Genomic DNA, 113,088 nt, shown 5'->3' on the forward strand with positions numbered 1-113,088 from the left:
TTCGCCAATGGCAACAACCTTTGAACCATCTAGCTTGAAGGTGCGGTCAGACAGCTGTCAGGGGGGATGAATTTGTTGGATGGGTGTCTTTTGCAGCTTCTCGCATGATCCAGTCAAAGAATGTTTTGGTTGACCAGCCGATAGTGCGGCCCTTTGGCAGCACAACCCAGTGAGCTGCACGATAGGATGTGATTACTTCCGGAAATGGTTGAACGAGGCGTCCAGTGCGAAGATGCTCACTTATCAGCAGATTTCGACCTATCGCAACACCGTGCCCCTCCAGCGCCGCCTGCAATGTAATATTGTAGTCCGTTAGTTGTATCGTATGTGCTTTTCTGAAATCCAATCCGACTGCCTCAGCCCAGACTTCCCAATCAATCGGCTGCTTTGCCATGAGCAGGGTGTGGTGCATCAAATCTTGCGGATGAGTAAATTTCGATCCATCCCCAAGCAGTAACGGACTGACAACTGGGCTAAGCTGCTCCGCCATTAAAAGATGAGCATCGCTTCCGTCCCACGGTCCCTCCCCGTAGCGGATAGCAATGTCGATATTACCCGATGCAAAGTCCGTGACGCGAAGCGTTGGTTCAAGGTCGAGATCAATATCCGGATGTTCCGCATGGAATCCGGCAAGCCGGGACACCAGCCAGTTGGCCGCGAACGATGGTAGCAGGCTGACGTGAACCTTATTGCGCCCTGAACTAACCCGTACATCGTGTGTTGCGTCGGCGATAAGCCGGAAAGCCTGCTTCGTTTTCTTATAATAAGCTTCCCCCTCGTCTGTCAGGGCAATACTCCTGGCACTGCGTATGAAAAGACTGACCCCCAATGTTTCTTCCAGCAAGCGAATGTGATGGCTGACCGCGCTCTGCGTGATTAACAGCTCCTCTCCTGCTTTTCGGAAGCTTAGCAGCCTGCTGACGGCCTCAAATGCTCGAAGCGACTGAAGCGGGGGAAGTGTGGAAGATGTTCGCATGGGCTGCGACTCTCATTGTGGATGTTCAAATATCCAATAGCGCGGGTTCGAGACATTAGCCAGTTAGATCACACCAGAGCGCATTTTGAATTGGATAAGCTACTTTCTGCCGTTCATCATCTATCTCCGTAAAAAGGAGATAACGATGTCCGAGACCATTGCAACAAAGCTCTCTTCACTGGGATATAAACTGCCAGCGGCATCCGCGCCCGCAGCAAATTACGTTTCTACCGTGCGGACAGGAAACCTCCTCAGCATATCGGGACAAATAAGCCGTAACGACGACGGCACTGCATTTTCAGGCACAGTGGGCGCCAGCGTTACAGCCGAGGAAGGGCGGAAAGCCGCCGAAATTGCTGCCATAAACGTTCTCTCGCAAATTGCCGGGGCGACGGATGGAAGCCTTGCTGCTGTAAGCCGGATTGTGCGTCTCGGTGTGTTCATTGCAGCAACGCCGGATTTCAATCGTCATTCTGAAGTGGCCAATGGAGCATCGGATTTGTTCGTTGCTGTTTTCGGCGATGCAGGTCGTCACAGCCGTGCCGCCATCGGCGTCAGCTCCCTACCGGTTGGTGCCGCCGTGGAAATTGACGCTCTTGTCGAACTTGCGGAAGGTGTCTGATGAACTCGCTGAACATTGAATATTTACGTTCCGAGGCACCAGGCTGTGCGGTTGGAATGCATTTCAATCATGCAGGCTCATCCCTGCCTTCGAGGGCAGTGATTGAAGCCATTACCGACCATCTGCATCGCGAAATGCTGTATGGCCCAATGGAAGCTGCAAACAATGTCAGCGCCTTGCTCGATGAGGTAAGAATCGACGCTGCCGCAATCATTAATGCTCTTCCTCAAGAGATCGCATTCTGCAGCAGCGGCTCTGCCGCATGGGGTGCGGCTTTTGCTGCACTACCGCCATTGCGGCATGGTGACCGAATATTGGTCGGACGTCACGAATGGGGCGGGAACCTTGCAGCGATTTATGCAGCGGCACAAAGTGCAGGTGCCAATGTCGAAACCATCCCTTGCAAAGAAGATGGCAGTGTTGACGCGTCCGCTCTAGCTGAAATGATCAATGATCGGGTTCGCTTGGTGGCCTTAACCTGGCTGCCTGCAAATGGGGGGCTTATCAATGATGCAGCAGCCATCGGGAGGGTAACGCGTGCCGCGGGCGTCCCTTATTTCATTGATGCAGCGCAGGCTCTCGGGCAGTTGCCTATCGATGTTTCCATAATAGGCTGTGACGTTTTGAAGGCCTCATGCAGGAAATTCCTTCGTGGCCCGCGTGGTACGGCTATTCTCTACATCCGCAAGGATTTCCTCGACAAGCTGAATCCAGTCAGTTTTGATGTCCTGTCCGCGCCTTTGCACGATGGCATGCCCAAGGTCAGATCCGATGCCCGCAAGTTTGAAACAAGCGAGCGCTCCATTGCCTTGGTGCTGGGCCTCGGTATTGCCCTAAAGCAGGCGCGGACATTGGACATAAGCGTACTTCGCCAACGTATCGCAAGCCTCTCGGAAGCACTGCGGCAAGAACTCAGCGCCATCAATGGCGTCTCAGTGCTTGACCTCGGTACTGAAAAATCCGGTCTCGTCTCCTTCAGTATCAGAGATGTCGGTCCTCAGATAATCCGCGATAGGCTGGCCGCCCAGCGCATTACCATAGGCTATAATGGCGTGCCCTATACACCGCTCGACATGAAGGCACGCGGCCTCAATGAAATTGCCCGTGCCTCCGTCAGTTATCTGAACACTGTTGAAGAAATCACAGCACTGAGCTCGGCCGTCGCCGTCATTGCAAGTAACCCGGCTTGATCTTCGCCAAGAATAAACCACAGGAAACAATATGAATCTCGGCATCAGCGGAAAGCGCGCGATAGTTTGCGCAAGTTCAAAAGGTCTGGGCAAAGGCGTGGCTGAGAAGCTCGCTGAAGCGGGTGTTCATCTTACGCTCAACGGGCGAACGGAAGAAACCCTTCATGCAACCGCAACTCAGATCGTCGAGAAGTATCATGTGCATGTTCAGATTGTAGCTGCAGATGTGACCACTGAGGAAGGGCGGCGGAAATTATTGGCCGCTGAACCGCAACCGGACATCCTGATTAACAATGCGGGTGGACCGCCCGCCGGGCTTTGGTCCGATTGGGACGAGAATGACTGGCATAAGGCAGTGAATGCCAACATGCTGACCCCTATTCTTTTGATGAAAGCGGTATTGCCGGGGATGATCTCTCGCAAGTGGGGTCGGGTCGTGAACATCACCTCGGGCTCGGTCAAATCACCCATACCACAGCTTGGGCTTTCCAATGCAGCACGCGGTGGTTTGACAGGTTTTGTTGCGGGAACAGCGCGGCAAGTCGCCAGACACGGTGTTATCATCAATAATCTGCTGCCGGGATCGCATGAGACAGACCGCATCCACCAATTGATGCAAAGCAATGCGGCTCGCGAAGGTATTTCCGTTGAACAGGCGAAAGCGGCAGCTCATGCCGAAAACCCCACGGGCCGTTTTGGAACAACAGGTGAATTCGGTGCCGCCGGAGCGTTTTTATGCAGTCAGTATTCAGGATATATTGTTGGGCAGAACCTGCTGCTGGATGGAGGAGCTTTCAACTCAACACTCGGCTAGGTGCTATTCTTCGTCGTCGCAGATACCGAGGTTTTCCAGCTCTTTTTGTCCAGCAGCCAGCGCCTCATCCTCGGTATCATGCGGTCCCATCAAGACACCGGTTTCACCATCGACAACGACGACATAGTACCATTTGCCATCGCTTTTCTTGTCGGTTTGCACACAGCATCTTTGATCATTGGACATGCGGCATTTTCATTCATATCGAGGTAAAATGCAAACTCCGCAGCGTGCTTTGACTGGAGAAAAACCTTAGTAAACCGAGCGGTCTCCATAGATGCCGCTGGGATCATACATTGCGAACATTTCCAGCTCTACGGCGCTGAAAAAAGCACCCACCTGCTCGTCCTGTTCATCCTCGGAAAGGCCTATCTTTGCAAGATGCTCGAACAGACCATCGGCTATACTGTTCCGGTAAGCTTCAGCATGGCGTTCGTTTTTTTCCCTTAGCTTGGACGCTACTTCGCGGACCGTAGCCAACCGCTTCGTCAGCGGAAAAGGGATAACCTGACAACTCACCGCAGATACAACTTTTTGCATGCTCGCTTATTCCCGAACGGCATTTGCCGCGTTTGCATTTGATTCGGGTGCAAGGATACGGGCAAGGTTCCTAACAATTTGTTCAGCATAATTTTTCGGCAAAAACATAAATGATTTCAATCGTTACGTAACAATAGAGGACCCTCTGGACCGTAACAGATTTGTGCGTAACACCCGCTGAATCTTGCCCGTTACGGCATGCGGGCTTATCACTTGGGGGTAAGTGATTCGTTTGTTAACGGCGTAGAGATTCACATATGGCACTCAGTAACGCAGAACGGCAGAGAAGGCACCGCGAACGCCAGAAGCAAAAACTGGCAGCCGCAGCCCCTGACATCGCTATGCAGTATGAGAACGTCGGGGCTGATCTGCGCGAAAAATTCTATGCCCTTATCGATGCGGAAAACGCAGCCAGACAACGCGCGGCGGCTGGAAAACCGGTCGAAATCACAGATTTCCGGCGCGTGATTCTTGATATTGCCCTCAACGAAAATCAATCGTTGATAGCAAATGCTGCACGCATGATTCTCCTGAAGGCCCTTTCAATGGGCGAAAGTTCAGAGAACGAGATTTTGGAAGCACAGCGTCAAAAATCTGCGAGAATTGGCGTCAAGCCTGAAACTTCTGCAATCTCTGAAAATCGCGTCCTGAAAGAACAGGTAACCCCGCTTCCGCATTATCTGCGTGTTCCCAATTTCGGCTGATCATCAGATATCGCCTGAGACCTGTTGAAGCAATCAAAGCATTGAGGACGTTGCCATGACCCATCCCGCTTTATCAAAATCCAGCGTTGCAGTGGTCACGGGTGGAGCATCCGGAATCGGTCTGGCAGCAGCAAAGCGTTTTGCTGGTTTGGGCATGAAAGTTGCCATCGCGGATATTGGTGGAGACCGACTGGAAGAGGCACACCGTCAGGTTGCTGACACAAACGGTGCCTTGGCCGAAAACATCATTTCTGTCGCCACAGACGTTACGCAGGATGATGATTTGCAAAATTTGAAGCAGGTCGTAGATCAGAGGTTTGGCGGGACTGACGTTTTGATGAACAATGCCGGCATACAACCCGGAAGCAGCGTGTTCGATTCCGGTAATTGGAACCGGATCATCGCGACAAACCTTATGGCCATTGTCCATGGCTGCCAGATATTTGGTCCATCGATGATCGCGCGCAGAACGCCGGGCCTGATCATCAATACCGGCTCGAAGCAAGGCATCACCACGCCGCCCGGAGACCCAGCCTATAATGTCTCGAAATCGGGCGTAAAGACCTTTACTGAAGCGCTGCAACACGAGTTACGTAACACGAAAGACTGCCATGTAACTGCGCATCTTTTCATTCCCGGCTTTGTCTACACAGCCCTGACGAAGGGGAGCCGGACTGAAAAGCCGGCTGGCGCATGGACATCTGAACAGACTGTCGATTTCCTTTTGGAAAGCATATCAGCCGGCGATTTTTATATACTTTGTCCGGACAATGATGTTGTAAGAAGTTTAGATGAGAAACGTATACTTTGGGCTGCCGACGATATCATCCAAAATCGGCCACCCCTTTCGCGTTGGCATCCGGACTTTGAAGCTGAATTCTCCGACTTTTTGAAACAACCACACTAATTGCGATTTACCACCTATTAGCATCCAAATTATTTGACAAAGGAATTTTCATGAAAGGTATAGATCCCTCTTTGCAGGGTGCGCGTGCTCCCGATGACCGGACCCGTTTAAAGTCTATCATAGGTGGCTCAGCCGGCAATCTGGTCGAATGGTACGATTGGTACGTCTATTCGGCATTTACCCTCTATTTTGCGCCCGTATTTTTCCCCTCGGGAAATCAGACAGCGGAACTTTTAAGTGCCGCAGCGGTCTTTGCCGTAGGATTTCTGATGCGTCCGATAGGCGCTTGGTTCATGGGCATTTATGCTGACCGTAAGGGTCGCAAAGCCGGACTGACGCTTTCTGTAACATTGATGTGTCTGGGATCACTATTGATTGCTGTCACACCGGGTTATGAGGCAATCGGCATTTTTGCTCCCGCGGCACTTGTATTTGCCCGATTGCTGCAAGGCATCAGTGTGGGTGGCGAATATGGTGCAAGCGCAACCTATCTCAGTGAGATGGCAGGCAAAAAGCGCCGCGGATTTTACTCGAGCTTTCAGTATGTAACCTTGATATCCGGCCAGTTGACTGCACTGGCGGTTCTGCTGATCTTGCAACGCATTCTTACACCGGAACAGCTTGGCTCATGGGGATGGCGCATACCATTTGCCATTGGCGGGGTATTGGCAATCGTGGTTTTCTACATTCGCCGAGGCCTTGTTGAGACACAATCATTCCACAACTCCAAGGATGGTGAGAAACCAAAATCCAGCGGCTTCGCCCTTTTCCGGTACTATCCGAAGCAAGCGTTTACAGTCATAGCAATGACAGCCGGCGGCACTTTGGCGTTTTATACCTACACGACTTATCTGCAGAAATTCCTAGTCAATACATCAGGTTTCAGCAAAGAATCGGCAAGTGAAATTACTGCACTGGCACTGTTGGTTTTCATGCTGTGCCAGCCGATTGCTGGAGCATTATCGGATCGTATCGGACGCAAACCTCTTATGATAAGCTTTGGTATCCTTGGGCTGTTGTTTACCTATCCGATCTTCTCGACACTGGCGACTACAACGAGTCCTTACACAGCTTTTGCTCTGTCCCTTGCTGGTCTGCTCATCGTGACAGGATATACGTCGATCAACGCCGTCGTTAAAGCGGAGTTGTTCCCTGCTCATATTCGAGCCCTCGGTGTTGCGCTACCCTACGCCCTCGCAAATACGATCTTCGGCGGCACGGCTGAATGGGTAGCGCTCAGGTTCAAGCTCGCTGGCTATGAAAGCTGGTTCTTCTGGTATGTGACGATTATGATTGGCCTGTCTTTGATCGTCTACATACGTATGCGCGACACCCGCGATCATAGCCTTATCAAAGAGGATTGATCGGTCCTGACCCAAAATGCGGACCATTGGCTTGAAGAGACCAATGGTCCGGTTCTATGCTGGCACGGAAACTCATGAACCGCATGGAAGCACTTATGAACACGCCTCAAAAAATTCCGACTGTCGATCCGGTCAAGCTTGACCGGCTAGGTGAAGTGGCCGTAAAAATCGGTTTGCAACTGCAGCCGGGGCAAGACCTGTTAATTACAGCGCCACTTGCAGCATTGCCGCTCGTTCGGCGAATTACCGAACACGCCTACAAGGCAGGCGCGGGGCTCGTTACGACATTCTACAGTGACGAAGAAGCGACCTTGATGCGTTATCGCAATGCGCCAAGTGATAGCTTTGACCGTTCCGCTGGCTGGCTCTATGAGGGCATGGCCAAAGCATTTTCTGCCAATACCGCCCGTCTCGCCGTCGCCGGTGATAACCCCATGCTGCTTGCGTCGGAAGATCCGGAAAAAGTCGCGCGTGCCAACAAGGCGCAATCCCAGGCGTACCGTCCTGCACTCGAAAAAATCACAGGTTTCGACGTCAACTGGAACATCGTTTCGTACCCGAATCCTTCCTGGGCAAAGCAGGTTTTTCCCGATCAGGATACCGAGACCGCCGTTTCAATGCTCGCCGACGCGATTTTTGCAGCTTCTCGTGTGGATATCGACGACCCCGTGAGTGCATGGCGTGATCACAACGCAGCATTGCTGAAGCGCAGGGAATGGCTGAATGGCTTGAACTTCGCCTCCTTGAACTTCAAGGGCCCCGGCACGGATTTAACTGTAGGGCTTGCCGATGAACATGAATGGCAGGGCGGCGCTTCAAAGGCCAAGAATGGCATTACATGCAATCCGAATATTCCGACGGAAGAAGTTTTCACAACGCCGCATGCGCTTCGCGTTGATGGACACGTATCCAGCACCAAGCCATTGTCCCATCAGGGCACATTGATCGAAAACATTCAGGTTCGCTTTGAAGGCGGCAAAATTATCGAAGCCAAGGCGACCCGCGGTGAAGAAGTCTTCAACAAGATTCTCGGCACGGATGAAGGCGCACGCCGTCTCGGCGAGGTTGCGCTCGTCCCGCATTCCTCACCTATTTCAGCGTCGGGGCTGCTGTTCTTCAACACGTTGTTCGATGAAAATGCAGCGAGCCATATTGCGCTGGGCCAATGCTATTCGAAATGCTTCATCAATGGCGGAGAATTAACCCCGGAAGAGATCGCTTCGAAGGGTGGCAATAAGAGCCTTATTCACATCGACTGGATGATCGGTTCAGGTGATGTAGATGTCGATGGCATCCACAAGGATGGCTCGATTGTTCCGGTTATGCGTAAAGGCGAGTGGGCCTGATCGAATTTAGGCAATAAAAAATCGCCACCGCATACGCGATGGCGATTAAATTGTTCACTTATATCTATCAGGCTACGAGACGACCTGCAGTTTCAGTCTGGGCATAAGCCTTGCCGAAACGGTTAGCCAGGAATGCATCAAGAGCGATGTCTTCCTGCTTGATGAAGCCCTCTTGTGGAAGATCACCATTGGCAAGCATGTCAAGCACAGCACAGATAGCCGAGGCTGTGGTGATCTGGATGCCGCTGTAAAGCTGCGAACCGATGTGATTGCTGTAAACCTTGTTTGCATAGGTTTCCTGCAACAGGCGACCCTTCTTGCGGCCACTGACTGTCACAAAGATCACGACCACGTCCTGAAGCGTCGATGGCAGCGCGTTTTCAAGAATATCCTTGAATACATCGCGGCGATCGCGCAACCCGAGATCATTCAGCAGGGCCTTCATGATGGCAGCATGGCCTGGATAGCGGATCGTGCGGTAATTGAGCGTGCGCACTTTACCAAGCAGGCTTTCGCACAATGTGCCAAGTCCGCCGGATGTGTTGAAAGCCTCATAGGTAACGCCATCAAGCGAGAACTCTTCACGTTCTTCAAGCGGCGGCACTTCAGTCAATTCACCATCGACGATAGCTTCGCATGGCTCGCAATATTCATTGATAACGCCGTCTGTCGACCAGGTGAGATTATAGTTCAGCGCATTGGAAGGGTATTGAGGTAACGCACCGACCCGCATACGAACGCTCTCCAACGTGTCGAAACGCTTGGCAAGATCATTGGCGACGATGGAAATAAAACCTGGAGCCAATCCACACTGCGGAATGAACGCGCTCTTTGCCGTTGTTGCAAGTTGCTTGACGATACGTGTGCTTGCGACATCTTCGGTCAGATCAAGATAATGCACGCCAGATTTGGCAGCAGCTTCTGCAATGCGAGTGGTCAGGTGAAAAGGTGCCGCACTCAATACAGCGAACTTGCCATCAAGCACTTTTTCAAGCGCACCAGCCTCTGCAATTTCAATACAGGCAGTGGCTACACGCTCAGAAACCTCAAGTGAATCAAGCTGCGCTTGTGCTCGGTCGACCACAGTTACGCGGTAGTCTCCTGTCTCGCTCAGCAGATTGGCAATCGTTCCTCCGATTTTGCCCGCGCCTACGACAACGATCTCTTTCATGTGCTTCCCCTGAAAATACTTGAACGTAGTGAATTTTCGCATATTGCTCGGCGAAATGTAGTAGGTATACTGACGATATAGCACATTAATTTAATCGATATGCCGAGTGGATTCATCATTATGCTGACAGACGCCGATCATGCGCTGCTTTCACTGCTTCGTGAAAACGCCAGAGCCTCCACTGCCGATTTGGCACGCAAGCTCGGGCTTTCACGTACAACGGTGCAAAGCCGCATTGAGCGTCTCGAAAATCGGGGAATGATACGTGGTTATAGCGTTCAGCTATCGCCGGAATACCAGCAAAATCTGGTCAAGGCGCATGTGCTTGTGACAGCCTTGCCTAAATTTGCCGTACGGGTTGAATCGCTATTACGAAAGATACCTTGGGTGAGAACCCTTCATTCGGTTAGCGGGCAATTCGATATGATCGTTATTGTCGAAGCACCATCAATTCAGGAATTGGACAAACTTCTCGATGAGATTGGCGCACTTGAGGGCGTTGAAAGAACGATGTCCTCAATCATCCTTTCCACGCGAATAGATCGGTAAAGCATTTTACGTTTTTATTGGTCCGATTTTGCCAGAGCGATCCTGTCGATTGCAGCAATCATGCAGACTTCCAAATCGCCGAGACCATCGTTGATCTCGGTTTCGCTGATTCCCGCTGCCTGCGCATCAGCGGAACACCGCTCAGCCAAACGCTGAGGTCGTTTGTCATGATGTTCCATATCCGCCGGCTTGGCAGTATCGACATTGGCGTCAATCCAGTTATTGACGAAATCAATGGCTCTTTGACTCATACTGGTCTCCCGGAATTATTGCGCATCCACAAATGAAACAGTTTGAGACCGATAAGGTTGCGATCTAACGCGCTTCGCTGGCCCAAACCTTGAATTTTGTCAAATAATTTGGCCCGAAAATATTGGTCAGCGGGACATCTGCAGCGTCTCGCCCATGAGCCACTTTTACGCGTCCTATACGGGGGGTGTTGTTACGCGGGTCGAATGAGTGCCACTCTCCACCGAGATAAACCTCCATCCACGCGCAGAAGTCCATTTCCGCGTGCGGTGGCGGCACACCAATATCGGTGATGTAACCCGTACAATAGCGTGTTGGAATGTTCAGGCATCGGCAGAACGCAACGGCCAGATGAGTGAAATCACGGCACACTCCCCGCCCCTCATAATAGCCTGAAGAGGCGGTTCTGGTCGGGTTGGAATACTCATATCCGAACGTGATATGATTATGGACGAAATCGCAAACGGCTTGAACCCGCTGCCAACCTTGGGGCGTATTGCCAAAGAGCCGCCACGCTTCGTCACTCAGCAGATCGGTTTCGCAATAGCGACTGCCCATAAGATAAACCAGCGTTTCATCCGGAAGATCCTGCACTCGGTGCTGCTCAGCGTTGAACACCACCGGATCGGGAAGTCCGCTATCGCGAATAATAGCATTCGTGGAACAAATAAATGTTCCGGGTGCAGCTACAATCCGATTACACCAGTTTCCAAACTGATCGTGATAGCCGGTAATAGTGGAATCAAAATTGGTATGAAATGTTTCAATGCCTTCCAGATCGTCGAACCGTGAATGATGCACATTCAATATCGCTACAAGGGGTGTTTCCTGCATGAACTCAAAAGTCAGCTCGCACCCAACATGTAATCTCATCCACGGTTCCCTTGATTTTTGATTAGCGTTGAAACAGCATCGGCAGACTCTTGCCCAAAAAGCAACCGGCCCGAAAGCGGACCGGTTAAACTATTTCCTGAACGAGACGATCAGGCCTTATCCACGACCTTCTTGGCCGCATCTTTTGCCTTACCCTTGGCAGTCTGTGCATCGCCTTTCAGCTCCTGCACTTTGCCTTCCGCTTCAAGCTTTTTAGAGCCTGTGGCTTTGCCGGCTGCCTGTTTAACATTTCCAGCTGCCTTGTTTGCAGCGCCAGCAATCTTGTCACTTGTACTACCCATGAGAAACTCCTCGAGAACTTTTATCTACAAAAGCTAAACGAATATTTCTTCAGTTTGTTCCAGATGGAATTATAATTAACTAGTTGAAATAAAAGCATAAATACAATCACAACAAAACGACCCGGCACCCACGGGGGAACAGGCACCGGGTCTTATGCTACCGATCAAAGGTTCGATCAGCTTGTGGGAAACGCCGTAGCCATATCTTGGTTCCGCCGAATTCCGGCACGAAAAAGAAATACAGAAAACGACCCCTCAAGCGCGAATTTCCTGAATTGCATTTTCGATCGACGATGCAAAAAGGCAGTTGCGTGTCGAGCCTACAATCTTCTCGCCATCAACATTCTCAGCACCATCGCCCCAGAAGCCAATAATGATTTTTACACGGGCATTGCGACGTCTGATTCGCCTTATCAAATATCGCGCATGCGCAATCGATGACGTGTTGAGATAACTTATGCAGATTGCACTTACACCTGTGAGTTCGAGCTTGGCTATGTTGGCAGCTTCAAGTTCATCATGCGTGATGTCGTGCACTTCAAATTCATTACGCTCAAGGATGTCGCCGACAATGACAGCGGCAGCGTCATCAAGGTTACCGCGTCCGCCAGCCGAAATGATGGTTTTCGGCTTGGCGGGTTCTGTCTTTTTGGTAGGTTTTTTGCCGTCTTGGGCAGGTTGCTCTTCCGTCTCGAGTTCGTCGTCGTCCAAAGGATCGTGGTAGTCAGACAGGTTCTCGACGAGAAACACCATGCTCTGGGCAACCCTGTTACGCCTTGGAGCATCAAGAACACCACGCCCGCGATCATGCTCAGCCAGCAGCAGTGCGGGGACAGCGACGGACGAATAATAATCAACCACCGAATTCGACTGAAGATACTCCTCCGCCTTTTCTGTTGCCTCATCAGGATCGCCCGACAACAGCCTTTGGTATAATTGTTGCGGCGGTAGCAGCACCGGCTCATTCCCCAGCAGCACGTCCAGAAATTCGAACTTCGGCACATGCCGACCGAGTACGACAAGGCACACAGTCAGTGGTGTAGATAGAATGAGGCCGATGGGACCCCATATCCATGTCCAAACAATTGCCGCCATGAGAATGGCGACAGGGGAAAGTCCGGTCTTTGATCCGTAAAGCAAAGGCTCCATAATATTGTTGCTGATCAGCTCAAGCACAATGAAAAGGGACGCTGTCCACACAAGCAGCATCCATCCCGGATCAACGGCAAGCGACAGCATCAGTGGGAAGAACGCCGCGATGATTGGACCAATATAGGGTACAAATCTCAGCACAATCGCCAGCATGCCCCATAACATTGGGTTGGGTATGCCGATCAGCCACAGACCGATGCCTATCGGTACGCCAAAGCTGATATTGATGATAAGCTGCATCAGCAAATATTGACCGACGCGTTTGCCAGCATCATGGAGTGCTGTTGTCGTTCGATGAATATCACTGGCCCCGACGAGTTTTATGAACCGGTCGCGAAGATCTTCTCTCCGCATCAGCATGAAAATCACGACGACGATAACAATACCGATCGTTGCCAATGGCTGGATGAGCGGCCCCGCAAATGTTTGCAAAAGGCTCAGCGGATCGGGCGGGGGATAGCGTATTTCAACGGGAACAGGTTTGTTGGGGTCTTGCGCCTTCAATGCTGTCTCAGCTGCCTGTGACTGTACTTCAACATTTTCCGGAGGCTTTCGCGCCTGGTCAGCATTTTCAGGCGCTTTGTCGACTGGAAAACGCTCTACTTCGTCGGAACGGCCAATCTCTTCACTGAACCTCTTGAACATACGCGCACCGCGATCAAAAATGCTGTTACCCGACTGTGCATCTTTGACAGTGCGTATCTTTGTCTCGATATTGTATTGATAGCTGGGCAGATTTTGAGCAAGAACGGTCAGCTGACTGACAACGATACTGAAGAATATCGCGATTACCATAAATGCCGTAACGACCACACTGATAACGGCAATGGCTTTCGGTACCCTGTTACGATGCAGGCGCGTAACCAACGGAGACAAGGCGAAGGTCAGAAGCAGGGCCAGAGCGAGCGGCACGAAAACATCGCTGGCAAAATAAAGTGCCGCGACAATTGCAATAGCGACAATGACTGGTGGAAACTGTGCCCGGGTATCGGCTTCAACTGCGGCTGGTGAATACACGGATTTACGCGTTACTCGCTCCACGGCACGTGGCGACCGCCCGCTGAAGTCTTCAGAAGGCATGGTAAACCCCTAACCCGAACTGCATGAAACCTCTCTCCATTGTCACCCGCCACTGCAACGCCGGCTGAGCAAATTGGTTGCATGGGCATTATGCGCTTTTACGCAGACATTATAAGCCGATCATTTGGAACGAATTTCGGTGTTGCGGTGTTTATTATCCGAACAATAATCAACCAGGGGGTTGGACCATGCCGCTAACAACCATTCTTGTAATCATCCTTATTCTTGCACTGATCGGCGTCTTTCCCAGTTGGCCACACGCTCGCAACTGGGGCTATGGACCTTCCGGCCTGCTTGGGATCGTGCTGGTAGTACTTGTAGTACTGCTGCTGATGGGCCGCATCTGATAAATTCGACAAGGAGTCTGCATCTATGCTGCGTGGCGTATTGCTTTGGCTTATTGGCCTGCCGCTTCCAATCATCATCATTCTTTGGCTGATGGGCTATCTCTCCTGACCTTTCTTAAAATCAGCTCACCTTACTCATCCGCCGGCTAATAAAGCCGGCGTTCTGCCCTATGGGCGCAAAGGAATCCTATATGTTGAAACGTCTTCTCTCTACTTCCGCCATTATAGTCACTCTGTGCACAGCAGCCGCAGCACAGGAAGGTTCTGACATATTCGGTCAGCCAATTATGGAAGCGCCTGTACAGGACCGTTATCTCGTTGCCGCCCCGGGACAAGTGCTCACGACTGGCCTGATTGGTCAGGCCGTATATAACAGCACCAAAGATGATGCAGCTTCCATTGGCGAGGTCAAAGATGTGGTGCTTAATCCCGAGGGCAGAGCCGAAGCGGCAATCATTGGTGTAGGCGGATTTCTGGGAGTCGGTGAAAAAGAAGTAGCCGTTGGTCTCGATCAATTGTCCTGGACGGAGAGGCCTGACAAGAAACGCTGGTTGGTAATCGCCACCACCAAGGAAGAGTTGGACAAGGCACCGGCTTATGATCGTTCCGCACTACTAACGGATGGCGCTTCCGACCCTGCGAAAGCTCCGGAACCAGCTGTCGTCAATCAAGATCAACCTGCTGGCAAGCCGGCTGCAGAACTTCGCAGCGCTCTCAAGGCTGTTCCATCCAGCGCAATGAGTGCTGACAAGCTTATTGGCTCGGTCGTTTACGGACCTGATGATGAAACGCTCGGCAGCGTCGGCGATGCTTTGATGACACCGGATGGTCAGGTTGAAGCCTTTGTGGTGGACGTCGGCGGATTTTTGGGTCTCGGCAAAAAGCCAATCGCAGTGTCCATTGAAAACTTGGATTTGCTTGCAGATGACAGCGGGAAAATATCTGTCTTCACGCCGTTCACAAAAAAAGAGTTGGAAGCCCAACCCGCCTACACGGCAGAAGCCTATAAGGCCGACAGTGAAAAAATACTCCTGCGCGGTACTGCCGAATAGTAAGCGCGTAGCTGAACGATAGCGGATCCGGCCATCGCAAGTTGCAGTGGCCGGTTTCGCATGGAACAAATAGTTTCGAACAACGTTTCCAAATCATATGCATCTATTTTCCAAGGAGTTATCGCATGGCCACAGTTTCCTCCAAAGTTCGAAAAGCAGTCGATGACGCTACGGAGACAAACCCTGATCTGCAGGCGCAGGTGGCTGCACTTAAAGACGATATCGCCAGCATTGCTGCCACTCTGGCGAAAATAGGCAAAAATTCGACCCAAGGCGCGCGAGCCAGTGCTGCCAACTCTTTTGAAAATGCCAAGGTGAAGGGCGAAGAAGTGTTAGAAGATCTCAAATCCCAAGCTCTGGATATCGAAGATCAATTGACTGAAACCATCCGCGACAAACCGCTGACTGCCATTGCCGTAGCGGCCGGCGTTGGCTTTCTTCTGGCACTGATCTCCCGTCGCTGATCATGCTGAAACTGCTTACCCCTTTATTGACCAGCCTTGCCGCAGGTGAGGTTGGCCTTGCCGTTAATCGCGTTAAGAGAAGCGCGATATTTCTGAGTATTATTGGCGTTCTTGGTGCTATCGGCGCCATTTTTTTGCTGATTGCGGGTTACATAGCGTTGTCTGAACGTTTTGGCGAATTGCGCGCAGCCCTTTATATCGGCGGTGGTGCATTCGCCTTGGCTATTATTCTCTACATCATTATGAAAATTTCTGACGCTATCATCCGGAAACGCCAGCGCGACCGTGCGAAAACTGACACATCTGCTCTTCTGGCGATTGCTGCAGTTGCGGCAACGCCAATGGTCCTGCGCTCCCGCACTTTGTTGATGCTTGCCTTACCGGTTATTGCTTTTGGCGGGCTATCAATGCTGGGAAAGAAGCCTAAATCGAGAAGGCGCCCGCGCCGGAAATCAGAGGAACTCGGGGATTGAGTTATCCTTGATCGGCATGGAGATTACAGCTTCCACGCCGCTTTCCGGATAACTTAATCTAACGCTGCTCGATATTACTTTATCCAGACTGCGCTCGATCAACCGCTCACCAAGACCGCGTGTCTCGCGTGCCATGACAGATGGCCCGCCTATTTCCACCCAATGAATAACAACACGAGATCCATCGAGGCCCGGCTCGATTTCCCATGACACCCGCACCTGGCCACCCGCTGCCGAGAACGCACCATGTTTGGCTGCGTTCGTTGCCAATTCATGCAGCGCAATTCCCAAGCCCAATGCGTGATCCGGCGGCAAAACAATATCTTCACCGACCAATACCATTTGTGCGGCATCGTAGATTGCGTAGGGTTCGACCTGTCTCGTGATCAGATCAACAAGACTGATACCGCTCCATTCACGATCGGATAAAAGTGTATGCGCCTCAGAAATAGCGCGTAGCCGGCCGGAAAAGGCTTCCATAAATTCGGCTGGATCAGAGGTGCGGTTCAAAGTTTGCCGCGCAAGCGACTGCAGCATGGCCAATGTGTTCTTGACGCGATGGTTGAGTTCCCTGAGCAGAAGCCGCGTTTTCTCAGCAGCGTTCTTTGTCGCCGTGATGTTGATGTTTACACCAACGGCGACTGCCGGGCGTCCCGATTCATCCCGTTCAAAGATTCGGCCTCTGCCCAGCAGCCATTGGCCTGAAGAGGCTGCGCGGAATTCTCCTGCATAATCCTGATCATGCGCCAAGGCGCGCGTGATCGATGATTTCATCATGGGGAAATCATCGGGGTGCATTGCCCGGAAAACGTCTTCGCCTGTGACAGGATTTTCATCACTTAGACCCAACATGGTGTAAGCCATCTTGTTGCCGGTGAATATGCCGCTTTTCAGATCCCAAACCCAGCTGCCGACATTTCCCACTTCGAGTGCCATGGCATTGCGATCTTCATCGCGGTGCAGTTGATTGACAATGTTTTCTTCAAGGCGGGAATTACGCTTCAACTCTATAAGCGAGCCCGCAAGTTTGGCGAACTGTACCAGTTTCTCTTCCAGCTCGAATGTAAACTCCGAGGTCGCCTTCAGCGACAGAACGCTCAGCGCACCAACAGGCTTGTCTCCCACGTGAATTGGCGCAATTGCCAGAAACCTTATACGTGGTTCCTGCGCAACGACGTTGATCTCGGCAAACCTCACATCTTCGGCCGCATCGAGTACAACGAGGCATCTTTTGTCTTGAGCAGAAATCGCATGTGCCTCAATCGTCCAGATATCAATGTCACCTACCGCGCCGGATGTCGCAAGTGGCTCACTTTGATCACTGTCAACAAGCACTACCCGCACGCCATCAGCGTTGAAAACCGACAATGCAAGATCAGTGAGATTTTTCAGATCGCTGTCATCTTTCCCTATCGGTCGGAGCGAGGAAAGCACCTCCCGGCGCGACGTATCCGTCAGGAACAATAAAGTATTTTCGGAAATATCGTTTAACTTCATATCCCACATGACAACCTGTGTTAAGGCGCCCTTACTCCACTAAGTTATATATCCCACCGACTTCAACGCAGCCACCTTGCCATTGTTCCTCTAACGGAACATTTAATGATTCCAACCGTTCACAAATAGCAGTGAATGGAGGAAAAAATGCTTGAAGCAAATGATATTCTATCCGATGGAAGCCTTAGCAACATCCAAAAGATCACACGGCTAGAGGAACTTCTTGCAGAAGCCCGCGGGCTGCAGCGCGCCGCCACTGAAGGCGGCATGGACCCTGACGACGGCGTTACGCGCAATCTGCGCGACATTGAACTTGCGCTGGATAAACTGAACGCCGAGAAGCCCGAAACAGGTGCTGCTACGCTGTAGGGTCAGATATAGGGCCGCGGCACGCTCGGCAGTCCCTGCCATCTGGAAATATCCAGCAGCATTTGATGGTCAAGAACCTCGCACCCACGGTCAAGCCAGCGCAATGCACCCTTTGCCGCAAGTTTCTTCAATGTCTTGTTGGTGTGGACAATCGATAGTCCAAGAGTATCAGCCACATGCTGTTGACGCAGTGGGACCATCAGTTTGTCATTCTTGACCATTCCAACCGATTTGGCGCGCTGAAACAGGAAAGCGAAAAGATACGCTGCACGTTCAAGAGCTGATCGACGCCCAACGCTGAGCAATATCTCATCCAGCATCTGCTCCTCACGGGAAGCCAACCAGGTAATGTCATATGCAATGCTTGGAAAGCTTCGGAAGAGGTTTGGCAATTTATCACGCTGAAACATGCACAATACCATCGGAGACAAGGCCTCGACAGAATGCTGCATCTCTTTCATTACTGAACCTTGCAGCCCGATAAGGTCACCGGGCAGTACGTAATTCAGAATTTGGCGACGGCCATCTTCCAGCGTTTTATAGCGGAATGCCCAACCTGATAGCACAGTGAAAAGATGCGCGCTGCTTGTGCCTTCGCCGAGCACAGTGGTGCCTATGTCGGCAACAAGCTCGCCCATCTTGAAGCCTGACAGAAACTCGACCTCATCTTTGTCATGCGGTTGGAAATGCGGAAAAGCCTGCAAGGGACATCTCTCGCAGGGATACTGTCTGACTGTCGACGCCGCATTGTTTTTCATTATTTTATCCGGTTGTAGCTGCGTGCAAATTAGCACGCCCTCCAAAATTCACATGAGCTTTCTTCGTAATCGATATGTCTTAGTTAAATGACAGCCAATCCGAGTAGCTCCATAACCACCGCCAAATTGGAGTGATGGAATATGGAACTGGCCGGCAAACACCTTTTGGTACTCGAGGACGAATACTTGATAGGATTGGAGCTGGAACGAATCGCGGAAGAATGTGGTGCGAAGTCCGTGCATGTTGTTTCTACAATTGACCAGTTGCTGGACTGGATAAAAAGCGGCCAGACATGCGACCTTGCAATATTGGAAGTGGAAGCAAGAGGCGTTTCGTCTCTCAAAACCGCATCCATGCTACGGTCACGTAATATACCTCTCCTGTTCACCAGTGCCTATGATGCTGACCTGAGCGGGATCACCGAGTTTGCTGGCACGCCCGTTGTTGGAAAACCTTATGGGAAAAGTCAAATCGTACAGGCTGTAGCTTCGCTCGGCAGCCTCACTTCTTCCAACCGGGGCTCGCGGATGGACGATTCATCAGGCGAACTTGTTTGATGTAACCTGAGTGGCGATAGCATCCGGGCCGTAATCGACTTCACCCTCAATTTCCAGAAGCTCCTGCAGCCGAGTTCTGGCGCGGCTGACCCGGCTCTTGATTGTTCCGACAGCGCATCCGCATATATCAGCAGCCTCCTCATAGGAGAACCCAGAGGCTCCTACGAGGATTATGGCTTCACGCTGGTCGTCTGGAAGCTTTTCCAGTGCCTTGCGGAAGTCCTGCAGATCCAGCGATCCGTATTGCGCAGGGTGAACTGAAAGCTGCTCAGTGAAAATTCCGTCGGAATCCTGCACTTCGCGACCGCGCTTACGCATCTGACTGTAGAATTCATTGCGCAGAATCGTGAAAAGCCATGCCTTGATATTTGTGCCCAGCTCGAACGAATCCTGCTTGGCCCAAGCCTTCATGATCGTATCCTGCACGAGATCATCTGCCCTATCCGGGTTGCCGATCAATGAAACCGCAAAGGCTCGAAGCTTCGGCAACGAGGCAATCAGATTTCTTTTGAAGTCCTTTGATTCATGTACCATTCAAGGGCCCGCTTACTTCGAGGATCGCGAATGCAGGCGTTCAGCCTCGTCGAGCTTTTCCAGAAGATCGAGAAACCTTGCCGGTATCTCTTCCTCTTGTACCGACGCGTAAAGCGCACGGAGCTTCAAACCAATTTCCGTTTCAGCAGTTTTTGCATCGCGTCGAAGAACACGCGCCTTGGCTGGCGCGGCGGAAGAATTTGTTTTTGCGTTCATTGCTTGATCTTTGCTGGTATGTCGACGCGATGTTCATAGGCACATTAATGCCGATAATGTCCGAATGTAGAAAAAGTTCCGTTTGCTGGAACTTTTTTTTTGCATAAGTGTTGTAGGACGGAACTCTCTATTTATTCTGAACAATATCGCCTGAACAGGGAACGCACTCGAATGTCATTATCCACCCGGATAGCCCCCCACCTGCCATATCTCCGCCGCTTCGCCCGCGCCATCACCGGCTCACAATCTTCAGGTGATGCTTATGTCGCCGCGACGCTCGAAATTCTGATAACCGATGTTTCTCTGTTTCCTGATACGGGATCGGACCGGGTGAGTCTTTACAAACTACTGGTGAAGCATTTCAATTCGGTCAATGTCCGGCCTTTGGAAATGCAATCGGAATATGGTTGGGAGAAACACGCTGCAGCAAATCTGACCTCAATCGCGCCAAGGGCGCGGCAGGCATTTCTGCTTATCAGCCTTGAAGGCTTCAGCCAGTCTGAAACTATGGAAATTCTCGAAATTTCGGACGACGAGCTTTATGCGCTTCTCGACGAAGCTTCCGTTGGCATTTCAAAGCAGATAGCTACGGATATCCTCATTATCGAAGATGAACCTCTGATCGCCATGGATATCGAACACATGGTTGAAAGCCTTGGGCACAGGGTTGTTGGTATCGCGCGTACCAAAGACGAAGCATTGAAGCTTTACTCAGAGACACAGCCGAGCATGATACTGGCAGATATTCAGTTGGCAGATGGCAGTTCGGGAATTGATGCCGTCAACAACATCCTCAGCCAGGATGCGGTTCCGGTTATTTTCATTACAGCATTCCCTGAGCGCCTACTTACCGGTGAACGCCCCGAACCGACCTTCCTCGTCACCAAACCGTTTAATCCAGACATGGTGAAGGCACTTATTACTCAAGCTTTGTTCTTTAAAGAGAGCAGCAAGGCAAAAGCATAAGATAGCATAGCTGTCCCTTTGATCTTGTCTGGAACAAAACGGACGCGGTTTCGTTTCTGTTTCAACAATAAAGGGAGATAACAATGCTTTATTATGCAGTAATATTTCTGATCATCGCACTTGTTGCAGGTGCCCTCGGTTTTGGTGGAATCGCCGGCGCTTCTGCCGGTATTGCGCAGATTATATTCTACGTATTCCTGGCACTGCTTTTGGTGTCATTGATAGCTGGTATCATTCGCCGTGCCTGAATAATGAAAGCCGTCAGCTTTGCTGGCGGCTTTATCGTTACATCGTTACACATATTTAAGGTTGTAGGTAACGTGTTGGGATTGCACCTGCCCGCCTATCGTAGTAGTCCACCTTGAAAGCAAGCGGTGGGGTTTTGGGTGACTTGGCGGAAATTTAACTTGGCCGCACTTGATGGGCCGGAAATAAATTGGGCGTGGTTTGCACGCCGCGCCCCTCGCATAATTGCAGTCTACATTATTCTTGTGCTTGCCCTGCGTTTGCTGTTGTCCCGTTTTATGGAAATCGATGAGGCCCAGTTCGTTGGAGCGGTCGACTTTTCCTGGATTTATAGCAACTCGCACCCACCCTTATACAACTGGCTGGTTCGGTTGGCTCTTGAGCTGACAGGTTGGAACTGGGTGCTCTCACTTGCACTCGTTCGTCTTTCTCTGTTGGGCTTGTATCACTGGCTTGTCTTTGACACGGCAAGGCGTTTGGCAGGCGACAGGGCAGGCGTATTGGCTCTGATGGCGTCAGCATTTCTGCCGCAAATCGTATGGATGTCGATACAGACAACCGCACATACGGTGCTTGTCATCGCCGCCTCTATCGGCATGATCCATGCGCTGGCGCTCATGAGGTCCGGCAAGGGAAACATTGCCTATGTCTGGTTTGGGGTTTGGGCTGCCATCGGCGCGCTTGCAAAGTACAACTTCTTTATATTCCTGATCAGTTTCCTCGTTGCCGCACTGTTTACCCCGTCAATACGCCGCCAGCTTTTCAGTCGGCCATTCTGGATATCCATCGCAATCTTCGTTGTTGCTTTTACTCCAGTTGTCATTGCCTCATTAAAAGCCCCGCTGGCCGCGACCGCAGGACGGATGGCCAAACTAAACCAGCCAGCGGAATATCTTGGTGGCATCGATCTTCCCTATATTGGCCTTGACGGGTTTTTCAGCCTCATTGTTTCTGCTGTGCTTTGGGCGGGGTTGGCCTTTATCGTTTACATTATAGGCAGAACGCGGGACCATCCTCGTCCTCCAGCCGATGGTGATGCAGATGTTCGCAAACTGCTTTTACGCACCATATTTATTGGTATGGCAGCTTTTGCCCTATTGGTTTTGGTAGCCGACTATCACTCAGTCGCGCAGCGATACATGGCGCCCATTCTGGCTCCGACGGCTATACTGCTGGCATTATATCTCCCGCAGATATTGGGAGCGCGCAATCTCCTGTTTCTGTCTGCCTGCATGTTCGTTGTTGCACCAGTCGCCTTTGCCAGTGTAGCGCTTTTCGGCACACCGCGATTCACATTTCCATATGATGCGGTGAGTAGCGCCATCCGCGCCCAAAACCCGGCTCCGGCAAGCATTCTTTCAAATCGTCAGGATGATGCGGCGAACATAGCCGTTCTTCTGCACTGGCCACCGGAACGAGGATCTGCAAGCGACATTGTGATTGTCTGGCAGGATAATGATGCCCCTGCGGAAGAGCTTCTCGCTCAATTGCCCGCAGATGCCTTGCCCACCAGCCCGGTCACGCGCGTGTCGGCTCCTGTCAGGAACTTCAGCGAAGAGTTGCGGACCTTCAGTTTTCAGCGCTTTTCATCTCGGTCACTTGTACCGGATCAGAGTAGCGGCGGATAAGCCAGAATACGCCGACAGTATCGAGAAATGCTACGGCCGCACGATCAAAGAAGCCGTATTTCGAAACACCAGCCAATCTTGGCCGATCTTCAATATCCACTTCAATGACGGGTAGCCCAGCCCGCCGCGACAACGCCGGAATGAACCGGTGCATATTGTCGAAATAGGGGAAGTGCAAAGCTGCGGCAGTCGGCAGGATTTTGAACCCGCAACCTGCGTCTCTGCAATCATCCTTCAAAAGGCGCTTGCGAACAAAATTGGCAAAGCGCGATGTCAGCAGTTTGATCAGACCATCGTTACGACGCTTCCGGACACCGGCAAAAAGCGCTGGGGGTGATGATTCTATACGGCTCCAAAGTTTTATGATGTCGGCTGGATCATTCTGACCATCGCCGTCCAATGTCGCAATCCACCGACCATTTGCCGCCTGAAACCCGCTCAGAAGTGCCCGCGATTTGCCCGTGCGTTTTTCGTGGCGCAAGACACGAACCTTGCGGTCTGCGCTTAAAGCTTCTTGAGACGAATTATCTGTCGAGCCATCATCAACAACGATGACTTCATATGCAGGACCATTAACAAAGGCAGCACTTATCTCTTTGACGAGCGGGCCAATATTGCCGGCTTCATTATGTACGGGAACAATGATCGTCAGTTCTATCATGTCAGGAAACCATTAAAGCAGTACCGGTAGAGTGCTGGCGGCGGCACCAGCTCCTATTCGATACGATAATTTGCTATGTATAGATATGCCGAAACAATTTCCATCCCGTGTCATTGGTCAAATATTGACTGTCCGCTACTTTGATAATGCAAGCTTGGAACGCATGCCGCAATTCCGCCATCCCGATTGCCCTAGAATAAAGAGCTTTCGATGCGAACCGATCATGGTTAATGCTTCATTAAGCGGAGCTTTCTAGAGTCGCATCAATAACGCATTGATTCCGGACAGATAATGAAACTTGAGCTAACCAGAGCATTTATCGGTTCGGGCAAGACCATTTCCGGAGCAGTTATACTTGCCTGTGCATTGGCATTCAGTACGGCAAGTCCCGCCCAATCGACTGCCACTCCATCCACTCTATCCTCCGTCGAGGCAAAGCGCGCCGAAACAGCCAAAGAGCTTCAGGACCTGACAAATCAGATTTCGCTATCGGCGGAAAAAGTTGCTTCCCTCGACAAGGAAATCTCTGGTTTGAAAAAGGACCAGACGACAATCACTGCGGCGCTTATCCAATCGGCCAAAACCGAAAAGAAGCTGAGTGAGGATATCAGCAGCTTCACGGATCGGTTGACCGGACTGCGCGAGCGCGAAGATGGTGTGCGCCTTGTATTGCGGCAGCGCCGCGGGGCCTTGGCCGAGGTTCTCGCTGCGTTGCAAAGAATGGGCTTGAACCCGCCTCCTGCCCTGCTGGTGCGCCCTGACGATGCCTTGGCTTCCGTCCGCAGCGCAGTGCTGCTGGGTGCTGTAGTACCCGAAATGCGCGAACAGACAGAGGTGCTGATTGCCGATCTAAAGGAACTGACCAGGATAAAGACCTCTATTACAGAGGAACAAGCCCGTCTGACTGCGGCCCTATCCAGTCAGGCGGAAGAAAAGAAGCGGCTTGATCTGCTGCTGACCGAAAAGCAGAAACTGCAAACCACGTCTGAGGAAACTCTTGCCGCTGAAAAACAGCGTGCTGAGGATCTGGCAAAGCGCGCTACCTCGCTACAGGGGCTTATAGCCTCTATGGAAAAAGATATGGCGGAGGTTCAAAAAGCCGCTAATGAAGCCAGCATTGAAGAGCAGCACAAACTTGAAGCCAGCCGGAAACGTGCCGATGAGTTTGCAACCAATCAGAACCGCCTCGTTGCACAGGTCAATTTCGCCTCGCTTCGCGGGCGACTTGCAACGCCTGCTGCCGGGAAACTCGTCAAGCATTTTGGAGATAATGACGGGCTGGGTGGTACGCTTCAGGGCGACACGCTGGAAACCAGTCCTGGAGCCACAATAACTGCACCGACAGACGCAGTTGTCCTTTATGCGGGCGCATTCCGTTCTTATGGTCAACTCTTGATACTTGATGCCGGCAATGGCTATCATGTCGTCTTGGCAGGAATGTCCAGAATCAACGTCTCGCAGAACCAGTTTGTTCTTGCGGGAGAACCGGTCGGTGTAATGAACGAACAACTTATCGCGAGCAGTGCACCTGTTCCGGTGGGAAATGGAGCTCCAATGCTTTACATTGAGTTCCGAAAAGATACAAAACCTGTTAATCCCGCCCCATGGTGGGCGGATCGGCTTGCTGGAAGGACCGCAAATGATACGTAGACTGTCGCTTCTCATGGCTGGAGCACTGATGGGCGCTACGGCAATGGTCGTTGTGCAGGGTGCCCTGCCCACTACCGCTGCAGAGGCTGCGGGCACTGACACCTATAAACAGCTATCAATTTTTGGTGATATTTTCGAGCGTGTCCGCGCTCAATATGTTACGCCGCCAGATGACAAGAAGCTTGTCGAGAACGCCATCAATGGCATGTTGACATCACTTGATCCGCATTCTTCCTACATGAATGCAGAGCAGGCTCAGGATATGCGAGTCCAGACCAAGGGCGAATTTGGCGGCCTTGGTATTGAAGTCACCATGGAAAACGAGCTGGTAAAGGTCATCGCACCGATTGATGACACGCCAGCAGCAAAAGCCGGTGTACTTGCCGGGGATTACATCTCGAAGATTGACGGTGTTGAGGTTCGCGGACTGACGCTGACCGACGCTGTCGACAAGATGCGCGGTGAGATCAAGACTCCCATTGAACTGACACTTATCCGTCAGGGCGCAGACAAGCCAATCGTGCTGACAATCGTCCGTGATGTCGTCAAGGTTCAGGCGGTAAAATCCCGCGTTGAAAACGACATTGGCTATGTCCGGGTGATCTCGTTCACCGAACAGACCTTTGATGATCTGCAGAAAGCAATCAAGGATATCCAGACCAAGATTCCAAAGGAGAAGCTCAAGGGCTTTGTTCTTGATCTTCGTCTCAATCCCGGTGGTCTCCTTGATCAGGCAGTCGCTGTTTCCGACGCATTCCTCGACAAGGGCGAAGTTGTTTCGACGCGTGGCCGTGATCCGCAGGATATTACCCGGTTCGACGCCCGTGCGGGCGATCTGACTGACGGCAAGCCACTGATCGTTCTTATCAATGGCGGTTCGGCAAGTGCGTCCGAGATCGTTGCCGGTGCCTTGCAGGACCATCGCCGTGGCACCATTCTCGGCACACGTTCATTCGGCAAAGGTTCCGTGCAGACAATCATTCCGCTTGGCGAAAACGGTGCATTGCGTTTGACTACGGCGCTTTATTATACGCCAGCGGGCAAGTCCATTCAGGGCAAGGGCATCATACCGGACATTACGGTTGAGCAGCCTCTGCCGGATGAACTGAAGGGCAAGGTCGAACCAATGAGCGAGTCCAGCCTCAAGGGCCACATCAAGGGTGCTCAGGAGGACGCTGAAGGTTCCGGTTCAATCCCTTACGTTCCACCGGAACCCAAAGATGATCTGCAGCTCATTCAGGCAATGAAGCTGCTGCGCGGCGAACAGGCCAATGCGGCGTTCCCTGCCGACCCCGAAAAGGGCGTTCCTAACTGATATGATAAAAATGGCCGGAGTTCCTTGAATAATCCGGCCATTTTCTTCTGTGCGCGCGGCACCCGCCGCCAGCTTCCCTCCCTTTTTCTGGCCGATAAGCGTGAATTCAGAACTGAACAGGCCGCTGGGGCAAAACAGCAAAAGGCCGAACGTTAAAGCTGGCGATAAAGCTGCAAGGCAATGGATTTTGCCTTCGATCGTGTTTGCTTCCATGCTGGTGGCGTCGTCAGTAATCTCCTACACAAGCCACCAAGGATTCCGGCGACCTGTTGCCCCGCCCGCTCCCGCAGCGGTAGCTCAAGCTCCGGTTGCAGTACCTGCCCCCTTGAACCCACCCAAACAGAGCCAGAACCAGCTTCCCGGCAATATTGCCAGTGACACAGCGAATGGGCCGAAAGTAATTATTGTTGGTGATCCGACGAGACGGGCGCAAGACCCGCGCACTGCGCATCTGCCGGAACCGGATCTGCTCGAGCAATCGCCACAGGGGCCACTGCCTGTCATTTCTCCTGATGGGCGCCGTCCGCTCGACGCCTATGCCAGGCCATGGTCCGGCGCTCGCGGTGCCCGCGTTGCCATTGTCATCGGCGGTCTTGGCCTGTCTCAAACCGGCTCTCAGAACGCCATACGGATATTGCCGCCAGAGGTAACGCTTGCCTTCTCGCCCGAAGGCAACAGCCTTGGTCGCTGGATGCAGGCAGGAAGACAGGAAGGCCACGAAATACTTCTGCAGATACCGCTGGAGCCTTTTGATTATCCGCGTGTAAATCCCGGACGCAATACACTCACTGTGGGTGCAAATGCCGCCGCTACGATTGAAACCCTGCACAAGACAATGGGGCGTATTACCAACTATACAGGCGTAATGAACTATATGGGTGCCCGCTTTACTTCGGAGTCAGCGGCAATGACTCCTGTTATGCAGGAGATCACCCGTCGGGGCCTGCTTTATCTGGATGACGGCACTTCAGCACGCAGTCTGGCTGACCCGATTGCTGCCCAGCAGGGCACTCCCTATGCTGCAGGTGACCTGTTAATTGATGCAACGCAAGAACGGGGCAGCATTCTCAAAAAGCTAGACGAGTTAGAACGAATAGCTCGTGCCAAGGGCACGGCGATTGCCACTGGCTCAGCATTCGATGTTACCGTTGAGGCGGTCGCAGCATGGGCCAATGAAGCCAAAACACGTGGCATAGAGATTGTTCCCGTATCGGCGCTTGTCCGCGACCCGGAAAAGGGCTAGCACCACCAAAACCGCTTACCGGAGCATCCCCATGAGCAAGAACAAGAAGCCCGTAGATCCGCAATCCCTGCCTTATCGGCCTTGCGTCGGCATCATGGTGCTCAACAGGGATGGGCTTGTGTGGGCCGGTCATCGCATCGTCATTCCCAATGATGAAATGGAAGGCCAAACCCAGCTATGGCAGATGCCACAGGGTGGCATTGATGCGGGAGAGAATCCTGAACCGGCTGCGCTGCGTGAACTTTACGAGGAAACCGGCATGAAGTCCGTATCGCTGCTTGCCGAAGCTCCCGAATGGATCAACTACGATCTGCCACCGCATCTCATGGGTGTTGCTCTCAAGGGCAAGTATCGCGGCCAGACACAAAAGTGGTTTGCTTATCGCTTTGAAGGTGATGAAAGCGAGATCGCCATCAATCCTCCTCCGGGCGGACATACGGCTGAGTTTGACGAATGGGCCTGGAAGCCCATGGCCCAATTGCCTGATCTGATCGTGCCTTTCAAGCGCGCCGTTTACGAAGAGGTTGTCGCTGCTTTCAGGCATTTGGCAGATTAAATCAAAACGGGCCTAAAGCTCAGAATTTGATTTGCTTGTCAGGTACCTTGCTTCGGAATTACTGACTGCCTGTCTGAATAATCTATCCCTTCCGAATTCCAGAATATCCGAACGACTTTACCGATAAGGTTTTCAAACGGCACTGTGCCCAATGAGAAACGGCTATCGTCGGAGTTGTCTCGATTATCACCCATCACGAAATATTGCCCATCCGGTACAACGTAGGGTCCCGTGTTATCGCCAACGGAGTTGTCTACGAGACTGAGAACATTGTAGTAGACGCCATTAGGTAAAGTTTCCCGATACTGGGCAACAGCACTGCTATTTCTGGCTTCGTACATGGAATAGGGCGTACCTAGTTCCATTTTTACTGGCGTTCCATCTATATGGAGAACGCCGTCAATCGTCTGAATTGTCTCGCCGGGCAATCCTACAATACGCTTGATGAAGGCCACGCCATCATCTGAATTGAACGTGACGACGTCGCCACGCTCGGGCTCTGTTGAAAATACCCGTCCCTGAATTGGCAGCAAGCCAAAAGGCACACTATGGCTGCTATAACCATAAGCTGACTTTGACACGACAAAATAGTCACCCATGACCAATGTTGGCGCCATACTCGTTGTGGCTGGAACATTGAATGGCTGAAAAACAAATGTACGTATGCAAAGGGCTAGAAGCATAAGGCTAACTATCACGCCAGATACGATGAATCCGTTAGAGTATCTTTTTGGAACATGGCTGGCGATCAATAGGCAAATGCCCACACCAATGATTCCCTTAATCACCAATTCGACAAATATCTTGTTTGGATAGGCATTAGTCGAGAATGCTGGCCAGCCGAAATATGATACCCCAATAATTGTGCCATACAATAGAATGGCAGTGGCCAATGCCAGTTTGCCCCGGCCAATCCAAAGCAGTCCTGCCACAGGCTCAACCATAGATATGAAAAAGGTGGAAATCGGGCTACGAGGTTTGGAGTGGGTCATGACAATCCATAAAAAAAGCGGGCTTAGCCCGCTTCATCATTGTCGTTGAGTTCAGAATATTCAAGCAGCCTTGATGGCATCCTGCAGCGTCGTCAACTGGCCAAGCAGATCTTCCGCGCGGGACTTCTCTTCGCGCGTTGTTGCATCTTCGAAGTCTTCTTTCGCGTCCTTGATGCGGTTCTGCAATTCATCAGCCTTTATATCGGTGACGTGTACCGCCGACTCAGCGAGCAGAATGCAGCCCTCTGGCGTCACATCAACAAAGCCGCCGAAAACAACATAGCTGTCCGGCTTGCCGTCAGGCGTCTTGACCGTAACAACGCCCGGCTTGATCGTTGCCATCAATGGAGCGTGATGCGCCAGCACAGTCATGTAACCTTCCGTGCCCGGAACAACGACTTCAATAACCTGTTCCGAGAGGAGCAGGCGTTCTGGCGAGACGAGTTCAAACTGGAAGGCTTCAGCCATGATATCCACTCAATTCCTGTGATCTTGACCTGATCAGTTCAAGCAATTGCAAACGCGGGAACAGGTTTCCCAATAGAAATTGCCAAGTTGGACAGAAAAGGGCGGGCCATAGCCCGCCATCATTTCCGGATTTAGGCTGCTTCTGCTGCCAGACGCTGTGCCTTTTCGATTGCCTCGTCGATCGAGCCAACCATGTAGAATGCTGCTTCCGGCAGGTGATCGTAGTCACCGTTGCAAAGACCCTTGAAGCCCTTGATGGTGTCTGCCAGATCGACCAGCTTGCCCGGCGAACCAGTGAAGATTTCAGCAACGAAGAACGGCTGCGAAAGGAAGCGTTCGATCTTGCGGGCACGTGCCACAGCGATCTTGTCTTCTTCCGAAAGCTCATCCATGCCGAGAATGGCGATGATATCCTGAAGCGACTTGTAGCGCTGCAGAATGGACTGCACCTGACGGGCAATCTGATAGTGCTCTTCGCCTACGATCAGCGGATCAAGCATGCGCGATGTCGAATCGAGCGGATCCACAGCCGGGTAAATACCCTTTTCGGAGATCGCGCGGTTCAAGTTTGTCGTCGCATCAAGATGCGCGAAGGATGTCGCTGGCGCAGGATCAGTCAAATCGTCGGCGGGCACGTAAATGGCCTGAACCGAAGTGATCGAACCCTTGTGGGTTGTGGTGATGCGTTCCTGCATCTGGCCCATGTCGGTTGCCAGCGTTGGCTGATAACCCACGGCAGAAGGAATACGGCCAAGCAAAGCCGACAATTCCGAACCAGCCTGCGTGAAGCGGAAAATGTTGTCCACGAAGAACAGAACGTCCTGTCCTTCATCGCGGAAATGTTCCGCAACTGTCAGACCTGACAGAGCAACACGGGCACGCGCGCCTGGCGGCTCATTCATCTGGCCGTAAACGAGTGCAGCCTTGGAGCCTTCTCCGCCGCCAGCCTTGTTCACGCCGGACTCGATCATTTCGTGATAGAGATCGTTACCTTCACGGGTACGTTCACCCACACCCGCAAATACCGAGTAACCACCATGCGCCTTGGCGACGTTGTTGATCAGTTCCATGATCAGAACGGTCTTGCCCACGCCGGCACCGCCGAACAGGCCGATCTTGCCGCCACGAGCATAAGGAGCGAGAAGATCGATAACCTTGATGCCGGTTACCAGAATCTGAGCCTCTGTCGACTGATCGACATATTCAGGAGCTGGCTGATGGATCGCGCGGGTCAGTGTCGTCTTGATTGGACCAGCTTCGTCAACCGGCTCACCAATAACATTCATGATACGGCCGAGAGTTTCCGGTCCAACCGGAACCTGAATTGCCGAACCTGTATCGTAAACAACCTGACCGCGAACCAGACCTTCAGTCGAGTCCATGGCGATTGTACGAACGGTGTTTTCACCCAGATGCTGCGCAACTTCCAGAACAAGGCGGTTGCCGAGATTGTCGGTTTCCAGCGCGTTCAGGATTTTTGGCAGTACGCCGCCATCGAAAGCCACGTCGACAACAGCGCCGATGACCTGGCTGACACGTCCAACAACGCCCGTCGCCTTGAGGGCAGTCTTCGGTGTTGAAGATGCCTTGGCCGACTTCGCTGCCGGAGCTTTGGTTGCAGCTGCCTTAGGTGCAGGTGCCTTGGCAACAGGTGCAGCTTTGGCTTCAGCTTTAGGCGCTGCTTTTACAGCCGCTGGCTTGGCTGCCGGAGCAGCCTTGGCAACTGCTGCCTTGGGTGCAGCTGCTTTTGCGGCTGCGGGTGTTTTCGGGGTCGCTGCTTTTGCCATCGATCCTTACCTTCGCGATTAGAGCGCTTCCGCGCCCGAAATGATTTCAATCAGTTCTTTGGTGATCTGGGCCTGACGCTGGCGGTTGTACGACATTGTCAGCTTGTTGATCATGTCACCGGCATTACGGGTTGCGTTGTCCATGGCGGACATACGCGCACCCTGTTCCGATGCCGCATTTTCAAGGAGAGCGCGGAAAACCTGGACGGAAATATTGCGCGGGATCAGGTCACCGAGAATGGCGGCCGGATCTGGCTCATATTCATAGACTGCATCGCCCGCTGTTTCCGGCTCGGCATCGCCAATGGCGCTCGCCGGGATTAGCTGCTGTGCAGTTGGAATCTGCGAAATTACCGACTTGAACTCGGAATAGAACAATGTGGCGACATCAAACGCACCTTCATTGTACAGACCGATGATCTTGTGACCGATCTCGTCAGCATTGCTGAAACCAACCTGCTTTACTTCACGCAGATTGACGTGATCGATGATCAGCTTGCCGAGATCGCGACGCAAAATATCCGCGCCCTTCTTGCCGACTGTGATAATCTTCACTGTCTTGCCGTCTGCAAGCAACCGGCGCGTATGTTCGCGGGCCAAACGCGCAATCTGCGAGTTGAAGCCGCCACAAAGGCCGCGTTCGGATGTGCAGACGATCAGAAGGTGCACATCGTCCTTGCCGGTTCCGCTCATCAGCACAGGTGCATCATCGCCATCCACATTAGAAGCAATGTTCGCCAGAACTGCAGCCATACGCTGTGAGTAAGGGCGAGCCGCTTCCGCAGCTTCCTGCGCACGACGCAGCTTCGCCGCGGCGACCATTTGCATCGCCTTGGTGATTTTCTGCGTCGCCTTGACCGAGGCGATCCGGTTTCTCAGATCCTTTAACGAAGGCATCCGTTCATCCCGTCAGTGTTTAAGCGAAAGTCTTGGCAAAGGCATCAACCGCTGCCTTGAGCTTGCCCTTGGTGTCGTCGCTGATCTGCTTTTCCTTGGCGATTGTGCTCAGAACATCTTTGTGTTCCGTGCGCAGCCAGGTCAGCAGACCCTGCTCGAACTTGCCAACCTGATTGACGGCCAGCTTGTCGAGATATCCGTTAACACCAGCGAAAATCACGGCAACCTGCTCTTCCGTCTTGAGCGGCGAGAACTGTGGCTGCTTCAAGAGTTCAGTCAAACGTGCACCGCGGTTAAGCAGACGCTGTGTTGAGGCATCGAGATCGGAACCGAACTGAGCGAAAGCAGCCATTTCGCGATACTGGGAAAGCTCACCCTTGATCGAACCCGCAACCTGCTTCATCGCTTTGATCTGCGCAGCAGAACCAACGCGGGAAACCGACAGACCGACGTTAACAGCCGGGCGGATACCCTGATAGAACAGGTTGGTTTCGAGGAATATCTGACCGTCGGTGATCGAGATCACGTTGGTCGGAATATAGGCAGATACGTCGTTTGCCTGCGTTTCAATAACTGGAAGGGCGGTCAGCGAACCGGCGCCATTTTCATCATTGAGCTTTGCAGAACGCTCCAGAAGACGAGAATGCAGATAGAAAACGTCGCCTGGATAAGCTTCGCGGCCCGGAGGACGGCGCAACAGCAGGGACATCTGACGATAAGCAACAGCCTGCTTGGAAAGATCGTCATAAGCGATCAGCGCATGCATGCCGTTATCACGGAAATATTCGCCCATGGCGCAACCGGCGAATGGTGCCAGATACTGCATAGGAGCCGGATCGGAAGCAGTTGCCGCAACGATGATCGAATATTCAAGCGCACCGCGCTCTTCAAGGATCTTCACGAACTGGGCAACAGTCGAACGCTTCTGGCCGATAGCGACATAAACGCAATACAGCTTCTGGTTCTCGTCACCGGCATCGTGTGCTGGCTTCTGGTTAAGGAATGTGTCGAGAATGATCGCTGTCTTGCCGGTCTGACGATCGCCGATAACCAACTCGCGCTGTCCACGGCCGACCGGGATCAGAGCATCGATAGCCTTGAGGCCAGTCGACATTGGCTCGTGCACAGACTTGCGGGGGATAATGCCCGGAGCCTTGACGTCAACGCGCGAGCGCTGGGTTGCCTTGATCGGGCCCTTGCCATCGATTGGGTTGCCAAGGGCATCCACAACGCGGCCAAGCAATTCCTTGCCGACTGGAACGTCAACGATCGCGCCTGTGCGCTTGACCGTATCACCTTCTTTAATGTCGCGGTCGGAACCGAAAATAACGACACCGACATTGTCGCTTTCAAGGTTCAGAGCCATGCCGCGAGTTCCATCTGGGAACTCCACCATTTCACCGGCCTGAACATTGTCCAGACCGTAAACGCGGGCAATACCGTCACCGACGGACAGAACCTGACCAACCTCGGAGACTTCTGCCTCCTGGCCGAAATTCTTGATTTGATCTTTAAGGATTGCGGAAATTTCCGCGGCGCGGATGTCCATCAGCCGACCTCTTTCAGTGCAAGCTTAAGCGAAGAAAGTTTTGTGCGAAGCGAAGTGTCGATCTGGCGGGACCCCAACTTGACGATGAGACCTCCAAGGATCGACGGATCAATGGTGACATTGATTGTCACGTCCTTGCCGGCGACGCTTTTCAGCGTGGCCTTCAATTCTGTCTGTTGCGCCGCCGTCAAGGCATGCGCGGAAGTAACATCTGCCGAAACCTCACCGCGATGAGCGGTAGCGATCTGGCGGAATGACTGGATCATTGCAGGCACCGAGAACAGGCGCCGGTTCTGCGCAACGAGACGCAGGAAATTATTGACGAGACCGCCAATCTTGGCCTTGGTCAGAATGGCGGAAATCGCCTTTACCTGATCACCGGAAGAGAAAACCGGGCTGACGATCAGACGCTTCAATTCGGGACTGCCATCGATGAGAGCCTCGAACCTGCCGAGATCTTTCTCTACCTGTGCGACGGATTTTGCCTCCAGCGCGAGGTCAAATAATGAACCCGCATAGCGCTGGGCAACACCGGAAATGAGCGACGAAGTTTCTGCCACGAACGACAAGCTCTCTGCGTTTTGGCCAAAAATCGGGCGACCTGAAGGAATTTCGGGTCAAATCTTTGGCATTATTGATTTTTTTAACCTCAGAACATGACCCGGAGGCCATCCCTGACGAGATTTGATTGCCGTCTAGCATAGGAATACCGGACTCGCAACACGGGAATCCGGTAAAATGGCCATCTGAATTGCCTCAACTCTGGATAATTATGAGTAAGGTATTCCACTAATGATGTTTTACGCTAGGCAATAAAGCCGAAAGCGAAGAGCAGGGGGCCGGCGGCAAGTGCGAGTTCGATAATGACCATCAGCCAGTTATAGATGGTATTGCCGCGATCTGACATCATGGAGATCAGGCGGCCAAAAAGTGTGAGCCCCCAGGAAACGCCAAGCGCGATCCACAGAAAGGGTTGTGAGAAAATCAGCGCGGATAGGCCAAGCCCGAGATAAAATCCCGCAAGAGGCCCACGAACAGCCGCAAGCGCTTCCGGATGTGCAGGAACAGTCTGAAGCCGCAAAGCCTTTAAGGCGATACGCGGTGCAAAAAACAGGATAAGTCCGAACACGACGGTGATGGCTGCGGAGAGCCAAGCCATCCACTCGCCCTGACTTGCCGGCCAGTAAAGTTCCATTCGCGATCACCTTCCCCACACAACTGATTCAACGCTTATACCTTTTATAACGCCGACCCGAAACTTGTCATGGGGCGGCGAAATGGTGACTTTTGAACCGAAACGTACTTTTGGATACAGAAATCGCCATTTGCAGCCCGCCATCGCGGGTTTGTTATAGAAAGCTTTGCGGATCGATATCAACCTGTACCCTTATCGATCCCCGCTCTTTTGGGCCTGCGCTGAGCATGGCGCGAATGAAGCCCTGAATATCCGCCTTGCGCGTACCGTGAATGAGCAGCCGGAAACGGTGGCGACCGCGTACCAGCGCCAAGGGTGCTTCCGCCGGGCCGAGAACATTGATCTGCTGTGACGTTGGCGCGGCGCGGCGCAATGCCCGGGCATGCCCTTCGGCCTCCGGGCGGGTTGCAGCGGAAATGATCAAGGCGCCTAACCTTCCAAACGGCGGGAGACCGGAACGTTCGCGCTCTTCTATTTCACGATCATAGAAGGCCTGAGCATCGCCCGAGACAATAGCACGCATCACTGGATGGTCCGGCTGATAGGTCTGGAGAAGGCCGGTACTCTTCTTGCCGGTTCGCCCTGCACGTCCCGTTACCTGATTGAGCAATTGGAATGTACGCTCTGCGGCGCGCGGATCGCCATTGGCCAAACCCAGATCGGCATCGACCACGCCAACCAGCGTCATGTTGGGAAAGTTATGCCCTTTTGCAACAAGCTGCGTGCCGATAACGATGTCCGCCTCGCCGCGTGCAATTGCATCAAGCTCCAGCCGCAAGCGCTTCACGCCCATGAGATCGGAGGACAGAACGATAATCCGCGCTTCCGGAAAAGTCTTTTCCACTTCTTCGGCAATGCGCTCCACACCCGGGCCGCATGCGACCAGATGGTCGAGCGTTCCGCAGGAGGGACAGGCATCCGGCTTTGGCTCGTGATGGCCGCATTGATGGCAGACAAGCTGTCCGCGAAACCTGTGTTCGACAAGCCAGCTCGAACAGCAGGGACACTGGAAGCGATGCCCGCAAACCCTGCAAAGCGTCAAAGGCGCATAGCCACGCCTGTTGAGGAAAAGCAGCGACTGCTCTTTGCGCTCCAAGGTTTGGTTTACAGCTTCCACGAGCGCAGGCGATAAAAACCCACCGGGTCGCGGCGGCGACCTGCGCATATCTATCGCGCGAAGGTTGGGCATTGCTGCCTCTGCGTAGCGGCCAGTCAGGCGGATGCGGGTGTATTTTCCCTGTATAGCATTGACCTGACTTTCTATAGAAGGCGTCGCTGATGCGAGGATCACCGGAAAATTGCCGATATGCCCGCGGACAACAGCCATGTCGCGGGCATTATAGAATACTCGATCTTCCTGCTTGTAGGCAGCGTCATGTTCTTCATCGACAATGATCAGGCCAAGATCATTGAATGGCAGAAACAGGGCTGACCGCGCTCCAGCCACAACCCGTACCTGCCCCTCCATGACCTGCCGCCATACCCGCTCGCGCATTTTGGGCGCAAGATCTGAATGCCACTCCGCAGGCTTGGTGCCGAACCGGTCATGAAAGCGGTCGAGAAATTGCTGAGTCAGTGCGATTTCGGGCAGCAGGATCAGTACTTGCTTTCCCTGCTCAATAGCCTTGGCGACCGCCTCGAAATAAACTTCCGTCTTGCCGGAGCCGGTAACGCCATCAAGCAGCGCAACCGAAAATCCTTCATTCGACACAGCTTCGACCAGTTTGTCTGCAGCTTCCGCCTGATCGCCGGAAAGAATCGCCTTTGCATAGTCAATATCGGGCGCTGCCACGACGGGACGCGGCGGAATCATCACCTGCTCGAACACACCCGCTGTATGAAGACCGTCAACGACTGTTGCTGACACGCCGGCCGCATGGGCAAGGCCTGTTCGTGTCCAGGCCATGCCATCTTCGGCCAGCTCGAGAACCCTAGCGCGCGCGCCGGTCATTCGCTCTGGCTCCTTTCCTGAAAAGCGCAAGCCTGGCACATGCGGCTCGGGATCGAAGGCGGCTGGCACGCGCAGCACCATGCGCGCAACCATCCCCGGTGGCGATATCGTGTAATCCGCTGCCCAGCGCATGAAACGCATCATGCCCTCATCGACAGGCGGGCAATCAAAAAGCTGCGAAATGGGCCGCAATTTCTTGGCCGCTACATCATTGGTCACATCGCTCGTAACAATACCTGCGACTTCTCGCGGGCCAAGCGGCACCCGTACGATGGAACCGGGTTTTACGTCCATTCCTTCCGGCACGGCATAGCTATAGGGCCGCTCAGCCGGCATTGGCACGAGCACCGGAACTATTTTTTGCGGGCTGGACGAATCTTCACTCATATGTGCGTGACCTTGACGCGGCTTTGGTCTAAAGAAAAGCCACTTTCCGGAGATATATCCCATCTCCTGTTTCAGGCCAGCGTCATATTAGGAAGGACTGCCCCGATGAAGTTTTTTGTCGATACTGCCGATGTAAAGGATATCCGCGAGCTTAACGACCTTGGACTGGTCGATGGCGTGACAACCAACCCTTCGCTCATTCTCAAATCCGGCCGCAGTATCCTGGAAGTCACCAAGGAAATCTGCAGCATCGTCAAGGGTCCTGTTTCCGCTGAAGTTGCTGCGGTTGAATATGAGCAGATGATGAAGGAAGCGGCGGTTCTCGCCAAGATCGCCGACAATATCTGCATCAAGGTACCATTGACGCTTGACGGCCTTCGTGCTTGTAAGGCGCTTCGTTCCGACGGCCATCTCGTCAACGTAACTCTGTGCTTCTCGGCCAATCAGGCGCTGCTTGCCGCCAAAGCCGGCGCAAGCTTTATTTCGCCGTTCATCGGCCGTATCGACGATATCGGCATTGATGGCATGGAGCTGATTTCCGAAATCCGCACCATCTATGACAATTACGATTATCCGACAGAAATCCTTGCGGCCTCCGTCCGCACGGTCAACCACGTCAAGAGCGCAGCTCTGATCGGTGCCGATGTTGTTACCGCACCACCAGCTACCTTGAAGGCACTGGTCAAGCACCCGCTGACCGATAAGGGCCTTGAGACCTTCCTCGCCGATTGGGCGAAAACCGGTCAGTCCATCGTCTAAGCGATCTGATAACCAATATTGAAAACGCCCGCTGATCGAAAACCAGCGGGCGTTTTCGTTTACAGCAAATCCGAATGATGCCTCTGCGCCACATCCGGATGCGAGCGTAAACGGCCTTTCAGATAGTTTCGGCCAACTTCGCGGAACAGAGGATTATCCGGATCGGTATCTTCCCCACCAGCTTCTGCTGCAAGCTCAGGAGGCAGGGTTAAAACCGGTACGTTGGCCTTCAGGTCTGCACCAAAGAAAAACGCGACAGACAGACGGTCTTTGCCGGAAGGCGGTGTCACGACCCGGTGCACTGTTGCTTTGAGATAACCATTCGACGCCAGTTCCAGAATCTCGCCAATATTGATGACGAATGTTCCGGGCACCGGCGTTGCATCAATCCATCCACCATCTTTTTCGACCTGCAGGCCGCCCTGCACATCCTGCAAAAGCAGCGTGAGGAAGCCACTATCCTTATGTGCACCAACGCCTTGACTGCTTCCGGTTGCGTCGCGCCCCGGATAGCGGATGATTTTCAGGTGCTGGTTGGGTGCATCCTGATAGATTGGCTTGAAAATGTCTTCGTCCTGACCGAGAGCCAAGGCAAATGCCTGTAACAACTCAATGGCAACGCGAGTCAATTCGCTCTGCCACTCAAGGGTGGTCAGCTTGAGGTCCGGCAAACCGGCAGGCCATTGATTCGGACCTTGCAAGCGCGACCATGCGGGAGAGCGTACGGTCTGCTGTATGGCTTCTCTTTCAGCGCCAATATCAAATTGCTCGCGCCAGTCCGCCTCGCCCTTGGTCCGTTCTCCACCGGCACGCGTATATCCGCGAAAGTGCGGTGAACGCACCATCTCCACCGCCAACTTTTCCTTTTCGGGCAGCGCGAAAAACTCTTTGGAAGTTGCAACAATCCGCTTTTGCAATTCGTCCGAAATACCGTGGCCGCTCAGATAGAAAAAACCGAACTCGCGTGCAGCATGCCTCAAATCCTCAAAGAACCCCTCACGTTGTGCCGGATCGCGATACCGCGAAAAATCAAGTGTCGGGAGGGTTGTGTTCGCCGGCGATCCGGTCATTGCGAATTCTCCAAAGTTCAGCGGTTATAAAGTCTATCCAGTATCTGGCGTTCATAAAAGGCCAATTCCGGCGAAGCATGACGCCGGGGACGCTCCACCGGAATGGTCAGATCAAGCGAAATCCGGCCGCTATCGATCACCACGACCCTATCTGCCAGCGCGACCGCCTCGGTGACATCGTGGGTTACCAGTACGGCGGTAAATTTCTTGGCAATCCAGATTCGCTCCAGCAATTGCTGCATCTCGATCCGGGTCAATGCGTCCAGTGCACCGAGCGGCTCGTCCAGCGCCAGTATGGAAGGATGGCCTACCAGTGCCCTGGCCAAAGCCACACGCTGCCGTTGTCCGCCCGACAGAACGGAAGGCCATTCACCGCCACGGTCGGCCAATCCCACCTCTGCAAGTATTTCCTGACTGTTACGGCGTGCAACTTCACCCTTTTCGATGCCGGTTAATCCGACCTCAACATTGGCGATAACCCGCGCCCACGGCAAAAGCCGCGGCTCCTGAAACATGATGCGCGTGCGCTTTTGTTCCTTGGCTTCCGCACCGTATACAATTGCGCCGGACGTCGGCCTGTCGAGTCCCGCCAGCAGCCGCAACAAAGTGCTCTTGCCACAGCCGCTTTTGCCGATAATCGCAACGAACTGACCTTCCTGCACATCAAGGTCGATGCCTTGCAGGACCCGTTTGTCCTTGAACTGTTTGGTTACATTGCGAAAGGAAAAAGCAAGCGTAAGTTGCTCTTCTTCAGCCTGTTCGCCCGGGGCCACAAACGAGGTATCCGTGAAGGCGCGGCGTGCTGTAACAGTTGCTGCGGTCATCTTTGTTCCTCAGACAGTTTGATAGGCCGGGTGCCATTGCAAGGAAAGCCGTTCGAGAAATCTCGCAAGCGCATCGGCCAGCTTTCCAAGCAGGGCATAGATCAGGATCGAAAGAACCACGACATCTATGAGCAGGAATTCTCGTGCCTGCATCGCCATATAACCCAGTCCGGACGAAGCAGAGATCGTTTCGGCAACAATCAGGGTCAGCCACATGATCCCGAGTGCATAACGCAGGCCGACAAAGATCGAAGGCAGTGCGCCGGGCAAAATCACCCGCAGGAACAATTGCCGTCGCGACATTCCATAAATGCGCCCCATCTCGACCAATTGAGGATCGACACCCTGAATGCCGAGCAATGTGTTCACATAGATCGGAAAGAACACGCCAAGCGCCACAAGGAACAGCTTTGCTTCCTCATCAATGCCAAACCAGAGAATAACGAGAGGTATCAGCGCCAAATGCGGAATATTACGAATCATCTGCAATGTCGTGTCCGTCAGCTCACGGCTGAGCGACGAAAGACCGTTTGCAAGGCCAAGTGAAAATCCGATGAGACCGCCCACCGCAAAGCCACTCAATGCGCGCAACGTGGAGATGCGGATATTCTCGATAAGCTCGCCGGAAAGCAGCAGTTTCCAGAACGCTTCCCCGACTGCAGAGGGTGCAGGCAGAACATTCGCGGGAATCAGTCCCGCCCTCGATGCTCCTTCCCACCCAGCCAACAGTAATGCGGGCAAAAGCCATCCCAATGTGCTGCGTCCAAATGAAGAGAGAGCCCTGCTCACGACGAGGCCTGCAAACGTTGGGGACTATGAATGCCCACGCCAAACTCGTTTTCCTGTGTCCGGCGAGGCTCGCGTTTCGCATTGCCAAGGCCAAGCACCGGGAACAATAGCTCTGCAACGCGGTATGCTTCTTCCAGATGCGGGTATCCCGAACCGATAATCGTATCGATCCCGATTTCCTGATATTCGCGGATACGTGCAGCAACGCTTTCCGGAGATCCTACGAGTGCAGTTCCCGCACCACCGCGAACCAGACCAACACCGGCCCAAAGGTTTGGCGCGACCACAAGCCTGTCACGTCTTCCACCATGCAGTTCCGCCATGCGGCGCTGCCCGACCGAATCCATCTCCTTGAGAAACCGTGCCTGCGCGACTTCTATCTGATCGTCCGTAATCTTGCTGATCAGGCGGTCAGCCGCAGCCCAAGCCTCATCTTCGGTTTCACGCACAATGAAATGCAGGCGAATACCGAAGCGCAGCTTACGGCCTTTCAGTGCTGCCTTGGCACGGGCGCGTTCAATTTTTTCAGCCACCTGAGCAACAGGTTCACCCCAAGTCAGGTACATATCCACCTGCTCAGCAGCCAGATCCTGTCCGGCATCAGACGAGCCACCAAAATAAAGCGGCGGGCGCTCCTGCGTTGGCAGAAGATCAAGTCTTCCACCGTCGACACGGTAATGCTTGCCGGCAAAGTTTACGGTTTCACCGGAAACCAGATCACGCCAGATTTTCAGGAACTCCGCAGCTTGCTCATAGCGCTGATCGTGCGGCAGGAAAACGCCATCTCCGGCAAGCTCTTTCGGATTTCCGCCAACCACAACATTCAAAAGCAGCCGCCCTTTGCTGAGGCGGTCCAGAGCCGCTGTCTGGCGGGCCGCAAAGACTGGTGAGGTAACACCCGGGCGCAGGGCAACCAGAAACTTAAGCCGCTCCGTCTGGGTGGCAAGTCCGGCCGCCGTAATCCACGAATCCTCGCAGCTTTGTCCGGTCGGCAACAGGACGCCGGGAAAACCCAACCGGTCTACCGCCTGCGCGATCTCGCGGAGATAATCATGCTCCGGCGGGCGCTGCTGCTGTTCAGAACCAAGGTAATTTCCATCGCCGTGAGTAGGGATGAACCAGAAGAAATCCAGTGGAAGTGTGCTACCGGAAACTGTCATCGGATATGTCCCGTCAGGTCTAGATCAATTCGTTGGTGCGGTCCAAACCGCATCGGAAATCTTGATCGCATTTGGAATGAGTTTCAGCTTGGCAAAGCGGTCTGCCGTTTCCTGCTGATGAGCTATGATTTCCGGAGTAATCGGCTCAACGCTAAATACGGAGCGGTTTGCAGCCAGGATTTGCGCATCCAGCGGCACACCGGTCACCTCATGCAGCGCCTCTGCAACTTTATCCTTGTTCGCGTTGGCCCACTTCGCCGCCTCGCCCAAGGCAGTGACTGTGGTTGTCACGGCGGCGGGCTGTGCAGCGGCAAAGTCTCTATTGGCAATGAAATAGGTTTTTACGTTCAAAACTTCACTGCTCAGAGCCAGAACGCGTGGCTTATAGCGAGTTTCCGCAATGGCAAAGAATGGGTCCCAAACGGCCCACGCATCAATCTTGTCGCTGGCAAATGCAGCAGCGGCATCGGCAGGGCTCAGATAGACCGGCGTAATTTCATCAAATCCGAGCTTGGCCTTTTCCAGCGCAGCAATCAGCAAATTATGCGCGCTGGTGCCTTTTCCAACACCAACCTTCTTGCCCTTCAGATCGGCTAGCGACTGAATTGCCGATTCCGGCTTTACGAAGACAGCTTCACCGGCACCATTGGAGGCAAGGGCGGCAACATAAACAATCGCAGAGCCTGCTGACTGGCCGAAAATCGGAGGCGCATCACCCACCCAGCCAACATCAATACTGCCGACATTGAGTGCTTCCACCAATGGTGGACCAGCAGTGAACTCAACCCACTTGACCGTAGCGGGCGCTATGGCTTTTTCAATCACCTTCTGTTGGCGGGCAACCACAGGCAGACCTGTTTTCTGATAGCCAATCTTTAGTTCCTTCAACGGCTCCGCCGCGAACGCACTGGAGGACATGAAAGCTGCTGCAAAGAATATGGCTCCAAGAGCTCGGCGTGTCAGTCTTGTCATGGTCCCTCTCGACATTACGGGCATGCGGCAAATCTTCCGCCCGACATGGAATTGGACCTATGTTATTTAACTCGACCACTCTAATAGAGAAAAGAAATTTCATAGAGGCACAGTAAAGACGATTAATTTTCTACGGGAGTCCGGAAGCATTGATATGCACCGCTTCTAACTCAATCGTCGCCGAAACTGCCGCTGAGTTTTAGGCCCTCAATAGTAGTTGCGCCATCCTTGCGCACGACTGTCATCGAACGTATTCCCGTCCGGGCTGTTATCTCATCGGCAAGGACTTGCGAGTGGGTCACAACCCACAGCTGTGTGCGAGCGGCAGCCTGCGCGATCATCTCGGCGAGCGCTGGCAGCATTGACGGGTGCAGGCTGGTTTCGGGCTCATTTAGTGCAACCAGACCCGGCAGGCGGTAGGACATCAGTGCCCCCGCAAGCGCAAGAAACCTTATCTGCCCATCTGACAATTCTTCGGGACGAAAGACCCGTTGTGGGAACTCAGGCAATCGCAGTCCAAACGTAGCCGTTTCCCCCGGCAAAGGCACGTCCAGCATGGCGCCCCCCAATGCATCGGCAATGCACGCATCAAGGTCCGCCGTGTCTTCGCGAATATGAACCAGCGTCGCAAAAACTGCCGCCAGATTTCGCCCGTCTTCGTCAAGCATGGGCGCGGTAATGGCCAAGGCCGGGCGTCTGATTGGCGAATCCCTGTCCGTGCGAAAGCCGTGATAAAACCTCCAGCCGAGAACCGTGGCCCGCAGATCGCCTATCTCGGGATAACGGCCTGAGACACCGATAATAGCCAGCGCGGTTTCCGAATCGAGCAGTTTGAGGGGATATTGTGTGCGCCTGCCCGCATCATCCCGCGCAGAAACGACCGGACCCTTGCGGTCCATCATATCGACCGGCCGACCACCGCTATCGATAGACAGCCCCTCTTCCTTGATTTGGGGTTCAAAAGCAAAGCCGGCTGCCAATGGCGGACGCAGGCCCAGCTCTACTTTGTAATTCGCACGTATGCCGCTGTCGTCATCTTCAAAACACGCATCAAAGCCCATGCGAACAGGCCCGGGTTTGCGCTTGCCGCTCCACAAGGCTGACTGCATGCCACCCTCGCGCGCGATTTCGTAGGAAAGTGAGCCTTCCGCCGCTGCTTTGATCAACTGCATGGAACGATAGAGATTAGACTTGCCAACACCATTCTCGCCAACGAACAGCGCAAGCTGGCCAATATCGAGCCGTATGGAGCGGAGCGACCGGTAACCGGTCGCAAAGAGTGAGGTCAGGCGCATCAATTGCTTCCGCCCGCAATCATAAAATCAGAACTTGGACAGGTCCTGTGCAACACTCAGGTTCAACGCCTCGGCAAGTTCCCGCGCTGCACGATTATTCGCATCACGAGCCGCCCGTGTGGCTGCAAAACGCTGTCTTGGCGAATCATAATTCGACGTAACGATCCGGGTCTGCTGGCCAACGACCTTGCCGTCTGACGTCCGGGTCAGAACATAGGTACCCGTCATACGAATCAAACCTGCCGTTGGCTGCCCTGATTTGTCGTTGGTTGCGTTCTGGATGAGTGCCAGAGACAGATTCTTTGAGCTTACCACGAGCCGCAGTGAATATGCGGGGCTGGCAGGCTGACCGGCACCACCGGCAAACAGGAAGATCATGTGATTACGCACTTCCTGCGTAACGCGGTCGTAAGGCTGATTGATGGAAACACTCGCCAGCTTGGAGCGCATGCTTCCGTTCACGCCAACGCTGCTACCGGCGGCAGGCGCTGAATCGGAATAAAGCGGCCGAACCTGACAACCACCTGCAACCAACGCCAATCCCACAACGCACAGGGATAATAAACGCTTGGGGCTGGAGCCCTGCATCCAACGATCAGACAACAACATTGATGATCCTCTGCGGTACGATAATGACTTTCTTTGGCGAATTGCCATTCAACGCTGCCTGTACAAAATCAAGCGCAAGCACGGCCTTTTCGGCCGTCAATTGATCCGCATCGCGGGCAATTGTCAAATCCCCACGCTTCTTTCCGTTGATCTGCACAGGCATGGTGACATCGTTCTCGACAATCAGCGCCGGATCGAACTCGGGCCATGGCCGGTGGGCAATCAAATCATCGCCGCCAAGCACCTTCCAGCACTCTTCGGCCAGATGCGGCATCATCGGTGCAATCATGGAGAGCAGCATTTCTGTTGCCTGCTTACATGCGCCGGTCGACACAGCGTCGGCTTCTCCCGCGGCAATCTTCTGCAGAGGTGCCACCAACAGGTTTACCAGTTCGTACAAGCGCGCTACGGCCTTGTTGAAGCCCAGTTTTTCAAGGTCTTCACCGACCAGCTTGACCGTGCGATGCGCCGCCTTCGAAATCTGCAAGGCGTCGCCGTCTCTCGCCGCAACCGGCTTCACGCCGCGCAAAGCTTCAGCCGCTTCCGAAACCAGCCGCCATACGCGCTGCACAAAACGATGAGCACCTTCTGCACCGGCTTCCGTCCAGATCACATCGCGCTCAGGCGGCGAATCGGACAGCATGAACCAACGGGCAGTATCAGCACCATAGGACGCAATGATGTCATCCGGATCGACAACATTTTTCTTCGACTTCGACATCTTCTCGATCGAGCCGATTTCGACTTCCTCGCCGGTGGCAATCAAAACCGCACGGCGTTTGCCGTCAGCTTCTTCCAACCGCACCTCTGCTGGAGTAACCCAATTGCCGTTTGCGCCGGTGCCAAGGCGATAGGTCTCATGCACGACCATGCCTTGTGTGAACAAGCCTTTGAAGGGCTCGCTTATGTCCAGATGACCGGCAACCTTCATCGCGCGTGTGAAGAAGCGTGAATAGAGCAGATGCAGGATCGCGTGCTCGATACCGCCAATATACTGATCAACCGGCAACCAGTGATTGGCGACTTTCGGATTGGTCGGCTCGTTTTCCCAAGGAGCGGTAAAGCGTGCAAAATACCAGGATGAATCAACGAATGTGTCCATCGTGTCGGTTTCGCGGCGTGCTGCCTTTCCGCAATTAGGGCATTTGACATGACGCCAGGTTGGATGACGATCCAGCGGGTTACCGGGGCGGTCAAACTCCACATCGTCCGGCAACTTCACCGGCAGGTCGGCTTTGGGAACCGGCACGACACCGCAATCGTCGCAATGGATCATCGGTATCGGACAACCCCAATAACGCTGGCGGGAGATACCCCAGTCACGCAAACGGAAATTGACCTTGCGCTCGCCTTGCTGGCGACCACCGATTGTCTGGTTTTCAAGCTTTTTCGCAACTTCGTCGAAAGCGGCCGCTGGGGTCAGGCCGTCGAGATAGCGTGAATTGATCATCACACCATCGTCGACATAGGCCGTTTCCGTAATCTGGAACGTCGCCGCATCCCCGCCTTCCGGCATGACAACCGGTACAACAGGCAAGCCATACTTGTTGGCGAAATCCAGATCGCGCTGATCGCCGGACGGGCAGCCGAAAATCGCACCCGTGCCATATTCCATCAGAACGAAGTTCGCGACATAGACCGGCAGCGTCCAGCTCGCATCCAGCGGATGGACGACGCGCAAACCCGTATCAAAGCCCTTCTTGTCAGCCGTTTCCAGCGCAGCAACAGATGTTCCGGCACGGCGACATTCCTCGTTGAACTCAGCCAAAGCAGGATTGCTCTCGGCAGCTTTCTTTGCAAGAGGATGGTCGGCAGCAATAGCAATGAACGACGCGCCAAACAGCGTATCGGGACGGGTCGTATAAACTTCGATCTCAGCGGCTTCAGGCGTGGCGGAGTTCCCATCCAGCGCCCAGCGGATCAGCATGCCTTCAGACTTGCCGATCCAGTTGCGCTGCATCAGGCGCACCTTGTCCGGCCACTGATCCAACCCGTCCAGCGCACCCAGCAATTCTTCGTTGAAATCGGTGATCTTGAAAAACCATTGCGTCAGTTCGCGCTGTTCAACCAGAGCGCCCGAACGCCAGCCGCGTCCATCAATGACCTGCTCATTGGCAAGCACCGTCATATCTTCCGGGTCCCAATTGACCTTGGAAGATTTGCGCGTCACCAGACCCTTCTCAACGAAATCAAGGAATAGTATCTGCTGGCGGTGATAATATTCAACGTCGCAAGTTGCGAATTCACGCGACCAGTCAAGCGACAGCCCCATGGACTTCAGCTGTTTGCGCATCGAATCGATATTCTGATAGGTCCAGGCCTTCGGGTGAACCTTGTTCTGCATGGCGGCATTCTCCGCAGGCATGCCGAAAGCATCCCAACCCATGGGATGCAGAACGTTGAAACCCTTTGCGCGCTTGTAACGCGCTACAACATCACCCATCGCATAATTGCGCACGTGCCCCATGTGAATGCGGCCTGAAGGATAGGGGAACATCTCAAGCACATAATAGGGATCACGCGGATCATCATTGCTGGTTTCAAAAAGCTTGGCATCGTCCCAAACTTTCTGCCAATGCTTTTCTGCCACACGCGGGTTGTAACGTTCGGTTGCCATGAACGGAATTCTCTTCCAAAGGATACTGGATTAGGGTGCGTCGAAGTTCAGGTCAGGGTGAGCCCAAAATGGTCGTTTTCGTGAACCGGAACGGAGTGAACTTTTGGTTCATCAGTACCGGAAACGTAGAAAAATGCCATTTGCAGGCCACCATGGCGTGAATCTCGCACACCCTAGTTGGGCGGACCTTCACCACGTATTAGATGAACCGTCAACCACTTGACACTTATCGGGCCTGCTAAAACCGGCTCGAAACTTATAAATAGGACAAGAACCTGCCATGTCGACTGTTGTTGATCAACTTTTTATCGTTCGTACTGCAATCGGCAAGGCATCGGTTGAAGCCGGGCGCAAGGAGGATTCGGTAACACTGGTCGCCGTTTCAAAAACCTTTGACGCTGATGAAATCCGCCCCGCACTGGAGGCCGGGCAACGAGTGTTCGGAGAAAACCGCGTTCAGGAAGCACAAGGCAAATGGCCAGCGCTCAGGGCGGAATTTCCCGACGTCGAATTGCACCTCATCGGACCGTTGCAATCCAACAAATCCGAGGACGCAGTCGCCCTCTTCGACGTCATCGAAACTGTCGACCGCGAGAAAATCGCCGCTGCACTTGCTATGGAAATGAAAAAACAGAATCGCTTTCCCAAGCTTTATGTGCAGGTCAATACAGGGTCGGAGCCGCAAAAGGCCGGAATTGAACCAAAAGATGCCGTGACTTTCGTCAAGCGTTGCCGCGATGTCCACGGCCTGACCATTGAAGGGCTCATGTGCATTCCTCCGGCGGATGAAAATCCCGGGCCGCATTTTGCCCTGCTGCGTAAAATCGCAGAGGAAGCTAAAGTCGAAAAACTTTCCATGGGCATGTCGGGTGATTATAAGACCGCCGTCGGTTTTGGTGCAACGTCCGTGCGCGTTGGTTCGGCAATCTTTGGTACGCGATAATATTTGACTTCATTGCATGCATTGCATACATTTTTGCTTCCGAGCTTATGGAGTTTGCCAATGGCTATGCTGACAATCCGGAATATCGATGAAGGTGTGAAAGAACGGTTGCGTGTTCGAGCCGCCCAGAACGGTCATTCCATGGAAGAAGAGGCACGGCTAATTCTGAAGCGGGCAACAGGCGGCATTACCGGAAAAGAGCTTTGGGATTTGTCTCGCGAAATGTTCGGAGAAGATGACGGTGTTGCACTCGAATTGCCAGATCGTCACAATGATCGACCACCGGTTAATTTTGAACAATGATCGTTCTTGATACCAACGTTATTTCTGAGCTTCTAGGCGTCAAAGCCGACAACGGCTTGCGCAAGTGGCTTGTCGGGCTTGATGACACGCCTCTCGCTACAACTTCGATCACGATCGCTGAAATTGAATTTGGAATACAGAGACTGCCTGCGGGAGCGCGCAGAAACCAGCTTCACACAGCCTTTGAAACCTATATCCGTACACTTCCCGTTTTGCCCTTGGACGATGTAGCTGCATATAAGGCTGGACAGTACCGCGCTTTGCGTGAATCCGCAGGAAGGCCAGCCACATTAGCCGATATGATGATTGCGGGTATAGTGAGTGTGGTAGGTGGCACATTGGCAACGCGCAATACCAAAGACTTTACAGGCCTGCCGCTTCAAATCATTGATCCGTGGCAGGTTCAGTAGATAAAACAAACCGTTCAAGTGGAGGAAATGAATGTCCGAGAAGGTATATCCCGTGCTGGCCAGCGCGAAGAAAAACGCGCTTATCGACAATGATACCTATCTCAGCTGGTACAAGCAGAGCATCAAGGACCCGGAAAAATTCTGGGGCAAACACGGCAAGCGTATCGACTGGTTCAAGCCCTATACCAAGGTCAAGAACACCTCGTTCACCGGCAAGGTTTCCATCAAGTGGTTTGAGGATGGCGTAACCAACGTCGCCTATAATTGCATTGACCGGCATTTGAAGAAGCGTGGCGATCAAGTTGCGATCATCTGGGAAGGTGACAATCCTTACCTCGACAAGAAGATCACCTATAACGAGCTTTACGATCAGGTCTGCCGCCTCGCCAATGTGATGAAGAAGCATGGCGTCAAGAAGGGCGACCGCGTAACCATCTACATGCCGATGATCCCGGAAGCATCCTATGCGATGCTGGCCTGCGCGCGCATCGGCGCCGTTCACTCCGTTGTCTTCGGCGGCTTTTCGCCAGACGCTTTGGCCGGACGCATCATCGATTGCGAATCCACTTTCGTTATTACTGCCGATGAGGGCATGCGCGGCGGCAAGCCGATCCCGCTCAAGGACAATACCGACAAGGCTATCGACATCGCTGCCAAGCACCACGTCATGGTCAAGAACGTGCTTGTTGTGCGCCGCACCGGCGGCAAGACTACCTGGGCCAACAGCCGCGACTTCTGGTATCACGAAGAAATCGCCTCGGTAAAAGGCGACTGCAAGCCGGAAAAGATGAAGGCGGAAGATCCGCTGTTCATTCTTTATACATCAGGATCTACGGGCAAGCCGAAAGGTGTCCTGCACACCACGGGCGGCTATCTCGTCTACGCCTCCATGACCCATGAATATGTTTTCGATTATCACGAAGGCGATATCTATTGGTGCACCGCCGATGTGGGCTGGGTTACGGGCCACTCCTATATTGTCTATGGCCCGCTCGCCAATGGTGCGACGACGCTGATGTTTGAAGGCGTTCCCAACTATCCTTCCGTGTCGCGTTTCTGGGAAGTCATCGACAAGCACAAGGTCAATATTTTCTATACTGCACCCACCGCCCTGCGCGCTTTGATGGGTGCTGGCGATGAGCCGGTCAAGAAGACGTCGCGTAAGTCATTGCGTGTTCTCGGTTCGGTTGGTGAACCCATCAACCCGGAAGCCTGGGAATGGTATTATCAGGTGGTTGGCGAAAAGCGCTCCCCCATTGTCGACACCTGGTGGCAGACGGAAACCGGCGGTATTCTGATAACCCCGCTCCCCGGTGCAACGGCTCTTAAACCCGGCTCTGCAACGCGGCCTTTCTTCGGCGTACAGCCACAGCTTGTCGACAATGAAGGCGATGTGGTCGAAGGCGCTGCAGATGGCAATCTTTGCATCGTCGATTCATGGCCGGGCCAGATGCGTACGCTTTATGGAGATCACAAGCGTTTCATTGAAGCCTATTTCTCTACGTACAAAGGCAAGTATTTTACAGGCGATGGCTGCCGCCGCGACAAGGACGGCTATTACTGGATTACCGGCCGTGTCGACGATGTTCTCAATGTCTCGGGCCACCGCATGGGAACGGCAGAAGTCGAATCGGCGCTGGTATCTCACGATACGGTTTCCGAAGCGGCAGTCGTTGGTTATCCGCATGATCTCAAGGGACAGGGCATTTATTGCTACGTCACTCTGATGGCTGGTCTCGAAGGAACAGATGAGTTGCGCAAGGAGCTCATCACCCATGTCCGCAAGGAAATCGGACCCATCGCTTCCCCGGACAAAATTCAGTTTGCGCCGGGCTTGCCCAAAACACGTTCGGGCAAGATCATGCGCCGGATTCTGCGCAAGATCGCAGAGGATGATTTCGGCTCGCTTGGCGATACATCGACACTGGCAGACCCGGCCGTTGTCGATGACCTGATTGCAAACAGACAAAACAAGAAGGGCTGATACTCGGGCACTGGCGATCTAGTTACGTGGGGTCGCCTTTGACTCGTTAGCTCCATAAGCACGCTTGCAATATCATCAATGCGTGGTTCGCCCTTCGACAAGCTCAGGACGGCTCGCCATGAGGAAGATTGTGCATGGCAGGGTTGCTTGCAGCCTCTCAAATGAGGTTTCTGCAATAACCAACCTTCCTCATGGTGAGCCCCGTCGAACCACGCATTTTAGGATCTGCAGCTAAATTAGCTTCCAACATTGTAAATGCTCCTCATGATGCAAGCCGCGGGTATGAAGGGCGCGAAGCACGCACAACACGTTTGCACGCAGGAGCTATCAGCAGCCAATTTGCTGTCTGATCAGATCGACCTCTTCTTTGGAGCTACAGACGTTCTCACAAGGGATTCCGTCGCTATCCCCGTCTGCGCGGCCATATCCATCGCACCAGATTTGCACCGCTTCTTCGCAGGAACTCACTTGCTTGCAGGTGATACGGGCCACCAATTTAAGCCATGGCGATTGCAATGGCCTTTCGCCCGTTTCGAACAGCGGGGCAGTATTGGCCGCAACGCCGAAGAATGTCGCCGCAAACAAACAAGATACGAAGGCAGAAACGCGCATGAATACCCCTGACAATGGTACTCATGCTACGCTACAACTAGAAGTAGATTTGTCTATACTACCTTCTATCTATACAAATCAGCCCGCGTTTGCGGCACAGCGGATATCCCGCGCTTGCGCTTGGAAGCCAGTGTCTGGTTGATTTGCACAGTGCCGCGTTCAAATGCCAGAGCGCAGCCCGTTAGGTAAAGCAGCCAGAGACGAGCTTTCGGTGCACCTACTTCTGCAATGGCCTCATCAAAGCGGGCATGCAGCCGGTCGGCCCAGATACGGCAGGTCTTGCCGTAATGCTCGCGCAGGTTTTCCGCATCATGCACCTCAAAACCATGACCTTCGAGGTTTTCGACTGTCATACCCAGATGATCCAGTTCACCGCCCGGGAAAATATACTTCACCAATGCCAGATGTTCGGCACTCTTGCGTCCAAAGGCTTTCTTGTTGCGTTTCATGCGGCGCGTGATGGCGTGATGCAGATACAGTCCGCCCGGCTTGAGCAGCTTGTGTACGCTTGAATAATAAGTGTCGTAATGCGCAATCCCGACCGCTTCGAACATGCCAATCGACGATATCTTGTCGAAACGCATCTGGGGATCTTTGGCCAGTTCCTCATAGGATTTGACGTGAATAGTGATTTTGTCCTCAAGACCTTCGGCCTTGATGCGCTCGCGTGCCAGTGCCGTCTGTGCTTCCGACAGGGAAACGCCTGTGCCGGTAACGCCATAATGCTTGGCAGCATAGATCAGCATGGCGCCCCAGCCGCAACCGATATCGAGAAGCCGTTCACCGGGTTTTAAGCGCAGTTTGCGGCAGATCAATTCCAGTTTGTCGGCTTGCGCCTGATCGATAGTGTTGTTCCAGTCAGTAAAATAGGCGCAGGTGTAGACCATCCGGTCATCAAGAAAGAGCTGATAGAACGCGTTCGACACATCGTAGTGATGCGTGATCGCCTCCTTGTTGGAACCGCTGACGTAAGGGTTTTTACCGCCAAGACCGGATGATCCGCTTTTGCCGCCGCCCAGCAGCAGAGCAGGAACATCCTTAAGCAATTGCCATTTCGGCAATGCCTTGATTTTCTCTTTCAGCTTGCCCTTTGGCCCGCGCTCGACAAGGTCAAACAATGTTCCATTCTTCACATCAATCTGGCCGGAAACCCACAATTCGACGATGGAGCCAATATTCGGTTTAAGGGCGAGTTGGCGTACGGTCATGGGATCATTGATCACCAATACGGGCCCATCAGCCACATCGCCAATGCGGGTTCCATCCCACAACTCCACTGAGAATTGCGGCTCGATCAGATCGATTACGGTGCGGATAATTCGGGCTGCCCGGTGCTCAGCTGCCATTTCTTGCCTCCAGGCACTGCATCAGTGCTTGCATGAAAATTATGAAACTCGATTTGCTCTAAGCAGGTTTCTGAAAACTGTCCAACGGTTTTCCGGCAACACCCGCCTGGTAAACAGCGCGGAAACGTCCATTTGTCGGCAATGCGGCATGTCAAAGTTACTTTTTCTCTTGAAATCTGTAAAAAGGCACCCCATTCTCTCCATGTGTTCAACGAACGTAAAGGAGGTGATCCGATGTCTAGTGATTTCGATATGTGCCACAAGGCGTCTGATGCTACTCTGCGGGGATCATCTCTCCGTTGAAACGGTGTCCCCGGCTCACGCCGGGTATAGGCCCTTAGGCCAGACGGAATTACGGGGCCATCCTTCGGGGTGGCCCTTTCCTTTTTGGCTTAATTAGTTGGGTTTGATTTACCTATGTGTGGGGTGAGCCCAACATTGAGAGCTTTCAAAACTGCGAGCGTAGTGGCAAGGGTCGGATTGCCATTTTCGCTCAAGGATCGATAAAGCTGCTCGCGCGCAAGACCGGTATCGCGCGCTACTCCTGTCATTCCTTTTGCTCTGGCAACGACGCCAAGCGCCTTTGCGATATAGGTGGCATCGCGTGTTTCAAACGCATCGGCCAAGAACACCTCTATGGCTTCATCGGAAGTCAAGGCATCCGCTGGGTCGTAATCATAGAGTTTAATCACCATTTAGTCGTTCCAGTTCTTAGCTAACCATTTTGCATTCAAAATGTCTCGTCGCTGCGAGCTTTTATTCCCGCCACACAAAAGAAGTATAATCGTGCTCCCACAGCGTTGGAAGTAAATGCGATAACCTGCGCCATAATGAATGCGAAGCTCACTGATGCCTTCACCCACGGGTGCTACATCACCCTCCAATCCATTTGCTAAACGATACAGCCGCGCAGCGATCGCTGCTCTGAGCCGAACATCTGTTATACCTCGTTCCCATTCTTCGTAAATTTCAGTCTGCTTAATCTGCATAATGTATTTTTTAAATCACAAAATGTCAATGCTCGCATCATGACAGAACGTACCTCTGCGCGACACCAACCCTCAATTGCATAGCCCAAGGTTTTGCTTCCTCTGGCAAATAATGATACCACCTGATTTGCCTGAAAATGGTGCACCTTGCCTTTCAAAAAGGCATTCCCCTTCGAAAGACTGAACAATGTCGGTGGTAACAAATCAAGATGCCGTGCCGCAGCGCGTATGGCGTGACGAAATCATAGCGATGCTCACTTTGAGCTGGCCGATAATCCTGACCAATGTGGCTCAGGTTGCGATGACCGCTACCGACGTAATGATGCTGGGTTGGTTGGGTCCGCATGCATTGGCTGCAGGCGCTCTCGGCACCAATCTTTACTACATACCGATGATTTTCGGACTTGGTCTCATGACCGCGACAACGCCAATGATTGCGCGCGAGATCGGCCGCAACCGTTTTTCCGTTCGCGATGTGCGCCGTACCGTGCGTCAGGGCATGTGGATCGGTGTAACCATTTCCATTCCCATCTGGATCGCCTTGTGGAATGCCACGCCAATCCTTTTGGCTATGGGTCAGGATGCCGATCTTGCAGCGGAAGCAGGTACCTATATCCGGGCCCTGCAATGGGCGGTGCTGCCGTTCTATTTCTATGTTGTCCTGCGCTCGTTCATGGCAGCCTTAGAGCGCCCGGGTTGGGCACTGGTCATCGCCTTTATGGCAGTTGGCTTCAATGCACTGGCAAATTATGCGCTGATCTTCGGCCATTTCGGGTTTCCTGAAATGGGAATCGTTGGTTCGGGCATTGCAACGGCTCTTTCCTCCGTACTCATGTTTGTCGGTTTGGTCATTGTCATCTCGCTTGATCGCCGCTTCCGGCGCTATCATCTGTTTGGCCGTTTCTGGCGTGCGGACTGGCCACGTTATGGCCAATTGATGCGGCTTGGATTGCCTATTGCTGCGATCCTCGGCTTTGAGGTCACGATCTTCAACGCAGCAGCCTTTCTCATGGGACTTATCGGTCCCAATTCGCTCGCTGCCCATGCCATCGCAATCCAGATTGCATCGATAAGCTTCATGGTGCCGCTCGGCTTCGGGCAGGCGGCAACCGTGCGCGTCGGCCGTGCCTATGGTGCGCAGGACCCTGCAGGCATAAAGCGGGCCGGATGGGTAGCGTTTACTGCCGGCACAGGATTCATGGCGCTCACGGCTTTGCTGATGATAATCGCGCCTTTGCAACTCATAGGTGTCTTTATCGACATTCACAGTCCCGCAAATGTCGAGGTTGTCACTCTGGCGGTTTCGTTCTTGGCTCTTGCGGCACTGTTTCAGATTTTCGATGGCGCACAAGCGGTTGCCGCCGGCATGTTGCGCGGCCTGCATGATACAACCATTCCGATGATTTACGCTGCCATTGCCTATTGGGGCATTGGTCTACCCCTGTCGGTAGCCTTTGCCTTCTGGCTCGATATGAAGGGTGTTGGCATCTGGATAGGGCTGCTTGTCGGCCTTGCCGTGGCGTCACTTCTGCTGCTGAGCCGCTGGCTGCGCCGTGAAAAACTCGGGATCGAGGTTATTCGGTAAAGGCCGCCCACTAAAAATCGATCGTGCGGCCTTTGATTTCCCAATCACCAAACCGGGCGGGGTCTTTCCCACCTCGCCCGCCGATTTCGCGAGGCTTGTCCGCTTCTGCTTTTTCCGCTGCGTGCCGTGCTTCGGCTTCCTTCAAGGCGCGTTGCGCGGCAGCGGGCAACTGGTCAAAATTCGGGCGCGGTCGCTGATCGTCATTATCGGCCTGCGGCGGCGTTGAAGTCTCTTCACCGGAATTGGATGGGGTCATGTTATACTCATTCCGAATATACTGATCATTGAAGCTTGCGATGCGAAACACCATCATATAGCGGAATGAACGCAATAAAAGGAATAACCTTGCCTATCATAATGTTACCGGAAGAGAGACTTCAGCCATGAACGTAATGCGCACAGGAATGCTGCTCGCCTTCATGACAGCCCTTTTCATGGGCGTCGGATTTCTCATCGGCGGAACCGGCGGCATGATGATCGCCCTTGTCTTTGCTGCGGGCATGAACCTTTTCAGCTATTGGAATTCCGACAAGATGGTGCTGAGAATGCACAATGCCGTCGAAGTCAACGAAGCCAACGCCCCGGAATATTATGGCATCGTGCGCGATCTCGCGGCCAATGCCAACCTGCCGATGCCCAAGGTTTACCTGATACAGAACGCCCAGCCCAATGCATTCGCGACCGGACGAAATCCGCAAAATGCCGCTGTAGCAGCCAGTACCGGACTGTTGCAGGCCCTGACCCCGCAGGAAGTAGCGGCTGTCATGGCGCATGAGCTTGCCCATGTCGAACATCGCGACACGCTGACCATGACAATCACCGCGACATTGGCCGGTGCCATTTCAATGCTCGGCAATTTCGCCATGTTTTTCGGCGGAAACCGCCAGAACAATAATCCCCTTGGCTTCATCGGCATTATCGTGGCCATGGTCGTTGCGCCTTTCGCAGCAATGATTGTGCAGATGGCCATCAGCCGGACCCGTGAATATGCCGCCGACAGGCGCGGCGCGCAGATTTGCGGCAATCCGCTCTGGCTTGCATCTGCCCTCAACAAGATTGCGCGTGGCGCAAAGCAGATCGTCAATGAGGATGCCGAGCGCAACCCGGCATCGGCTCCATTGTTCATCATCAACCCCTTGAGCGGTCGCGGTGCAGACAGTCTGTTTTCAACCCATCCCGCAACCGAAAATCGCATAGCAGCTCTGGAGGCCATGGCGCAGGAGTTCCGTCAGGCCCAACCGGCACCACAGCAGGGACGTCCGGTTCAAGCGCCGGCTGAGGAAGAAATACAGGACGACAGGCCATCACCCTGGGGCCGTAATGGCGGCGGGCGCAAAGGCCCATGGGCATGAGTGTGGAGCACGGTACCAAACGCCCATTCGGTAAAAAGCCAAAAGATTATATCGATGCAGAAGACCGCCCGGGTCTGGCAGCGCGCCAATGCGCCACACGCCTGCTTGGAGCTGTCATTGAAAAGCACACGTCGCTGGATGGTTTGACCGACAACAGCAATGGTCATCCGCAATATATGGAGCTTGAAGACCGCGATCGTTCGCTTGTGCGCGCCATTCTTGGCGCAGCCCTGCGCAATCGCGGCACGATAGACGCGGCGATCAGCCAGATGATCGACCGGCCATTGCCTGAAAATGCAGTAGCACTGAAGCACCTTCTGCATGTTGCGGCGGCGCAAATTCTTTATCTCGATGTTCCGGACCGCGCTGCCGTTGATCTTGCTGTAACCGCAGCGAATAATGACCCGCGCAATCGCCGCTTTGCTTCCATGGTGAATGCTGTTTTGCGCCGCCTGTCCCGCGAGAAAGATACGTTCAAGGCTGGTGCCAGCAATGTGCCGGAATGGTTTGAGCAGACGCTTGTTGCGTCCTATGGCAATGACAAGGCCAAGGCCATTCTCGATATACAGGCGAAAGAGCCGCCTATCGATCTGACCGTAAAAGGTGATGCAGCAGAATGGGCGGAAAAGCTTGGTGGTATTGCCTTGCCGACAGGCTCCGTGCGGCTTGGTACCGTTGAGGGTTCGCTCACCGAACTTCCCGGCTTTGTAGAAGGCGAATGGTGGGTGCAGGACACCGCAGCCAGCCTCCCTGCAAAGCTGTTTGGCGACATCAAGGGTCAGCGCGTTGCGGATCTGTGTGCGGCGCCGGGCGGCAAGACTGCCCAGCTTGCCCATGCGGGCGCAAATGTCACCGCGCTTGACCTTTCGGCCAACCGGCTGAAGCGTCTTCGTGGCAATCTTGAGCGTCTGGGTCTGACGGCTGAAACAGTCGAAGCAAATCTTTCAGCTTACAATCCAGCCGAGCTTTTTGATGCGATACTGCTTGATGCCCCCTGTTCCTCGACGGGAACAGTGCGCCGTCACCCCGATGTACCATGGACAAAGACGCCCGAAGACGTGCGCAAACTTGCCAATCTGCAAGCGAGGCTACTCGACCATGCGGTAACAATTGTTCGTCCGGGCGGCATCGTGGTGTTTTCGAACTGCTCTCTCGATCCACTTGAAGGCGAGGTCGTGTCGCTTGATCTTCTCGCTAAAAATCCCGCCATTGAACTCGTGCCGGTCACGAAAGAAGAGGTTGGCGGCGTGGCTGAATTGATCACGAAAGAGGGATTTGTCCGTTCAACACCTGCGGACCTGCCGCATGAAAATCCCGCACTTTCCGGCATGGATGGCTTCTTTGCCGCCCGGTTCCGCCGAAAATACTAAAGTTTTAACTGTTCTGGCTGCATAATCGCTGACTGTCGACAAATTTCGAAGCAATAAATATGGTCGCGCTGAGCGAAACACCGCAACTATGGGGACTTGCAACTGCGCAACTTTGGCGCCGTTTTCGCAGACGTGTGCGTATGGGACCGCTCTATCGTTGGCGGTTTACCGGTTTCACCCCCGAGCGCGTACTTATTGCTCCACAGGATCTGCGCCCTGCCGATCCGCAGCTCGCGGAAGAGTTCTATCACGGCCGTTTTGCGCTGGCTGGTCGTGTAGTAGAAACCGGCGGGCGCTCGCCTTTTCTTGTCGAGCCGCCTAACGCCGCCTGGCAGGTCGCTCTGCATAATTTCGGCTGGCTGCGCAATCTGCGTGCCGCAGGCACGGAGCTTGCCACAGCAAATGCGCGGGCATTGCTTGGCGACTGGATTACCACCCATGGCCGTTCCATTGGCGGACCTGCCTGGGCACCTGAAGTAACCGCACAGCGCATTATCGCCTGGTTACAGCATTCCAATCTGATTCTCGCCGGTGCCGAGCTTCGTACCTATCGCCAGTTCATGCGCTCACTGGCGATGCAGGTTCGTTATCTGCGAACCATGGCTGCCGTCATGGATGATGGCGAGGAAAAATTGCGTGCGCGTATTGCGCTGGCTTTGGCAGCTTTGGCATTGCCTGTTTCGTCCAGCACCACCCGCTCCGCGCGGCGCAATCTTGAGTTGGAACTGACGAGACAGATATTGCCCGACGGCGGACACATCTCGCGCAATCCACTGGCAATACTTGAGCTGCTGGCCGATCTGCTGCCCTTGCGCCAGACCTATGCGAGCGGGCAGGAAGCACCACCGAAAGCGTTGATCGAAGCCATAGAGCGCATGTTGCCGGCACTGCGATTCTTCCGCCACCATGATGGCAGTCTTGCCTTGTTCAATGGTGTTGGCGCAACCATGCCCGAACGAGTTATCGCCGTGTTACGGCACGACGATATTGGTGGCCTGCCGCTGATCCATGCGGCGCATTCCGGTTACGAACGCCTGTCCATGGATTCAACGACAATTATCGCAGACACCGGCCTCGCGCCGCCCGTTACGGCATCACGTGACGCCCATGCAGGCTGCCTGTCATTCGAAATGTCCTCGGGCCGCAGCCGTTACATCGTCAATGCTGGCGTTGACCGTTACGGACCGGCCGAGTTTCGCCCGTTGGCGCGCTCTACGGCTGCACATTCAACCGCCACCATCAACGACACCTCGTCCTGCCGTTTCAGCAACACATCCGGCCTGTCGACAATGATAGGCACGCCCATCATTGCAGGTCCGAACAAGGTCAATATTGAACGCATTGAAAAACCCGGAACGATTGGCTTTGTCGCCAATCACAATGGCTATGTCCGGCCTTTCGGCATTTATCATGAACGCCAGATCGTCCTGTCGCACAATGGTAGCGTGATCGAGGGCATAGACAGTTTTTTTGCTGCCGGTAGAAATCCATTGCGTCAGACAGGCGCTGAAGAAATCGTCATTCGTTTTCATCTTCACCCTGCAGTGAATGTCAGTGTCGACGATCATGGGCTCATCGTTCTCCAGGCTGAGAATGATGATGTCTGGATGTTCTCCTCGACAGTCCAGCCTTTTGTTGAAGACTCGCTTTTCTTTGCCGGTTTCCGCGGTCCTGTGAAAACCCGCCAGATCACACTTTCGGTCAACGCAGCCAATCGTCCGGAAGTTGAATGGCAGTTCACCCGCACGTCGCTTGGCGTTTACGGCTAAGACAATATCACTGAATCTTGTACGACAACGGGGCGACAAAAGCTCCCCAATCGGCTATAGGAGGGCGACAGTCATTGCCGCGCTCGCCGGCACAATCCCATTTCCAGTCATACCATCAGGAGCCGATCCATGGAGTATCGTCAGCTTGGCCGTTCCGGTCTTAAAGTATCTGCGCTCAGTCTTGGAACCATGACATTTGGCGGCAAGGGTAATTTCGCCAAAACCGGCGACACCGATCTTGCAGGGGCAAAGCGGCAAGTCGACATGGCGCTCGACGCGGGCATCAATCTTTTCGACACGGCAGATATTTATTCAAACGGTGCATCCGAGGAGATTCTGGGGCAAGCCTTGAAAGGCAAGCGTGACAGGGTTCTCATTGCCACTAAGGCACGCTTTCGTATGGGCGAAGAAATCAACGATGCGGGTCTGTCCCGCTACCATCTGATCCGTGCCGCCGAGATAAGCCTCAAGCGCCTTGGTACAGACCATATCGACCTTTATCAACTGCATCAATGGGATGGTCTGACACCTCTCGATGAGACCCTTGAAGCGCTTGATACCCTCGTACGCTCAGGCAAAGTCCGCTATGTCGGCGTATCCAATTTTTCCGCATGGCACCTGATGAAGGCGATGGGCGTTGCGGCACTGGAAAAATTCATCGCCCCGGTCAGCCAGCAAATCCATTACAGCCTTGAATCCCGTGATGCGGAATATGAATTGATCCCGGCAACGCTTGACCAGAATGTGGGTGTGCTCGTCTGGAGCCCTCTTGCCGGAGGTCTGCTTTCTGGCAAATACCGCCGTGGCAAGGCGACACCGGAAGGCACCCGCCAATTGGCCAACTGGGGTGAGCCGCCAATCCGCGATGAAGAGCGCCTCTACGATATCATAGAAGTCCTTGTTGGCATTGCCGAGGCGCATAAGGTTTCGGCGGCTCAGGTAGCTCTTGCATGGTTGCTTGGCCGCAAAGGGGTAACGTCACTCATAGTCGGCGCAAGAACGGATGAGCAGCTTGCGGATAATCTCAAGGCCGCTGATCTCGCATTAACAGCAGACGAGCGCGCAAGCCTTGATGCGGTCAGCCAACCGCCGTTGCTTTATCCCTATTGGCATCAGGCCCGCACAGCATCTGACCGGCTATCCGCAGCGGACCTTTCACTCATCGAACCTCACTTGAAGAAATAACCAGAAACCGGCGGAGGGAGGCCACCGGCAGCGAGATCATAAATGGCCTATTCAAACAATCCTGCGCTTCAGCCCGGCGAACCTGAAATTGCGGTTGCCGAGCCCAATGGCCTGTCACTTGCACTGACTTTCCTGTTTGCCTTCGCCTGCGGCGCGATGGTCGGCAGTATCTATTATGCTCAGGCGCTGATCGGGCTTATCAGCGATGATCTTGATCTGCATGGCGGCATGGCCGGGTTTATTGTTACGGTGACTCAACTTGGCTATGGCGCGGGCCTGTTGCTGCTCGTTTCGCTTGCCGACCTTTTTGAAAACCGCCGTCTGGTCCTCTTGACCCTTGGCGGCACCGCGCTTGGGCTTGCCGGTGCTGCATTATCCGGCTCGGCAATGACATTTCTGATATCATCCTTCGCCATTGGTTTCTTCGCCTGCGGCGCGCAGGTGCTTGTTCCCTTTGCATCGCATCTCGTTCCGGCGGCTTCGCGCGGCAGGACGATTGGCAATGTCATGGCCGGACTTTTGACCGGCATCATGCTGGCGCGGCCATTGGCCAATCTCGTGGCTTCCGAATTTGGCTGGCGCGCTATTTTCTGGATATCGGCAGCAGCAATGCTGGCTGTACTCGTCCTTTTGCGCATTGCCCTGCCAAAGCGTCAGCCGCAAGGCGGCATGCACTACGGCGCAATCCTCAAATCCATGTGGAACCTGCTTATCACCACGCCTGCCTTGCAGCGCCGCGCCTTTTATCAGGGCATCATCTTCGCCAGCTTCAACCTGTTCTGGACGGGTATTCCGCTGCTCCTGACGGAGCAGTTTGGCTACAGCCAGCGCCAGATCGCACTGTTTGCGCTGGCCGGTGCTGCCGGCGCTCTGGCGGCACCCATCGCGGGGCGCCTCGCTGACCGTGGCTACACCCGGCAGGGAACAGCAATCGCAATGATGACGCTAACACTCTGGTTTCTCATAGCAGGCTGGGCCGGTACGGCCATCTCTATCGCGGCACTTGTTCTGTCTGCAATCTTTATCGACAGTGCGGTGCAAACCAATCAGATTTTAAGCCAGCGCATTATCTTTTCACTGAATGATGCAGCACGCGGGAGGCTAAATGCGGTCTATATGACGATCGTCTTCCTGATCGGCTCCAGTGGATCAGCCATCGCTGCCGCGAGCTATTTCTATGGCGGTTGGTGGGCGACCTGCGTCACCGGAGCTGTCATGGGGCTAATCGTTCTAAGCGTGTTTGCTACCGAGAGAACCGCGAAATCACCCGTGTGAACTTACGCAAAAAGGTAGGATTCCGGCGCGGCCTGTGCTAACGGCCAAGCCGTGTTCGCTCACTTCTTTTAGCAATAATGCGAACCATTCTTTGGTTCATGTATGATACAGGGCCATATTGCGGCAATCCCAAAAGGGATAATCGAGTCCTGTCAATCGATTGATCGGCCCGTAATTAAGCACTTATTTTTCTAGTACTTCTTCGTCAGATAAATTCCAAAATTGTGCGAATCGTAATCGTAGAGATCAACATTCGAGCTATTGATGCGATAACCATATTCCAGCCGGGGCGCAATATTTTTATAACTCAGCTTTCTCAGTGTCAGTCCAACACTCGCGCTGAACTGCCTGTCCTCCCTTCCTTTGCCAGTCATGGGAAATTTGCCGTCAAAGTTTCGGAACTCATATCCCGCCGCAACACTACCAAGAATACCCAATGGTAGATCGGAGTAAACTTCTAAATTGGGGCGGATGCTTGTATAGGCGTTAAAGTTCTGGGCATTCATCCGCGTCGCGGTAGCGCCGACACTGGCCAGTAAAGAAGCAGAAAACACGTGCTGATATCGAAGGCCAATGGTCGTTTCCACACCATCATGGTAATCCTGAACATCGTAATCCAGATAACGCATACGGGCCGTCATCCGAATGGTGTCACCGCTGTTGCCTAGCCGCTTCTGAACATATCCCTGGACGCCATAACCCCAATTATGCCCCTCCCACGCAAAAGAGGTTCGCGCAAGGGTTGGTCCAATACCGAAACGCCAATCATGAGTCCTATAAGAAAGTTCTGAAAAGACTTGTCCTGACAGCTCGTCAAAGGCCCGATCACGGTATTTAACGCCGTCCAAGCTCCCGCCAAATGCCAAGGCGAACCGCTCATCCAGTTTGAATTGATAAGTTCCCGAAACACCGTAGTTGAGACCAACACCACTTTGTTTCTGATTCTTTGGAGTGAAGGGGATGCCCGCTATGAAAATAGTGTCTTCGCTTGCGCCTCTGGTAATATTCGTACTGGGTGCCAGTGCAATATAACCATCAAGAGTCCAAGGGCGCTTTGCATCTATAGCGTCGATATAGTTATTATAAAGCGACCGGAAGTCTGGAGACTGGCTTGATGCCGCCAGCAATTCGAATTGGTATTTTGCGTGCTCGCCATCACCTAACAGGAAGTAGGTATGCGCCAATTCCTGGCGCACCCTGTCATATTGTGGATAAGCGATAATGATTTGCTGCATCTTCTCAGCAGATGCCTGAAACTGCCTCTGATGCTTCAGTATAAGCGCTTCAGTAAATATCTGGGCAACTTGATTGGCTTTCCCACCATCACCAGAAGTCGCAACAAGATTGCGAGCCTCGTCATACTCTGATGCTTCGATCAACGCCCTGACTTGCGCAAAAGAATAAGAGGGACCCTGTTGAACGCTGGCATGCGTTGGCTCAGCCCCAAAGAAACTCAAGAACGCAAATCCATAGCATGATGACTTCACTAAACGCTGGAGCAAGATATTTTCCAATGTACGGGAGTTGGACGCATAAACTATGGTTGGAACGGCAGCCGAAATTACACGAATAGGCGCGATGCCTCAGCCAAGATAGTGGGGCGATGCATTAGCCTCACCCCTCCATATTAACTAAGTAAGTTAGCCCTAATGCGGATAGCACCCATCAAACTACGGTTGCTTTTCACCATGGAACGTACCAATTATTGTTGAGGTGTCTTCAGCATCGGTCGTGGCGCTGATAATACCAGCTGTCTCGCTTGCATTGGCATTGTAGAAACCGCCCTCAACATTAGCTGCGAGGGTTTCGCCCTCGAAAGTGACCTTATCTGCTGAGTAGGTTGGCTTGTCCTTGGCTATTGTACCGTCGAATGTCAGGTCGGTTGCATTGAGGTTACCGGCCGCTATTATAGGATCTCGATGGGTGGCATTAAGCTCGGACACAGTGCCCTTGACGGTACCTGCTCCAAAGTCAGCAGCGAGATTAAACTTTCCAGAAACGTGCCTTTGCTCGCCGCCCACAACGCCGCTCTCATTAATCCCGCCGGCAAACTTGCCACGATAGCTAGCCTGACCGGAAGTGGGCACATTCGTTGCATTCACGCCACCATAATAAGCAGCTGCATTAAACTTGTCTTTACTGGATTGGTCGCGGAACACACCAAATGCCGTCGGCGCATCCTTGGAATTGATAGATGTATCACTCATGAGAAAACGGGTATCATTGCCATAAGGCCCATAGTCCTCACCGCTGTCGCGCCGCGTCCCCGTGGTTGTACCCGTAAATGGCTTATCACCACTATAAGCCAGCTTTACCAGAGGCGTATTGCCTTTAAACATAGCAGACTCTGTTTCCGATAGACCGCTGACCTTGGCACCAACATTGACCGCCACCAACTTTCCATCAGCTCCTGTCACAAAACCATGACCTTTAAGGTCATATTCTGCTACGGATTTTGTCGACTCTGGTTTTGCGACAGTGGGCTGTACGGAAACGGGTTCGCTGCCAGCTGACGATGTGGAAACAGTTTTCTCTGAAGAATGGCCACATCCGACCAGAGTCGCGCAGAGGCCAGCGACAAAAAGCAATTTCACAGCCATATAAAATCCCTCGATTTGAAAATACATTATTCCTAAAGTTTTATCAGCAAAGCAATACAGTGGAAATTATACTATAGTTTATTTCAGAGTTTATTTTACACAACCGTCTTCAACTAGTAATTGATACTAAACTATAATAAAAATTACAAAAAATCTTAAAACCCAATGTGTAGTTTCCATCAAAAGACAGCTCCGGATCGTTATGATAAACAATCCTGACATGAATCTTGGATCACCCGTGTGAACTTACGCAAAAAGGTAGGATTCCGGCTCGGCCTGTGCTAACGGCCAAGCCAAATCCATTGATCCATACGAAGTTTAAGGACGAACCCATGGCCGTCGCCGCGAAATCTTTTCCCGCTCCCAATCTTCATCCAGTCAAGCGGGCGCTTATTTCCGTTTCCGACAAAGCGGGCCTGATAGCTCTTGCTCATGCCCTGCATCGCCATGGCATCGAAATCCTGTCCACGGGCGGCACGTCCAAAGCCATTGCAGCCGAGGGTATTCCGGTTCGCGATGTTTCCGAAATCACCGACTTTCCGGAAATCATGGATGGCCGCGTCAAGACCCTGCACCCCAAGGTACATGGCGGACTGCTCGCCGTGCGTGATGATCCGGAACATGTCGAGGCGATGAAGACCCATGGCATCGGCGAGATCGATCTTGTTGTCATCAATCTCTATCCTTTCGAGGAAGTCCGCCATTCCGGTGCTGACTATGCCAATATCGTCGAGAACATCGACATCGGCGGCCCGGCCATGATCCGCGCTGCCGCCAAGAACCATGCCTATGTTGGTGTCGTTACAGAAACTGGCGATTACGACATGGTTATCGCCATGCTCGACAAACACGAAGGCTCGCTGCCCTATTCGTTCCGCCAGAGCCTTGCGGCCAAGGCCTATGCCCGTACGGCGACCTATGATGCGGCTATTTCCGGCTGGTTTGCCGAAGCATTGATGACGGAAACACCTTCGCGCCGCGCCATTGGCGGACATCTCCATTCTGTCATGCGTTATGGTGAAAACCCGCATCAGTCCGCTGGCTTTTATCTTACCGGCGAAAAGCGCCCCGGCGTCGCCACTGCTACCCAGCTTCAGGGCAAGCAGCTTTCCTACAACAACATCAATGATACCGACGCGGCTTTCGAACTGGTGGCCGAGTTCGATCCTGAACGCACATCAGCCGTCGCAATCATCAAGCATGCCAATCCTTGCGGCGTCGCTGAGGGGGCAACTCTCAAGGAGGCCTATCTCAAGGCGCTTGCTTGCGATCCTGTCTCGGCATTTGGCGGTATTGTCGCGCTCAATAAAACGCTGGATGCGGATGCTGCGGAAGAAATCGTAAAGACCTTCACCGAGGTCATTATTGCTCCGGATGCTACGCCGGAAGCACAGGCCATCGTCGCTGCCAAGAAAAACCTGCGCCTGCTCGTAACGGGCGGCCTGCCTGATCCGCGCGCAGGTGGTATCAGCGCCAAGACAGTTGCTGGTGGTATTCTCGTTCAGTCCCGCGACAGCGGCGTCGTCGATGATCTGGACTTGAAGGTCGTCACCAAACGCGCGCCGACCGAAGCCGAAATGTCTGATCTCAAGCTGGCCTTCCGCATCGCCAAGCACGTGAAGTCCAACGCCATTGTCTATGTCAAGGATGGCGCGGCGGTCGGCATCGGCGCCGGTCAGATGAGCCGCGTTGACAGTGCCCGCATCGCTGCCCGCAAGGCGGAAGATGCCGCCGAGGCTGCTGGGCAATCAACGCCGCTTACCAAGGGTTCTGTCGTCGCTTCCGACGCATTCTTCCCGTTTGCCGATGGCCTGCTTTCAGCCGTTGCAGCGGGCGCCACGGCTGTCATCCAACCGGGCGGATCAATGCGCGATGATGACGTGATTGCCGCGGCCGACGAACATGGCATTGCCATGGTCTTCACCGGCATGCGCCATTTCAGGCACTGATTTTTGCGGCCGGGTATGGCGTCCTTGCGAGGATCGCCAGACCGACAAGCAGGAAGATAAGGATCATCGCCATGCCAAGGCGTGGCGATCCACTTAATGCCGTGACTGTTGCCACCATGAAGGGCGCAAGGAAGCTCGTCGCCCTTCCCGACAACGCATAGAGGCCGAAGTAGCGGCCTGCCTCATCGGACGCGATGCTCCGCGCCATATAGGAGCGTGATGAAGCCTGAACCGGCCCGAACGCAATGCCTATAAGCAGGCCGAAGCCGATATAGGCTTTTTCCGCCGGTGTACCGAACAGGCTGCCGCTATCCGCGCCCGGCAATTGCAGCAATCCGAAAAGCGTATAGCCCGGCCCGGTCGAGACAATCCCCAGCGTTGCAATAATCAGCAGGACCAGCGAGACAACAACCACGACCTTTGAGCCGAGCAGCGTATCGAATTTGCTGGCGGCAAGGCATCCGAAAATAGCAACGACATTGAGTATGATGCCGAAAATGCCTATCTCGGTTGTTACCCACCCGAACATGGTTGCGGCAAAGGCACCGCCCAAGGCGATAAGCGCGTTAACGCCGTCCTGATAGATCATGCGCCCGACGAGAAACCGCACGATACCCGGCCTTTGCCTCGCCTCCCCTATGGTGGATTTGAGTTCGGCCAATCCTGCACGTACAGCCTTGCCAACCGGCAGTCCCTTCGTGCCATCAGGCGTGAAGAAGAACATCGGCAGGATGAAGACCAGATACCACAATGCCGACAAAGGACCTGTCGCGCGGTCACCTTCGGAGAGGGTCGGGTCCAGCCCGAAAAGCGGATTGGCACCAAGCAGCGTCTTGCCGGTTTCCGGCGATGCCGCCAGAAAGGCCACGACAAAGATCAGCACGATCATGCCACCGAGATAGCCAAGACCCCATGCAATATTGGATATGCGGCCAATATCTTTTGGCGCAACAAGCCGCGGCATCATGGAATCGTTGAACACGATGGAAAACTCAGCCGCGATCGATGCGAGAGAAAAGAAGATCAATGGTGCGATCAGGCCTGAACCCGGTTCAGCAAACCACAACATGCAAAGCGACAGGATTTTGATAAGGGCAAAGAAACCGATCCAGGGTTTGCGCCGTCCCGTCTGATCGGCAATGGAACCAAGCACCGGCGATAATATGGCGATGAACAAGCCTGATACCGCAATGCCATATCCCCATGCCGCCTGTCCCATCGCAGGGTCACTTACCATGCGCGAAACGAAATAAGGCCCGAAGATGAAGGTGGTAACAACCGTGAAAAATGGCTGCGCCGCCCAGTCAAAAAACATCCAACCCCAGATGCCGCGTTTTGGTGCTTGTTGCATGCAGACTCCATATTCATGGGTACTGTAAGTCAGATAAACATTGCTGTGCGTGGTTCGACGGGGCTCACCATGAGGGAAGTTGAGGATCAGAAATCCGTTTTACAGAGGTAACTCTTTCTCCGCGAAGCACCTAACTTTCCTCATGGTGAGCCCCGTCGAACCACGCACGGCACTATCTGCCAAACACCTATTCGCTACTCATTCAGATCACGAGAGATCAGACAATAACCCCGCAGCGACAGCCAGTCGCGACACGGTCAGATCACCTGTCTCGACAATGTTTGCCATGCGCTGACGCACCTCTTCGAGACGTGAACCACGGCTTGCCAGCCATTCTTTGGCCGGGTCGGATTTCTTCCCATGCTGGGTCAATGCTGCCACCGCAATACCGCGCCGCGCCTGACTGATCAGATCGGTGGCGCGGGCAAGCGCCAGCCCATCATAGTAATCAGCCACGGAAACACCGCGAGCAGCATCTTCGATACGCCCGATTCGGAAGGCTTCGGAAATGTCGAAATAGGCCTTTGCTGCTCCAGTAATATCGACATTGGCGGCCTGCGCCACCGCAGCGATATCTGGAATGATCGGAGCAATTTCCAGACGCGCCATCTGCTCGGCCAAGCCCTGCGGTGCGCCAAGCGCCACATTGTTGGTCGTGTCCTCGCGGATAAGTGCTGTCATGGTCGCTGGCAGGAGCTTGTCGAGACGTGGCAGCAACGCATTGCGCGCCGCCTTTATTTCAGCAATTGCCGCACCAAGATCGGTATTTTTGCTATTGCGCAATACCCAAGCCGTCGTCCAGTTCAACATCTGCGCAACCTTGGCGTAGAGCCCGTTCTGAACATCACCCGGCATTGTATTGTCCAGCCGGTCAATTGCATCGAACAAACCGTCCACCTCAAAGCCATCACGGACGATAATATAGGCGCGGACTATTTCCGGTCCCGATTGTCCCGTCAGGTCCGAAAGCCTGCTGACGAATGTCGGCCCGCCCCTGTTGATTACGTCATTGGCAAGCTGGGTTGCAATGATTTCACGGCGAAGACGATGGCTGCGAAGTTCGTCCGCAAACCCCTCTTTCATCTGAATGGGGAAATATTCCATCAGTTCGCGCTCGAAATAGGGATCATCCGGCAGATCGCTCGCCAGAAGCTGATCCGACAGAACGATCTTGGCATAGGCCAGAAGCACGCCAAGCTCGGCGCGGGTCAGCGGAATGCCTTCAATCTGGCGCTCCTGCAATGCCTTGTCATCCGGCAGGGTCTCTACCTTGCGGTTAAGCAGCTTCTGCGTTTCAAGGTCGCTGATAAAACGCGCCTGATAGGCAAGGTCGGCAACACCGCGTCTTTGCGCAAGCGAAAGCGCAAGTGTTTGCAGATAGTTGTTGCGCAGGACGAGCGCGCCAACTTCTTCGGTCATTGATTCCAGCACCTTGTCACGCTTGTCGCGTTTCAGCTTGCCACTGCGCATGGCCTGAGCCAAAGCAATCTTGATATTGACCTCAACGTCAGACGTATTGACGCCAGCCGAATTATCAATGGCGTCGGAATTACACCTGCCACCCAGAAGGCCGAATTCTATACGCGCTTTCTGCGTCACGCCGAGATTTGCACCTTCACCGATTACCTTTGCCCGCACATCGCTGCCGGTAATACGGATGGCATCATTGGAGCGATCACCAGCCTCCGCATCGGTTTCGAGCGAAGAACGGATATACGTGCCGATACCGCCAAACCACAGAAGATCGACGGGCGCTTTGAGAATTGCCGTCATGATCTCGAATGGCGTTGCAGTTGTCTTGCTTAGGCCTATCGCCTTTGCCGCTTCTTTCGATAGCGTGATCGACTTCTGCGAGCGTGAGAAGACACCGCCACCTGCGGAAATCTTCGACTTGTCGAAGTCCTGCCAGCTGGAACGCGGAAGGTCGAACAGACGCTGCCGCTCTTTCAATGTGGACTTCACATTGGGTTCAGGGTCGATGAAGATATCGCGATGGTCAAAAGCCGCGATCAGCTTGGTCTGTGGCGACAACAGCATGCCATTGCCGAACACATCGCCGGACATGTCGCCCACACCAACAGCGGTGAATGGCGTCGTCTGGATATCAGTTCCGATCTCTCGGAAATGACGTTTGACGGCCTCCCAGGCACCGCGAGCGGTAATGCCCATTTTCTTGTGGTCATAACCAACCGAGCCGCCAGAAGCGAAAGCATCGTCCAGCCAGAAATCATGGGCCTGACTGATGGCGTTGGCCGTATCCGAGAATGTGGCTGTGCCCTTATCCGCAGCGACGACGAAATAGGGGTCGTCACCATCAAGCCGGATGACATTCTCGGGCGGAACAATATTCTCCCCGTGCAGATTGTCCGTCACAGACAGCAACGTGGAAATGAAAGTGATATAGGCGGCGCGACCTGCTTCGAAAATCGCATTCCGGTCGGTGCCTGTCGGAAGCCGCTTCGGATAGAAGCCGCCCTTCGCGCCCACTGGCACGATAACGGCATTCTTCACCTGCTGAGCCTTGACCAGACCCAGAACCTCGGTGCGATAATCCTGCGCTCGATCCGACCAGCGCAGACCACCACGCGCAACAGGGCCAAAACGCAGATGTACGCCCTCGACCTCGGGACCATAAACGAAAATTTCGCGATATGGACGCGGTGCAGGCAATTCGTCCAAAGCCCGCGGGTCTAGCTTGAAGGCCAGTGTAATACGCTCGCTGCCATCCTCTTCCGGGGCAAAGGCGTTGGTGCGCAAAGTCGATTCGATAAGGTTAAGGAAGCGGCGGAGAATGCGGTCGTCATCGAGACTCGGCACACCTTGCAACGCTTCCTCGATCTTCGCGCGTAGCTTCTGCTGTGCAGTTTGCGACTTCGCCTCTCCCGCCTTGTTCCTTGCCGGATTGAGGCGTTGGTCGAACAGATCGAAAATCTGCTTTGCTATTGCCGGATAGCGGTTCAGCGTCGCGGCAATGAAATCCTGCGAATAGGGAATACCCGCCTGCTGCAGATAACGGCCATAGGCACGCAGAATGATAATCTGCCGCGATGCAAGCTGACCCGTAAGCGCCAGTGCATTATAGCCGTCATTGTCCGAAGCACCGTTCCAGATACTGCGGAAAACTTCCTCGAACAGGTCGCCATCATCGGCAAGACCGATGGGAGTTCCAGACGTACTGGTCAGCTCCATGTCATGCACGAAAAGCGGGCTGCCATCTGCCGCCGGCAGAGCAAATGTCTGCTCGCTGATAACGCGGAAGCCCATATTTTCCAGTAAAGGAACGCGCTGCGAAAGCGCAACCGCCGAGCCGTAATGATAAATCTTCAGGGATGCGGCACCCGGACCGTCAGTGTGATGGCGATAAAAATCGACAAAGAGGGGATTATTGCGTGTCAGACCTGCAATACGTCCGGCATCGACCAGCGCCTCGTCAGGCGAAAAGTTTTCGCGGTAACTGTCAGGGAAAGCGGCAGCAAGCGCCGTGAATTCCGCCGAGCCGGTGCGGTCGCCAACTTCTGCGACAGCATCCTCCCAAGTGCGGACAATGGCGCGGACATTCTCTTCAAGCGCCTCACGCTTGACCTTGGGGAAATCATTCTCCGCATGGCCTATAATGAAATGCACGCGGGCGAGATTTCCTTCCGGAAACGCCGGATAATAGGCTGATACGTGTCCATCATAGACCGAAGCGAAATACGATCCCATCTTCTCCCGTACAACGGAATCGTAACGCTCGCGCGGAACATAGACGATGATCGAAGCAAACCGGCCGAATGGATCAATGCGCGGCAGGACACGCACACGCGGGCGCTCGCCCAAGGCGAGGATGATCTCGGCATTGCGCGTCAATGTCTTGACGTCAATCTGGAAAAGATCGTCGCGAGGATAGCCCTCCAGAACCTTGATGAGCTGCTTGCCGGAATGATCTTCGCGGTTGAAGCCAAGACGGCTGATGACACTCTCGGTCTTTGAGCGGAGATAAGGAATTTTCAGCACTGAACGTGTATAAGCGCCCGACGTAAACAGGCCGACAAACCGCAGCTCGCCGCTGACTTTCCCTGCCGCGTCATAAGTTTTAACGCCGATATAATCCATATAGCCGCGACGATGCACCAGCGACTTGGTATTGGCCTTGGTGACGATCAGAGGCTCTGGCCCTGTAAGAAACGCGATAATCTGCGGCGTTGTCGTCACGCCCTGATTGCCACGCTTGAGAACGCGCACATCGGGATCGCGCAGAATGCCGAGACCGGGCTTGCCCGAACGTTCAAGCTCACCCTGATTGCCATCGCCCTGATAGTCATACTCACGGACGCCAAGGAAGGTGAAATTATTGTCACGCAGCCATTCAAGGAATTCCACCGCTTCATCTGCGGCAGCTTTCTTCATTGGTGTTTTGCCGGACTTGTAGGCCTCAATGGCATCATCAAGACGGGCAGACATTGCCGCGCGATCATTGACAGCTTCGCGGACCTGTTTGAGCACAAGATTAAGCGCTGCCAGCATGATTTCACGCGAGGGAGCATCCAGCGCAGGCACATGGATCTGCATCACGGAAACGCGTGCTTCATCTTTCCCGGGCTTATCGGGACCGGCTGCACCGATGACCGCGCCGCTCTTTTTATCTATATCCATCACCGGGTGCAGCACCAGATAGACTGAACTGACGCGTTCGCTGATCTCGCCCAGAACCGAGTCGAGCAGGAATGGCATATTGTCGTTGATGAGGGTAACAACGGTTATCGGTCTGCCATCGCGGGAGATTGCACTGCCATCGGAAAGATCGATCAGCGGCTTGCCCGATTTGAACCGGCTAAGCGCATCTTCGGCAAGCTTGGCGGAAGCGCTCAGCGCTCCAGCATCATAGACCGCCAAATCCTCTTCTGGAGCGCGCGCAAACAGCAGTTCCTCGAAGAGCCGGACCTTGGTTTTTGTGGTTGCAGTCTTTGTGGCTTTTGTCGCCGGTTTGGCTTTCTTCTCGGAATTTTTGCTGGAAACCATAAAATATCCCCCCTGAATCCTCAAAACTGACCGATCATAGCCATTAAATAAGGCTTTTCGACCCCAAATTGCACGTGGACGTGAAAATAGCGTGACACGCAAGAAAATTACAATTCGACGAGATGATCATCGAGTTCATTGATGTCTCCGGGGCTGACGGGGAAATGTTCCTCCAGCAGCAATCCGGCTTTTTCTATCGCCAGCAGGAAACCGGACGCGAGTTCGCCTTTTTTGGCATGGTGGGTTAGCAAACTTACAATTCCATTCCACTCGTCCTGGTGTACTTTGGCATTGATTCCCGCATCGGCAATCACTTCGGCATATTGTTCTGCCAGCGAAACGAAAAGCAGTATCCCGGTACGCTCGCTCGTCAGATGAACATTGCGTGCAAGAAATTGCTGAACCGCATTCTGATGTGCCCGGCGATATCGAACACGCCGCGGCACAAGCAGCATTGTCACTCCCGGCATCAGCCACAGTAAAAGTATCGCAGTCAGGAAGGCTGCCAGAATTGCCAGCCCGAAAGTCGGAAGCGGGATCGTGAACCAATACCAATGTGCTGCCAGCGCTACGATGACGCTCGCGAGCAGAATTCCGCAGGCGGCTGCAAAACCGGCCACAAAGAAATAGCTGTCGCTCCGCCGCGCCACCACCGCATATATTTCGCCGCTGGTACGGCTTTCAGCTGCGCGGATAGCCTCAGCGACACGTTTATGATCATCATTCGTAATCAGTGACATGGCTACCAGCTCCCCGATGCGCCGCCGCCGCCGGAAGAACCGCCGCCGCCCGAAAATCCACCACCGCCGCCTCCACCAGACGACCAGCCACCACCGCCGGAGGACCAGCCGCCGCTATTGCTGCCACTGCCGCCCTTTTTTGGCCTTGTGTCGATATTCATCCCCAGCCAGCGATATTGTCCTGGCCCGATCTTCTGCCCGAAAATCGGCGCGAGAACCGCTATGCCGAACCCGCCGAAGAAGATGATCACCCAAATGGTGATGAAGATCACCATGAACCAGTCAACCTCGCTGCCCGGCTCTTTTATATTGCGCTTGGCGCGCGCTTCCAGCTCTGCAGCATCGCCGGAGAGCACGCTCAGTATGTCGTCCACCCCCCGCGATATGCCGCCGGAATAGTCGCCCGAGCGAAACCCCGGAATGATGGCGTTTTCAATGATGAGTTTTGACAAAAGATCAGTCAGCGTGCCTTCAAGTCCATAGCCAACCTCGATGCGCACCTTGCGATCATTGGGGGCGACCACCAGAAGAACACCATTGTTTTCCTGCTGCTGTCCAAGCGCCCAGCTGCGGTAGAGCCGATTCGAATATGGCTCTATCGCTTCACCATCCAGATCCGGCACCGTTACCACAACCACCTGATCGGAGGATTTTGCCTCGAAAGCCTCGAGCTTTTGCGTAATTGCCTGACGTGTCGCCGCATCGATAACATTGGCACCGTCCACGACACGGCCCGTCAATGCCGGCAACTCTGCAGCAAACGCATGAACAGAGAAGACAGCGAGCATCACCAAAGTCAGCCAAAAGCGGCTGACACCGGCAGCTATTGGATGCAGTGCTTTCACATCAAATGCCTAGAACTTCACCTGCGGCGTCTGCTTGGCTGATTCTTCGATATTGAATGTCTGGTAAGGCTCATTGCCTGTGAACCAGATCCACGCCCAGATCATGGTCGGCATGGTTTTCAGTGCTGTATTATAGACCCTCACCGCCTCGATATAATCGCGGCGCGCCACGGCAATGCGGTTTTCCGTGCCCTCTAGTTGCGACTGCAAGGCGAGGAAGTTCTGGTTGGACTTCAAATCCGGATAATTCTCGACCACAGCCAGCAATCGCGACAGGGCGCCAGTCAACTGCGCCTGATTCTCCTGAAACACCTTCATTGCATTGGGGTCAGTCAATGTTTCAGGCGAAACCTGTACGGAAGTCGCCTTGGCACGCGCTTCAACTACCGATGTCAGCACGTCTTTTTCCTGTGCTGCATAACCTTTGACGGTTTCAACCAGATTGGGAATAAGGTCTGCACGGCGCTGATATTGGTTCAGAACCTCGCTCCATGCCGCCTTGGCGCGCTCTTCATTGGTTGGGATCGTGTTGAATCCGCAAGCTGATAGCAGCGGGACAAGCAAGGTCAGCGCAAGAACAGAAAGTACGCGGCTCGAGGGCCAGCGGCGCCCGGTTGAAAAAATGGTGGTCTGCATAATCCGCTCTCCAGTTTTCTACTCGTCCCATCCGGCTAGTGGCCTGATTCTAACATTCGTATCCCATTTCGATTAGGCTCACACGACGAATTTTAGAATCAAAAGGACCACTAGCAAGTATATACTTCTAGTGGAGTTTACGAGTTTGACATTTGCCCACAGCTTGCGACCGGAAGAGATGCAAATGTCAAATTCACTCCACTAGTGCCGAATATGCGCGAGCCTAGCTATTTTTTATTCCAAAAGGAACCGGCAAAGCGCTATGCTGGACGCGAAGCAATGGGGCCACCATGACAGGCAGCAACAGAGACGATCGGCAAGACAAGGAAGCGCAGCGCATACTGCAACGTGTGGGCGACGAAAATGTTTCGAGCGGGCTTTCCTTTACTGACCGTACGAAAGGCCATTTTTCCGCCAAGGATACTGATGCAGCGGATCCTATCGAGGTTCTCGGCACGCGTATCGGCAGGGGCTTGGGATTGCTTGTCGTCATCGCCATGTTTATCTGGTTCGTGATTTCCTTCTTCGGCCTGGGTTAGGGTCCGGACCCTAGAGTCAAAACCCTAATCTTTGCCTTCTCCCACTCGCATGAGTACCCCGATGAGTAACCCCGCCATCTCTTCCAATGCTGTTATCGTCATCTCCAGCCATGTCGTGCGCGGCTCGGTCGGCAATCGTGCCGCCGTCTTTGCGCTCGAAACGCTCGGACATCCCGTCTGGGCGGTCCCCACTGTCATTTTGCCGTGGCATCCGGGACATGGGCCGGCAAAGCGTATCGTTCCGCCGGTTGAACAGTTTGACGATCTTATCGCGGACCTTGAACGTGCGCCTTGGCTTGGTGAAATCAGCGGCATCATGACGGGTTATCTTGGCAATGCAGCGCAAGCGTCAGCAGTGGCGCGCCTCGTCAAAACAATAAAGGCTAAGAACAAGAACGTTCTCTATCTTTGCGATCCAGTCATTGGCGACGAAAAGGGCCTCTACGTTCCGGAAGCAACGGCCACCGCAATAAGAGACGAGTTGATGCCGCTTGCCGATATCTCGACTCCCAACCGTTTCGAGCTTGCCTGGCTGGCAGGTGCCGACCTGCCCGACAACAAAGCGGTCATGCAGGCGGCGCTTCATGCAGGTCCGGCAACAATGCTCGTCACCTCTGCCCATCCAATGCTGGCAGGTGGCACGGGCAATCTTCTGGTCAATCACACACTTGCGCTGCTTGCCGAACATCGCCTCGTTACCGGGCCAACCAATGGCCTTGGCGATCTGACATCCGCCCTGTTCCTTGCGCGCATGCTTTCCGGAATTGAACTGGAACAAGTTCTGCAACGCACCACTGCTTCAGTCTTTGAAATAATGGCGCGGTCTGCCAAGCGCGGCGCCGATGAACTGATGCTCGAAGCTGACGCCTCCAGCCTTTCAACGCCCATGGCAATGGTGCAGATGCGGCACTTGACCCACCCAACCAAAGGCATCAGGGCCTGATATAATGGCAGTCGTCCTGAAACAACTCACGACGGAGCTTGTCGACGATGCGGATGTGATCGATGGATCGTTCCAGGTAGATTCCTGCTTGGTGCTCTCTGCTGTAAACGGCAATGTTGATTTTTCAATTGCCCCCACAGAGCCGCGCATCAAAACCTATGAGCGTGACGATCAGGATGACCTTGCCAGCTATATTGAAACAGATTCAAAGCTTGCCATGATCGCCTATGAGAAGGAAAAGCCGGCCGGATTGCTGCTCGTCAGCGAAAACTGGAATGGTTACGCCCTGATCGATAATATCAAGGTGGATATTCACCACCGCAAAGCGGGCATCGGACGGATGCTGATCGACGCGGCCGCCGGTTGGGCGAAGACACGCGGCCTCCCGGGGATTATGCTGGAAACGCAGGACAACAACGTCAATGCCTGCCTTTTCTACCAACGCTATGGATTCATCCTGCGGGGATTCGACACAGGCATATATTCTGCAATTCCTGCCACTCGCCATGAAACTGCATTATTCTGGTATCTGACTTTCTGAGCGGCAAACCCTTGCTGCCAAGCCGATTGAATTTCCAAGCAATCAGTATTAGAGCAAACTCATGACACTGCTTCCCGAGAGACTCCTCACCGGTTATCGCAACTTCATGGCACACCGCTTCTCGAATGAGACGCTGCGCTACAAGCAATTGGCCGAACAGGGTCAGACGCCGGAAACCTTGGTTATTGCCTGCTGCGATTCCAGATCCGCCCCTGAAATCATCTTCGATACGGCACCCGGCGAAATCTTCGTGGTTCGTAACGTTGCCAATCTTGTACCGCCCTATTCACCTGACGGCGAATATCATTCCACTTCGGCAGCACTTGAATTCGCAGTGCAGAGCCTCAAGGTCAAACATATTGTTGTCATGGGTCACGGCCGTTGCGGCGGCATCAAAGCCGCGCTGAGCCCGGACAGCGCACCCTTGTCGCCCGGCGACTTCATCGGCAAGTGGATGAGCCTTGTGGCCCCCGCTGCGGAAGCTGTCGCGGCAAACGAACTGATGACGCCATTCGAGCGCCAGACCGCGCTGGAGCGTATCTCCATCCGTTATTCCCTGAAGAACCTGCGCAGTTTCCCCTGCGTCGATATTCTGGAAAAGAAGGGGCGGCTGTCGCTCCATGGCGCTTGGTTCGATATTTCAACGGGTGAATTATGGATCATGAACCCGGAAACAGGCGATTTCCTGCGGCCTGATCCCGAAGGCAATCCGGCCGCCGAAAAGTCTGCTTGAGCTGTTCAATTTGAGCTGACAAAAAAGCGGCCTTGTGAGCCGCTTTTTTCTTTTACTTTTTAATGATCCGTCGAACGCTTCATAATCTGGATTTCACCAAAAGCCGCCCGGGGGTACCACCAGCCATCATGACCGCGGCGATAGCCGGCTCGCTTTTCCCGATAGCCACGATGGCCGTTCCAGCGACGTTCGCGTTCACGTCTGTTTTCGACATGCGAGCGGCGATCATATCGCTCATATCGGTCCCGGCGGTCATGCCGCTTTTCAGCACGGTGCTTGCGCTTCTCGCGATATTGCGCCTTTTCAACACTTGAAGTGACCTGTACCTGCAGGGCTGTAACCGGTGCTGCATAAGACGAGACAACCGAAGTTAACCCGATAATAACGGCGACAATACCCGCACCAATTGCTGAAATTACACGTTTCATGAAATGCTCCTTTAAAGTCTGCAACCCATGGGTGCGCCTTTATCGATGAACAGAGAGTGAATGAAAGAGTTACTATTTGACAATCGTGCTCAACGCTTCTTCTTGCGCTTTTGGGTTCCAGACCTGTTTTCGAAAAGATCGGCACCGCCATCGGTCGCGTTAACTTCAGGCGTTGCGGCCTTTGCTGTTTCTGGTGCTTTTGTCTTCACCGAAACCTTGTCCGCCGGAGGAGTTTTCGTGTCACCTGTCTTCTGTGCGAATTTTATCGCCATTTTGCGGGCTCCTTGCCGTGTATCGGGACGTGATGTGCGGTGCCTATCACGCAACAGGCTGCGGATCGCGTTAAATCGCAATCTTTCAGCAGCTTTGTTGGATAACCATGCTGCACCTGCTCACAAATGCGCCTGGCTTGTCTATATTTTCACCGTTTTGCATAGCAGCTATGCAATTATAGCGATTGCTGCGCTGCAAAAAGAGGCCTATGTTATCGTCAGTCGTCGCGGTACTCCTCCCATTTTGCCGCGATGGCTGTTCCCCTCTGGAGGTTTTTTAACCTTCACAATTCAGGCCGGGCTTTTTAGTCCGGCTCTTTTTTTTGCCTGTTATTCAAAACCTGAATTAGAATCAGGACTTGTTCACCTTATTTCGGAAAGATTTTTTCATTCCCAAAGCATATGCTTGCCTATGAATGCTGGAAGGTGGAAATGAATCTATACAACCACTGGTCGACGAGATTCGCGAGTCTGTCGCCGGTTATGCAAGTTCTGATTATGGTGAGCCTTGGTGCCGTGTTGGCGGACGCCATGGCTGCGGCATTCTTCATGCTTGGCGGATATACCCGGCTTGATCGAACAATCTACCTGACAACGATTATCGTATTCACGGTTGGGGGCCCTCTATGCGCCTTTCTCGTCAGCTGGAACTACCGGCTGAAACAGATGACCGGCGAGCTGGATATTGCTTTTCGCAAAGACGGAATGACCGGGCTCTACACCCGCCATGAATTCTATCTCCGCGTCAGTCATTTCATTCAGGCCAGCAATCCTGTTCTGAGCGCGGGCGCCGTACTCTACGTGGATGTTGATCATCTGAAACAGATCAATGACCGGTACGGGCATGCGGTGGGAGACGATATTGTGCTTGATATCGGGATCTTGATACGTGAAATGATGGGGCGCCGCGATGTAGGTGCACGCTTTGGCGGCGAGGAATTTGCAGTTTTTCTTGCCGACGCCGATTATGGCCAAGCCGCATGGGTTGCCAACAGAATACTTGCTGGCTGCAGGGCAGTTACGAGACGCGCTGGTGACCGCGATGTTTCGATAACTGTCAGCATCGGTGTTGCTTTTCACGCTCCGGGCCAAAAACTGGAACAGTTGGTGGATAGCGCTGATCAATGTCTTTATCTGGCAAAAAATCAGGGGCGTGACCGCATCATCTTCGGGCCTGCCAGCTAAAGGGCAGCGCCAGCTGGCTTGAATTGCCTGCAGACTCCCTTCATCTTGCCAACAACAGTTCCTCTCCCATGAATCCCCCGAGGTCCAATCATGAGCCATTTATTTCAGCCATTGCGTTTGGGTACGCTAGACCTGCCAAATCGTATTATCATCGCCCCCATGTGCCAATATTCGGCTGAAGGCGGCAGCGCGACGGACTGGCATATGATGCATCTTGGCAATCTGGCCCTTTCAGGTGCCGGTCTGCTGATCACTGAAGCAACTGCAGTGACACCTGAAGGCCGGATATCCTACAAGGATCTCGGACTTTACAATGACGAGAATGAAGCAGCGCTTGCCCGCGTCGTGAAAGCAATCCGCGATCACTCCCCCATGCCGATTGCAATACAGCTGGCACATGCAGGACGTAAAGCTTCAACTGACCTACCCTGGAAGGGGGGCGGGCAGATCGCGCCCGGCCATTCGGACGGGTGGGAAACGGAAGCGCCTTCCGCAATTCCCTACCTCAATGAATATGATGCCCCTACAGAACTCGATAAAACGGGGCTTGTGCGCATTCGGGATGCCTTTGCAGCAGCCGCTGAACGCTCCGCTCGGCTAGGGATAGACGGCATTGAAGTGCATGGGGCCCACGGTTATCTCTTGCATGAGTTTCTTTCGCCACTGTCGAACAAGCGCAAGGACGAGTATGGCGGCAGCCTGGAAAACCGCATGCGCTTTCCCCTCGAAGTGTTTGAAGCTGTGCGCGCAGCTTTCCCGGCGGACAAGCCGGTATGGATACGGGTATCAGCCACGGATTGGGTTGAGGGCGGCTGGGACGTCGATATGACGATTGCCTTTGCCAAGGCGCTGGAGAAGCTCGGTTGCACAGCAATCCATGTCTCCAGCGGTGGTCTTTCACCCTTGCAGCAAATGCAACTGAGCCCCGGCTATCAAGTTAATCTCGCTCGCAAAATCAAGGCAGAAACCGGGATGACGACGATTGCCGTAGGCCTGATCAATGAGCCGGAACATGCCGAGGCAATTATCGCCAACGGTGATGCCGATGCCATCGGACTTGCGCGCGCAATTCTTTATAATCCACGGTGGCCGTGGCATGCGGCAGCTGCACTCGGCGCAAAAACGTTCGCGCCGCCGCAATATTTGCGATGTCAGCCTCGCGCTCATCCAAAGCTTTTCGCCCACACCGATTGAACGCCGAAAAGGACCCGAAGGGGATCAGCCGTGGTGGCTGTTCCCTGCTCTGGTGTAATGCTGGTGCTTATCCTCATACATCAGAAGGTCAGCACGTTTTGCAACCGCCTCCAGCTTTTCACCGGCAGCACTCGTCGCCCAGCCAATTGAAACATTCAGGACGATGTTCGAGTAATACTGGTTGTTGATCTCGATCAGGCTGCGGATTTCATCAACCATGCTGGCAACACCCAGCTCATCGATTGACGGCAACAGCACAGCAAACTCATCGCCGCCGATGCGCGCCGCATAGGATGGGGGCTTGACCGCTTCACCGAGCACCTCACCCATACGTCGCAACAGACCATCGCCAACACCATGGCCCCACTGATCATTGATGGCCTTCAAGCCATTGAGGTCCAGTATGATGATGGATACCGGAAAGAACTCTCGACGTTCAAGCCTGTTCAGTTCGTCCACGTAGAAGGCACGGTTGTGCAGTTTCGTCAGTACATCATGCTTGCCGAGATATTCCAGATAGGCTTCGGCTTTCTTACGCGCCGTAATATCCGTCAAAGAAATCTGGACCAGCGACCAATCCTGCTCATGTCCCGGCAGCACTGAGAACTGCAGCAGAACATGACGCTCTGTACCGTCGAGCGCATAATTCACCGTTTCGCGGGTGTGGAACAGATTACCATTCCAAAGCTCGATCAGCTGCTCCCGGAAATGCGTGTTCATGACATCGCGGAAAACATCGGGCAAACGGCGCAGCAATGTCATCTTGTCCGGTGCAAGGAAAAGCTTGAGAGTTTCCTTGTTGACATCGATAACGCGGATTTCACTGGCGCATTGGCCAACAAACTCCGGGTGGACATCGGTAAACACCCGGAAATCGGTTATGCCACGCTCCCGTACCTCATCAAGCAGCCTTTTGATGCGGCTAAAATCCTCCACCCACAAGGATACGGGCGAATGCTCGAACAGACCTTCGGCATATTGCTTGCTTTCAATCTGCTGTCGGCGCGCATCCTCACGCTCGGTCACGTCTTCAATGGAGAGCAATACGCGCTCCCATGTATTTTCATAACCGGGCAGAACCGTGCCACGCAGCTGAATGTCGAGACGGCCGCCGGACAACGTGTAGTTCACTGTATCGCTGGAGAACTCGGTTTCACCATTCCACAGCGCGGCAAGCTCCTGCACATGGGATAAAAGCATGTCATCGCGAAAGATCGTGTCAAGATTGGCTGTCAGGTTTTCAAAGCTTTCCGCCTGAAAAAGCGAAAGTGTCTTCTTGTTGACTTTGAGAACGCGGATCAGGCGCGAGCATTCCCGGATGCGGGTAACATCCTCCAGAAGATAGGATTTGACATCTGTAACACCAGCCTTGCGCCAGGTTTCAAAGAGGGACCGCACATCGCTGAAATCTTCCAGCCACAATGAAATAGGCGCGAGATCGAAGGTATCGCTCTCGGTCCGTTGATCAATTCGGTCGTTCATCGAAACTTTGAACTCTTGGCTTGGAGGAGCATTCGGTTTGGCGGGTCCGGCGCATTGCACCGGACCCTTAATGCCGGACGGATATTACTGGCCGTCGATCTGTGCGCCCATGATGGCGATCGCCTGCTGATAGACGCTTGCAGCATTCCAGCCCTGGATGGCTGCATAATTGGGCTGTCCCGGCTGATATCCGGCACCCGGTTGCCAGCCATGGCCACGCAGGAAGTTTGCCGTTGAAGCCAGCGCATCAGCCTTGGAACGCACCATATCGATGCGGCCATTGCCGTCACCATCAGCGCCATACTTCAATACGTTCAGCGGAAGGAACTGTGTCTGGCCAATTTCGCCATGCATGGCGCCTTTGGCATCGGGAGAAAGAGTGCCGTTGTCGACCAGCTGGAGCGCCGCATTCAGATGCGGGCGGAAATAGGCGGGACGGCGGCAATCATAGGCCAGCGTTGCAACTGCAGAAAGTGTATTCTGGCTGCCCAGATACGCGCCGAATCCGGTTTCCATGCCCCATATGGCCAGGAGTGGACCAGCAGGCACACCATAACGCTGCTCGATACGGTCAAACAGTGCCGCATTCTGCGCTTTCTGCTTCTTGCCGCGGGAAATGATCGTCTGTGCGCCACGAACCTGCATGAACTTATCGAGCGAATATTTGAAGCTCTTCATATTCCGGTCGGCATTGATGGTCTTGCTGGCATAAGTCACACCATCCAGAGCCTTGAGACCCCGGCTGCCAATGCCCTGCGCCTGTGCTTCCTGCTTGTACTGTTGAATCCATTCGGGGAACCCAGCAGAATTGTTGCCACATTGACCAGCTGCATGTGCAGTGCCGGCCAAGCCGAGAATAGCGGCCGCGACGCCCGCAAAAAATCTGCCTTTGGCAACAAATGCCATGGATATCTCCTTAAAAGTTGAATCGTCTTGTGCCTATCTGCCACTTTTCGCGTGTCCTGTCATCTGGCTGAATCGTGCTAAAGCCCTCAAAACGGCGCTAATTCGGGCAGTTTTGGACTTGTTATGGCAGTTGGGAGACAGGTTGCCCCGCTTGAGTGCTCATCCAACATTGCAATCCTCGGTTGCTCACCACGCTAGTTTCCACCCGAGCAACCCTATTCGACTAATTGATGAGAGCGCCGGTCGATCTTTTCGTCGTACCTTATGACACGCGCATATAAACGCATGAATATTTTTGTATATACAATAATTATTGACCAGAGCAGTTTTTATGAGTAAGTTTGAATGGGATGAGGAAAAGGCAAAACGCAATCTGCGCAAGCACGGTGTGGCTTTTGAAATACTGGACCAATTTGAATTTGATACCGCGATCGAGTGGATTGATGATCGATACGATTATGGCGAAGAACGGATAATCGCGACGGCATTCGCCGGAAACAAGCTTTATAGACTTGTTTACACAATGCGAGGTTTTGCCCCACGGGCTATTTCTTTGCGGGAGGCCAATCGAAAGGAGGTAGATGAGTATGTGCGCGCAAAAAAACAGAACATGGACTAATGCAGAGCTTATTGAACGCGCGTTGGCTTACCGCGCAACGATAACTGATGAACAGGATGCGGCCATCACCAAGGCTGCCATGGAAGACCCTGATACGGTTCTGGCTGATGTTTTGACCAAGCGTCGCCCCGGCCGTCCTGTTGCCGATGCGCCAAAGAAACCTGTCTCCATTCGCCTCAGCCCTGATGTGCTGGATTACTACCGCTCGACCGGCCCCGGCTGGCAAGGCCGCATTGATGAGACCTTGCGGGATGCTGCTGGCCTGAAAAAGCGGGCGTGAGGCCACACATCTTGACTCCACGCTGCATTTCCTGTTTAAGCCGCTCATCAATCCGCGACGAGCAATAAACTCCGAGCAGCCAACCGGGACCCCGCAAGGGTCAAACGATCCCGGAGGTCAACACCCGACAGCGCGATGCGCCCTCGGGTGTCATTTTGCTTTGTGCTCATTGCCTTGGCGCGGTTGGTACTTATCTTTCGGGGAACGGTCTTCGAAGGGATAAAGGAAAGTTTGGATGTTCGAGAGCTTACAGGAACGGCTAGGTACTATTTTGAACGGCCTCACAGGCCGTGGCGCGCTGTCGGATGCCGATGTCTCGGCAGCCCTGCGCGAGATACGCCGTGCGCTGCTTGAAGCTGACGTTGCGCTGGATGTTGTCCGCTCCTTCACCGACAAGGTGCGCGCCAAAGCTGTCGGCGCTGACATTCTGAAAAGCATCAAGCCCGGCCAGATGGTCGTCAAGATCGTGCATGACGAGCTGGTGGATATGCTCGGCGCTGAAGGCGTCACCATTGATCTGAATGCGCCCGCGCCCGTTGTCATCATGATGGTCGGTCTGCAGGGTTCCGGTAAAACCACGACCACCGGCAAGATCGGCAAGCGCCTCACCGAACGCTCCAAGAAGAAAGTACTTCTTGCTTCGCTCGATACGCGCCGTCCCGCTGCGCAGGAACAGCTGCGCCAGCTTGGTGTGCAGACCGGCGTTGACACACTGCCCATTATTGCAGGCCAGACACCCGTTGAGATCGCCGCCCGTGCCGTACAGGCTGCCAAGCTCGGTGGCCATGATGTTGTTATTCTCGATACTGCCGGCCGCACCCATATTGACGAGCCACTCATGCTCGAAATGGCCGACATCAAGAAGAAGGCCAATCCGCACGAAATCCTGCTCGTTGCCGATGCGCTGACAGGTCAGGACGCTGTCAATCTCGCACGCTCCTTTGATGAGCGCGTCGGCATTACCGGTCTTGTCCTTACCCGTATGGATGGCGATGGACGCGGTGGTGCCGCTCTTTCCATGCGTGCCGTTACCGGCAAGCCGATCAAGCTTATCGCCACCGGCGAAAAAATGGATGCGCTGGAGGAGTTCTATCCCCGCCGTATCGCTGACCGCATTCTCGGCATGGGCGATATTGTTTCGCTGGTTGAGAAGGCTGCTGAAAACATCGATGCGGAAAAAGCCGCGGCGATGGCCAAGAAGATGCAGTCCGGCAAGTTCGATCTGAACGATCTTGCTGACCAGATCGGCCAGATGCAGAAGATGGGCGGCATGGGCGGCATCATGGGAATGATGCCCGGCATGGGCAAGATGAAGGATCAGATGGCCGCTGCCGGTCTTGATGATTCCATCTTCAAGCGCCAGCTCGCAATTATCTCGTCAATGACCAAAGCCGAACGCAGCAATCCCGATGTGCTCAAGCATTCGCGCAAGCAGCGTATTGCCAAGGGTTCCGGTACCAATGCCGCCGACATCAATAAGCTTCTGAAAATGCATCGCCAGATGGCGGACATGATGAAGTCGATGGGCAAGGGCAAAGGCGGCATGATGAAACAGATGATGGGCGGCCTTGGTGCCAAGATGGGCCTTGGCGGGCTCGGCGGCCCCGGAGGTTTTGGCGGAGGTATGCCTGACCTGTCGAAGATGGACCCGAAGCAGCTTGAAGCTCTGCAGAAACAGGCAGAAGCAGCCGGGTTCGGCAAGGGCGGCGGTCTGCCCGGCGGACTTGGTGGTCTTCCTGGTGGTCTCGGTGGCCCGGGCGGTCTCCCACGCCTTCCAGGTCTGGGCGGCGGCCTTCCCGGCTTTCCCAAGAAGAAAGGCTGATCATGAGCTCGTCATCCCTGCCAAAAGAATTGCTCGAACTGCGCGCCTCCATCGACAATATCGATGCCGCGCTCATTCACATGCTCGCAGAGCGCTTCCGCTGCACCAAGGCGGTCGGCGTTCTCAAGGCGAAGAACGGTCTGGCACCTGCCGACCCGAACCGCGAAAAACTTCAGGTTGAACGCCTGCGCTCACTGGCGCTGTCCGCCGACCTCGACCCCGATTTTGCCGAGAAGTTCCTGAACTTCATCGTCAAGGAAGTGATCAGGCATCACGAAACAACCGCTGCCAAAGAAAACGGCACGCAATAATTAGCTAGGAGACTACCAATGCCATTAAAAATCCGTCTGGCCCGTGCGGGCTCAAAGAAGCGCCCTTACTACCACGTCGTTGTTGCTGACGTCCGTTCGCCTCGCGACGGCCGTTTCATCGAAACCGTTGGTGCATGGAACCCAATGCTTCCTAAGGATGGCGACCGCGTCAAGCTTGATGCAGAACGCATCAACTACTGGATCGGTCACGGCGCACAGCCAACAGACCGCGTTCTTCGCTTCCTTGATCAGGCTGGTATCGCCAAGCGCGACACCCGCAACAACCCTGAAAAGGCACTGCCAGGCAAAAAGGCGCAGGAACGCGTTGCCATGGCCAAGCAGGCTGAAGAAGATGCGAAGGCAAAGGCTGCTGCTGAAGCAGAAGCTGCAAAGGCTGCAGAAGCACCGGCTGAAGAAGAAGCTGCCAGCTAATCGGCACTTTCATCTATTGAATGCAAAACGGGTGGCCATGTGCCGCCCGTTTTGTTTTTAGCTATAGATTCAGAGTTTAGATAACCGACAAAATATTTTACCACGCCCGCGAAGGCTACAATCCAAAAGACGAGACTATGGGTCGAATTTTGTGCCACCTTTGATAGCAGCGCCACGTTTTGAAAGATAAATTGCAAAACAGCAGTGCGTGGTTCGCCCTTAGACAAACTCAGGAGGGCTCACCATGAGGAAAGTCGTGACCGGCCATGTAGTTGCGAGGTGGCAAATCACCTCATTTCTGCGGTACACCCATCTTCCTCATGGTGAGCCTCGTCGAACCACGCACTACTGTTTTGCAGATACATTTACGAATGGCGGAAAACCGAAAGAATTTATACTTAGGCACCCCCACCAAACCGCCTTTCAATTCTCAATCCACCTGTCATGATTGCCTGTGTCATCGGGCGCGCCAAAAATTCATGCGGGAAGCCGAGGTCTATTTTGCTCGCCTCCTCCAGTCGTTGCCGCTGAGCTTGTCCAGAACAACGCACCGAGATTTTCTTCAAGCTGCCATCTCCCGAACTCTTCGACGTGAAACATACCTGTAAAAGGCAGCTGCAAAAATGAGTCCGCCCAAGGCCAGCCCCAGGGCAACAATCGGTAGCCCGTTCTGGTCAACCGCCGCGCCGATAATGGTCGCGGATATTGCCATTCCTCCAAACGCACAACCGTAAAAAATCACCATCAGGCATGGAACATCATCCATCTTTGATCGCGTCAGAATGCTGTTCATCGACATCATGAAAATGATTTCAAAAACCATCATGAAAAGAAAATAAAACAGAAAACTGACGGTGACTGATCTGGTCGCGAATGGTGTGCATAGCAAGACCAGAGCGCAGAAAAATACCGTTGGAATATTCCAGTTGAGGCCTTTTGTGCCAGTCAGAAACCTGCTCACGAAGGCCAAGCCCGACACGACCCCGAGAACGCCGACAACTTCGCTTATGGCGCCTGAGGATGCCGGCAGTTGAAGCCATGCCAAAGGTATCCATAAACGCGCAACCTGGTTGAAACCCTGAAGAATAATGACGGTTGCAACCAGATATCCCATGGCTTCGAGTAACGCTGCGTCAGACAGCAAAGCATCACGTCCGCGCCGCCAGAGCGCCGCGTAACCGCCTTCGGCACTTTTGATGGCAGCGCGCCACGGAAGAAGGACGCACAGACCCGCCGACAGGACAAAGGTTACAGCATTGATGCTCGCAATCGACATCATGGGTTGTCTGGCAATAAGGAGGAAACCGAGAAGCGCCCCAAATGCCTGCCCGGCATAGGAGGCAGCACTGATCATATTGTTCGCCCGCCCGATACTCTCTGGCAGAGCATACTGCTTGGTGGCGACATTTCTTGCAGCTTTCGTGGTCATGTCAAAAAAGCCGCGTGCAAATATCAGCGCATATGCCAGCCAGAGATAACCACCGGCGACGGTCGCTCCCACCAGAATTGTCAGCAGTGCCGCTACCAACTCCAGTGATACAAGGGCCGTTCGCAGCGGCAAGCGATCGCAAATCCTCCACGCGAGCGGCATGAAAATGATGACCGGGGTAAACTGTGCAACATAAACACCAGCCGCGCCTAAGGCCGATCCGTTCAACTGAAAGAAATGAACTGACAAAGCAACGAGAATAAGATTCGTACCAATCGAGCTGGCAAACATTGATAAAATTAACAGTCTAACCGGAGATATCTCCTTCAGGCCAAGCACCATTCTTCACAAACTCTCTATCGAATAAGGGGAATACCAATAGCCACTTCAAATCTGTCGAGCAGTTCGTCGGCAATCACGCCTGCATCATCAAGTGAGTTTCGACGGATTTGATAGCGGGCCAGAACCTGATTTGCCTTTACCTCTTGTCCAGGACGCAGAGCGTAGGGATCGAAATGTATGAGCCCCTCGGTTGCAGCGGCCCAACTCACATCAATCTGGCCTGCAAGTTGTCCGTTGTTACGCGGCATGAGCTTTCGTGATGTGATGAAATCACGCACATCAAGCTCAGGCGCTTCGACAGGTAGATCGAGATGGATATTGATCAGGTGTTTGGAGATATCGTCGCTGGTTAGATGCTTGTACATGCCGGGCATGACCCCTCCCATCAGTCGGGGATTGACCTCGACAAGCGTCGGACCCCGCTTTGTCAGAATCATCTCTATGTGGAATATGCCTATATCCAACCCCAAAGCAGTCACGACACTCTCGGCATAAAAAAAGCACTCTTCGCGCAACTCGCTGGAGATATCCGCCGGCATTGTTGCGCCCATTTCGATACATTCGTTTTCCTTGGATCGGGGACGCCCGGAAACCATAAAACGATAGAATTTCCCGTCTTTCACACCCAGTTCGACAGAAACGAGCTCGCCTACCAGCAGCTCCTCCACAAGCACGCCTTTTTGCAGTTGTGAATGTATCTGCCGTGGTGTGTCCTTGATGCCGTTCAATAGCGCATTCGTTGCAGACGCTGCCTGCTCGGGGGAATGAGCTGGGTATGCCAACAGGCTATCGTAGCCCGTCTGAGGTTTGACAATGACAGGGCAGCCAAATTCTGCAGTCACCTGCGCCGCTTCGTCCGGCGTAGAGACGATCCTGCAACGCGCAGATCTGATGCCGACTGCCTCGATAAGCTCACGCGCCTTTGCCTTATCCCTGGCATTTGCTACAGCGCGCGCATTTGTAAATCTGATGCCAAGATCGGCACAGGCTTGTGCAACGACATCCACACAAGCCTCCAACTGAGTAATCACACCATCTACTGGCAACAAATTGTGAATGGCAGACATCGCCTTTTTGACCTGATCCAGACTTGTCGGATCATCAATCGAAATCACATTGGCAACGCCATACACTGTCCTGATCACGTTTTCCGTTACGGTGTAAAGGCGATAATTGGAGCGTATGAACGAAACAATTATGCCAGCGTCCGAGGCATTTTGAATAGTGTCGAATCCCGGCACATTTGAATCAACGATCAGAAGATGCTTGCTCATGATGCTCTATCCTCCATGCATGGCGAGTTCGCACTGAATCGCTTGCAGCTGAACATTGGCCCTGACGCTTGACTGAATACTCAGAACGGCATCACTCACCCGCTTGAAGAATTGTGGAAGCAGGGTTTCGTTCGATTCTGCCTGTTCAATCTGACCAAGAACCCCGATCAGGAGAACAGCACAGTTCAAATCTGCCTGTGCGCAAAATAAAAGCGACCCTGCTTCTGTTGGTTCCTCAACGAGAAAGGCATCCTCCGAGCTGAGGTTGGGGATTACCTCATAAGCAACCAGCAATCGCTGTCGAATGGTGCTGTAATCCTCAGACGTGTGCAAACGCCCGTTAATCGCCAAATAGGGCGTACGGGAATGGGTTTTGAGCCAAACCCGGGAACCATCGGCTTTCTCATACATGGCAGTATCCTTAATGAGGATAAATCGGGAAGCTCCGCGATAGCTCTTTGACTGCGATGAGTGTTTCCGGTGTGGAAGCATCTGCACCGCGCGCGCCGGACACAACCTTGTCCAGCACGTCGGATAAAAGACCCGCAATTATGTCGGCCTCTTCTGTTTTCATGCCTCTTGTCGTGATGGCGGACGTGCCGATACGCAGGCCTGATGTAATGTTCGGCTTTTCAGGATCGTATGGAACAAGATTTCGATTACATGTCAGTCCGGCGGCTTCCAATGCTTCCTGCGCAATGTCGCCGGTCACTCGTTTGGCACGAAGATCGATCATGACAAGTGGCGTGTCGGTCCCGCCCGTTACAATTTCATATCCCCGTTTTTGAAGACCAGCCGCTATCGTTCTCGCATTGGCCAGAACATGCCGGGCATATTCAGAAAACTCCGAATCCAGAGCCTCTCCGAAACATACTGCTTTTGCCGTTATCATTTCAGGAAGGGGACCACCCTGTATTCCCGGGAACACTGCTGAATCAATCAACTTGCCCAGATCCGCATCTCTTGAAAGTATCAGACCGCCTCTGGGACCACGGAGATTTTTGTTTGTGGTCGTGGTGATGATGTCGACATGGGGAAAGGGATGAGAATACTGGCCGCCAACAATCAATCCAGAAAAATGCGCAACATCGGCAAGAACCTTCGCACCAACACTTTTTGCAATGGATGCTACTTTCTCAAATTCAATTGTGCGGGGATATGATGAGCCACCCACTATGATCAGTTTTGGCCGATGCTGCAGGGCCTGCTCCTGCATGTCTTCATAATCAATTAGCCCTGCGGTATCTGTCCTGTAGAAAACGGTTTTGAACCATTTGCCTGACAGGTTTGATTTCTGGCCATGACTCAAATGTCCGCCGGCTGACAGTTCCATGCTTAGTACCGTGTCTCCCAACTGCAGGAGAGCAAAATAGATGGCCTGGTTTGCTTGCGTTCCGGAATGGGGTTGGACATTGGCGTGCCCCGCATTGAACATGGCCCTTGCTCTGGCAATGGCAATACGTTCGATTTCATCAATATTGCCTACCCCAGCATGATATCTGCGACCCGGATAGCCCTCGACGGAGGTGAACGCCATCATCGATGCAACCGCCTGTCTGCTAGCCACACTCAAATAATTCTTCGGGGCGATAAGCTCGATCTGATCCTGTTGCCGCCCTTCCTCACTTCTGACTGAGCGACTTATCGCCGGGTCGACTTGGTCCAGGGATTTTATAAAAAACGGCAGGGAAGGCTGCAAATTGCGCAAATGCATATCAATATCTCCGAACAAAAATCAGCCAGAGTGCTCTTTAAATATCGGTCGTCGTTTTAAAAATTTTAATATCAGTATCGCTACAATTGCATATGATTATGTATAATTACAACCAGACATACAGGTAAAGCATACTTTAAAAGCACGTGGACAGGAAATAAATTCCATTATAAGGCATTTGCAGATACTATTTTCTATTTGTTTGCAAATATAACTTTTTAAATTAGCCGGGTAAATTATTTTTCACGGCGGCTTTTATCGCGAAAGATGCAGCCATATTAAACCGAAAAGCGTTGGCGGTAGGTTTGGGGATTGGTGCCCAAGCTTCGCATGAATGCCCGGCGCATGGTCTCTTCCGATCCAAAGCCGCAGCGCCGCGAAACGCGGGCAACTGTCAGCCCTTCCTCCAGCAGGCGGCGGGCGGTTTCAATCCGGATATCTTCGATGGCGCGGGCTGGTGTCCGCCCGGTTTTCTGTCGGTAATGGCGCGAGAAACTGCGCGGGCTCATATGCACCTGCGCAGCCAGCACCTGAGTTCAACAGTTTGATCATGCGTATTCAACTAAGGTCTGGGTTATCCGATTACGCAAGTGAATATACATTTCAGCGGCATGTAATTTAGGGTGCGATTATATTGAGCCGAATCTGGATAGTGCTATGCGCATCGAGCGCAATTATAAATATTCTGGCGCTGACATCGCCACTTTTCATGTTGCAGGTCTATGACCGCATGCTGACCTTCCATTTTGATTCCAGCACCCATCGCACAACCATGGCAGAAGGTTTGACAACTGTGGGCAGTCTTTTCTCTAGGACTCCTTACGCGATCGATATCCCAGATTCTATTCCCGTCTCATGGAGTGGTGATTAATGTTAAAATGTATTGCAATAGGTTTCGGCACTTTCGTTGCCATTATATTTATCATTGTCGGCGCGCTTTTTTTCAAGCCTTTATGGTACACTGTACCACAATGTGGTGACACTCCCATCGAGACCGTGAGAGCCGACATACTCTCCGTCGTTTCTCGACCGGGGTTCTTCAAGTATATTGACGCTGAATATGACGGTTTCGAGCCTGTTGAAGATATCGGTTATACCGATCCAGCAACGCTTTGGTCCCAGACTTTTTATGTGACCAAATCTGGGCGGAAAATCGCTAGAATTTTCGGAATGCTAATATGTGACGGATCATTCGAGATGTCTGTAGATCAAACATTTATACCGGAGCCGCCAAAGTAATTATCAATCACGGCTTATAAAACTATACAGTGCCAACGCAAAACTTAGACCGAAAAGCGTTGGCGGTAGGTTTGGGGATTGGTGCCCAAGCTTCGCATGAATGCGCGGCGCATGGTCTCTTCCGATCCAAAGCCGCAGCGCCGCGAAACGCGGGCAACTGTCAGCCCCTCTTCCAGCAGGCGGCGGGCTGTTTCAATCCGTATATCTTCGATGGCGCGGGCTGGTGTCCGCCCGGTTTTCTGCCGGTAATGGCGCGAGAAACTGCGCGGACTCATGCATGCCTGCTCAGCCAGTACCTCAAGCGATAGTGTCTTGCTCAAGTTCTCCATGATCCAGCCATGAAGTCGGTCGAAATGCCGGTCGCCCTCCTGCAGGGTCAGTGCAGCGCTGAACTGCGTCTGTCCACCGGGGCGCTTGAGGAACACCACGAGCTGCCTTGCGACAGCCAGCGCCATATCGCGCCCGAGATCTGCTTCCACCAGCGCAAGTGCCAGATCAATTCCAGCTGTCACACCTGCTGATGTCCAGATATTGCCATCCTGCACAAAGATCGGGTCCGGATCGAGGAGCACCAGAGGGTAGCGTTTGGCGAATTCATCACAGCGCTGCCAGTGTGTCACCGCCCGCTTTCCATTCAGCAACCCCGTTTCAGCCAGAAGCAGGGCCCCGCTGCAAACCGAGGCAGTGCGCCCTGCCAGCTTGGCACGATCCTTCACCCATTTAACCAGCGTCACATTTTCGCAAGCAGCATTGACGCCTCGCCCACCCGCCACGATCAGCGTATCGGGAATACTTTCATTGCCCGGCAAAGGCACCGCCGTCAGCTCCAACCCGGATGTGGTGAGTACGGGTGTCTTCTCGGCCATGACCACCATTTGATAAGGCAGCGCAATGCCCTTGGCTGCGGCTAGATCATTGGCCGAGGCAAAAACCTGCAAAGGCCCTGCCACATCCAGCAGCTGGGCCTGATCAAAGGTCAATATCTCGATACGGCGCATGGCACTTGGCTTGAAACGAGGGTTGATTGGCAATCTTGCCAAGTTCTATTCCTGTACATTGCCAGCGTCAACAGGAGTACCCTTATGCCCTTAACCTTTGGAATACTCGCATTTCCCCGCGTTCAACAACTCGACCTCACGGGCCCCTATGAGGTGTTTGCATCAGCCCCTGACACACAGGTTCACCTTATCTGGAAGGATCTCGAGCCCTTGACGTCCGCGACCGGCCTCAAGCTGACCCCCACAATGACGTTCAAGGACTGTCCGCAACTTGATGTCATTTGCGTTCCCGGTGGCGGCGGTATCAACGCGTTACTGCGCGACGAAGAGGTGCTGGCATTTATCCGCAAGCAGGCGGATCAAGCGCGCTTCATCACCTCCGTTTGCACCGGATCTTTGGTGCTTGGTGCAGCAGGCCTGCTCAAGGGCAAGCGTGCGGCAACCCATTGGAACGCGTTGGATTTTCTGCCGCATTTCGGTGCAATCCCCGTTGAGGAACGTGTCGTGCAGGATGGCAATCTGATTACAGCGGGCGGTGTAACATCAGGAATAGATTTCGGCCTGACTGTACTGGCAGAATTGATCGGGCAGACAGAAGCGGAGATTGTCCAGCTATCGCTGGAATATGCGCCAGCCCCTCCGTTCAAATCGGGAACGCCGAAGGAAGCATCTGCAGAGATTCTGGCGCATGCCAGACAGCGCCTTGCGAAAGCCCGCACTGAACGAGAAGCGATCCTTGGTCTAGGCTGAAACCAGTTCATCCCACGCGGCCATGGCCGCGCGGGCAGTCTTGGTCAGCTGCTCCAATGTCGCTCCATCGCGTGCGGTGATCGACATGCCATGCTGTACGGTGACATAGAACTCAGCCACCTGCTGGAGATCGACGGCGTCCGCAATCTCGCCATCGCGTACCCCGCGCTCCAGTCGCCCGCGCAACAGCTCCACATTGTCCAACCTGCGATCCCGCAGCAAAGCGCACGGCGTGTTCTCCGCATCATCTCCATGCAGGGCGCCCAGGACCACCATGCAGCCATGCGGCTGGTCAGGGCTGGTATGCGAGATGGCGGTTTGCATCAGAAAATCGGCAATGCCTTCCTTGGCGGTGACCGCATTCGGGAGCGAGTTCTTGATGCGTTGCCCTACCTTGCCCGTGTAAAGCGCCACCGCCTCCCTGAACAGATCGGCCTTGCTGCCGAATGCAGCGTACAGGCTGGGCGCGTTGATCTGCATCGCAGCGGTAAGATCCGCCATCGAAGCGCTATCATAACCCTTTTTCCAGAATATCCACATGGCGCGTTCCAGCGCCGCATCACGGTCGAATGCACGCGGACGACCTTTCGAAGACATGGCTAAGTCCTTTCTTTAATGATCGATACATAAATCACTTGACGCCCCGTTGCAACAGTGCCATCAATTATGTATCGATCATTACATAAAAGGAAATATGATGTCCCGTCTTGAAAACAAGGTTGCCTTTATTACCGGCGGAAGCCGTGGAATGGGTGCCGCCATTGCACTGAAACTTGCTGAAGATGGCGCCGATATCGCCATCACCTATACCAGTGCGGCATCCAAGGCCGATGAAACAGTCAAGGCGATAGAAAAGCTTGGCCGCCGCGCCGTTGCCATCAAGGCTGACAATCTCGACGCCGCCGCTGTTGAAAGCGCTGTCAATGAAGCGCACACCAAGTTTGGCCGCCTCGACATCCTTGTCAATAATGCGGGCGTCTATACGATGGACACAGTTGATCAGCTTGAACTGGCGGAGTTTGACCGCGTTATGTCGATCCACGTTCGTGCCAGCTTTGTCGCTTCGAAAACCGCTGCTGCACATATGAGCGCTGGCGGTCGTATCATTACCATTGGCAGCAATCTCGCTGAGATTGTCCCCTTCAGCGGAATTCTTGCCTATGCCACCAGCAAGGCAGCGCTCATCGGCCTGACAAAAGCCCTTGCCCGCGACCTCGGCCCGCGGGAAATCACTGCAAACATCGTCCATCCCGGCTCTACGGATACGGATATGAATCCTGCCAATGGCGATCATGCCGATGGGCAGCGCGCCCGCATGGCCATTCCGAAATTTGGTGAGGCCAGGGATATTGCCGGACTTGTCGCATTTCTTGCCAGTGAAGAAAGCCGCTTTATCACCGGCTCAGGCTTTGTCATTGATGGCGGTGCCAACGCCTAGGATTTCACGCTGATTGCCGATGATCCCTATCTCCCCATCATGGGGAGATAGGGGCATTGCGATCCTAGAACATGCTGCTTTGCGCAGTAATCGGATGGTACACCGGGCTTTCAGAAATACCCGCCGCGACGCGATGTTCGAGGTCGAGCAAATAACGTTTGCGGTGTTTGCCGCCGCCATAACCAGTCAGCGCACCATCAGCCCCGATCACCCGGTGACAGGGAATTACGATCGCTATGCGATTCTGGCCATTGGCCGCGCCAACAGCCCGGCTTGAGTTGGGCTTACCGAGATCACGCGCTATGCCGCCATAGGTACGGGTTTCCCCATAGGGAATTTCTTGCAGCACAGACCATATCTGCTTTTGAAAAGGCATTGCCGGCAGCGCAAGTGGTGTTTCAAATCTGGTCAGCTTTCCCTCGAAATAAGCGTCTAGTTCTGCCTGTATACTGTCAAGCACGCCATTACTTCCCGCCTCTATCTTGTAGCCATAGCGCTGCTGCAATTCTTTCAGCTCATATTCAAGGATTGTACGGTCGTGAAATTCCAGCAGCACCAGAGCTTCGCTGGTGGCCATGGCGATCATCGGACCAATTTTGGTCTGGATGGATTTGCTGAGCAATAATTTGGACACGTCTTTTCTCCGACTCGTGCCTAGAATAGCCTTGATTATTTCCGCGCCAATCCTTTTCTTGCTCTGTGGAACTCTATTTTATTGCCGCGTGGCGATCGTCAACAGCGCACCTGCTTCACCCAGAGCTTGCCTTATATCCGCAGGTGGGTCCTGATCCGTCACCAACTCATCAAAGCCATCAAAGCCGCAAACCTTCACCAGCCCGCGACGGCCAAATTTCGTAGCATCGGTTATGGCCAGTTTGCGGGCTCCCCGCGACAATACAGTGCGGGCAAATTCCGCCTCTTCAAGATCATAATCCATCACCCCCCCCGATGCGTCTATGGCACCGATGGAAATGACAGCGTGGTTCACGCTGAACCGGCTGACAAATTCGATTGCCGAAACGCCAAAGGCGGCACCGCTGTCACTACGCAACTCTCCACCTGCCATGAAAACCCTGTTGCCATTCACAGTCGAAAGGGTGCGGGCGATATCAGATGAATTGGTTATCACTGTCAGGTTGCGATGCTGCAAAAGTTCGCGGGCAAGGAAACTCGTTGTCGTACCCGTATCAAGCATGATGGATTCGCCATTCCTGATCGTACGCGCCGCATATTCGCCTATTAGCCTTTTCGCATCGGCATTCTCACGCATGCGAAGTTCAAACGGCGCTTCTCCAAGATGCTGCGGAAGTCCGATGGCGCCGTGCACGCGGGTAATCGCACCCTCGTCATATAAGGGCTTGACGTCGCGCCGGATGGTTTCGAGAGAAACGCCCAGTTTCATCGCCAGGTCAGCAATCGAAATCGTTCCTTCATCCTGTAAAAGGCGCTTGATATCACCGCGGCGCTTCGAACTCATGACCGAACCTTTGACCAAACCGTAAGATAACGGGCATAACTACCACATAATTCGATGTAATCAGGCATAAAAACCACAAAATACCACATAATTCTGTTGACAGACGTCACAGGATGCAGGAACCTCACATCATAATAAGAAGCGTGGTTAGACAGGCTCATCGTGAGGGGAATCCTCGAATAACAAGAAGCATGTATGGGGATGCTACGCAGCAAGTCTTGAATAATCGTTCTGTTCCATGGAGAGCTCACACCCTCGTGAAACATGTTCGTTGCTCATGGTGAGTCTGTCTGACTGCGCTTCATGCCAGCGTCCTGAAATATTGGCCCCGCAGTGAGGAGCGGACGCGTCGCATGACTACTGCAATACCTCCTGCTGATAATGGGATTGTGCAATCGCGCATTGCCAGCCTGCCACTGTGGAAAGGCAATATAAGCGTAGCCCTTTTAAAGGGCGGCATCAGCAATGAAAGCTATGTGGTCGAGGACAATGCAGGCAAATATGTTGTCCGCTTCGGCACAGATTATCCCTTTCATCACGTATTCCGTGCCCGCGAGGCAATGACGGCCCGGGCCGCACATCGCGCCGGATTCGCGCCTGAGCTTTTTCACGCTGAAGATGGAGTCATGGTCACTGCTTTTCTTGGCGCAAAAACTTGGGACGCAGACGATGTGCGTGCAAATATTCCGCGTGTCGCAAAGCTCATCCGGCAGTTCCACACCAGCATGCCTCAGCATATTCTCGGGCCGGGCTTCATGTTCTGGGTTTTCCACGTGATCCGGGATTATGCCCGCACACTTGAAGCGGGCAAAAGCCGCTTTGTGTCCAAACTTCCTTCCTATCTGGCTATCGCCGAAGAAATGGAAACGGTGCAGAAACCGCTGCCCATCATCTTCAGCCATAATGACCTTCTGCCCGCCAATATTCTTGACGATGGGGAGCGGCTCTGGCTGATCGATTTCGAGTATGCGGGGTTCTCGACAGCCATGTTTGATCTGGCGGGTCTGGCGTCAAATGCCGGCCTCAGCACGGCAGAGTCGCAAACCCTTCTGGAATCATATTTTGGTGGTCTGCCCGACCCTGATCTCCAGCGTTCCCATGCCGCAATGCAGTGCGCCTCCCTCTTGCGCGAAGCCATGTGGAGCATGGTTTCAGAGCTTCATCTCAATGCACCGGGTGTCGATTATGCAGCCTATACCGCTGAGAATTTGCTTCGGCTGGATCAGGCATTGGAGAGTTATCGGGCTGTGTATGGATAATTTTCCAAACTGCAATCCCATTGTGCGTGGTTCGCCCTTCGACAGGCTCAGGAGGGCGAACCACGCAATAGTGAAATACAAACAACCGTTAGAGTAACGTAATCATGACCCTTCCTTCCCACGCTCAGATCGTTGTTATTGGTGGTGGCATTATCGGTTGCTCCACCGCCTATCACCTCGCCAAGGATCACAAGGCGGATGTTGTGCTGCTTGACATGGGCCAATTGACATCAGGCTCCACCTGGCATGCGGCTGGTCTTGTGGGCCAGCTCCGCTCTTCCGCCTCCATCACCCGCGTGCTCAAATATTCCGTTGAACTGTACAAACGGCTTGCCGCCGAAACCGGCCTTGAGACCGGATGGAAAATGACTGGCTGTCTACGTCTGGCGACCAATCAGGATCGCTGGACGGAATATAAGCGACTGAAAACAACTGCTGGCAGCTTCGGCATGGATATGGAGCTTTTGTCGCCCAAGGAAGTAAAGGCGATGTGGCCACTCCTGAACGTCGATGATCTTGTCGGCGCAAGCTGGCTGCCCACTGACGGCCAGGCAAGCCCTTCCGACATCACCCAGTCGCTTGCCAAGGGCGCACGGATGAATGGCGCAAAGCTTATCGAAAATATTCGGGTGACCGGCTTTGAAATGGAAGCGGGCAGGATCATCAAGGTCAAGACAGACCAAGGCGACATTGCCTGCGAAAAAGTTGTCAACTGCGCCGGACAATGGGCAAGGCAGGTCGGCGACATGGCGGGCATCAATGTGCCGCTGCAGCCGGTTAAGCACCAATACATCATCACTGAGAAAATCGAAGGGCTCGCAGCCGATGCCCCGACCTTACGCGATCCTGACCGGCGCACCTACTTCAAGGAAGAAGTTGGCGGGCTGGTCATGGGCGGCTATGAACCCAATCCGCAAAGCTGGATGACAGGCGATGTGCCGAACGATTGGCAATTCCGCCTGTTCGATGATGATTTTGATCATTTCGAGCAGCATATGGTTCAGGCCATCGAACGTATTCCGGCGCTGGAAACGGCGGGGGTCAAGCAGATGATCAACGGACCGGAAAGCTTCACGCCCGATGGCAACTTCATTCTGGGTGTAGCGCCCGAATGTTCCAACATGTTCGTCGGAGCTGGGTTTAATGCATTTGGTATTGCCTCCGGGGGTGGTGCCGGTTGGGTTCTGGCGCAGTGGGCCATTGATGGGGAAGCACCCCTTGATTTGTGGAGCGTCGATATTCGCCGCTTCTCCAACCTCCACCGCAATCGCGATTGGGTGCGCGACAGAACCCTTGAAGCCTATGGCAAGCATTACACAATTGGTTTCCCGCATGAGGAATATGCCTCAGGCCGCCCTGCCATTGTTTCACCCCTCTACGAGCGCTTGAAAAAGCATCGGGCCGTCTTCGGCTCCAAGCTTGGCTGGGAAAGGCCAAACTGGTTCGCACCGGAAGGCACGCTTGCCGAAGACGTTTATTCGATGGGTCGCCAGAACTGGTTCGATGCCGTTGGCGAAGACCACCGGCTGGTGCGCGAGAAGGTCGGCATTTTCGATCAGTCATCCTTTGCCAAGTTTGAGCTGTCCGGCAAGGATGCCGCCAAAGCCCTCGACTACATCTGCGCCAATGATGTTTCCAAACCTGCAGGCCGTCTGACCTATACCCAGCTTCTCAATACAAGAGGCGGCATTGAATGCGACCTTACGGTTGCGCGCCTTTCCGATGATAAATTCTACATTGTCACCGGCACTGGTTTTCGCACTCATGACTTTGCCTGGATCAGAGATCACATCACGGATGATCTCGACGCCCAGCTCATCGATATTACCGAGAATTATGGCACGCTCTCACTCATGGGGCCGAAGTCCCGGAGCGTGCTGGAGAAGGTCACCAGCTCCGATGTCAGTAACAGCAATTTCCCCTTCGGCCATGTTCGGGAAGTTGAGATCGCCGGAATAATCGTTCGCGCGTTGCGTATCACCTATGTCGGTGAACTCGGCTGGGAGTTGCATGTCCCGATTGATGCAACCGGCACGGTCTTTGATGCACTTATGTCGGCAGGCGAAGAATTCGAAATCCGTCCCGTTGGTTATCGCGCCATTGAATCGCTTCGCCTGGAAAAAGGCTACCGGGCCTGGGGCTCTGATATCACGCCAAATGACTCGCCATTCGAGGCGGGCCTCGGCTGGGCGGTCAAGCTTCGCAAAAATACGGATTTCATCGGCCGTGGCCCGAGTGAAGCTATCAATGCCAAACCGCTGAAAAAACGTCTGGCGGGTTTCACCGTAACTAATAGCGATGTCGTGCTGCTCGGGCGTGAAACGATTTTGCGCAACGGCGTCTTTGCCGGATATCTCACGAGCGGCGGCTTCGGTTACACGATCGGCAAACCGGTCGGCTATGGGTATGTCCGAAACGAAGATGGCGTCAGCGACGACTTCCTGCGCGAGGGAAAGTATGAGCTCATAGTCGCCAATGAACGGTTCGCAACAAAGTTGCATATGGAGCCACTTTACGACCCGCAGAATGAAAAAGTGAAAGCCTGAGCATTTTTCAGCGGGTTTTGGCAGCGCGGAAAAACTCTTTATCAGGAATGAAAGGGCCTTTCCGCGATTTGGCAAAAGGTTTGCTCGGAATTTCCAGATTTTGCGAGCGAATTAGCCAATTTTGGGAGCATTTTTGCAATCTTGACATGCAATTTGGTTGTACTTGATTGAGCGACTTTGCAGGGGGTTGACTTTATAGCGCCGCGGAGCCAAATGACCTCCATGCAGCCCGCATTCCGCGCCTGCTCAATTCAACCAGGAATCTATTTCCATGCCCAACGACGACAGTAGTCGATTGTTTGCGCCGTCAGCGGTGATCCTGGCCTGATTTGAATCAGCTCGCCTTGATCCCCCTTGACGGCGGATCGACGGAAAGGCGAGTAAAATGAACAACATCCTCGTAAATCAGGATGCGCTGGCCGCAGACCTGAATATCGCTCAGCGCCTTGCATCCATGCATGCCGCAGATGCAATCGAGCTTCTAAACGAGCTTGAACTAACTGATATCATTGATATTTTCATCGACATGCCGCTTGAGCATGCCGTGCTGATTTTCGATCAGCCCGAGCTACATTCAGCATCGGAAATCATTCAAAAACTCCCAGCGGCAAAGGCTCGCGACATTCTCGACGAGATGTCGATCGACCGTGTTACAGATATCTTTCAAGAATTTGACCCTGAAACTCGAACCCGGCTTGCTGCCGGTCTTGGCCCTGAAACCACCGCTGCGCTTCGCAAACTTTTGCGTTATCCGCCCCATACTGCGGGCAGCCTCATGACAACTGAGTTTGTCAGCGTGCCGTCGGATTGGAACGTCGGGCAAACCCTGCAACACATCCGTGAGGTCGAGCGGTCCCGCGAGACCATATACGCAATCTATGTCATTGATCCTGCTTCGAAAATTCTGCTTCGGACTGTGACATTGCGGCGCCTTATTACCAGCGAACCGGAGGCCTCTATCCTCAGCGTCGGCCGCGATGTTGCACCTGTGGTGGTTAGCCCGCTGACCGATCAGGAGGATGTTGCCCGCCTTTTCCGCAAGCACGATCTTCTGGCTGTTCCGGTCGTGACTGACAAAAACCAAGTCATTGGAATCGTTACGGTTGATGATGTTATCGATGCCATGACTCAGGAAATGACCGAGGACACACTGAAGTTCGGCGGCATGGAGGCCTTGAACAAGCCCTATATGCAGATCGGTTTCTTCCAGATGATCCATAAGCGCGCTGGTTGGCTCGGAATCCTGCTTCTGGGCGAGATGCTGACTGCAAGCGCCATGCAGCATTTTGAAGGAGAGTTGGAGAAAGCCGTTGTTTTAACACTGTTTATCCCTCTCATCATGAGCTCTGGTGGCAATTCCGGCTCGCAAGCTACCTCCCTGCTTATCCGTGCCTTGGCCCTTCAGGACCTAAGGCTGAAAGACTGGTGGAAGGTTGCTTTGCGCGAAATTCCAACGGGACTGGTGCTTGGTTCGTTTTTAGGAGCAATCGGCATTGCCCGTATCGCCGTCTGGCAAATGCTTGGTCTTTATGATTATGGCCAGCATTGGGAATTGGTTGCCGCGACTGTTGGCGCTGCTCTGGTCGGCATAGTGACCTTCGGCTCGCTGGTCGGGTCCATGCTGCCGTTCGCCATGCAGCGTTTGGGTTTTGATCCGGCAAGTGCCTCTGCACCATTTGTCGCAACGCTTGTCGATGTGACCGGATTGGTGATTTATTTCAGCATTGCACTGGTTATCCTCTCGGGAACCTTGCTCTGAGCCACGCTTTCAAAGCCATGTGGGCGGCATATTCCTCTGCCGCCCCCTTTCGCAATTGCGAAAAAACATGTATGGAGCGCGCAAATGTAAAGCGTCGCATGCAATTTTGCGTCCACAATCCTCCAAAGAGAACCTTATGAAACTGCGCAACATCGCGATCATCGCACACGTTGACCATGGCAAAACCACGCTTGTTGACGAACTATTGAAACAGTCCGGCAATTTCCGCGATAATCAGCGCGTTGCCGAAAGAATGATGGATTCCAACGACATCGAAAAGGAACGCGGGATTACCATTCTCGCCAAAGCCACTTCTGTTGTCTGGAAGGATGCCCGCATCAACATCGTCGATACACCAGGCCACGCCGATTTCGGCGGTGAAGTTGAGCGTATCCTTTCGATGGTTGACGGCGCAATCGTTCTGGTTGACGCGGCTGAAGGCCCGATGCCGCAGACAAAGTTCGTCGTTGGCAAGGCTTTGAAAGTCGGTCTTCGTCCAATCGTTGCAATCAACAAGATTGATCGTCCTGACGCGCGTCACGAAGAAGTAGTGAACGAGGTCTTTGACCTATTTGCCGCTCTCGACGCTACCGACGAACAGCTCGATTTTCCGATCCTTTACGGTTCAGGTCGTAATGGCTGGATGGCAAAGAACCCGGAGGGTCCTCAGGACCAAGGCTTGGCCGCTTTGTTCGACATGGTTCTTGATCATGTGCCTGCGCCAACCGTTGGCGAAGGCGCATTCAAGATGATCGGAACGATCCTTGAAGCTGACCCATTCCTCGGACGTATCATCACTGGCCGTATTCATTCAGGCACCGTGAAAGCTAACCAGCCCGTCAAGGTTCTGCATGGCGACGGCACACAGATTGAAACTGGCCGTATCTCGAAGATCCTTACGTTCCGTGGTCTTGAGCGCCAGTCGATCGACGAAGCCCATGCAGGCGATATCGTTGCCATCGCTGGTCTGCAAAAAGGCACTGTTGCCGACACGTTCTGCGCCCTCGACGTGACCGAGCCACTGCATGCGCAGCCTATTGATCCGCCAACAGTTACAATGTCCTTCATTGTCAATGACAGTCCGCTTGCAGGTACTGAAGGTGACAAGGTTACCAGCCGCGTCATTCGTGACCGCCTGATGAAAGAAGCTGAAGGCAATGTCGCGCTCAAGGTTGAAGAATCCGGCGACAAGGACTCTTTCTTCGTGTCCGGTCGCGGCGAATTGCAGCTCGCTGTTCTTATCGAAAACATGCGCCGTGAAGGCTTCGAACTTGGTGTATCGCGCCCACGCGTTGTGATGCAGAAGGACGATGCAGGCAATCTGCTTGAGCCAATAGAAGAAGTTCTGATCGACGTTGATGAAGAGTATTCCGGCACGGTCGTCCAGAAAATGTCCGAGCGCAAGGCCGAAATGGTCGAGCTTCGTCCGTCCGGCGGTAATCGTGTCCGCATGGTGTTCTATGCACCGACACGCGGCCTTATCGGTTATCAGTCAGAGCTTTTGACGGATACACGCGGTACTGCAATCATGAACCGTCTGTTCCGCGCCTATGAGCCATTCCGTGGTGAAATTGCAGGTCGTAACAACGGCGTTCTGATTTCCAACGATCAGGGTGAATCCGTAGCATTTGCGATGTGGAACCTTGAAGAACGCGGTCAGATGATCATTGAAGCCGGCGTCAAGGTCTATGCAGGCATGATCATCGGCATTCACTCACGCGACAATGATCTTGAAGTGAACATTCTCAAGGGCAAGAAGCTCACCAACATCCGCGCCGCAGGCAAAGATGAAGCAGTGAAGCTTACACCACCAATCCGTATGACACTCGAGCGCGCGCTTTCGTGGATTCAGGACGACGAACTCATGGAAGTTACGCCAAAGTCCATTCGTCTGCGCAAGCTTTACCTCGACTCGAATGAGCGTAAGCGTTTTGAGAAGAGCAACAAGGCTGTAGGCGCAGCATAGGCCCCACCTCAACCTGATACTTTCGAAAAGCGGCGATTTTCGCCGCTTTTCTTTTTTGTACAAAAAACGCTGCCGTCCCGTTGCGAAATCGCGTGTCTCAGGTTTATGCTCTTGCCATGAGCACGTACGTAACCGAGATCAGAAAAGCCGGTTTGGCCGATGCAGTGGCAATTTCAGCCATTCATCTGGAGGCATGGCGTGGTGCTTATTCCGGCATAATTCCCCATCGTGCACTCAACACAATGCTGGAGCGCAGGGGCGCTGACTGGTGGACACGAGCAATCAAACGCTCTACGCAGATACTGGTGGCCGATATAGGTGGCATCGTGGCCGGCTACGCTACATTAGGACCAAACCGCGCACGCCAGTTGCCGGAAAAAGGTGAAGTTTACGAACTTTATATCCGTCCTGAATATCAGGGCTGCGGGCTGGGCTCCCGCCTGCTTGGTGCTGCAAGACGCAGTCTTGGCGACCAAGGACTGAAGGGCATGGTCATCTGGGTACTCGAAGAGAATGATCTCGCTGTCTCCTTCTATCATGGTGCTGGTGGCCGTGACGTTGCCGAAGGCGTCGAGAGCTTTGATGGCAAGATGCTCAAGAAGCGTGCTTTCGTCTGGAATTGACAATCCACTCCTCACCAATCAACCCCGACATAAGCTGATTTTGCGCCTAATCGTCGCAAGAATAGGTCGGATATCGGCCTAAAAGGCGACGCGTTGTTGCGCAAAGGGCCAAAAATCAGTACAGCACTCCCAAACCAACAAGGACTCTTAGAATATGCGCATCGATGCCATTCCTGTCGGCAACAATCCTCCTGAAGACGTTAACGTGATCATCGAAGTCCCGGTCGGCGGTCAACCAATTAAATATGAGCTGGATAAGGATTCCGGCGCCCTTTTCGTCGATCGCTTTCTGCACACGCCAATGACTTATCCGGGCAACTACGGTTTCGTGCCGCACACATTGTCGGATGATGGCGACCCTATCGACGTCCTGATCTGCAACACCCGCGCATTGATGCCTACGAGTGTTATCAACGTTCGTCCTATTGGCGTTCTAGTCATGGAAGACAATAAGGGCCAGGACGAAAAGATCATCGCCGTGCCTTCACCGCACCTGACGTTGCGTTACGAGAAGGTTCACAATTACACGGACCTGCCGGAGATCACGTTAAAGCAGATTCAGCATTTCTTTGAGCACTACAAGGATCTGGAGCCCGGCAAATGGGTGAAGATCGGCGATTGGGGCGATGAAGATGCTGCGCGCCAGTTGATCACGGAAGCCATTGAGCGCCATAACGCCAAAGTTGGCGCTGCATAACCCTTATAATTTCAGTAATCCGGATAGTCTGGCGATCAGAGTGTCCGGATCACCCTGGACCTTGATCTGTTTAAGCCGCGACGTTGCTCCAGCAACAATTGTGATACTCCGTGGCGGCACATCCAGCCATCGACCGAGCAGCTTTACAAGCGCCGCAATTGCCTTCCCATCCTCAGGAACCGCACGCACGCGTGCTTTTACACGCTGGTGGCTATCATCCACCGCTTCCACACCTTCAATCGCATCTTTTGCAGACTTTGGCGTCAAACGCACAAAGAGAGTAAGTCCGTGATCATCGGTGCGAAAATAAGAACCAACCACTTCCTAGAGAAGAATTGGCGCGATTGTTGTCCACAACAGCTGACGAACGAAGAAGATAATGAGCAGCAGGATGATCGGCGAAATATCGATGCCCCCAAGATCAGGGAGAAAACGTCTGATAGGCCGCAGGGCTGGCTCAGTCACCTTATAAAGAAACTCGCCGATGGAAGCCACGAACCTGTTGCTCGAGTTGATCACGTTGAAGGCGTAGAGCCATGAAAAGATCGCACTGGCAATGAGTATCCAGGTATAAATATCAAGGGCAAGATCTATGGTGCGGATGATAGCGAGCATCTGTTTCTCCTGAAAGTCTCCGATTATGTAGCGATTGGCTGGCTCACGGGCAAGGGGCCAACAGCCGGGCACACTACTTACCTTCATTGCGAAGGTCGCTCGTAGTATTCCCACGTCGTATACTGTCTCGAAAATACTAGACTATGGTAGTACGCCGTAAGAAACCACTACATATTGTTGAACCCTCAAAACAGGAATAAATATAAGCCTTGTGATTCGGGCTATCCCGGCCCGTTTTTCATCTAGGGGGTTTATCATGTTAAACAAACTATCAGCTGAATTCTTCGGCACATTCTGGCTTGTGCTCGGTGGCTGTGGCAGTGCTGTCCTTGCTGCCGGACTTCCCGATGTTGGCATTGGTTATCTTGGTGTTGCGTTGGCTTTTGGCCTGACTGTTCTCACAATGGCCTATGCGGTTGGTGGCATATCCGGCGGGCATTTCAATCCAGCAGTATCGCTCGGTCTGGCAGTTGCGGGACGCTTTGACTTCAAGGAACTGATCCCATACTGGATCGCACAGGTTGTCGGGGCCATTGCTGCGGCGGCTGTGCTTTATCTTGTTGCATCAGGCAAGGCCGGCTTTGCTGCTGGAGGCTTTGCATCAAACGGCTACGATACGCTTTCCCCGGGTGGTTATGGTTTGACAGCAGTACTCGTCGCCGAAGTCGTCCTCACCGCTTTCTTCCTGATTATCATTCTTGGAGCAACCTCGGCCTCTGTACCGGCTGGTTTTGCGCCAATTCCGATTGGTCTCGGTCTGACGCTGATCCATCTGGTATCAATCCCCGTCAGCAACACCTCAGTCAATCCGGCTCGCTCCACTGGCGTGGCGCTGTTTGCTGAAACCGCCGCTCTTGGCCAGCTTTGGTTGTTCTGGGTCGCACCTCTCGTCGGTGCTGCTATTGGCGCAATCATCTGGAAGGCTTTGCTCGGCAAAGACTAATCGACTTTGGAGCGAGCCGGAATGCCGGCTCGCTCCCCTTGGTTTTCAAGCTGTAATATAAAGTGCCGCTTTTCGCTCTACTTCTGCGGGAAACTGTTCTAGAAGAAATCTCCATCTTCCGGAGCTTTCCACCGAAATGACTATTCCCGAAACGGACGCGGCGCATGATCGCTATGCCGCCTTTCGCCATTCCTCTTTCACACTTTACTGGCTTTCACGGTTTTTTGGCTCGTTCGCCATCCAGATTATCAGCGTTTCAGTCGGCTGGCAGATTTACGATCAGACACGTGATCCATTTTATCTGGGCATTGTAGGCCTTGTGCAGTTTGCTCCGGCACTTCTGCTCGTCCTGGTCACTGGCGCAGCGTCGGATCGTTTTGGCCGCAGGCTTATCATGGGATTATCAATCGGCGTGGAGCTGATTTGCGCAGCAATGCTGCTGATCCTGACCGTTACACATAGTTTCAGCCCTGTGCATGTATTCATCGTGCTGGCAGGATTTGGTATAGGGCGGGCATTTCTCGGCCCGGCATCATCATCACTGGTAGTCAATCTTGTTCCGGCAGAGATTTTTTCAAATGCAGTGTCGTGGAACTCTTCCGCCTGGCAAATTGCTACTCTGGTAGGGCCTGTTGCAGGCGGCTTGCTCTACGGCATCTCTCCGGTAGCAGCTTACGGCGTTGCATGCCTTATGCTCCTCATTGCAGCAATAGCCATTTTCTCCATCCCAAAACCCACTCAACATACGTTGAATGAAAAGAAATCCCTGCAGACGTTACTTGCGGGCTTCCACTACATCTGGAAAGAAAAAGTCGTTCTAGGAGCGATATCGCTTGATCTTTTTGCCGTACTATTGGGCGGTGCCGTAGCACTTTTGCCTGTCTATGCACGCGACATTCTGGAGCTTGGGCCATGGGGACTTGGCATGCTGCGTGCGGCACCCGGTGTAGGAGCTATCCTGACCGCTGTCTGGCTAACCGGCCACCCCATCCGCGACCATGCCGGCCTCATCATGTTCGCCTTTGTTGCGTTGTTCGGCCTACTTACCATCATGTTCGGCGTATCGAACCTCGCCTGGCTTTCAATTGTTGTCCTCGCACTGATGGGCGCAGCTGACATGGTAAGCGTCTATATTCGTGAGACACTGCTTCAGCTCTGGACACCAGACAATGTGCGTGGCCGCGTCAATGCGGTGAACATGGTATTCGTCGGTGCCTCGAATGAATTGGGTGAATTCCGCGCTGGCATCATGGCTTCAATGATCGGAACCGTTCCTGCGGTCGTGTTTGGCGGTCTTGGAACAGTTGCCGTCGCAGGGTTATGGGCGTGGTGGTTCCCGCAGCTACGCAAGGCACGCAACCTGCAGGGAAGAACCTAGGCAGTAACGGGAGCGCCGAACACTATTCCGAGAAAGCGCTGCAGCCATGCTTTGAGAATGGCGTCGTGGATCATCCGGCCTTCCAGATGATCTCGGCCTTGCTGGGCACCGCTTAGGGAGAACCGTTCCGATCCACGGACCACCCAACGCTGCATCATGGCTCGCGTCAATTCTGCATGAAACTGTACGCCCCAAGCATTCTTGCCATAGCGAAAAGCCTGATTGGCATAAGTATTGCCCGTCGCCAGCAAGGTCGCTGATTCCGGCAGGTCAAAGCCTTCACGATGAAAGTGATAGACCATTGACGGCCAGTCCATAAGCGCCTTGCCGGCGTCGGTTGGCTCCAGAGGGTACCAGCCTATTTCGACCAACCCATCGGGATGCGGTGAGACCTTTCCACCCAGATGACTGGACAGCATTTGTGCGCCAAGGCAAATGCCGAGGAATGGCTTGTCTTCGGCCAGCGGGACTGAAAGCCAATCCGTTTCACGGCCTATGAATTCTTCAGGATCATTGGCACTCATTGGTCCGCCAAAGATGACAGCACCCGCGTGATCTTCGAGCGTCTCCGGCAATACATCGCCAAGCGGCGGACGGCGTATATCCAGTGAAAATCCCGCCTCAAGGAGCAATTGTCCAACGCGGCCGGTGCTTGACCTTTCCTGATGGAGAACTGCAAGGATTTTCGGGCGTTCTATCTTGTTCCCGTCCATCCATTCTGTCTGGAACATACGTTTTTGGTCCTATTCTTCGGGCACTTCTCGTTCAGCTCGAACGGCGGCCCTCTGCTTCATCGTGACCCGGTCACGTGTGGATACGCCGATCAGTTCGGCCACCCGCCAGACAACATTGTCCTCAAGCTCATGAGCGACACCGTCGGCAAAAACCACTTCCCACATGAGTTCAATGAACCTGATACGGGCTTCTTCGTCAAGATTGCGCTTGATAATGCTGGTGAAGCTATAGAGATCGACGGCTTCCTGATCCGCCTGCTCACCTTCGTTCAAAAGCCGCTTTAACGCCTCGCCTTTCAAACCATAGGCATCGGATATGAGTTGCGAAATACGTTTGCGCTCCTCTTTGCCACTGGAGCCATCAGCGTCCATCACGTGGAAAAGCAGGGCAGCAGCTGCAAGCCGCGGATCGGACTTTGAAAAATGCTCTGAACCACCTTCGCCAGATGGCAGCGTTTTGAAAAAAGTAACAAGACGATCAAGCATTTATCGAAGTCTTCCAGCTTCAAGGGTTATCATATCCACTGATAGCCCGAGTCGATATTCCTCGCTACTGTGCATCTTGCCGCAAAGCATCCCTGATCGTTTGCCGGCACTAGAACAGCTTGAACTTCTTGTTGATCTGCGGCGACTTATATTCAGGCTTTACCCCGGGGTCATCCGGAACAGGCCCGAAAAATGGCTCGCTGCTGTCTTCTTGCACCTTCTCCGTAAGAGGAGGCAGAACTGACGCTCTCATTTGAGAAATATCTTTCTCGGCTGCAGGCTTGTCCTCCGCCACTTTTGCAGGTTTTGGTGCCAGCGGTTCAAACGGCACAATCTCTGCATCCACGACATCCGTGTCATCAATGGTTTGTTCAGGTTGCGGCTTTGTCTCCTGTTTGCGCGGAGGTAAAACTGGCTTCGCTTCGATTGTCTCCGGCGTCTGTTTTGACTGCGCTGTTGCCAGTGCGCTGTCAAAATCATCACCCGCATCGATTACAGGGCCAATTTGTTCAACCGGAACCTTCCATGTAAAAGCGTCAAGTTTACCTGTAACAGGCGAGGCCGGTGCCCAGCGTTCCGATACATAGCCATCGGCTGTCCAAGCGGGATCGCGCGGCGCTTTGACAGCCCGTGACAACCATTGACGGACACGTCCTTGATCGCCTGTCTGTGCTTCTTCGATATCTGCCAACAGCAGATAGGCGCTTTCACGCGGCGTGCTGCGTAACACAGCCTCTGCGGCTTCGCGCGCTTCTTTCAACTCTCCAGCGCTGAGTGCAGCATGGCCTATAGCCAGACTGGACTCGGCGTGATGTGGATAGAGCCCGGCCAGATGACGTGCGCGCTTCAAACGGTCAACGGGTGAATCACCAACTCTTGCGTGAATGTAGGTTTCTGCCACATCCGGATGTGGCTCTCGCTTCCAGGTATATTCAAGGATCTTTGATCCTTTGCGCAAATCTCCCTGAGCGAACAGTGCTTTTGCAGCTACGATTGCTGCCGGTACCAGATCAGGAGCGAGTTTATTGGCTTCAATAGCGAGCGGTTTTGCATTTACCGGATCGCTTTCATAGGTTTCAATGGCTTTTGCTGTAAGGATAACAGCCCGCTCACGCTTGGCTTTCTCCTTGTCGATCTGTTTGGTCGCTTTCTGCTTGTCCAATAGCAGCAAAGCGCCATCCCAATCGCCATGGGTGGTTTTCTGGCCAAGGGCCGCAGAAGCTGCCCACTCTACATTCGGTGCCAGCAGAGCAGCTTCCTCGGCATAATGGCGGGATGCATCGCGAGCACCCAATCTCTGGGCTTCGAGATAAAGACCGCGCAGACCGAGCAGCTTTGTTTCAGGGTCGTCCAGCATGGCTTCAAATTTGGCACGGGCGTCGTCAGTGCGCCCCTCAAGCATCGCAGCTTGCGCATCAAGCAGTTTGATCAGCGGCTCCTGATCAACATTCAATAGCTTTTCTGCCTGCTTGATCATCAAGCGTGCTGTTTGCCCATCACCCGCTCCGGCAGCAATCAGACCAGTGGAAAGCGATTGATACCCACGATCCCGCTTGCGCGCACGAAAATGCCTGCGAAGGGCGTAAGGCGATGTGATGATACTCTTCACCAGCCACCAGGTCAGCATGACAGCCGCGACAATAGCTACAATGCTTGATGCCGCCACCATGAGGCTGACTTTGTACTGCATGCCGGCGAAGGTCAGGACGAGATCACCGGGACGGTCCGCAAGCCAGGCAAAGCCAACACCAAGCAGCAAGACGACGATAAAGAAGAACAGAATACGCGTCATGATC

The 113,088-nt window shown here is 53.6% G+C and carries 113 protein-coding genes and 1 pseudogene; 55 read left to right on the forward strand and 59 right to left on the reverse strand.

Annotated elements, in window-relative coordinates; translation table 11 throughout:
- Nucleotides 1-46: 46 nt before the first annotated feature.
- Nucleotides 47-976, reverse strand: a complete 930-nt coding sequence (gene gcvA, locus PMI41_RS03685; protein ID WP_008121932.1) for a transcriptional regulator GcvA — start codon at nt 974-976, stop codon at nt 47-49.
- A gap of 145 nt (nt 977-1,121) precedes the next feature.
- Here gcvA and PMI41_RS03690 point away from each other — a divergent pair, with 145 nt between their 5' ends.
- The 3 genes from PMI41_RS03690 to PMI41_RS03700 are packed head-to-tail and all read left to right on the forward strand — an operon-like array spanning nt 1,122 to nt 3,602.
- Nucleotides 1,122-1,598 carry a RidA family protein gene (locus PMI41_RS03690; RefSeq protein ID WP_008121933.1) on the forward strand — a complete coding sequence of 159 codons (477 nt, stop codon included), beginning with the start codon at nt 1,122-1,124 and terminating at the stop codon, nt 1,596-1,598.
- The gene (locus PMI41_RS03695) at nt 1,598-2,788 is read left to right on the forward strand and encodes an aminotransferase class V-fold PLP-dependent enzyme (protein WP_008121934.1); all 1,191 of its coding nucleotides are present in this window, start codon (nt 1,598-1,600) and stop codon (nt 2,786-2,788) included. Before PMI41_RS03690 ends, PMI41_RS03695 begins: the two co-directional genes overlap by 1 nt.
- A 31-nt stretch (nt 2,789-2,819) precedes the next feature.
- A complete protein-coding gene (locus tag PMI41_RS03700) occupies nt 2,820-3,602 on the forward strand; it encodes an SDR family oxidoreductase (protein ID WP_008121935.1) in 783 nt (260 codons plus the stop codon).
- Nucleotides 3,603-3,605: 3 nt separating this feature from the next.
- Here the strand turns inward: PMI41_RS03700 and PMI41_RS03705 are convergent, their stop codons facing one another.
- Together PMI41_RS03705 and PMI41_RS03710 are read right to left on the reverse strand one after the other, a co-directional pair.
- Entirely contained in the window at nt 3,606-3,788 is a 183-nt protein-coding gene (locus PMI41_RS03705; protein ID WP_008121936.1) for a hypothetical protein, read from the reverse strand.
- A gap of 66 nt (nt 3,789-3,854) precedes the next feature.
- Entirely contained in the window at nt 3,855-4,142 is a 288-nt protein-coding gene (locus PMI41_RS03710) for a DUF6074 family protein (protein ID WP_008121937.1), read from the reverse strand.
- 257 nt (nt 4,143-4,399) lie between these two features.
- Between PMI41_RS03710 and PMI41_RS03715 the strand changes: the two genes are divergently transcribed.
- From PMI41_RS03715 to PMI41_RS03730, 4 genes are all read left to right on the forward strand, one after another.
- The gene (locus tag PMI41_RS03715) at nt 4,400-4,846 is read left to right on the forward strand and encodes a hypothetical protein (protein WP_008121938.1); all 447 of its coding nucleotides are present in this window, start codon (nt 4,400-4,402) and stop codon (nt 4,844-4,846) included.
- Between the two features lie 55 nt (nt 4,847-4,901).
- Nucleotides 4,902-5,753: an SDR family NAD(P)-dependent oxidoreductase gene (locus PMI41_RS03720; RefSeq protein ID WP_008121939.1), complete on the forward strand. Its 852-nt coding sequence runs from the start codon at nt 4,902-4,904 to the stop codon at nt 5,751-5,753.
- 50 nt (nt 5,754-5,803) lie between these two features.
- Nucleotides 5,804-7,117, forward strand: coding sequence for an MFS transporter (locus PMI41_RS03725; RefSeq protein WP_008121940.1), 1,314 nt, complete (start codon nt 5,804-5,806; stop codon nt 7,115-7,117).
- 95 nt (nt 7,118-7,212) lie between these two features.
- On the forward strand, nt 7,213-8,463 hold the full coding sequence (locus PMI41_RS03730; RefSeq protein ID WP_040853726.1) for an aminopeptidase: 1,251 nt from the start codon (nt 7,213-7,215) through the stop codon (nt 8,461-8,463).
- 67 nt (nt 8,464-8,530) lie between these two features.
- Here the strand turns inward: PMI41_RS03730 and PMI41_RS03735 are convergent, their stop codons facing one another.
- Nucleotides 8,531-9,676: a saccharopine dehydrogenase family protein gene (locus PMI41_RS03735; RefSeq protein WP_280113441.1), complete on the reverse strand. Its 1,146-nt coding sequence runs from the start codon at nt 9,674-9,676 to the stop codon at nt 8,531-8,533.
- A gap of 78 nt (nt 9,677-9,754) precedes the next feature.
- Here PMI41_RS03735 and PMI41_RS03740 point away from each other — a divergent pair, with 78 nt between their 5' ends.
- Nucleotides 9,755-10,183: an Lrp/AsnC family transcriptional regulator gene (locus PMI41_RS03740; protein ID WP_008121943.1), complete on the forward strand. Its 429-nt coding sequence runs from the start codon at nt 9,755-9,757 to the stop codon at nt 10,181-10,183.
- Nucleotides 10,184-10,197: 14 nt separating this feature from the next.
- On the opposite strand, the gene PMI41_RS03745 is transcribed toward PMI41_RS03740, so the two are convergent.
- The 4 genes from PMI41_RS03745 to PMI41_RS03760 all read right to left on the reverse strand — a co-directional run bounded on the left by PMI41_RS03745 (nt 10,198) and on the right by PMI41_RS03760 (nt 13,839).
- Nucleotides 10,198-10,434, reverse strand: a complete 237-nt coding sequence (locus PMI41_RS03745) for a DUF768 domain-containing protein (RefSeq protein WP_008121944.1) — start codon at nt 10,432-10,434, stop codon at nt 10,198-10,200.
- 64 nt (nt 10,435-10,498) lie between these two features.
- On the reverse strand, nt 10,499-11,305 hold the full coding sequence (locus PMI41_RS03750) for a transglutaminase family protein (RefSeq protein WP_008121945.1): 807 nt from the start codon (nt 11,303-11,305) through the stop codon (nt 10,499-10,501).
- A gap of 110 nt (nt 11,306-11,415) precedes the next feature.
- Nucleotides 11,416-11,607, reverse strand: a complete 192-nt coding sequence (locus PMI41_RS03755; protein WP_008121946.1) for a CsbD family protein — start codon at nt 11,605-11,607, stop codon at nt 11,416-11,418.
- A 255-nt stretch (nt 11,608-11,862) separates the two neighbouring features.
- Entirely contained in the window at nt 11,863-13,839 is a 1,977-nt protein-coding gene (locus tag PMI41_RS03760; RefSeq protein WP_008121948.1) for an AI-2E family transporter, read from the reverse strand.
- A gap of 188 nt (nt 13,840-14,027) precedes the next feature.
- Between PMI41_RS03760 and PMI41_RS24540 the strand changes: the two genes are divergently transcribed.
- From PMI41_RS24540 to PMI41_RS03780, 4 genes are all read left to right on the forward strand, one after another.
- Nucleotides 14,028-14,186: a DUF3309 family protein gene (locus PMI41_RS24540; protein ID WP_008121950.1), complete on the forward strand. Its 159-nt coding sequence runs from the start codon at nt 14,028-14,030 to the stop codon at nt 14,184-14,186.
- A 191-nt stretch (nt 14,187-14,377) separates the two neighbouring features.
- Complete coding sequence (locus PMI41_RS03770; RefSeq protein WP_008121952.1) at nt 14,378-15,238, forward strand: PRC-barrel domain-containing protein; 861 nt, start codon at nt 14,378-14,380, stop codon at nt 15,236-15,238.
- Nucleotides 15,239-15,363: 125 nt separating this feature from the next.
- Nucleotides 15,364-15,702 (forward strand): DUF883 family protein, encoded by a 339-nt coding sequence (locus tag PMI41_RS03775; RefSeq protein WP_008121955.1) that lies wholly within the window; start codon nt 15,364-15,366, stop codon nt 15,700-15,702.
- Between the two features lie 2 nt (nt 15,703-15,704).
- Nucleotides 15,705-16,175, forward strand: coding sequence for a hypothetical protein (locus PMI41_RS03780; protein ID WP_008121957.1), 471 nt, complete (start codon nt 15,705-15,707; stop codon nt 16,173-16,175).
- On the opposite strand, the gene PMI41_RS03785 is transcribed toward PMI41_RS03780, so the two are convergent.
- Complete coding sequence (locus PMI41_RS03785) at nt 16,155-17,672, reverse strand: HWE histidine kinase domain-containing protein (protein WP_040853731.1); 1,518 nt, start codon at nt 17,670-17,672, stop codon at nt 16,155-16,157. The two genes, PMI41_RS03780 and PMI41_RS03785, sit on opposite strands and share 21 nt — an antisense overlap.
- Before the next feature lie 147 nt (nt 17,673-17,819).
- Between PMI41_RS03785 and PMI41_RS03790 the strand changes: the two genes are divergently transcribed.
- Nucleotides 17,820-18,041, forward strand: coding sequence for a hypothetical protein (locus PMI41_RS03790; protein ID WP_008121960.1), 222 nt, complete (start codon nt 17,820-17,822; stop codon nt 18,039-18,041).
- Nucleotides 18,042-18,043: 2 nt separating this feature from the next.
- Here PMI41_RS03790 and PMI41_RS03795 read toward each other — a convergent pair whose 3' ends face one another.
- Entirely contained in the window at nt 18,044-18,799 is a 756-nt protein-coding gene (locus PMI41_RS03795) for a Crp/Fnr family transcriptional regulator (RefSeq protein WP_008121962.1), read from the reverse strand.
- A gap of 141 nt (nt 18,800-18,940) precedes the next feature.
- On the opposite strand from PMI41_RS03795, the gene PMI41_RS03800 reads away from it, so the two are divergent.
- The gene (locus PMI41_RS03800) at nt 18,941-19,357 is read left to right on the forward strand and encodes a response regulator (protein WP_008121964.1); all 417 of its coding nucleotides are present in this window, start codon (nt 18,941-18,943) and stop codon (nt 19,355-19,357) included.
- Here the strand turns inward: PMI41_RS03800 and PMI41_RS03805 are convergent.
- Both PMI41_RS03805 and PMI41_RS25180 read right to left on the reverse strand, forming a co-directional pair.
- The gene (locus tag PMI41_RS03805) at nt 19,340-19,891 is read right to left on the reverse strand and encodes an RNA polymerase sigma factor (RefSeq protein ID WP_040853681.1); all 552 of its coding nucleotides are present in this window, start codon (nt 19,889-19,891) and stop codon (nt 19,340-19,342) included. The two genes, PMI41_RS03800 and PMI41_RS03805, sit on opposite strands and share 18 nt — an antisense overlap.
- A 12-nt stretch (nt 19,892-19,903) precedes the next feature.
- Entirely contained in the window at nt 19,904-20,107 is a 204-nt protein-coding gene (locus tag PMI41_RS25180; protein WP_008121967.1) for a NepR family anti-sigma factor, read from the reverse strand.
- Between the two features lie 171 nt (nt 20,108-20,278).
- Here PMI41_RS25180 and PMI41_RS03815 point away from each other — a divergent pair, with 171 nt between their 5' ends.
- The 3 genes from PMI41_RS03815 to PMI41_RS03825 all read left to right on the forward strand — a co-directional run bounded on the left by PMI41_RS03815 (nt 20,279) and on the right by PMI41_RS03825 (nt 22,947).
- Complete coding sequence (locus tag PMI41_RS03815; RefSeq protein ID WP_008121969.1) at nt 20,279-21,073, forward strand: response regulator; 795 nt, start codon at nt 20,279-20,281, stop codon at nt 21,071-21,073.
- Between the two features lie 83 nt (nt 21,074-21,156).
- Nucleotides 21,157-21,321, forward strand: coding sequence for a DUF1328 domain-containing protein (locus tag PMI41_RS24545; protein ID WP_008121970.1), 165 nt, complete (start codon nt 21,157-21,159; stop codon nt 21,319-21,321).
- Nucleotides 21,322-21,480: 159 nt separating this feature from the next.
- Nucleotides 21,481-22,947 (forward strand): glycosyltransferase family 39 protein, encoded by a 1,467-nt coding sequence (locus tag PMI41_RS03825; protein WP_040853683.1) that lies wholly within the window; start codon nt 21,481-21,483, stop codon nt 22,945-22,947.
- On the opposite strand, the gene PMI41_RS03830 is transcribed toward PMI41_RS03825, so the two are convergent.
- Nucleotides 22,889-23,608, reverse strand: a complete 720-nt coding sequence (locus PMI41_RS03830) for a glycosyltransferase family 2 protein (RefSeq protein ID WP_008121975.1) — start codon at nt 23,606-23,608, stop codon at nt 22,889-22,891. The genes PMI41_RS03825 and PMI41_RS03830 overlap by 59 nt on opposite strands.
- A 291-nt stretch (nt 23,609-23,899) precedes the next feature.
- Here PMI41_RS03830 and PMI41_RS03835 point away from each other — a divergent pair, with 291 nt between their 5' ends.
- The 4 genes from PMI41_RS03835 (at nt 23,900) to PMI41_RS03850 (ending at nt 28,372) form a co-directional block, all read left to right on the forward strand.
- The gene (locus tag PMI41_RS03835) at nt 23,900-25,258 is read left to right on the forward strand and encodes a murein hydrolase activator EnvC (RefSeq protein ID WP_008121977.1); all 1,359 of its coding nucleotides are present in this window, start codon (nt 23,900-23,902) and stop codon (nt 25,256-25,258) included.
- On the forward strand, nt 25,248-26,573 hold the full coding sequence (locus tag PMI41_RS03840) for a S41 family peptidase (protein WP_008121979.1): 1,326 nt from the start codon (nt 25,248-25,250) through the stop codon (nt 26,571-26,573). Before PMI41_RS03835 ends, PMI41_RS03840 begins: the two co-directional genes overlap by 11 nt.
- A 94-nt stretch (nt 26,574-26,667) precedes the next feature.
- Nucleotides 26,668-27,816 (forward strand): divergent polysaccharide deacetylase family protein, encoded by a 1,149-nt coding sequence (locus PMI41_RS03845; protein ID WP_040853736.1) that lies wholly within the window; start codon nt 26,668-26,670, stop codon nt 27,814-27,816.
- Between the two features lie 31 nt (nt 27,817-27,847).
- The gene (locus tag PMI41_RS03850) at nt 27,848-28,372 is read left to right on the forward strand and encodes an RNA pyrophosphohydrolase (protein WP_008121984.1); all 525 of its coding nucleotides are present in this window, start codon (nt 27,848-27,850) and stop codon (nt 28,370-28,372) included.
- 38 nt (nt 28,373-28,410) lie between these two features.
- On the opposite strand, the gene lepB is transcribed toward PMI41_RS03850, so the two are convergent.
- From lepB to PMI41_RS03890, 8 genes are all read right to left on the reverse strand, one after another.
- On the reverse strand, nt 28,411-29,364 hold the full coding sequence (gene lepB, locus PMI41_RS03855) for a signal peptidase I (RefSeq protein ID WP_008121985.1): 954 nt from the start codon (nt 29,362-29,364) through the stop codon (nt 28,411-28,413).
- Between the two features lie 60 nt (nt 29,365-29,424).
- Nucleotides 29,425-29,832: a F0F1 ATP synthase subunit epsilon gene (locus tag PMI41_RS03860; RefSeq protein WP_008121987.1), complete on the reverse strand. Its 408-nt coding sequence runs from the start codon at nt 29,830-29,832 to the stop codon at nt 29,425-29,427.
- 131 nt (nt 29,833-29,963) lie between these two features.
- Complete coding sequence (gene atpD, locus PMI41_RS03865; protein WP_008121989.1) at nt 29,964-31,619, reverse strand: F0F1 ATP synthase subunit beta; 1,656 nt, start codon at nt 31,617-31,619, stop codon at nt 29,964-29,966.
- A gap of 18 nt (nt 31,620-31,637) precedes the next feature.
- Nucleotides 31,638-32,516 carry a F0F1 ATP synthase subunit gamma gene (locus PMI41_RS03870; RefSeq protein WP_008121991.1) on the reverse strand — a complete coding sequence of 293 codons (879 nt, stop codon included), beginning with the start codon at nt 32,514-32,516 and terminating at the stop codon, nt 31,638-31,640.
- A gap of 19 nt (nt 32,517-32,535) precedes the next feature.
- Nucleotides 32,536-34,065 (reverse strand): F0F1 ATP synthase subunit alpha, encoded by a 1,530-nt coding sequence (gene atpA / locus PMI41_RS03875; protein ID WP_008121993.1) that lies wholly within the window; start codon nt 34,063-34,065, stop codon nt 32,536-32,538.
- Nucleotides 34,065-34,625: a F0F1 ATP synthase subunit delta gene (locus PMI41_RS03880; RefSeq protein WP_008121995.1), complete on the reverse strand. Its 561-nt coding sequence runs from the start codon at nt 34,623-34,625 to the stop codon at nt 34,065-34,067. The genes atpA and PMI41_RS03880 overlap by 1 nt, the downstream gene beginning before the upstream one ends.
- A gap of 245 nt (nt 34,626-34,870) precedes the next feature.
- Nucleotides 34,871-35,260 (reverse strand): DUF4345 family protein, encoded by a 390-nt coding sequence (locus PMI41_RS03885; RefSeq protein WP_008121996.1) that lies wholly within the window; start codon nt 35,258-35,260, stop codon nt 34,871-34,873.
- Nucleotides 35,261-35,414: 154 nt separating this feature from the next.
- Nucleotides 35,415-37,598, reverse strand: coding sequence for a primosomal protein N' (locus tag PMI41_RS03890; protein ID WP_008121997.1), 2,184 nt, complete (start codon nt 37,596-37,598; stop codon nt 35,415-35,417).
- A 105-nt stretch (nt 37,599-37,703) separates the two neighbouring features.
- Between PMI41_RS03890 and fsa the strand changes: the two genes are divergently transcribed.
- A complete protein-coding gene (fsa, locus tag PMI41_RS03895; RefSeq protein ID WP_008121999.1) occupies nt 37,704-38,357 on the forward strand; it encodes a fructose-6-phosphate aldolase in 654 nt (217 codons plus the stop codon).
- 59 nt (nt 38,358-38,416) lie between these two features.
- On the opposite strand, the gene PMI41_RS03900 is transcribed toward fsa, so the two are convergent.
- The 8 genes from PMI41_RS03900 to leuS all read right to left on the reverse strand — a co-directional run bounded on the left by PMI41_RS03900 (nt 38,417) and on the right by leuS (nt 47,693).
- A complete protein-coding gene (locus tag PMI41_RS03900; RefSeq protein WP_008122001.1) occupies nt 38,417-39,427 on the reverse strand; it encodes an isopenicillin N synthase family oxygenase in 1,011 nt (336 codons plus the stop codon).
- A gap of 17 nt (nt 39,428-39,444) precedes the next feature.
- Nucleotides 39,445-40,251 (reverse strand): ATP-binding cassette domain-containing protein, encoded by an 807-nt coding sequence (locus PMI41_RS03905; protein WP_008122002.1) that lies wholly within the window; start codon nt 40,249-40,251, stop codon nt 39,445-39,447.
- 9 nt (nt 40,252-40,260) lie between these two features.
- The gene (locus PMI41_RS03910; RefSeq protein WP_008122005.1) at nt 40,261-41,040 is read right to left on the reverse strand and encodes an ABC transporter permease subunit; all 780 of its coding nucleotides are present in this window, start codon (nt 41,038-41,040) and stop codon (nt 40,261-40,263) included.
- Nucleotides 41,037-42,200 (reverse strand): FMNH2-dependent alkanesulfonate monooxygenase, encoded by a 1,164-nt coding sequence (gene ssuD, locus PMI41_RS03915; RefSeq protein ID WP_008122007.1) that lies wholly within the window; start codon nt 42,198-42,200, stop codon nt 41,037-41,039. The genes PMI41_RS03910 and ssuD overlap by 4 nt, the downstream gene beginning before the upstream one ends.
- A 24-nt stretch (nt 42,201-42,224) precedes the next feature.
- Nucleotides 42,225-43,172: an aliphatic sulfonate ABC transporter substrate-binding protein gene (locus PMI41_RS03920; RefSeq protein WP_008122009.1), complete on the reverse strand. Its 948-nt coding sequence runs from the start codon at nt 43,170-43,172 to the stop codon at nt 42,225-42,227.
- A gap of 170 nt (nt 43,173-43,342) precedes the next feature.
- Nucleotides 43,343-44,467, reverse strand: a complete 1,125-nt coding sequence (locus tag PMI41_RS03925) for an AAA family ATPase (protein WP_008122011.1) — start codon at nt 44,465-44,467, stop codon at nt 43,343-43,345.
- 27 nt (nt 44,468-44,494) lie between these two features.
- Nucleotides 44,495-45,076, reverse strand: coding sequence for an LPS assembly lipoprotein LptE (lptE, locus tag PMI41_RS03930; RefSeq protein ID WP_008122013.1), 582 nt, complete (start codon nt 45,074-45,076; stop codon nt 44,495-44,497).
- Nucleotides 45,063-47,693, reverse strand: a complete 2,631-nt coding sequence (leuS, locus tag PMI41_RS03935) for a leucine--tRNA ligase (protein ID WP_008122015.1) — start codon at nt 47,691-47,693, stop codon at nt 45,063-45,065. The genes lptE and leuS overlap by 14 nt, the downstream gene beginning before the upstream one ends.
- Before the next feature lie 280 nt (nt 47,694-47,973).
- On the opposite strand from leuS, the gene PMI41_RS03940 reads away from it, so the two are divergent.
- Genes PMI41_RS03940 through acs form a run of 4 tightly spaced genes read left to right on the forward strand, consistent with a single transcriptional unit; the run spans nt 47,974 to nt 51,333 of the window.
- Nucleotides 47,974-48,636 carry a YggS family pyridoxal phosphate-dependent enzyme gene (locus PMI41_RS03940; RefSeq protein ID WP_008122017.1) on the forward strand — a complete coding sequence of 221 codons (663 nt, stop codon included), beginning with the start codon at nt 47,974-47,976 and terminating at the stop codon, nt 48,634-48,636.
- Between the two features lie 60 nt (nt 48,637-48,696).
- Nucleotides 48,697-48,939 carry a hypothetical protein gene (locus PMI41_RS03945; protein WP_008122018.1) on the forward strand — a complete coding sequence of 81 codons (243 nt, stop codon included), beginning with the start codon at nt 48,697-48,699 and terminating at the stop codon, nt 48,937-48,939.
- Complete coding sequence (locus PMI41_RS03950; protein ID WP_008122020.1) at nt 48,936-49,349, forward strand: type II toxin-antitoxin system VapC family toxin; 414 nt, start codon at nt 48,936-48,938, stop codon at nt 49,347-49,349. Before PMI41_RS03945 ends, PMI41_RS03950 begins: the two co-directional genes overlap by 4 nt.
- Nucleotides 49,350-49,380: 31 nt before the next feature.
- Entirely contained in the window at nt 49,381-51,333 is a 1,953-nt protein-coding gene (gene acs, locus PMI41_RS03955; RefSeq protein ID WP_008122022.1) for an acetate--CoA ligase, read from the forward strand.
- Between the two features lie 327 nt (nt 51,334-51,660).
- Here acs and PMI41_RS24550 read toward each other — a convergent pair whose 3' ends face one another.
- From PMI41_RS24550 to PMI41_RS03975, 4 genes are all read right to left on the reverse strand, one after another.
- On the reverse strand, nt 51,661-51,945 hold the full coding sequence (locus tag PMI41_RS24550; RefSeq protein ID WP_008122025.1) for an excalibur calcium-binding domain-containing protein: 285 nt from the start codon (nt 51,943-51,945) through the stop codon (nt 51,661-51,663).
- A gap of 65 nt (nt 51,946-52,010) precedes the next feature.
- On the reverse strand, nt 52,011-53,291 hold the full coding sequence (locus PMI41_RS03965; protein ID WP_008122027.1) for a cyclopropane-fatty-acyl-phospholipid synthase family protein: 1,281 nt from the start codon (nt 53,289-53,291) through the stop codon (nt 52,011-52,013).
- Nucleotides 53,292-53,683: 392 nt separating this feature from the next.
- A complete protein-coding gene (locus PMI41_RS03970) occupies nt 53,684-53,986 on the reverse strand; it encodes an addiction module antidote protein (protein ID WP_008122029.1) in 303 nt (100 codons plus the stop codon).
- Nucleotides 53,987-54,280 carry a type II toxin-antitoxin system RelE/ParE family toxin gene (locus tag PMI41_RS03975; protein ID WP_008122031.1) on the reverse strand — a complete coding sequence of 98 codons (294 nt, stop codon included), beginning with the start codon at nt 54,278-54,280 and terminating at the stop codon, nt 53,987-53,989.
- Between the two features lie 250 nt (nt 54,281-54,530).
- Here PMI41_RS03975 and PMI41_RS03980 point away from each other — a divergent pair, with 250 nt between their 5' ends.
- Nucleotides 54,531-55,865: an MATE family efflux transporter gene (locus tag PMI41_RS03980; protein ID WP_157179310.1), complete on the forward strand. Its 1,335-nt coding sequence runs from the start codon at nt 54,531-54,533 to the stop codon at nt 55,863-55,865.
- Nucleotides 55,866-55,875: 10 nt separating this feature from the next.
- Here PMI41_RS03980 and PMI41_RS03985 read toward each other — a convergent pair whose 3' ends face one another.
- Nucleotides 55,876-56,121: a DUF1674 domain-containing protein gene (locus tag PMI41_RS03985; protein ID WP_008122033.1), complete on the reverse strand. Its 246-nt coding sequence runs from the start codon at nt 56,119-56,121 to the stop codon at nt 55,876-55,878.
- Between the two features lie 127 nt (nt 56,122-56,248).
- Here PMI41_RS03985 and htpX point away from each other — a divergent pair, with 127 nt between their 5' ends.
- From htpX to PMI41_RS04010, 5 genes are all read left to right on the forward strand, one after another.
- Complete coding sequence (gene htpX, locus PMI41_RS03990) at nt 56,249-57,217, forward strand: zinc metalloprotease HtpX (RefSeq protein WP_008122035.1); 969 nt, start codon at nt 56,249-56,251, stop codon at nt 57,215-57,217.
- Nucleotides 57,214-58,587, forward strand: coding sequence for an RsmB/NOP family class I SAM-dependent RNA methyltransferase (locus tag PMI41_RS03995; RefSeq protein ID WP_008122037.1), 1,374 nt, complete (start codon nt 57,214-57,216; stop codon nt 58,585-58,587). The genes htpX and PMI41_RS03995 overlap by 4 nt, the downstream gene beginning before the upstream one ends.
- Before the next feature lie 59 nt (nt 58,588-58,646).
- Nucleotides 58,647-60,356 carry a heparinase II/III family protein gene (locus PMI41_RS04000; protein ID WP_008122038.1) on the forward strand — a complete coding sequence of 570 codons (1,710 nt, stop codon included), beginning with the start codon at nt 58,647-58,649 and terminating at the stop codon, nt 60,354-60,356.
- A gap of 129 nt (nt 60,357-60,485) precedes the next feature.
- On the forward strand, nt 60,486-61,541 hold the full coding sequence (locus PMI41_RS04005) for an aldo/keto reductase (RefSeq protein ID WP_008122040.1): 1,056 nt from the start codon (nt 60,486-60,488) through the stop codon (nt 61,539-61,541).
- Nucleotides 61,542-61,583: 42 nt separating this feature from the next.
- Entirely contained in the window at nt 61,584-62,816 is a 1,233-nt protein-coding gene (locus tag PMI41_RS04010) for an MFS transporter (RefSeq protein WP_008122042.1), read from the forward strand.
- A gap of 191 nt (nt 62,817-63,007) precedes the next feature.
- On the opposite strand, the gene PMI41_RS04015 is transcribed toward PMI41_RS04010, so the two are convergent.
- Both PMI41_RS04015 and PMI41_RS04020 read right to left on the reverse strand, forming a co-directional pair.
- Nucleotides 63,008-64,330 carry a surface lipoprotein assembly modifier gene (locus PMI41_RS04015; RefSeq protein WP_157179302.1) on the reverse strand — a complete coding sequence of 441 codons (1,323 nt, stop codon included), beginning with the start codon at nt 64,328-64,330 and terminating at the stop codon, nt 63,008-63,010.
- Nucleotides 64,331-64,486: 156 nt separating this feature from the next.
- Nucleotides 64,487-65,416 (reverse strand): transferrin-binding protein-like solute binding protein, encoded by a 930-nt coding sequence (locus PMI41_RS04020; RefSeq protein ID WP_008122046.1) that lies wholly within the window; start codon nt 65,414-65,416, stop codon nt 64,487-64,489.
- A 332-nt stretch (nt 65,417-65,748) separates the two neighbouring features.
- Between PMI41_RS04020 and purH the strand changes: the two genes are divergently transcribed.
- The gene (gene purH / locus PMI41_RS04025; RefSeq protein WP_008122049.1) at nt 65,749-67,365 is read left to right on the forward strand and encodes a bifunctional phosphoribosylaminoimidazolecarboxamide formyltransferase/IMP cyclohydrolase; all 1,617 of its coding nucleotides are present in this window, start codon (nt 65,749-65,751) and stop codon (nt 67,363-67,365) included.
- Here the strand turns inward: purH and PMI41_RS04030 are convergent.
- From PMI41_RS04030 to PMI41_RS04050, 5 genes are all read right to left on the reverse strand, one after another.
- Entirely contained in the window at nt 67,355-68,716 is a 1,362-nt protein-coding gene (locus tag PMI41_RS04030) for an MFS transporter (RefSeq protein ID WP_008122052.1), read from the reverse strand. The genes purH and PMI41_RS04030 overlap by 11 nt on opposite strands.
- A 207-nt stretch (nt 68,717-68,923) precedes the next feature.
- Nucleotides 68,924-73,717 carry an NAD-glutamate dehydrogenase gene (locus PMI41_RS04035; protein ID WP_008122054.1) on the reverse strand — a complete coding sequence of 1,598 codons (4,794 nt, stop codon included), beginning with the start codon at nt 73,715-73,717 and terminating at the stop codon, nt 68,924-68,926.
- A gap of 107 nt (nt 73,718-73,824) precedes the next feature.
- Nucleotides 73,825-74,466, reverse strand: coding sequence for a TPM domain-containing protein (locus tag PMI41_RS04040; protein WP_086003503.1), 642 nt, complete (start codon nt 74,464-74,466; stop codon nt 73,825-73,827).
- Nucleotides 74,460-75,245, reverse strand: coding sequence for a YgcG family protein (locus tag PMI41_RS04045; RefSeq protein ID WP_081497098.1), 786 nt, complete (start codon nt 75,243-75,245; stop codon nt 74,460-74,462). Before PMI41_RS04045 ends, PMI41_RS04040 begins: the two co-directional genes overlap by 7 nt.
- A 66-nt stretch (nt 75,246-75,311) precedes the next feature.
- Nucleotides 75,312-75,938, reverse strand: a complete 627-nt coding sequence (locus PMI41_RS04050; protein WP_008122060.1) for a LemA family protein — start codon at nt 75,936-75,938, stop codon at nt 75,312-75,314.
- 290 nt (nt 75,939-76,228) lie between these two features.
- Between PMI41_RS04050 and PMI41_RS04055 the strand changes: the two genes are divergently transcribed.
- The 4 genes from PMI41_RS04055 to PMI41_RS04070 all read left to right on the forward strand — a co-directional run bounded on the left by PMI41_RS04055 (nt 76,229) and on the right by PMI41_RS04070 (nt 78,694).
- Nucleotides 76,229-76,477 carry a hypothetical protein gene (locus tag PMI41_RS04055; RefSeq protein WP_008122062.1) on the forward strand — a complete coding sequence of 83 codons (249 nt, stop codon included), beginning with the start codon at nt 76,229-76,231 and terminating at the stop codon, nt 76,475-76,477.
- Between the two features lie 61 nt (nt 76,478-76,538).
- Nucleotides 76,539-77,420: a pyridoxal kinase PdxY gene (gene pdxY / locus PMI41_RS04060; protein WP_008122066.1), complete on the forward strand. Its 882-nt coding sequence runs from the start codon at nt 76,539-76,541 to the stop codon at nt 77,418-77,420.
- 4 nt (nt 77,421-77,424) lie between these two features.
- Nucleotides 77,425-77,961 (forward strand): GNAT family N-acetyltransferase, encoded by a 537-nt coding sequence (locus PMI41_RS04065; RefSeq protein ID WP_008122068.1) that lies wholly within the window; start codon nt 77,425-77,427, stop codon nt 77,959-77,961.
- A 61-nt stretch (nt 77,962-78,022) separates the two neighbouring features.
- A complete protein-coding gene (locus tag PMI41_RS04070) occupies nt 78,023-78,694 on the forward strand; it encodes a carbonic anhydrase (protein ID WP_008122069.1) in 672 nt (223 codons plus the stop codon).
- Between the two features lie 59 nt (nt 78,695-78,753).
- On the opposite strand, the gene PMI41_RS04075 is transcribed toward PMI41_RS04070, so the two are convergent.
- The gene (locus PMI41_RS04075) at nt 78,754-79,122 is read right to left on the reverse strand and encodes a hypothetical protein (RefSeq protein WP_008122071.1); all 369 of its coding nucleotides are present in this window, start codon (nt 79,120-79,122) and stop codon (nt 78,754-78,756) included.
- Nucleotides 79,123-79,182: 60 nt separating this feature from the next.
- On the opposite strand from PMI41_RS04075, the gene PMI41_RS24930 reads away from it, so the two are divergent.
- From PMI41_RS24930 to PMI41_RS04095, 3 genes are all read left to right on the forward strand, one after another.
- Nucleotides 79,183-79,830 (forward strand): hypothetical protein, encoded by a 648-nt coding sequence (locus tag PMI41_RS24930; RefSeq protein ID WP_157179303.1) that lies wholly within the window; start codon nt 79,183-79,185, stop codon nt 79,828-79,830.
- The gene (locus tag PMI41_RS24140; protein WP_008122075.1) at nt 79,827-80,579 is read left to right on the forward strand and encodes a GGDEF domain-containing protein; all 753 of its coding nucleotides are present in this window, start codon (nt 79,827-79,829) and stop codon (nt 80,577-80,579) included. Before PMI41_RS24930 ends, PMI41_RS24140 begins: the two co-directional genes overlap by 4 nt.
- 90 nt (nt 80,580-80,669) lie before the next feature.
- Complete coding sequence (locus PMI41_RS04095) at nt 80,670-81,773, forward strand: NADH:flavin oxidoreductase/NADH oxidase (protein ID WP_008122079.1); 1,104 nt, start codon at nt 80,670-80,672, stop codon at nt 81,771-81,773.
- Nucleotides 81,774-81,797: 24 nt separating this feature from the next.
- On the opposite strand, the gene PMI41_RS04100 is transcribed toward PMI41_RS04095, so the two are convergent.
- Together PMI41_RS04100 and PMI41_RS04105 are read right to left on the reverse strand one after the other, a co-directional pair.
- The gene (locus PMI41_RS04100; RefSeq protein ID WP_008122080.1) at nt 81,798-83,255 is read right to left on the reverse strand and encodes a sensor domain-containing diguanylate cyclase; all 1,458 of its coding nucleotides are present in this window, start codon (nt 83,253-83,255) and stop codon (nt 81,798-81,800) included.
- 84 nt (nt 83,256-83,339) lie between these two features.
- Nucleotides 83,340-84,161, reverse strand: a complete 822-nt coding sequence (locus PMI41_RS04105) for a lytic murein transglycosylase (protein WP_008122082.1) — start codon at nt 84,159-84,161, stop codon at nt 83,340-83,342.
- Nucleotides 84,162-84,492: 331 nt separating this feature from the next.
- Between PMI41_RS04105 and PMI41_RS04110 the strand changes: the two genes are divergently transcribed.
- The 5 genes from PMI41_RS04110 to rpsP all read left to right on the forward strand — a co-directional run bounded on the left by PMI41_RS04110 (nt 84,493) and on the right by rpsP (nt 87,625).
- The gene (locus PMI41_RS04110; protein WP_008122085.1) at nt 84,493-84,780 is read left to right on the forward strand and encodes a BrnT family toxin; all 288 of its coding nucleotides are present in this window, start codon (nt 84,493-84,495) and stop codon (nt 84,778-84,780) included.
- Nucleotides 84,749-85,060 (forward strand): BrnA antitoxin family protein, encoded by a 312-nt coding sequence (locus PMI41_RS04115; RefSeq protein WP_008122087.1) that lies wholly within the window; start codon nt 84,749-84,751, stop codon nt 85,058-85,060. The genes PMI41_RS04110 and PMI41_RS04115 overlap by 32 nt, the downstream gene beginning before the upstream one ends.
- A 235-nt stretch (nt 85,061-85,295) precedes the next feature.
- On the forward strand, nt 85,296-86,882 hold the full coding sequence (gene ffh / locus PMI41_RS04120; RefSeq protein WP_008122090.1) for a signal recognition particle protein: 1,587 nt from the start codon (nt 85,296-85,298) through the stop codon (nt 86,880-86,882).
- 2 nt (nt 86,883-86,884) lie between these two features.
- On the forward strand, nt 86,885-87,193 hold the full coding sequence (locus tag PMI41_RS04125; RefSeq protein WP_008122091.1) for a chorismate mutase: 309 nt from the start codon (nt 86,885-86,887) through the stop codon (nt 87,191-87,193).
- 18 nt (nt 87,194-87,211) lie between these two features.
- Nucleotides 87,212-87,625, forward strand: coding sequence for a 30S ribosomal protein S16 (gene rpsP / locus PMI41_RS04130; RefSeq protein ID WP_008122093.1), 414 nt, complete (start codon nt 87,212-87,214; stop codon nt 87,623-87,625).
- Between the two features lie 398 nt (nt 87,626-88,023).
- On the opposite strand, the gene PMI41_RS24935 is transcribed toward rpsP, so the two are convergent.
- From PMI41_RS24935 to PMI41_RS04165, 7 genes and pseudogenes are all read right to left on the reverse strand, one after another.
- A complete protein-coding gene (locus tag PMI41_RS24935) occupies nt 88,024-88,191 on the reverse strand; it encodes a hypothetical protein (RefSeq protein WP_157179304.1) in 168 nt (55 codons plus the stop codon).
- Complete coding sequence (locus PMI41_RS04135; protein ID WP_040853701.1) at nt 88,188-89,345, reverse strand: hypothetical protein; 1,158 nt, start codon at nt 89,343-89,345, stop codon at nt 88,188-88,190. The genes PMI41_RS24935 and PMI41_RS04135 overlap by 4 nt, the downstream gene beginning before the upstream one ends.
- Nucleotides 89,346-89,410: 65 nt before the next feature.
- Complete coding sequence (locus PMI41_RS04140; protein WP_008122099.1) at nt 89,411-90,670, reverse strand: ATP-grasp domain-containing protein; 1,260 nt, start codon at nt 90,668-90,670, stop codon at nt 89,411-89,413.
- Between the two features lie 6 nt (nt 90,671-90,676).
- Nucleotides 90,677-91,081, reverse strand: a complete 405-nt coding sequence (locus tag PMI41_RS04145; RefSeq protein WP_008122101.1) for a hypothetical protein — start codon at nt 91,079-91,081, stop codon at nt 90,677-90,679.
- 10 nt (nt 91,082-91,091) lie between these two features.
- Complete coding sequence (gene glyA, locus PMI41_RS04150) at nt 91,092-92,384, reverse strand: serine hydroxymethyltransferase (protein WP_008122103.1); 1,293 nt, start codon at nt 92,382-92,384, stop codon at nt 91,092-91,094.
- 278 nt (nt 92,385-92,662) lie between these two features.
- Nucleotides 92,663-92,911, reverse strand: a pseudogene (locus tag PMI41_RS04155) (helix-turn-helix domain-containing protein); the annotation flags it as partial.
- Nucleotides 92,912-93,667: 756 nt separating this feature from the next.
- Nucleotides 93,668-94,621, reverse strand: a complete 954-nt coding sequence (locus tag PMI41_RS04165) for a GlxA family transcriptional regulator (protein ID WP_086003505.1) — start codon at nt 94,619-94,621, stop codon at nt 93,668-93,670.
- An 84-nt stretch (nt 94,622-94,705) separates the two neighbouring features.
- Here PMI41_RS04165 and PMI41_RS04170 point away from each other — a divergent pair, with 84 nt between their 5' ends.
- Nucleotides 94,706-95,371: a DJ-1/PfpI family protein gene (locus PMI41_RS04170; protein WP_008122112.1), complete on the forward strand. Its 666-nt coding sequence runs from the start codon at nt 94,706-94,708 to the stop codon at nt 95,369-95,371.
- On the opposite strand, the gene PMI41_RS04175 is transcribed toward PMI41_RS04170, so the two are convergent.
- The gene (locus tag PMI41_RS04175; RefSeq protein WP_008122114.1) at nt 95,363-95,968 is read right to left on the reverse strand and encodes a TetR/AcrR family transcriptional regulator; all 606 of its coding nucleotides are present in this window, start codon (nt 95,966-95,968) and stop codon (nt 95,363-95,365) included. The two genes, PMI41_RS04170 and PMI41_RS04175, sit on opposite strands and share 9 nt — an antisense overlap.
- A 97-nt stretch (nt 95,969-96,065) precedes the next feature.
- On the opposite strand from PMI41_RS04175, the gene PMI41_RS04180 reads away from it, so the two are divergent.
- Complete coding sequence (locus PMI41_RS04180) at nt 96,066-96,809, forward strand: 3-oxoacyl-ACP reductase family protein (RefSeq protein ID WP_157179305.1); 744 nt, start codon at nt 96,066-96,068, stop codon at nt 96,807-96,809.
- 64 nt (nt 96,810-96,873) lie between these two features.
- Here the strand turns inward: PMI41_RS04180 and PMI41_RS04185 are convergent, their stop codons facing one another.
- The gene (locus PMI41_RS04185; protein WP_008122119.1) at nt 96,874-97,443 is read right to left on the reverse strand and encodes a methylated-DNA--[protein]-cysteine S-methyltransferase; all 570 of its coding nucleotides are present in this window, start codon (nt 97,441-97,443) and stop codon (nt 96,874-96,876) included.
- A gap of 78 nt (nt 97,444-97,521) precedes the next feature.
- Nucleotides 97,522-98,286, reverse strand: a complete 765-nt coding sequence (locus PMI41_RS04190) for a DeoR/GlpR family DNA-binding transcription regulator (RefSeq protein ID WP_008122121.1) — start codon at nt 98,284-98,286, stop codon at nt 97,522-97,524.
- Nucleotides 98,287-98,639: 353 nt separating this feature from the next.
- Here PMI41_RS04190 and PMI41_RS04195 point away from each other — a divergent pair, with 353 nt between their 5' ends.
- The 6 genes from PMI41_RS04195 to ppa all read left to right on the forward strand — a co-directional run bounded on the left by PMI41_RS04195 (nt 98,640) and on the right by ppa (nt 107,136).
- Nucleotides 98,640-99,545, forward strand: coding sequence for a choline/ethanolamine kinase family protein (locus PMI41_RS04195; RefSeq protein WP_008122126.1), 906 nt, complete (start codon nt 98,640-98,642; stop codon nt 99,543-99,545).
- Nucleotides 99,546-99,649: 104 nt separating this feature from the next.
- Nucleotides 99,650-102,091, forward strand: a complete 2,442-nt coding sequence (locus PMI41_RS04200; RefSeq protein ID WP_008122128.1) for an FAD-dependent oxidoreductase — start codon at nt 99,650-99,652, stop codon at nt 102,089-102,091.
- Nucleotides 102,092-102,476: 385 nt separating this feature from the next.
- Nucleotides 102,477-103,850 carry a magnesium transporter gene (gene mgtE / locus PMI41_RS04210; protein ID WP_008122130.1) on the forward strand — a complete coding sequence of 458 codons (1,374 nt, stop codon included), beginning with the start codon at nt 102,477-102,479 and terminating at the stop codon, nt 103,848-103,850.
- Nucleotides 103,851-103,986: 136 nt separating this feature from the next.
- Nucleotides 103,987-105,816, forward strand: coding sequence for a translational GTPase TypA (gene typA, locus PMI41_RS04215; protein ID WP_008122132.1), 1,830 nt, complete (start codon nt 103,987-103,989; stop codon nt 105,814-105,816).
- A gap of 116 nt (nt 105,817-105,932) precedes the next feature.
- Entirely contained in the window at nt 105,933-106,439 is a 507-nt protein-coding gene (locus PMI41_RS04220; protein ID WP_008122134.1) for a GNAT family N-acetyltransferase, read from the forward strand.
- A 154-nt stretch (nt 106,440-106,593) separates the two neighbouring features.
- Nucleotides 106,594-107,136, forward strand: a complete 543-nt coding sequence (gene ppa, locus PMI41_RS04225) for an inorganic diphosphatase (RefSeq protein WP_008122136.1) — start codon at nt 106,594-106,596, stop codon at nt 107,134-107,136.
- 3 nt (nt 107,137-107,139) lie between these two features.
- Here ppa and PMI41_RS04230 read toward each other — a convergent pair whose 3' ends face one another.
- Both PMI41_RS04230 and PMI41_RS04235 read right to left on the reverse strand, forming a co-directional pair.
- Nucleotides 107,140-107,457 (reverse strand): DUF167 family protein, encoded by a 318-nt coding sequence (locus tag PMI41_RS04230; protein ID WP_008122138.1) that lies wholly within the window; start codon nt 107,455-107,457, stop codon nt 107,140-107,142.
- Nucleotides 107,458-107,460: 3 nt separating this feature from the next.
- Entirely contained in the window at nt 107,461-107,751 is a 291-nt protein-coding gene (locus PMI41_RS04235; protein ID WP_008122139.1) for a YggT family protein, read from the reverse strand.
- A gap of 256 nt (nt 107,752-108,007) precedes the next feature.
- Here PMI41_RS04235 and aqpZ point away from each other — a divergent pair, with 256 nt between their 5' ends.
- Nucleotides 108,008-108,694: an aquaporin Z gene (aqpZ, locus tag PMI41_RS04240; protein ID WP_008122141.1), complete on the forward strand. Its 687-nt coding sequence runs from the start codon at nt 108,008-108,010 to the stop codon at nt 108,692-108,694.
- A gap of 142 nt (nt 108,695-108,836) precedes the next feature.
- Nucleotides 108,837-110,072, forward strand: a complete 1,236-nt coding sequence (locus PMI41_RS04245; RefSeq protein ID WP_193372090.1) for an MFS transporter — start codon at nt 108,837-108,839, stop codon at nt 110,070-110,072.
- Here the strand turns inward: PMI41_RS04245 and PMI41_RS04250 are convergent.
- From PMI41_RS04250 to PMI41_RS04260, 3 genes are all read right to left on the reverse strand, one after another.
- Nucleotides 110,069-110,803 carry a glutamine amidotransferase gene (locus PMI41_RS04250; protein WP_008122147.1) on the reverse strand — a complete coding sequence of 245 codons (735 nt, stop codon included), beginning with the start codon at nt 110,801-110,803 and terminating at the stop codon, nt 110,069-110,071. The two genes, PMI41_RS04245 and PMI41_RS04250, sit on opposite strands and share 4 nt — an antisense overlap.
- A gap of 12 nt (nt 110,804-110,815) precedes the next feature.
- A complete protein-coding gene (locus PMI41_RS04255; RefSeq protein WP_008122148.1) occupies nt 110,816-111,292 on the reverse strand; it encodes a TerB family tellurite resistance protein in 477 nt (158 codons plus the stop codon).
- 109 nt (nt 111,293-111,401) lie between these two features.
- Entirely contained in the window at nt 111,402-113,084 is a 1,683-nt protein-coding gene (locus tag PMI41_RS04260) for a heme biosynthesis protein HemY (protein ID WP_008122149.1), read from the reverse strand.
- Nucleotides 113,085-113,088 lie beyond the last annotated feature (4 nt).

Source organism: Phyllobacterium sp. YR531 (assembly GCF_000282595.1).
Classification (GTDB): Bacteria; Pseudomonadota; Alphaproteobacteria; order Rhizobiales; family Rhizobiaceae; genus Phyllobacterium.

What these genes read in the sequence shown, in the direction of transcription:
- PMI41_RS03870 (WP_008121991.1), bottom strand. Translation starts at nt 32,516, where the DNA reads ATGCCTTCGTTAAAGGATCTGAGAAACCGGATCGCCTCGGTCAAGGCG.
- PMI41_RS03740 (WP_008121943.1), top strand. Translation starts at nt 9,755, where the DNA reads ATGCTGACAGACGCCGATCATGCGCTGCTTTCACTGCTTCGTGAAAAC.
- PMI41_RS03710 (WP_008121937.1), bottom strand. Translation starts at nt 4,142, where the DNA reads ATGCAAAAAGTTGTATCTGCGGTGAGTTGTCAGGTTATCCCTTTTCCG.
- PMI41_RS04180 (WP_157179305.1), top strand. Translation starts at nt 96,066, where the DNA reads ATGATGTCCCGTCTTGAAAACAAGGTTGCCTTTATTACCGGCGGAAGC.
- leuS (WP_008122015.1), bottom strand. Translation starts at nt 47,693, where the DNA reads ATGGCAACCGAACGTTACAACCCGCGTGTGGCAGAAAAGCATTGGCAG.
- PMI41_RS04175 (WP_008122114.1), bottom strand. Translation starts at nt 95,968, where the DNA reads ATGTCTTCGAAAGGTCGTCCGCGTGCATTCGACCGTGATGCGGCGCTG.
- lepB (WP_008121985.1), bottom strand. Translation starts at nt 29,364, where the DNA reads ATGACCCACTCCAAACCTCGTAGCCCGATTTCCACCTTTTTCATATCT.
- PMI41_RS03965 (WP_008122027.1), bottom strand. Translation starts at nt 53,291, where the DNA reads ATGGCAGCTGAGCACCGGGCAGCCCGAATTATCCGCACCGTAATCGAT.
- PMI41_RS04105 (WP_008122082.1), bottom strand. Translation starts at nt 84,161, where the DNA reads ATGGCATTTGTTGCCAAAGGCAGATTTTTTGCGGGCGTCGCGGCCGCT.
- PMI41_RS03760 (WP_008121948.1), bottom strand. Translation starts at nt 13,839, where the DNA reads ATGCCTTCTGAAGACTTCAGCGGGCGGTCGCCACGTGCCGTGGAGCGA.
- PMI41_RS03795 (WP_008121962.1), bottom strand. Translation starts at nt 18,799, where the DNA reads ATGAAAAACAATGCGGCGTCGACAGTCAGACAGTATCCCTGCGAGAGA.
- PMI41_RS03945 (WP_008122018.1), top strand. Translation starts at nt 48,697, where the DNA reads ATGGCTATGCTGACAATCCGGAATATCGATGAAGGTGTGAAAGAACGG.
- PMI41_RS03885 (WP_008121996.1), bottom strand. Translation starts at nt 35,260, where the DNA reads ATGGAACTTTACTGGCCGGCAAGTCAGGGCGAGTGGATGGCTTGGCTC.
- PMI41_RS04030 (WP_008122052.1), bottom strand. Translation starts at nt 68,716, where the DNA reads ATGCAACAAGCACCAAAACGCGGCATCTGGGGTTGGATGTTTTTTGAC.
- ssuD (WP_008122007.1), bottom strand. Translation starts at nt 42,200, where the DNA reads ATGACAGTTTCCGGTAGCACACTTCCACTGGATTTCTTCTGGTTCATC.
- PMI41_RS04075 (WP_008122071.1), bottom strand. Translation starts at nt 79,122, where the DNA reads ATGAAACGTGTAATTTCAGCAATTGGTGCGGGTATTGTCGCCGTTATT.
- PMI41_RS03735 (WP_280113441.1), bottom strand. Translation starts at nt 9,676, where the DNA reads ATGCGAAAATTCACTACGTTCAAGTATTTTCAGGGGAAGCACATGAAA.
- ppa (WP_008122136.1), top strand. Translation starts at nt 106,594, where the DNA reads ATGCGCATCGATGCCATTCCTGTCGGCAACAATCCTCCTGAAGACGTT.
- PMI41_RS03770 (WP_008121952.1), top strand. Translation starts at nt 14,378, where the DNA reads ATGTTGAAACGTCTTCTCTCTACTTCCGCCATTATAGTCACTCTGTGC.
- PMI41_RS03690 (WP_008121933.1), top strand. Translation starts at nt 1,122, where the DNA reads ATGTCCGAGACCATTGCAACAAAGCTCTCTTCACTGGGATATAAACTG.
- PMI41_RS03750 (WP_008121945.1), bottom strand. Translation starts at nt 11,305, where the DNA reads ATGAGATTACATGTTGGGTGCGAGCTGACTTTTGAGTTCATGCAGGAA.
- PMI41_RS04095 (WP_008122079.1), top strand. Translation starts at nt 80,670, where the DNA reads ATGAGCCATTTATTTCAGCCATTGCGTTTGGGTACGCTAGACCTGCCA.
- pdxY (WP_008122066.1), top strand. Translation starts at nt 76,539, where the DNA reads ATGAGTAACCCCGCCATCTCTTCCAATGCTGTTATCGTCATCTCCAGC.
- fsa (WP_008121999.1), top strand. Translation starts at nt 37,704, where the DNA reads ATGAAGTTTTTTGTCGATACTGCCGATGTAAAGGATATCCGCGAGCTT.
- purH (WP_008122049.1), top strand. Translation starts at nt 65,749, where the DNA reads ATGGCCGTCGCCGCGAAATCTTTTCCCGCTCCCAATCTTCATCCAGTC.
- PMI41_RS03720 (WP_008121939.1), top strand. Translation starts at nt 4,902, where the DNA reads ATGACCCATCCCGCTTTATCAAAATCCAGCGTTGCAGTGGTCACGGGT.
- PMI41_RS24550 (WP_008122025.1), bottom strand. Translation starts at nt 51,945, where the DNA reads ATGCGCGTTTCTGCCTTCGTATCTTGTTTGTTTGCGGCGACATTCTTC.
- atpD (WP_008121989.1), bottom strand. Translation starts at nt 31,619, where the DNA reads ATGGCAAAAGCAGCGACCCCGAAAACACCCGCAGCCGCAAAAGCAGCT.
- PMI41_RS04260 (WP_008122149.1), bottom strand. Translation starts at nt 113,084, where the DNA reads ATGACGCGTATTCTGTTCTTCTTTATCGTCGTCTTGCTGCTTGGTGTT.
- PMI41_RS03835 (WP_008121977.1), top strand. Translation starts at nt 23,900, where the DNA reads ATGAAACTTGAGCTAACCAGAGCATTTATCGGTTCGGGCAAGACCATT.
- PMI41_RS04235 (WP_008122139.1), bottom strand. Translation starts at nt 107,751, where the DNA reads ATGCTCGCTATCATCCGCACCATAGATCTTGCCCTTGATATTTATACC.
- PMI41_RS04170 (WP_008122112.1), top strand. Translation starts at nt 94,706, where the DNA reads ATGCCCTTAACCTTTGGAATACTCGCATTTCCCCGCGTTCAACAACTC.
- PMI41_RS03715 (WP_008121938.1), top strand. Translation starts at nt 4,400, where the DNA reads ATGGCACTCAGTAACGCAGAACGGCAGAGAAGGCACCGCGAACGCCAG.
- PMI41_RS03700 (WP_008121935.1), top strand. Translation starts at nt 2,820, where the DNA reads ATGAATCTCGGCATCAGCGGAAAGCGCGCGATAGTTTGCGCAAGTTCA.
- PMI41_RS03785 (WP_040853731.1), bottom strand. Translation starts at nt 17,672, where the DNA reads ATGAAGTTAAACGATATTTCCGAAAATACTTTATTGTTCCTGACGGAT.
- gcvA (WP_008121932.1), bottom strand. Translation starts at nt 976, where the DNA reads ATGCGAACATCTTCCACACTTCCCCCGCTTCAGTCGCTTCGAGCATTT.
- PMI41_RS03980 (WP_157179310.1), top strand. Translation starts at nt 54,531, where the DNA reads ATGCTCACTTTGAGCTGGCCGATAATCCTGACCAATGTGGCTCAGGTT.
- PMI41_RS03780 (WP_008121957.1), top strand. Translation starts at nt 15,705, where the DNA reads ATGCTGAAACTGCTTACCCCTTTATTGACCAGCCTTGCCGCAGGTGAG.
- PMI41_RS04005 (WP_008122040.1), top strand. Translation starts at nt 60,486, where the DNA reads ATGGAGTATCGTCAGCTTGGCCGTTCCGGTCTTAAAGTATCTGCGCTC.
- PMI41_RS03860 (WP_008121987.1), bottom strand. Translation starts at nt 29,832, where the DNA reads ATGGCTGAAGCCTTCCAGTTTGAACTCGTCTCGCCAGAACGCCTGCTC.
- glyA (WP_008122103.1), bottom strand. Translation starts at nt 92,384, where the DNA reads ATGCATTTGCGCAATTTGCAGCCTTCCCTGCCGTTTTTTATAAAATCC.
- aqpZ (WP_008122141.1), top strand. Translation starts at nt 108,008, where the DNA reads ATGTTAAACAAACTATCAGCTGAATTCTTCGGCACATTCTGGCTTGTG.
- rpsP (WP_008122093.1), top strand. Translation starts at nt 87,212, where the DNA reads ATGCCATTAAAAATCCGTCTGGCCCGTGCGGGCTCAAAGAAGCGCCCT.
- PMI41_RS04200 (WP_008122128.1), top strand. Translation starts at nt 99,650, where the DNA reads ATGACCCTTCCTTCCCACGCTCAGATCGTTGTTATTGGTGGTGGCATT.
- PMI41_RS04070 (WP_008122069.1), top strand. Translation starts at nt 78,023, where the DNA reads ATGACACTGCTTCCCGAGAGACTCCTCACCGGTTATCGCAACTTCATG.
- PMI41_RS03705 (WP_008121936.1), bottom strand. Translation starts at nt 3,788, where the DNA reads ATGTCCAATGATCAAAGATGCTGTGTGCAAACCGACAAGAAAAGCGAT.
- htpX (WP_008122035.1), top strand. Translation starts at nt 56,249, where the DNA reads ATGAACGTAATGCGCACAGGAATGCTGCTCGCCTTCATGACAGCCCTT.
- PMI41_RS04255 (WP_008122148.1), bottom strand. Translation starts at nt 111,292, where the DNA reads ATGCTTGATCGTCTTGTTACTTTTTTCAAAACGCTGCCATCTGGCGAA.
- atpA (WP_008121993.1), bottom strand. Translation starts at nt 34,065, where the DNA reads ATGGACATCCGCGCCGCGGAAATTTCCGCAATCCTTAAAGATCAAATC.
- PMI41_RS03745 (WP_008121944.1), bottom strand. Translation starts at nt 10,434, where the DNA reads ATGAGTCAAAGAGCCATTGATTTCGTCAATAACTGGATTGACGCCAAT.
- PMI41_RS04195 (WP_008122126.1), top strand. Translation starts at nt 98,640, where the DNA reads ATGACTACTGCAATACCTCCTGCTGATAATGGGATTGTGCAATCGCGC.
- PMI41_RS03840 (WP_008121979.1), top strand. Translation starts at nt 25,248, where the DNA reads ATGATACGTAGACTGTCGCTTCTCATGGCTGGAGCACTGATGGGCGCT.
- PMI41_RS24140 (WP_008122075.1), top strand. Translation starts at nt 79,827, where the DNA reads ATGAATCTATACAACCACTGGTCGACGAGATTCGCGAGTCTGTCGCCG.
- PMI41_RS24930 (WP_157179303.1), top strand. Translation starts at nt 79,183, where the DNA reads ATGAAAGAGTTACTATTTGACAATCGTGCTCAACGCTTCTTCTTGCGC.
- PMI41_RS03725 (WP_008121940.1), top strand. Translation starts at nt 5,804, where the DNA reads ATGAAAGGTATAGATCCCTCTTTGCAGGGTGCGCGTGCTCCCGATGAC.
- PMI41_RS03920 (WP_008122009.1), bottom strand. Translation starts at nt 43,172, where the DNA reads ATGACAAGACTGACACGCCGAGCTCTTGGAGCCATATTCTTTGCAGCA.
- PMI41_RS03775 (WP_008121955.1), top strand. Translation starts at nt 15,364, where the DNA reads ATGGCCACAGTTTCCTCCAAAGTTCGAAAAGCAGTCGATGACGCTACG.
- PMI41_RS03925 (WP_008122011.1), bottom strand. Translation starts at nt 44,467, where the DNA reads ATGCGCCTGACCTCACTCTTTGCGACCGGTTACCGGTCGCTCCGCTCC.
- PMI41_RS03815 (WP_008121969.1), top strand. Translation starts at nt 20,279, where the DNA reads ATGTCATTATCCACCCGGATAGCCCCCCACCTGCCATATCTCCGCCGC.
- PMI41_RS04100 (WP_008122080.1), bottom strand. Translation starts at nt 83,255, where the DNA reads ATGAACGACCGAATTGATCAACGGACCGAGAGCGATACCTTCGATCTC.
- PMI41_RS04125 (WP_008122091.1), top strand. Translation starts at nt 86,885, where the DNA reads ATGAGCTCGTCATCCCTGCCAAAAGAATTGCTCGAACTGCGCGCCTCC.
- PMI41_RS04045 (WP_081497098.1), bottom strand. Translation starts at nt 75,245, where the DNA reads ATGCTCGCTGTCTTCTCTGTTCATGCGTTTGCTGCAGAGTTGCCGGCA.
- PMI41_RS04010 (WP_008122042.1), top strand. Translation starts at nt 61,584, where the DNA reads ATGGCCTATTCAAACAATCCTGCGCTTCAGCCCGGCGAACCTGAAATT.
- PMI41_RS25180 (WP_008121967.1), bottom strand. Translation starts at nt 20,107, where the DNA reads ATGAACGCAAAAACAAATTCTTCCGCCGCGCCAGCCAAGGCGCGTGTT.
- PMI41_RS04135 (WP_040853701.1), bottom strand. Translation starts at nt 89,345, where the DNA reads ATGTTTGCCAGCTCGATTGGTACGAATCTTATTCTCGTTGCTTTGTCA.
- PMI41_RS03985 (WP_008122033.1), bottom strand. Translation starts at nt 56,121, where the DNA reads ATGACCCCATCCAATTCCGGTGAAGAGACTTCAACGCCGCCGCAGGCC.
- PMI41_RS04190 (WP_008122121.1), bottom strand. Translation starts at nt 98,286, where the DNA reads ATGAGTTCGAAGCGCCGCGGTGATATCAAGCGCCTTTTACAGGATGAA.
- PMI41_RS03975 (WP_008122031.1), bottom strand. Translation starts at nt 54,280, where the DNA reads ATGCAGATTAAGCAGACTGAAATTTACGAAGAATGGGAACGAGGTATA.
- PMI41_RS04165 (WP_086003505.1), bottom strand. Translation starts at nt 94,621, where the DNA reads ATGCGCCGTATCGAGATATTGACCTTTGATCAGGCCCAGCTGCTGGAT.
- ffh (WP_008122090.1), top strand. Translation starts at nt 85,296, where the DNA reads ATGTTCGAGAGCTTACAGGAACGGCTAGGTACTATTTTGAACGGCCTC.
- PMI41_RS04035 (WP_008122054.1), bottom strand. Translation starts at nt 73,717, where the DNA reads ATGGTTTCCAGCAAAAATTCCGAGAAGAAAGCCAAACCGGCGACAAAA.
- PMI41_RS03830 (WP_008121975.1), bottom strand. Translation starts at nt 23,608, where the DNA reads ATGATAGAACTGACGATCATTGTTCCCGTACATAATGAAGCCGGCAAT.
- PMI41_RS04115 (WP_008122087.1), top strand. Translation starts at nt 84,749, where the DNA reads ATGTGCGCGCAAAAAAACAGAACATGGACTAATGCAGAGCTTATTGAA.
- mgtE (WP_008122130.1), top strand. Translation starts at nt 102,477, where the DNA reads ATGAACAACATCCTCGTAAATCAGGATGCGCTGGCCGCAGACCTGAAT.
- PMI41_RS04250 (WP_008122147.1), bottom strand. Translation starts at nt 110,803, where the DNA reads ATGTTCCAGACAGAATGGATGGACGGGAACAAGATAGAACGCCCGAAA.
- PMI41_RS04000 (WP_008122038.1), top strand. Translation starts at nt 58,647, where the DNA reads ATGGTCGCGCTGAGCGAAACACCGCAACTATGGGGACTTGCAACTGCG.
- PMI41_RS04220 (WP_008122134.1), top strand. Translation starts at nt 105,933, where the DNA reads ATGAGCACGTACGTAACCGAGATCAGAAAAGCCGGTTTGGCCGATGCA.
- PMI41_RS04140 (WP_008122099.1), bottom strand. Translation starts at nt 90,670, where the DNA reads ATGAGCAAGCATCTTCTGATCGTTGATTCAAATGTGCCGGGATTCGAC.
- PMI41_RS03805 (WP_040853681.1), bottom strand. Translation starts at nt 19,891, where the DNA reads ATGGTACATGAATCAAAGGACTTCAAAAGAAATCTGATTGCCTCGTTG.
- PMI41_RS03790 (WP_008121960.1), top strand. Translation starts at nt 17,820, where the DNA reads ATGCTTGAAGCAAATGATATTCTATCCGATGGAAGCCTTAGCAACATC.
- PMI41_RS04055 (WP_008122062.1), top strand. Translation starts at nt 76,229, where the DNA reads ATGACAGGCAGCAACAGAGACGATCGGCAAGACAAGGAAGCGCAGCGC.
- PMI41_RS03800 (WP_008121964.1), top strand. Translation starts at nt 18,941, where the DNA reads ATGGAACTGGCCGGCAAACACCTTTTGGTACTCGAGGACGAATACTTG.
- PMI41_RS04145 (WP_008122101.1), bottom strand. Translation starts at nt 91,081, where the DNA reads ATGTATGAGAAAGCCGATGGTTCCCGGGTTTGGCTCAAAACCCATTCC.
- PMI41_RS03905 (WP_008122002.1), bottom strand. Translation starts at nt 40,251, where the DNA reads ATGACCGCAGCAACTGTTACAGCACGCCGCGCCTTCACGGATACCTCG.
- PMI41_RS03695 (WP_008121934.1), top strand. Translation starts at nt 1,598, where the DNA reads ATGAACTCGCTGAACATTGAATATTTACGTTCCGAGGCACCAGGCTGT.
- PMI41_RS03890 (WP_008121997.1), bottom strand. Translation starts at nt 37,598, where the DNA reads ATGAGTGAAGATTCGTCCAGCCCGCAAAAAATAGTTCCGGTGCTCGTG.
- PMI41_RS03850 (WP_008121984.1), top strand. Translation starts at nt 27,848, where the DNA reads ATGAGCAAGAACAAGAAGCCCGTAGATCCGCAATCCCTGCCTTATCGG.
- PMI41_RS03940 (WP_008122017.1), top strand. Translation starts at nt 47,974, where the DNA reads ATGTCGACTGTTGTTGATCAACTTTTTATCGTTCGTACTGCAATCGGC.
- PMI41_RS03730 (WP_040853726.1), top strand. Translation starts at nt 7,213, where the DNA reads ATGAACACGCCTCAAAAAATTCCGACTGTCGATCCGGTCAAGCTTGAC.
- PMI41_RS03900 (WP_008122001.1), bottom strand. Translation starts at nt 39,427, where the DNA reads ATGACCGGATCGCCGGCGAACACAACCCTCCCGACACTTGATTTTTCG.
- typA (WP_008122132.1), top strand. Translation starts at nt 103,987, where the DNA reads ATGAAACTGCGCAACATCGCGATCATCGCACACGTTGACCATGGCAAA.
- PMI41_RS04050 (WP_008122060.1), bottom strand. Translation starts at nt 75,938, where the DNA reads ATGCAGACCACCATTTTTTCAACCGGGCGCCGCTGGCCCTCGAGCCGC.
- acs (WP_008122022.1), top strand. Translation starts at nt 49,381, where the DNA reads ATGTCCGAGAAGGTATATCCCGTGCTGGCCAGCGCGAAGAAAAACGCG.
- lptE (WP_008122013.1), bottom strand. Translation starts at nt 45,076, where the DNA reads ATGTTGTTGTCTGATCGTTGGATGCAGGGCTCCAGCCCCAAGCGTTTA.
- PMI41_RS04065 (WP_008122068.1), top strand. Translation starts at nt 77,425, where the DNA reads ATGGCAGTCGTCCTGAAACAACTCACGACGGAGCTTGTCGACGATGCG.
- PMI41_RS03995 (WP_008122037.1), top strand. Translation starts at nt 57,214, where the DNA reads ATGAGTGTGGAGCACGGTACCAAACGCCCATTCGGTAAAAAGCCAAAA.
- PMI41_RS24540 (WP_008121950.1), top strand. Translation starts at nt 14,028, where the DNA reads ATGCCGCTAACAACCATTCTTGTAATCATCCTTATTCTTGCACTGATC.
- PMI41_RS04020 (WP_008122046.1), bottom strand. Translation starts at nt 65,416, where the DNA reads ATGGCTGTGAAATTGCTTTTTGTCGCTGGCCTCTGCGCGACTCTGGTC.
- PMI41_RS03950 (WP_008122020.1), top strand. Translation starts at nt 48,936, where the DNA reads ATGATCGTTCTTGATACCAACGTTATTTCTGAGCTTCTAGGCGTCAAA.
- PMI41_RS03755 (WP_008121946.1), bottom strand. Translation starts at nt 11,607, where the DNA reads ATGGGTAGTACAAGTGACAAGATTGCTGGCGCTGCAAACAAGGCAGCT.
- PMI41_RS24545 (WP_008121970.1), top strand. Translation starts at nt 21,157, where the DNA reads ATGCTTTATTATGCAGTAATATTTCTGATCATCGCACTTGTTGCAGGT.
- PMI41_RS03970 (WP_008122029.1), bottom strand. Translation starts at nt 53,986, where the DNA reads ATGGTGATTAAACTCTATGATTACGACCCAGCGGATGCCTTGACTTCC.
- PMI41_RS04110 (WP_008122085.1), top strand. Translation starts at nt 84,493, where the DNA reads ATGAGTAAGTTTGAATGGGATGAGGAAAAGGCAAAACGCAATCTGCGC.